At 59.1% G+C, this 113733-nt stretch carries 103 protein-coding genes (1 of these 103 running past the window's edge); 48 read left to right on the forward strand and 55 right to left on the reverse strand.

The window, feature by feature from the left end; all coding sequences use genetic code 11:
- Positions 1–573: 573 nt before the first annotated feature.
- Positions 574–1104, reverse strand: coding sequence for a hypothetical protein (locus ACZ3GY_RS14885; RefSeq protein ID WP_465910765.1), 531 nt, complete (start codon positions 1102–1104; stop codon positions 574–576).
- A 214-nt stretch (positions 1105–1318) separates the two neighbouring features.
- On the opposite strand from ACZ3GY_RS14885, the gene ACZ3GY_RS14890 reads away from it, so the two are divergent.
- Complete coding sequence (locus tag ACZ3GY_RS14890) at positions 1319–2284, forward strand: integron integrase (protein ID WP_463565865.1); 966 nt, start codon at positions 1319–1321, stop codon at positions 2282–2284.
- 58 nt (positions 2285–2342) lie between these two features.
- Here the strand turns inward: ACZ3GY_RS14890 and ACZ3GY_RS14895 are convergent, their stop codons facing one another.
- Positions 2343–2762 carry an Lrp/AsnC family transcriptional regulator gene (locus ACZ3GY_RS14895; protein WP_463565866.1) on the reverse strand — a complete coding sequence of 140 codons (420 nt, stop codon included), beginning with the start codon at positions 2760–2762 and terminating at the stop codon, positions 2343–2345.
- Positions 2763–2941: 179 nt separating this feature from the next.
- Between ACZ3GY_RS14895 and yjeH the strand changes: the two genes are divergently transcribed.
- The 11 genes from yjeH (at position 2942) to ACZ3GY_RS14950 (ending at position 12243) form a co-directional block, all read left to right on the forward strand.
- Positions 2942–4222: an L-methionine/branched-chain amino acid transporter gene (yjeH, locus tag ACZ3GY_RS14900; protein ID WP_463565867.1), complete on the forward strand. Its 1281-nt coding sequence runs from the start codon at positions 2942–2944 to the stop codon at positions 4220–4222.
- A gap of 53 nt (positions 4223–4275) precedes the next feature.
- Positions 4276–5613: a TAXI family TRAP transporter solute-binding subunit gene (locus tag ACZ3GY_RS14905; RefSeq protein ID WP_465910769.1), complete on the forward strand. Its 1338-nt coding sequence runs from the start codon at positions 4276–4278 to the stop codon at positions 5611–5613.
- A gap of 63 nt (positions 5614–5676) precedes the next feature.
- Entirely contained in the window at positions 5677–6684 is a 1008-nt protein-coding gene (gene yejK, locus ACZ3GY_RS14910; protein ID WP_465910770.1) for a nucleoid-associated protein YejK, read from the forward strand.
- A gap of 41 nt (positions 6685–6725) precedes the next feature.
- A complete protein-coding gene (locus ACZ3GY_RS14915) occupies positions 6726–7049 on the forward strand; it encodes a glutaredoxin family protein (RefSeq protein WP_465910771.1) in 324 nt (107 codons plus the stop codon).
- A 221-nt stretch (positions 7050–7270) separates the two neighbouring features.
- Complete coding sequence (locus ACZ3GY_RS14920) at positions 7271–7849, forward strand: TetR/AcrR family transcriptional regulator (RefSeq protein WP_092367979.1); 579 nt, start codon at positions 7271–7273, stop codon at positions 7847–7849.
- A gap of 54 nt (positions 7850–7903) precedes the next feature.
- Positions 7904–9007, forward strand: a complete 1104-nt coding sequence (locus ACZ3GY_RS14925) for an alkene reductase (RefSeq protein WP_465910772.1) — start codon at positions 7904–7906, stop codon at positions 9005–9007.
- A gap of 105 nt (positions 9008–9112) precedes the next feature.
- Positions 9113–9856, forward strand: a complete 744-nt coding sequence (locus ACZ3GY_RS14930) for an SDR family oxidoreductase (protein WP_463565875.1) — start codon at positions 9113–9115, stop codon at positions 9854–9856.
- 98 nt (positions 9857–9954) lie between these two features.
- Positions 9955–10341, forward strand: coding sequence for a nuclear transport factor 2 family protein (locus tag ACZ3GY_RS14935; protein ID WP_463565876.1), 387 nt, complete (start codon positions 9955–9957; stop codon positions 10339–10341).
- Positions 10342–10386: 45 nt separating this feature from the next.
- Positions 10387–10773 (forward strand): nuclear transport factor 2 family protein, encoded by a 387-nt coding sequence (locus ACZ3GY_RS14940; RefSeq protein ID WP_465910774.1) that lies wholly within the window; start codon positions 10387–10389, stop codon positions 10771–10773.
- A gap of 104 nt (positions 10774–10877) precedes the next feature.
- On the forward strand, positions 10878–11537 hold the full coding sequence (locus ACZ3GY_RS14945) for an SDR family oxidoreductase (protein ID WP_465910776.1): 660 nt from the start codon (positions 10878–10880) through the stop codon (positions 11535–11537).
- Between the two features lie 268 nt (positions 11538–11805).
- The gene (locus ACZ3GY_RS14950; protein WP_465910778.1) at positions 11806–12243 is read left to right on the forward strand and encodes an SRPBCC family protein; all 438 of its coding nucleotides are present in this window, start codon (positions 11806–11808) and stop codon (positions 12241–12243) included.
- Between the two features lie 78 nt (positions 12244–12321).
- Here ACZ3GY_RS14950 and qhpR read toward each other — a convergent pair whose 3' ends face one another.
- Positions 12322–13413, reverse strand: coding sequence for an AraC-like transcriptional regulator QhpR (qhpR, locus tag ACZ3GY_RS14955; protein WP_465910780.1), 1092 nt, complete (start codon positions 13411–13413; stop codon positions 12322–12324).
- A 519-nt stretch (positions 13414–13932) separates the two neighbouring features.
- Positions 13933–14235 (reverse strand): helix-turn-helix domain-containing protein, encoded by a 303-nt coding sequence (locus ACZ3GY_RS14960; protein WP_465910782.1) that lies wholly within the window; start codon positions 14233–14235, stop codon positions 13933–13935.
- 557 nt (positions 14236–14792) lie between these two features.
- Here ACZ3GY_RS14960 and ACZ3GY_RS14965 point away from each other — a divergent pair.
- Positions 14793–15614 (forward strand): inositol monophosphatase family protein, encoded by an 822-nt coding sequence (locus ACZ3GY_RS14965; RefSeq protein WP_465910784.1) that lies wholly within the window; start codon positions 14793–14795, stop codon positions 15612–15614.
- 496 nt (positions 15615–16110) lie between these two features.
- Here ACZ3GY_RS14965 and ACZ3GY_RS14970 read toward each other — a convergent pair whose 3' ends face one another.
- Together ACZ3GY_RS14970 and ACZ3GY_RS14975 are read right to left on the reverse strand one after the other, a co-directional pair.
- The gene (locus ACZ3GY_RS14970) at positions 16111–19008 is read right to left on the reverse strand and encodes a DEAD/DEAH box helicase (RefSeq protein WP_465910786.1); all 2898 of its coding nucleotides are present in this window, start codon (positions 19006–19008) and stop codon (positions 16111–16113) included.
- Positions 19009–19707: 699 nt separating this feature from the next.
- Positions 19708–20343 carry a hypothetical protein gene (locus tag ACZ3GY_RS14975; RefSeq protein ID WP_465910788.1) on the reverse strand — a complete coding sequence of 212 codons (636 nt, stop codon included), beginning with the start codon at positions 20341–20343 and terminating at the stop codon, positions 19708–19710.
- Positions 20344–20821: 478 nt separating this feature from the next.
- Between ACZ3GY_RS14975 and ACZ3GY_RS14980 the strand changes: the two genes are divergently transcribed.
- Both ACZ3GY_RS14980 and ACZ3GY_RS14985 read left to right on the forward strand, forming a co-directional pair.
- Positions 20822–22540 (forward strand): hypothetical protein, encoded by a 1719-nt coding sequence (locus ACZ3GY_RS14980; protein ID WP_465910790.1) that lies wholly within the window; start codon positions 20822–20824, stop codon positions 22538–22540.
- Positions 22533–23588 (forward strand): hypothetical protein, encoded by a 1056-nt coding sequence (locus tag ACZ3GY_RS14985; protein WP_465910791.1) that lies wholly within the window; start codon positions 22533–22535, stop codon positions 23586–23588. Before ACZ3GY_RS14980 ends, ACZ3GY_RS14985 begins: the two co-directional genes overlap by 8 nt.
- Before the next feature lie 147 nt (positions 23589–23735).
- Here ACZ3GY_RS14985 and ACZ3GY_RS14990 read toward each other — a convergent pair whose 3' ends face one another.
- From ACZ3GY_RS14990 to ACZ3GY_RS15010, 5 genes are all read right to left on the reverse strand, one after another.
- Complete coding sequence (locus tag ACZ3GY_RS14990; RefSeq protein ID WP_465910793.1) at positions 23736–24335, reverse strand: hypothetical protein; 600 nt, start codon at positions 24333–24335, stop codon at positions 23736–23738.
- Complete coding sequence (locus tag ACZ3GY_RS14995) at positions 24332–25045, reverse strand: hypothetical protein (protein WP_465910794.1); 714 nt, start codon at positions 25043–25045, stop codon at positions 24332–24334. Before ACZ3GY_RS14995 ends, ACZ3GY_RS14990 begins: the two co-directional genes overlap by 4 nt.
- Positions 25046–25119: 74 nt before the next feature.
- Complete coding sequence (locus ACZ3GY_RS15000; RefSeq protein WP_465910795.1) at positions 25120–26322, reverse strand: hypothetical protein; 1203 nt, start codon at positions 26320–26322, stop codon at positions 25120–25122.
- 199 nt (positions 26323–26521) lie between these two features.
- Positions 26522–27268, reverse strand: a complete 747-nt coding sequence (locus tag ACZ3GY_RS15005) for a hypothetical protein (RefSeq protein WP_465910796.1) — start codon at positions 27266–27268, stop codon at positions 26522–26524.
- A gap of 165 nt (positions 27269–27433) precedes the next feature.
- Entirely contained in the window at positions 27434–32569 is a 5136-nt protein-coding gene (locus tag ACZ3GY_RS15010) for an NACHT domain-containing protein (RefSeq protein WP_465910798.1), read from the reverse strand.
- Between the two features lie 195 nt (positions 32570–32764).
- On the opposite strand from ACZ3GY_RS15010, the gene ACZ3GY_RS15015 reads away from it, so the two are divergent.
- Positions 32765–33058: a transposase gene (locus ACZ3GY_RS15015; RefSeq protein WP_465910800.1), complete on the forward strand. Its 294-nt coding sequence runs from the start codon at positions 32765–32767 to the stop codon at positions 33056–33058.
- On the forward strand, positions 33055–33921 hold the full coding sequence (locus tag ACZ3GY_RS15020; RefSeq protein ID WP_465910802.1) for an IS3 family transposase: 867 nt from the start codon (positions 33055–33057) through the stop codon (positions 33919–33921). Before ACZ3GY_RS15015 ends, ACZ3GY_RS15020 begins: the two co-directional genes overlap by 4 nt.
- A gap of 347 nt (positions 33922–34268) precedes the next feature.
- On the opposite strand, the gene ACZ3GY_RS15025 is transcribed toward ACZ3GY_RS15020, so the two are convergent.
- The gene (locus ACZ3GY_RS15025) at positions 34269–34628 is read right to left on the reverse strand and encodes a histone-like nucleoid-structuring protein, MvaT/MvaU family (protein ID WP_465910803.1); all 360 of its coding nucleotides are present in this window, start codon (positions 34626–34628) and stop codon (positions 34269–34271) included.
- Positions 34629–34789: 161 nt separating this feature from the next.
- Between ACZ3GY_RS15025 and ACZ3GY_RS15030 the strand changes: the two genes are divergently transcribed.
- The 4 genes from ACZ3GY_RS15030 to ACZ3GY_RS15045 all read left to right on the forward strand — a co-directional run bounded on the left by ACZ3GY_RS15030 (position 34790) and on the right by ACZ3GY_RS15045 (position 38963).
- Positions 34790–35773, forward strand: coding sequence for an endonuclease (locus ACZ3GY_RS15030; RefSeq protein WP_465910804.1), 984 nt, complete (start codon positions 34790–34792; stop codon positions 35771–35773).
- A 108-nt stretch (positions 35774–35881) separates the two neighbouring features.
- Positions 35882–36619: a hypothetical protein gene (locus ACZ3GY_RS15035; protein ID WP_465910805.1), complete on the forward strand. Its 738-nt coding sequence runs from the start codon at positions 35882–35884 to the stop codon at positions 36617–36619.
- 94 nt (positions 36620–36713) lie between these two features.
- Positions 36714–38144: an IS1182 family transposase gene (locus ACZ3GY_RS15040; RefSeq protein WP_465910807.1), complete on the forward strand. Its 1431-nt coding sequence runs from the start codon at positions 36714–36716 to the stop codon at positions 38142–38144.
- 417 nt (positions 38145–38561) lie between these two features.
- Positions 38562–38963: a hypothetical protein gene (locus ACZ3GY_RS15045; protein ID WP_465910808.1), complete on the forward strand. Its 402-nt coding sequence runs from the start codon at positions 38562–38564 to the stop codon at positions 38961–38963.
- 57 nt (positions 38964–39020) lie between these two features.
- Here the strand turns inward: ACZ3GY_RS15045 and ACZ3GY_RS15050 are convergent, their stop codons facing one another.
- From ACZ3GY_RS15050 to ACZ3GY_RS15065, 4 genes are read right to left on the reverse strand one after another with little or no spacing between them, the layout of a single operon-like run.
- A complete protein-coding gene (locus tag ACZ3GY_RS15050; RefSeq protein ID WP_465910810.1) occupies positions 39021–39449 on the reverse strand; it encodes a TetR family transcriptional regulator in 429 nt (142 codons plus the stop codon).
- Positions 39446–41344 (reverse strand): site-specific integrase, encoded by a 1899-nt coding sequence (locus ACZ3GY_RS15055; protein WP_465910811.1) that lies wholly within the window; start codon positions 41342–41344, stop codon positions 39446–39448. Before ACZ3GY_RS15055 ends, ACZ3GY_RS15050 begins: the two co-directional genes overlap by 4 nt.
- Positions 41341–43020, reverse strand: a complete 1680-nt coding sequence (locus tag ACZ3GY_RS15060; RefSeq protein WP_465910812.1) for a hypothetical protein — start codon at positions 43018–43020, stop codon at positions 41341–41343. The genes ACZ3GY_RS15055 and ACZ3GY_RS15060 overlap by 4 nt, the downstream gene beginning before the upstream one ends.
- Positions 43020–44168, reverse strand: a complete 1149-nt coding sequence (locus ACZ3GY_RS15065) for a tyrosine-type recombinase/integrase (protein WP_465910814.1) — start codon at positions 44166–44168, stop codon at positions 43020–43022. The genes ACZ3GY_RS15060 and ACZ3GY_RS15065 overlap by 1 nt, the downstream gene beginning before the upstream one ends.
- Positions 44169–44946: 778 nt before the next feature.
- Between ACZ3GY_RS15065 and exaC the strand changes: the two genes are divergently transcribed.
- From exaC to eutC, 4 genes are all read left to right on the forward strand, one after another.
- Entirely contained in the window at positions 44947–46467 is a 1521-nt protein-coding gene (gene exaC, locus ACZ3GY_RS15070) for an acetaldehyde dehydrogenase ExaC (RefSeq protein WP_465910816.1), read from the forward strand.
- A 76-nt stretch (positions 46468–46543) separates the two neighbouring features.
- Positions 46544–47989 (forward strand): ethanolamine permease, encoded by a 1446-nt coding sequence (eat, locus tag ACZ3GY_RS15075; RefSeq protein ID WP_463565882.1) that lies wholly within the window; start codon positions 46544–46546, stop codon positions 47987–47989.
- A gap of 189 nt (positions 47990–48178) precedes the next feature.
- Complete coding sequence (locus tag ACZ3GY_RS15080) at positions 48179–49573, forward strand: ethanolamine ammonia-lyase subunit EutB (RefSeq protein ID WP_465910817.1); 1395 nt, start codon at positions 48179–48181, stop codon at positions 49571–49573.
- Positions 49574–49582: 9 nt separating this feature from the next.
- Positions 49583–50392 (forward strand): ethanolamine ammonia-lyase subunit EutC, encoded by an 810-nt coding sequence (gene eutC / locus ACZ3GY_RS15085; RefSeq protein ID WP_465910818.1) that lies wholly within the window; start codon positions 49583–49585, stop codon positions 50390–50392.
- A gap of 334 nt (positions 50393–50726) precedes the next feature.
- On the opposite strand, the gene ACZ3GY_RS15090 is transcribed toward eutC, so the two are convergent.
- The 8 genes from ACZ3GY_RS15090 to ACZ3GY_RS15125 all read right to left on the reverse strand — a co-directional run bounded on the left by ACZ3GY_RS15090 (position 50727) and on the right by ACZ3GY_RS15125 (position 57798).
- Positions 50727–51662, reverse strand: coding sequence for a glutathione S-transferase family protein (locus ACZ3GY_RS15090; protein WP_465910819.1), 936 nt, complete (start codon positions 51660–51662; stop codon positions 50727–50729).
- A 55-nt stretch (positions 51663–51717) separates the two neighbouring features.
- Positions 51718–52032 (reverse strand): GIY-YIG nuclease family protein, encoded by a 315-nt coding sequence (locus ACZ3GY_RS15095; RefSeq protein ID WP_465910821.1) that lies wholly within the window; start codon positions 52030–52032, stop codon positions 51718–51720.
- 9 nt (positions 52033–52041) lie between these two features.
- The gene (pcsA, locus tag ACZ3GY_RS15100; RefSeq protein WP_463565887.1) at positions 52042–52752 is read right to left on the reverse strand and encodes a phosphatidylcholine synthase; all 711 of its coding nucleotides are present in this window, start codon (positions 52750–52752) and stop codon (positions 52042–52044) included.
- 105 nt (positions 52753–52857) lie between these two features.
- Positions 52858–53364: a nuclear transport factor 2 family protein gene (locus ACZ3GY_RS15105; protein ID WP_465910822.1), complete on the reverse strand. Its 507-nt coding sequence runs from the start codon at positions 53362–53364 to the stop codon at positions 52858–52860.
- A 276-nt stretch (positions 53365–53640) separates the two neighbouring features.
- Positions 53641–54402 (reverse strand): amino acid ABC transporter ATP-binding protein, encoded by a 762-nt coding sequence (locus ACZ3GY_RS15110; RefSeq protein WP_225838944.1) that lies wholly within the window; start codon positions 54400–54402, stop codon positions 53641–53643.
- Positions 54403–54413: 11 nt separating this feature from the next.
- Positions 54414–55514, reverse strand: a complete 1101-nt coding sequence (locus ACZ3GY_RS15115; RefSeq protein WP_463565890.1) for an amino acid ABC transporter permease — start codon at positions 55512–55514, stop codon at positions 54414–54416.
- A 12-nt stretch (positions 55515–55526) separates the two neighbouring features.
- Positions 55527–56705 carry an amino acid ABC transporter permease gene (locus ACZ3GY_RS15120; RefSeq protein WP_463565891.1) on the reverse strand — a complete coding sequence of 393 codons (1179 nt, stop codon included), beginning with the start codon at positions 56703–56705 and terminating at the stop codon, positions 55527–55529.
- A 64-nt stretch (positions 56706–56769) separates the two neighbouring features.
- The gene (locus ACZ3GY_RS15125) at positions 56770–57798 is read right to left on the reverse strand and encodes an amino acid ABC transporter substrate-binding protein (RefSeq protein ID WP_225838937.1); all 1029 of its coding nucleotides are present in this window, start codon (positions 57796–57798) and stop codon (positions 56770–56772) included.
- Positions 57799–58277: 479 nt separating this feature from the next.
- On the opposite strand from ACZ3GY_RS15125, the gene ACZ3GY_RS15130 reads away from it, so the two are divergent.
- From ACZ3GY_RS15130 to ACZ3GY_RS15150, 5 genes are all read left to right on the forward strand, one after another.
- Positions 58278–58937: an alpha/beta hydrolase gene (locus ACZ3GY_RS15130; RefSeq protein WP_465910825.1), complete on the forward strand. Its 660-nt coding sequence runs from the start codon at positions 58278–58280 to the stop codon at positions 58935–58937.
- Between the two features lie 204 nt (positions 58938–59141).
- Positions 59142–60080 (forward strand): GGDEF domain-containing protein, encoded by a 939-nt coding sequence (locus ACZ3GY_RS15135; protein ID WP_463565893.1) that lies wholly within the window; start codon positions 59142–59144, stop codon positions 60078–60080.
- A 57-nt stretch (positions 60081–60137) separates the two neighbouring features.
- On the forward strand, positions 60138–61301 hold the full coding sequence (locus ACZ3GY_RS15140) for a dipeptidase (protein ID WP_465910827.1): 1164 nt from the start codon (positions 60138–60140) through the stop codon (positions 61299–61301).
- 96 nt (positions 61302–61397) lie between these two features.
- On the forward strand, positions 61398–62828 hold the full coding sequence (rhlB, locus tag ACZ3GY_RS15145) for an ATP-dependent RNA helicase RhlB (protein WP_465910828.1): 1431 nt from the start codon (positions 61398–61400) through the stop codon (positions 62826–62828).
- Between the two features lie 127 nt (positions 62829–62955).
- Positions 62956–63996, forward strand: a complete 1041-nt coding sequence (locus tag ACZ3GY_RS15150) for a DUF2157 domain-containing protein (protein WP_463565896.1) — start codon at positions 62956–62958, stop codon at positions 63994–63996.
- A gap of 27 nt (positions 63997–64023) precedes the next feature.
- Here ACZ3GY_RS15150 and ACZ3GY_RS15155 read toward each other — a convergent pair whose 3' ends face one another.
- The 9 genes from ACZ3GY_RS15155 to bacA form a co-directional block, all read right to left on the reverse strand.
- Entirely contained in the window at positions 64024–64710 is a 687-nt protein-coding gene (locus ACZ3GY_RS15155; RefSeq protein ID WP_463565897.1) for a phospholipase D-like domain-containing protein, read from the reverse strand.
- 9 nt (positions 64711–64719) lie between these two features.
- On the reverse strand, positions 64720–65289 hold the full coding sequence (locus ACZ3GY_RS15160) for a rhomboid family intramembrane serine protease (protein WP_465910830.1): 570 nt from the start codon (positions 65287–65289) through the stop codon (positions 64720–64722).
- Complete coding sequence (locus tag ACZ3GY_RS15165) at positions 65286–70517, reverse strand: DNA repair ATPase (RefSeq protein WP_465910832.1); 5232 nt, start codon at positions 70515–70517, stop codon at positions 65286–65288. Before ACZ3GY_RS15165 ends, ACZ3GY_RS15160 begins: the two co-directional genes overlap by 4 nt.
- Positions 70518–70602: 85 nt before the next feature.
- Positions 70603–70842 (reverse strand): hypothetical protein, encoded by a 240-nt coding sequence (locus ACZ3GY_RS15170; RefSeq protein ID WP_465910833.1) that lies wholly within the window; start codon positions 70840–70842, stop codon positions 70603–70605.
- Positions 70843–70913: 71 nt separating this feature from the next.
- Positions 70914–71285, reverse strand: coding sequence for a TFIIB-type zinc ribbon-containing protein (locus ACZ3GY_RS15175; RefSeq protein WP_465910835.1), 372 nt, complete (start codon positions 71283–71285; stop codon positions 70914–70916).
- A gap of 174 nt (positions 71286–71459) precedes the next feature.
- The gene (locus tag ACZ3GY_RS15180; protein ID WP_465910836.1) at positions 71460–73511 is read right to left on the reverse strand and encodes a flotillin family protein; all 2052 of its coding nucleotides are present in this window, start codon (positions 73509–73511) and stop codon (positions 71460–71462) included.
- A gap of 90 nt (positions 73512–73601) precedes the next feature.
- On the reverse strand, positions 73602–74228 hold the full coding sequence (locus ACZ3GY_RS15185) for a hypothetical protein (protein ID WP_463572528.1): 627 nt from the start codon (positions 74226–74228) through the stop codon (positions 73602–73604).
- Positions 74229–74317: 89 nt separating this feature from the next.
- Entirely contained in the window at positions 74318–75013 is a 696-nt protein-coding gene (locus tag ACZ3GY_RS15190) for a PspA/IM30 family protein (RefSeq protein ID WP_465910837.1), read from the reverse strand.
- A 12-nt stretch (positions 75014–75025) separates the two neighbouring features.
- Positions 75026–75640 carry a biofilm formation regulator BacA gene (gene bacA / locus ACZ3GY_RS15195; protein WP_465910839.1) on the reverse strand — a complete coding sequence of 205 codons (615 nt, stop codon included), beginning with the start codon at positions 75638–75640 and terminating at the stop codon, positions 75026–75028.
- A gap of 262 nt (positions 75641–75902) precedes the next feature.
- On the opposite strand from bacA, the gene ACZ3GY_RS15200 reads away from it, so the two are divergent.
- The gene (locus ACZ3GY_RS15200) at positions 75903–76625 is read left to right on the forward strand and encodes an endonuclease (protein ID WP_465910840.1); all 723 of its coding nucleotides are present in this window, start codon (positions 75903–75905) and stop codon (positions 76623–76625) included.
- A 64-nt stretch (positions 76626–76689) separates the two neighbouring features.
- Here the strand turns inward: ACZ3GY_RS15200 and thrC are convergent, their stop codons facing one another.
- The 10 genes from thrC to ffh all read right to left on the reverse strand — a co-directional run bounded on the left by thrC (position 76690) and on the right by ffh (position 85633).
- Positions 76690–78099: a threonine synthase gene (gene thrC / locus ACZ3GY_RS15205; protein ID WP_465910842.1), complete on the reverse strand. Its 1410-nt coding sequence runs from the start codon at positions 78097–78099 to the stop codon at positions 76690–76692.
- Positions 78100–78158: 59 nt separating this feature from the next.
- A complete protein-coding gene (locus ACZ3GY_RS15210) occupies positions 78159–79463 on the reverse strand; it encodes a homoserine dehydrogenase (protein WP_225838920.1) in 1305 nt (434 codons plus the stop codon).
- Positions 79464–79572: 109 nt separating this feature from the next.
- Entirely contained in the window at positions 79573–80298 is a 726-nt protein-coding gene (locus ACZ3GY_RS15215; RefSeq protein WP_465910844.1) for a DsbC family protein, read from the reverse strand.
- Positions 80299–80405: 107 nt separating this feature from the next.
- Positions 80406–81302 carry a site-specific tyrosine recombinase XerD gene (gene xerD / locus ACZ3GY_RS15220; protein WP_465910845.1) on the reverse strand — a complete coding sequence of 299 codons (897 nt, stop codon included), beginning with the start codon at positions 81300–81302 and terminating at the stop codon, positions 80406–80408.
- Positions 81303–81352: 50 nt separating this feature from the next.
- Entirely contained in the window at positions 81353–81760 is a 408-nt protein-coding gene (locus ACZ3GY_RS15225) for an acyl-CoA thioesterase (RefSeq protein WP_225838915.1), read from the reverse strand.
- Positions 81761–82167: 407 nt separating this feature from the next.
- Positions 82168–82518, reverse strand: coding sequence for a 50S ribosomal protein L19 (gene rplS / locus ACZ3GY_RS15230; RefSeq protein WP_465910847.1), 351 nt, complete (start codon positions 82516–82518; stop codon positions 82168–82170).
- Between the two features lie 42 nt (positions 82519–82560).
- Positions 82561–83313, reverse strand: a complete 753-nt coding sequence (gene trmD, locus ACZ3GY_RS15235; protein ID WP_225838911.1) for a tRNA (guanosine(37)-N1)-methyltransferase TrmD — start codon at positions 83311–83313, stop codon at positions 82561–82563.
- Positions 83314–83317: 4 nt separating this feature from the next.
- Positions 83318–83854, reverse strand: a complete 537-nt coding sequence (gene rimM, locus ACZ3GY_RS15240) for a ribosome maturation factor RimM (RefSeq protein ID WP_465910848.1) — start codon at positions 83852–83854, stop codon at positions 83318–83320.
- Between the two features lie 7 nt (positions 83855–83861).
- Entirely contained in the window at positions 83862–84113 is a 252-nt protein-coding gene (gene rpsP / locus ACZ3GY_RS15245; protein WP_042555419.1) for a 30S ribosomal protein S16, read from the reverse strand.
- A gap of 143 nt (positions 84114–84256) precedes the next feature.
- Positions 84257–85633: a signal recognition particle protein gene (gene ffh, locus ACZ3GY_RS15250; protein ID WP_463565910.1), complete on the reverse strand. Its 1377-nt coding sequence runs from the start codon at positions 85631–85633 to the stop codon at positions 84257–84259.
- 184 nt (positions 85634–85817) lie between these two features.
- Here ffh and ACZ3GY_RS15255 point away from each other — a divergent pair, with 184 nt between their 5' ends.
- A complete protein-coding gene (locus tag ACZ3GY_RS15255; RefSeq protein ID WP_465910851.1) occupies positions 85818–86618 on the forward strand; it encodes a cytochrome C assembly family protein in 801 nt (266 codons plus the stop codon).
- A 2-nt stretch (positions 86619–86620) separates the two neighbouring features.
- Positions 86621–87868, forward strand: coding sequence for a CNNM domain-containing protein (locus ACZ3GY_RS15260; protein WP_465910852.1), 1248 nt, complete (start codon positions 86621–86623; stop codon positions 87866–87868).
- 180 nt (positions 87869–88048) lie between these two features.
- Here ACZ3GY_RS15260 and purT read toward each other — a convergent pair whose 3' ends face one another.
- Complete coding sequence (purT, locus tag ACZ3GY_RS15265) at positions 88049–89230, reverse strand: formate-dependent phosphoribosylglycinamide formyltransferase (protein ID WP_225838899.1); 1182 nt, start codon at positions 89228–89230, stop codon at positions 88049–88051.
- A gap of 441 nt (positions 89231–89671) precedes the next feature.
- On the opposite strand from purT, the gene ACZ3GY_RS15270 reads away from it, so the two are divergent.
- On the forward strand, positions 89672–89836 hold the full coding sequence (locus ACZ3GY_RS15270) for a hypothetical protein (protein WP_465910854.1): 165 nt from the start codon (positions 89672–89674) through the stop codon (positions 89834–89836).
- A 33-nt stretch (positions 89837–89869) separates the two neighbouring features.
- On the opposite strand, the gene moaE is transcribed toward ACZ3GY_RS15270, so the two are convergent.
- The 4 genes from moaE to ACZ3GY_RS15290 all read right to left on the reverse strand — a co-directional run bounded on the left by moaE (position 89870) and on the right by ACZ3GY_RS15290 (position 92561).
- Positions 89870–90328 carry a molybdopterin synthase catalytic subunit MoaE gene (moaE, locus tag ACZ3GY_RS15275; RefSeq protein WP_465910855.1) on the reverse strand — a complete coding sequence of 153 codons (459 nt, stop codon included), beginning with the start codon at positions 90326–90328 and terminating at the stop codon, positions 89870–89872.
- Position 90329: 1 nt separating this feature from the next.
- Entirely contained in the window at positions 90330–90572 is a 243-nt protein-coding gene (locus ACZ3GY_RS15280; RefSeq protein ID WP_465910856.1) for a MoaD/ThiS family protein, read from the reverse strand.
- Entirely contained in the window at positions 90569–91048 is a 480-nt protein-coding gene (gene moaC / locus ACZ3GY_RS15285; RefSeq protein ID WP_465910857.1) for a cyclic pyranopterin monophosphate synthase MoaC, read from the reverse strand. The genes ACZ3GY_RS15280 and moaC overlap by 4 nt, the downstream gene beginning before the upstream one ends.
- Positions 91049–91169: 121 nt before the next feature.
- Positions 91170–92561, reverse strand: coding sequence for a PhoH family protein (locus tag ACZ3GY_RS15290; RefSeq protein ID WP_465910858.1), 1392 nt, complete (start codon positions 92559–92561; stop codon positions 91170–91172).
- Between the two features lie 420 nt (positions 92562–92981).
- On the opposite strand from ACZ3GY_RS15290, the gene yaaA reads away from it, so the two are divergent.
- The 7 genes from yaaA (at position 92982) to ACZ3GY_RS15325 (ending at position 100230) form a co-directional block, all read left to right on the forward strand.
- The gene (yaaA, locus tag ACZ3GY_RS15295; protein ID WP_465910859.1) at positions 92982–93761 is read left to right on the forward strand and encodes a peroxide stress protein YaaA; all 780 of its coding nucleotides are present in this window, start codon (positions 92982–92984) and stop codon (positions 93759–93761) included.
- Positions 93762–93854: 93 nt separating this feature from the next.
- Entirely contained in the window at positions 93855–94319 is a 465-nt protein-coding gene (locus ACZ3GY_RS15300) for a multidrug transporter (RefSeq protein ID WP_225838886.1), read from the forward strand.
- Positions 94320–94365: 46 nt separating this feature from the next.
- Positions 94366–95196 carry an SDR family oxidoreductase gene (locus ACZ3GY_RS15305; RefSeq protein WP_465910861.1) on the forward strand — a complete coding sequence of 277 codons (831 nt, stop codon included), beginning with the start codon at positions 94366–94368 and terminating at the stop codon, positions 95194–95196.
- Positions 95197–95253: 57 nt separating this feature from the next.
- Entirely contained in the window at positions 95254–95640 is a 387-nt protein-coding gene (locus tag ACZ3GY_RS15310) for an ABZJ_00895 family protein (protein ID WP_465910863.1), read from the forward strand.
- A gap of 108 nt (positions 95641–95748) precedes the next feature.
- The gene (locus ACZ3GY_RS15315; RefSeq protein WP_463565918.1) at positions 95749–97128 is read left to right on the forward strand and encodes a GGDEF domain-containing protein; all 1380 of its coding nucleotides are present in this window, start codon (positions 95749–95751) and stop codon (positions 97126–97128) included.
- Positions 97129–97193: 65 nt separating this feature from the next.
- Positions 97194–97427 carry a hypothetical protein gene (locus ACZ3GY_RS15320; protein WP_225838866.1) on the forward strand — a complete coding sequence of 78 codons (234 nt, stop codon included), beginning with the start codon at positions 97194–97196 and terminating at the stop codon, positions 97425–97427.
- Positions 97428–97596: 169 nt separating this feature from the next.
- On the forward strand, positions 97597–100230 hold the full coding sequence (locus tag ACZ3GY_RS15325; protein ID WP_465910865.1) for a DEAD/DEAH box helicase: 2634 nt from the start codon (positions 97597–97599) through the stop codon (positions 100228–100230).
- On the opposite strand, the gene ACZ3GY_RS15330 is transcribed toward ACZ3GY_RS15325, so the two are convergent.
- A complete protein-coding gene (locus ACZ3GY_RS15330) occupies positions 100231–100704 on the reverse strand; it encodes a phosphate-starvation-inducible protein PsiE (RefSeq protein ID WP_463565920.1) in 474 nt (157 codons plus the stop codon). It abuts the gene before it with no gap.
- Positions 100705–101002: 298 nt separating this feature from the next.
- Here ACZ3GY_RS15330 and ACZ3GY_RS15335 point away from each other — a divergent pair, with 298 nt between their 5' ends.
- The 5 genes from ACZ3GY_RS15335 (at position 101003) to gcvT (ending at position 106930) form a co-directional block, all read left to right on the forward strand.
- Positions 101003–101266, forward strand: a complete 264-nt coding sequence (locus ACZ3GY_RS15335; RefSeq protein WP_463565921.1) for a YebG family protein — start codon at positions 101003–101005, stop codon at positions 101264–101266.
- 106 nt (positions 101267–101372) lie between these two features.
- On the forward strand, positions 101373–102176 hold the full coding sequence (locus ACZ3GY_RS15340; RefSeq protein ID WP_465910866.1) for a SirB1 family protein: 804 nt from the start codon (positions 101373–101375) through the stop codon (positions 102174–102176).
- Between the two features lie 296 nt (positions 102177–102472).
- Complete coding sequence (gene gcvH, locus ACZ3GY_RS15345) at positions 102473–102856, forward strand: glycine cleavage system protein GcvH (RefSeq protein WP_463565923.1); 384 nt, start codon at positions 102473–102475, stop codon at positions 102854–102856.
- Positions 102857–102865: 9 nt separating this feature from the next.
- Positions 102866–105718 (forward strand): aminomethyl-transferring glycine dehydrogenase, encoded by a 2853-nt coding sequence (gene gcvP / locus ACZ3GY_RS15350; RefSeq protein WP_465910868.1) that lies wholly within the window; start codon positions 102866–102868, stop codon positions 105716–105718.
- A 90-nt stretch (positions 105719–105808) separates the two neighbouring features.
- Positions 105809–106930 (forward strand): glycine cleavage system aminomethyltransferase GcvT, encoded by a 1122-nt coding sequence (gene gcvT / locus ACZ3GY_RS15355; protein WP_465910869.1) that lies wholly within the window; start codon positions 105809–105811, stop codon positions 106928–106930.
- Between the two features lie 41 nt (positions 106931–106971).
- Here the strand turns inward: gcvT and ACZ3GY_RS15360 are convergent, their stop codons facing one another.
- Positions 106972–107328: a 5-carboxymethyl-2-hydroxymuconate Delta-isomerase gene (locus ACZ3GY_RS15360; RefSeq protein WP_465910870.1), complete on the reverse strand. Its 357-nt coding sequence runs from the start codon at positions 107326–107328 to the stop codon at positions 106972–106974.
- A 542-nt stretch (positions 107329–107870) separates the two neighbouring features.
- Here ACZ3GY_RS15360 and ACZ3GY_RS15365 point away from each other — a divergent pair.
- Positions 107871–109133 (forward strand): OprD family porin, encoded by a 1263-nt coding sequence (locus tag ACZ3GY_RS15365; RefSeq protein ID WP_463565927.1) that lies wholly within the window; start codon positions 107871–107873, stop codon positions 109131–109133.
- Between the two features lie 150 nt (positions 109134–109283).
- On the forward strand, positions 109284–110222 hold the full coding sequence (locus ACZ3GY_RS15370) for a class I SAM-dependent methyltransferase (protein ID WP_463562087.1): 939 nt from the start codon (positions 109284–109286) through the stop codon (positions 110220–110222).
- On the opposite strand, the gene ACZ3GY_RS15375 is transcribed toward ACZ3GY_RS15370, so the two are convergent.
- The 5 genes from ACZ3GY_RS15375 to cyoB all read right to left on the reverse strand — a co-directional run.
- Positions 110209–110625: a 3-phosphoshikimate 1-carboxyvinyltransferase gene (locus ACZ3GY_RS15375; RefSeq protein ID WP_463562088.1), complete on the reverse strand. Its 417-nt coding sequence runs from the start codon at positions 110623–110625 to the stop codon at positions 110209–110211. The two genes, ACZ3GY_RS15370 and ACZ3GY_RS15375, sit on opposite strands and share 14 nt — an antisense overlap.
- Positions 110626–110705: 80 nt before the next feature.
- On the reverse strand, positions 110706–111650 hold the full coding sequence (gene cyoE / locus ACZ3GY_RS15380; protein WP_463565928.1) for a heme o synthase: 945 nt from the start codon (positions 111648–111650) through the stop codon (positions 110706–110708).
- A 12-nt stretch (positions 111651–111662) separates the two neighbouring features.
- On the reverse strand, positions 111663–111995 hold the full coding sequence (locus tag ACZ3GY_RS15385; RefSeq protein ID WP_042555392.1) for a cytochrome o ubiquinol oxidase subunit IV: 333 nt from the start codon (positions 111993–111995) through the stop codon (positions 111663–111665).
- Positions 111995–112618: a cytochrome o ubiquinol oxidase subunit III gene (gene cyoC, locus ACZ3GY_RS15390; protein WP_225838842.1), complete on the reverse strand. Its 624-nt coding sequence runs from the start codon at positions 112616–112618 to the stop codon at positions 111995–111997. Before cyoC ends, ACZ3GY_RS15385 begins: the two co-directional genes overlap by 1 nt.
- A 3-nt stretch (positions 112619–112621) precedes the next feature.
- Positions 112622–113733 carry the 3' portion of a cytochrome o ubiquinol oxidase subunit I gene (cyoB, locus tag ACZ3GY_RS15395; RefSeq protein WP_463562089.1) on the reverse strand. Its footprint extends 862 nt past the window's final position, so 1112 of the gene's 1974 nt are visible here — the last part of the coding sequence; its start codon lies beyond the right edge, outside the window; the stop codon is at positions 112622–112624.

A 113733-nucleotide genomic window follows, 5' to 3' on the forward strand; every position in this document is an offset into this window, starting at 1 on the left:
CAGCACTGTCGGAACAGGCGAGTCCTGCAGCGGAGCAAGGCCGATAACAATGATGATCTGTGTGATCGATTGAACGCTTGGCCCCCGCTGCGCGAACTACAGAATGGCCAGGGCCAAGCGCCCAACACAGGCCGGATATACGAATGCAACCGCGCTGACGACAGGTGCAGAGGGAAAGCTTTGCTCACTACTTGTGGGGAGAGTCCATATACAGTTGTTAGGCCTCGCCACGGTGTAACGCCGAATACAGGACGTGATTGTTCTGTGGTGCTGGAACTGTGGCTTGGAGCATACGCGTGCAGGCCTTCAGGCAGAAGAGCTTGAAGATGGAGGCAAGCGCGTGCCGATTGGCCTGCTGCTGATGTGAATATTCTGGTTCGCGAATGCGAGAGCTTCGGGCCGGATTTGTATGGCCGCTGCGAGCTTGCAGGTGAAATCCGTAAATTGTTATTTAAACGCATAACTTCCATGTTTCTCGGCCTTTGCTTTGCCGCCTAACGTTTGGTTAAGGGGCGGGCTTTAGCCCGTCCCAGGGAGCGCAGCGAGCGATTTGAACCACTTGTTAGGCTTTACCTAAATTACTGGGTGATAAGGAAAGCTCTTGAGCTCACTTTCGGTACACTGAGATTTTAGATTGATTTCAGGCTCTTGGTAACCCAAGCCATCATCAAGCATTTCATACTTGCTCATGCTTATTAGTGTGTTATTTCTAAGGTTAACTAAAATCGAACATCCGGTATTCACCCAAGATTTTGGATTATATGTGCTGTCGTGGAATTTAACGCTCAAATAATAAGGGAGATACGACTCGTCGTGATACCACGAACCGGATGCTATTACAGTGTTGATTTTATTTGTTTCTAGAAGGTTGCTAAGGCACGTAGGGAATACGAGGGATTTACCGCCGATGATTAGTTCTAGTTTAGAAATAGATGCGGACGCGTTTTCATTGGAAAATTCAATATTTAGCTTTGCTGCCCCAAATTCTGGCGGTATCCCGGATATTGAACCGTCGGCACTTATCGGCAGTGAAGTGTCTTCGTGAGCCGAAGCGATACTATTGAATATAAAAAATGTTATGAGGCTTGCGATGATTTTTTTCATAGGGCCTAACAGTGATTAGATGGAATTCTTTGTTAATGCAATAGTAGAAAATTCCGCATAATGCCGCACCACCCAGCGTCAGCATAAGTAAAAATACTTACTTATCAATAACTTAATCCCACACACCTCCCCACACTCCGTACTCGCTTGACTTGTGTATTCCCCTTGCCGCTACTACTGTATATAAAACCAGCAACACCACAGTGGAGTCGACATGGATCGTTCACCCTCCAAGCCTCGCCTGCGAGAGCAGGTCAGCGCAGTGATGCGCGTGCATCACTACAGCATTCGCACCGAGCAATCTTACTGGTACTGGATTCGCTATTTCATCCGTTTCCATCGGTTGCGCCATCCGATGGAGATGGGGGCTGTGGAGGTCAGTGCTTTTCTTACGTGGCTGGCGGTAGATCGCAAGGTGGCTGCCGCGACCCAGAACCTGGCGCTGAACGCGCTGGTGTTTCTTTACAGCAAAGTGCTTGAAGTGCCACTGGGCCAACTAGGTGAGGTGGTGCGCGCCAAACGCTCGACACGCATTCCCTGTGTATTGACGCATGCTGAGGCAACGGCACTGATTGCCCTGCTTGGCCAGCCGTATCAGTTACTGGCCTCACTGATGTACGGTGCCGGTTTGCGCGTGGTGGAGGCTGCTCGCCTGCGTATCAAGGATGTGGATTTTGATCGGCAGGTGATCACCGTACATGACGGCAAGGGCGCCAAGGATCGGACGACCTTGTTACCTTCCTCGCTTATCACGATGCTGCAGGAGCGGCGGGCACGCATGCTCGCGGCTTGGGAGCGACAAGACACTTTTTACCAGGTACCGGTCAGCCTGCCTTTCGCCTTGCACCGCAAATACCCCAATGCGGGGCGCTCACTGGAATGGCAATGGCTGTTTCCTTCCCGAGGTGTGTGCATGGATGAACATGGCAACGTGGTGCGTCATCACATCCACGTCAGCTCGATTCAGAAAGCGGTCAGGCAGGTTGTGCGCCGCTCCGGGCTGCACAAGCCCGCAGGCTGCCATACATTTCGGCATACCTTTGCCACCGAGCTTTTACGCCGGGGCAGCGACATTCGTACCGTGCAGACTTTGCTCGGGCATGCCGATGTGCGAACCACGCAGATTTATACCCATGTATTGGGCCAGGGCTTTGCCGGGGTGGTCAGCCCGCTCGGATGAGCCTTTGCTTGTTCGGCATACCGCTGAGTTGGCAATGCATGGTCGTCACAGCCCTGACTCACATCAGCCAGTCTTTGACGACCATATGGGTTTTTACTTTGTGCACCCCTGGGAAGTTTTCGATCTCGCCACGCACTTGCGCCAGCCGCTCCATGGAGGCGGCTTCGAGGTAGATCAGCATGTCGGTTTCGCCGCTGATGCCAGAGCAGCGGCGCACTTCCGGGAATACGCGCATGCGCTCGACGTATTGTTCGCAGCGCCCGCCCGTATAGAACAGCTCCAGATAGGCCTGCACCACGATGTGGGTGGGCTCGGCAATGCGGGCGTGGTAACCCTGAATCACGCCGCCCGCTTCCAGTTGGCGGATGCGCTCGCTCACGGCGGTGCGTGACAGGTTGACCTGTCGGGCGACCTCGGTGACGGTCAGGCGCGCATCGGCGCGTAGCAAAGCGATGATGCCTTGGTCGAACTTATCCACTCGCGCTCTCTGCACCAATCTGCATAACAGGATGACGGGCATTGCCGCCGTTTCGTCGGTCGTCGCCGACGCTTCGCCAGCAGCGATCGAGGCCGCGCGGCTTTACCATAACTGCCTGGCGAATCAGCGCACCACAACTGGACGCAGCCGCCACTTCAGGACGAGCGAGAGCATACAACATGAGTCGATTGAACAAGGAATTGGGGCTGCTGCAAGGGATCGGCCTGCTGTCGACATCACTGCTCGGCACCGGAGTTTTCGTGATCCCCGCGTTGGCCGCCACGGCAGCCGGCGAAGTTTCCCTGTGGGCCTGGCTGCTGCTGATCGTGCTGATTCTGCCGATGGCATTCACCTTCGCCCAGCTCGGCCGCCACTATCCCCATGCAGGCGGTGCGCCGCACTTGATTGGCCGTGCGTTCGGCGCGCGCATGGAGCGCTTGAGCGCGTTTCTGTTCCTGGCAGTTTTACCCGTGGGCTTACCGGCCGCGCTGAACATTGCCAGTGGGTTCTGGCACGCGCTGTTCGCGCTCAGCGACCTGGCGGTTCTGGCCATTCAACTGGTCACCCTGGGCATCATCCTGCTGCTCGGCCAACGCCCGGCGCGTACCTCGGGTAGCGTGCAGATCGCTATCGCACTGGCCATCGTCGCCACCATCGCACTGATCTGGTGGAAAGCAGACTTGCCCCACACAGAACAACCGTTGCTGCCGCCACTGACGGGCAATTGGCAACTGATGCCAGTGGCGTTGGGCGTGATGTTCTGGTGCTTCGTCGGCATCGAGGCCTTCACCCATCTGGGTGAGGAGTTCAAGAACCCGCAACGCGACTTTCCCTTGGCACTGTTGCTCGGCGTGGTACTTGCCGGCCTGGTGTACTGGGCTTGCTCGGTGGCGGTGCTGAGTTTGCATGCCTACGGCGATGCCCGCACTGACGCCGCGTCCATGCCGCGCATGCTCGCTATGCTGTTCGGTGACCAGGCTCGCTGGCTCAGCGCGAGCATCGGCTACCTGGCGTGTTTCGCTTCCATGAACGTGTATATCCAGGGCTTCGCGCGGCTGATCTGGAGCCTGGCCGACGAAGGCAAGCTGCCGCGCCTGCTGGCTGCCCGTAATACCAATGGTGTGCCGGCCAGGGCGCTGCTGCTGGTGGTGCTCAGTTGCGCACTGAGCACCACGGTGATCTGGAGCCTGGGGCTGCCGCTGGATCAACTGATCCGCTATGCCAATGGCAACTTCATCGTCATCTACCTGCTCAGCATGGCCGCCGGCTGGATACTGCTCAAAGGCCTGTGGCGCTGGCTGGCCGGTATCAGCGCCTTACTCTGCGGCGGCATCCTGCTGATGCTCGGCATCGATGCGCTGTATGCCATTGGCCTGCTGGGTGTGCTGATGCTGCTCGATCGCAGGCGTCACGCGCGCCGTACCGGCATGCCGATGGCCGAAAGTGGCTCCCAGGGGTGACTGACAGCGCGGTAGGGTTCTATCCTTGAGCGGATTCGTCGAAAGGAAGCGCCATGCCACGTGTACTCAACGACCTGAAAATCATGCTGCTGGCCAATTTCTGGCTTATTCCGGTACTCGCGGCACTGGTCGCGGCACTCTTCTACTTCGTGGCGCCGCCGCCGCCCATGCACGCCAGCATGGCGACGGGCAGCGCCAGCGGTGGCTACCATGCCTTCGGCGAGAAACTGCGTGACGAACTGGCGAGGGAGGGGTTTACCCTCACGCTGATCAACAGTGAAGGCTCGCGGGACAATCTCGACAAACTGCGCAGCAACGAGGTGCAACTGGCGCTGGTGCAGAGCGGCCAAGAGCTGACCCTAACAATGCCCGAGCGTGACGCGCTGCTCGGCCTCGGCGTGATGTACCAAGAGCCATTGTGGCTGTTCGTGCGCAACGCACAGAGCAGCGCCCACTTTAAGGATCTGCTCGGCCAGCGAGTCGCCATCGGCACACCCGGCAGTGGCTCAGGCGCAGTGATTTATGCGCTGCTAGAGGCCAATCGCATCACACCCGATCAGTATCCCGAACAATGGCAGGCCATCGGTGGCAACCGCGCTGCCGATGCACTGATCGCCGGCGAACTGGATGCCGGTTTCTTTCTCGGCCCGGCGGAGAACGCACTGATCCAGCGCCTGGCCAGCGACCCCAATCTGCACCTGATCGGCCTCGGCCGCAGCGCTGCTTATAAGGCACGCCTGCCCTACCTGAGCCGTCTGGAGGTGGGCGAAGGCCTGCTCGACCTGCCCAGCAATACCCCCGACCGCGATATCGTCACCCTGGGCCCTGCCGCCACCCTACTGGCCAATGGCGAGTTCCACGCGTCGCTGACCCCGCTGATTCTCGCCGCCGCTCGCGAAGTGCTGAAGGATGGCAACCTGCTCGACGCCCCTGATCAATACCCGGCGGCGCCACCACGCACCCTGAAGACGCTCGACGAAGCCGAGTATTTCTATAAGAACGGCCTGCCGATCTTGCAGCGCTACCTGCCGTTTCGCATCGCCTCTCTGGCCGACCGGTACATCATCCTTGCCATTCCGCTGCTGGTCTTGCTGTTTCCGCTCATCAAGGCCATCGGCCCGCTATACCGCTGGCGCATCCGAGCGCGCATCTACCGCTGGTACAAACACCTGCGTGAAATAGACCGGCAACTGCACGACGGCACCCTGCCTGCTGATCTGGACGAGGAAATCCAGCGTTTGGAGAGCCTGGAGGCAGAAATGGACAAGATTGATGTGCCTCTCTCCTATTCCAGCGAACTGTACGAACTGCACATGCACCTGCGTTATGTCATCGAACGGCTGCAGGCATTACAGCGGTCACGGGCGACCGCGGCGGCAACAGTCGGGTAAACTTTGCATCACTTTGGCCGCCTTGCAGCGGCCCCATTGCGTTAACGCCTGAAGAGACCCTCCATGCCGATCCGTCACTGTATCGTCCACCTGATCGACAAGAAGCCTGATGGCAGCCCTGCCGTGCTGCATGCCCGCGACACTGAACTGGGCGCCTCCCAGGCCATCGAGAACATGCTGGCCGACCTCAACGAAAGCTATAACGCCAAGCAGGGCAAAGCCTGGGGTTTCTTTCACGAGGAATCCGGCGCCTACCCGTTCAGTGGCTGGCTGAAAACCTACCTCGAAGAAGGCCAGGATTTCACCGCGTTCAGCCGCCAGGCCGTTGAACACCTGCAGAAGCTGATGGAAGAATCCAATCTGTCCACCGGCGGTCACGTGCTGTTCGCTCATTACCAGCAAGGCATGACCGACTACCTGGTCATCGCTCTGCTCCATCACAGCGAAGGCGTGGCAGTGAATGATGCGCTGGACGTGACCGCCGCCAAGCACTTGGATCTGAGCCAGTTGCACTTGGCCGCACGGATCAACATCTCCGAATGGCGCAACAACGCCAATTCCAAGCAGTACATCTCGTTTATCAAGGGCAAGAACGGCAAGAAGGTCTCGGAATACTTCCGTGACTTCATCGGCTGCCAGGAGGGCGTCGACGGCCCTGGCGAAACCCGCACACTGCTCAAGGCGTTCAGCGATTTCGTCGAAAGCGAAGACCTGCCCGAAGAACAGGCCCGCGAGAAGACCAAGACACTGGTCGGCTATGCCTCAAGCCAGGCCAAGATGGGCGAGCCGATCACCCTGACTGAATTGTCAGGGCTGATCGACGAAGAACGACCCAAGGCGTTCTACGACCATATCCGCAACAAGGACTACGGCCTGTCACCTGAAATCCCAGCCGATAAGCGTACGCTGAGCCAGTTCCAGCGCTTCACCGGGCGCGCCGAAGGCCTGTCGATCAGCTTCGAAGCCCACCTGCTCGGCTCGAAAGTCGAATACGACGAAACGCAAGGCACCCTGATCATCCGCAACCTGCCGACCCAACTGACCGACCAGTTGAAACGTCGCAAGGACTGAAGAGCTGCATTAGCCGACCTGATAAAACAAAGGGCTGCACGATGAAAAGGATTTTGCTGATTCTCGCGGTACTGGCGACCTGGCAACAGTGGGATCGCCTCGAGCCGATGCTGTTTGGCAACAGCCAGCAGGTCGCCGGCCAGGGAGAGGTAATCCTCTACGCCACCAGTTGGTGTGGTTACTGCGCCAAGACCCGAGAGTTTCTCGGCGAGCGCGGTATCGCCTACACCGAGCTGGACATCGAGAAATCATCCGACGCGCGCCGCGCCTACGACGCACTCGGTGGCCGAGGCGTGCCAGTGCTCAAGGTCAACGGCACGGTGATCCACGGCTATAACCCGCAGGGGATTTTGGCGGCGTATTGAGTTCCGGTGAGGAACAGGCAGGTCAAGGTGATTTCGGTTTTGAACGGCAGTTGCCGGGCGTCAGCGCCCGGCTTTTTAACCTGGAGTACCTTGAAACTGCTTCTGGCTTTTCCTGGCAGCAACGATCTCGGTGCCATGCAGAACGGCTTCATCTGGCATAGCGAACCGTTGCTACAGACCAAGTAGACGACCGGTCTAATTGCTGATAGGCTATTTTCACTATGAAGAAACCCGCTAACGAAATGCGCGAGCACATCCTTACTGTTGCCAGGGCGCTGATGACTCACAAAGGCTACACCGCAGTGGGCCTCAACGAAGTGTTGAGTACCGCAGGTGTGCCCAAGGGGTCGTTTTACTACTACTTCAAATCGAAGGAAGAATTCGGGCAGGCATTGCTAGACGAGTATTTCGATGAGTATCTGGCGCGTATAGCCCCGATTCTCAATCAACAGGCCAATGGAGCAGAGAGCCTTCTGGGTTACTTCCAGTACTGGATCGAAACCCAGCATGACGACTCGCTCTACAACAAATGCCTGGTGGTGAAACTGGGTGCGGAAGTTTGCGACCTCTCCGAGGTCATGCGTCAGGTGCTGGATAAAGGTACCGGCAGAATCGTCAAGCTGATTGCCGGGAGCATCGAGCGCGGTATCAGTGATGGCAGCGTCGTTACCACGGACAGCGTTGCGCTAGCCGAGGCCCTTTATCAGATGTGGCTCGGCGCCTCTCTGATGGCCAAAGTAAACCGCTCTACTCGGCCCTTCGAATCAGCACTGACCATGACGAAAAGCCTGCTCGGGTGAGCGGCTTTTTTTTACCTGAAAACTAGACGACTGGTCTACTAAATAGGATTTCACATGACTGACAATACCACTCGTACCGACCTGTTCGAGCCCACCCGCATGGGCGCCATCGAGCTCTCCAACCGCATCGTCATGGCCCCGATCACTCGCAGCCGCTATGCGGAAGACGGTATCCCCAACGAACTGCACGCCACCTACTACGCACAACGCGCTTCGGCTGGCCTGATCATCGCAGAGGCCACGAACATTTCCGCGCAAGGGCGTGGCTATGCCGCTACGCCAGGAATCTGGAGCGAGGAGCAAACCGCTGGCTGGAAGAAAGTGACCGACGCCGTGCATGCCGAGGGGGGCAAAATCGTGCTGCAGCTCTGGCACGTCGGCCGCTTCTCCAGCGTCGCGCTACAGCCTGATGGTCAGGCACCCGTTGCACCCTCGGCGATCAAAGCCGAAGGCGATACCTACACCACCGAGGGGTTCGTGCCAGTGTCCATGCCCCGCGCGCTGGAAACCGGCGAGATCCCCGGGATTATCGAGCAGTACCGCGTCGCAGCCAGCAACGCCAAGCGTGCCGGCTTCGACGGTGTGGAAGTTCATTCGGCCAACAGCTACCTGCTCGACCAGTTCCTGCGCGACTCAACCAACCAGCGCACCGACCAGTACGGTGGCTCTATCGAGAACCGGGCACGCCTGACCCTGGAGGTCACCCGCGCAGTGATCGAGATCTGGGGCAGCGAACGTGTCGGCATCCGCCTTTCTCCCGTGACGCCCGACGCCGGTAATACGCCGCCGGATAGCAACGTAATGGCCCTGTTCGGCTATCTGGTGCCTGAGCTCAATTCACTCAACCTGGCCTACCTGCATTTCGTCGAAGGCGCTACGGCGACCAGTCGCGACGTGCCGAAAGGTGTCGATATGGATGCCTTGAGTGGTCTGTTCGCGGGCCCTTACATCGGCAATAACAACTACGACCTGGACATGGCCATCGAACGCCGCGCCGAGAACAAGATCGACGCCGTCGCATTTGGCCGCCTGTTCATCGCCAACCCGGATCTGGTAAAGCGCCTGCGCAGCGGTGCAGCACTGACGATCGCGCCACGCGAGAGCTATTACGGCGGCGGAGCCAAGGGCTACACCGACTGGCCAGTTGGTAACTACTGAGAGGCGTCCGGCGCCACGCAGCCGGAGCCGTCCATGGCGAGTGCACGGGCATTCGCCACCACTCACGCGCTCGCTGTCGCGGGCGCAGGTATGAAGGGTCGATACATGAATTATCTGGATCAGAAAGTCGTGGTCATTACCGGCGCGTCGTCCGGTCTCGGCGCCGCCGCTGCAAGTGCGCTGGCCGCTTACAACGTGCGCATCGTCGCCGCCTCCATCGACGGTCCGGCGCTTGATTCCTTCGTCGCGGAGCTACGCGCCAACGGCGTTGAGGCGGTCGGCAAGGTAACTGACGTGACCAGCCTCGACGACGCCCATGCCCTGGCGCAATTCGCCAAGGACACATACGGCTCTATCGACATCCTGATCAATAACGCAGGCCTGATGCTGTTCTCCAACTGGGCCGACATCGCCGTCAACGACTGGAACAAGATGATCGACGTCAACATCAAGGGCTATCTCAACATGATCGCTGCGGTACTGCCGCAGATGCTGGCGCAGAAGTCGGGCCACGTACTCAACATGGCCTCCGTCGCGGGTCATCAGGTCGGTGAAGCTGCCGGGGTGTACAGCGCCAGCAAGTTCTTCGTGCAGGCCATGACCGAGTCGATGCGCAAGGAGCTGGGCGTCAAGCATGGCATTCGTGTGGGCACTATCAGCCCTGGCGTGATCGACACCGGCTGGGCAGACAAGGTTGAAGATCCCTCGGGGCGCAAGGCCGCCAAGGAACTCAACAAGATCGCCATCTCCCCTGACGACATCGGCAAAGCAGTGGTTTACGCACTCAACCAGCCGGCCAACGTAACCGTGAACGACCTGATTATCTCGCCAACCCGGCAGGACTGGTGAGGGTTCAAGACGTATTGCGCTGACGCCACGAAGAGGCGGTTTCTCGCACGCGAAGGCCTCACTGGCGTATTCACCAACTCCCAAGAAAGGACGACACCATGAACAAGCCCACCTACGTATATGAATACCAGGCCATTGTCGAAGTACTGAACCAGTACAACGAAGGCGGTAAGCAAGCCAAGAGCAGCATCATGAAACCTGCCTTCAGTGAGCAGGCAACCATCTTCGGCGTCGATGCCGACGGCAAGTTGGCTGGCGGCCCGATTCAGGGTCTGTTCGACACGATCGACAACCCGCCTTTCCGCCCCTCTCCTGAGGCTAAGGGCGTAATCGTCAATATCGATATCGTCGGCACTGCTGCCAGCGCCCGTATCGATACCAACGACATCTCGGGCTTCTGCTTCACCGACTTCTTCAACCTGCTGAAAGTCGAGGGCAGGTGGATGGTCGTCAGCAAGATCTACCACACCCACGTCGCACCGTAATTTGTAGCCCGTGTAGGCACGCTCTCTTTGACCTGGAGAAAAGCTATGAGCAAGAACATCAAGGCCGTTGCCACCGGTGAGTACGATGCCGTGATCGCCGTGGCTCAGAAGTACGTCGATGGCCTGCGGGCCGGTAGCGCTGCACGCGTGGCAGAGGCTTTCCACAAAGATGCGGTGATGTACGGTTTCACCAACGGTGAACTCTTGGGTGGCCCGATTGCCAACTTATTCGACTTCATCGAAAAGAACGGCAAAGCCCCCGACATCAGCACCCGCCTGGATGTGCTGGCGATCACCCCGACCACCGCCGTCGTGCGCGTCGATATGGAGAACGATGCCATTGGTGCCGACTACAACGATTACCTGACGCTGATCCGCATCGACGGTGCGTGGAAGGTCATCGCCAAGGTCTATCACCAGTTCGAAGGCTGATTTCTCTGACCAGACGCTGGCCCCGGCAGAGCGGATCGAACTGCCGAGCCGGGGCCTTCACGACCGTATGTCGCTCGAACCCCACCCCATGAAAGGAGACGAAGATGAGCCAGGTATTCGTAGTCGGCGGCGCCGGCAAGATTGGCCGCCGCCTGTCCCAGCAACTGAGCAGGAACGGTCATCGGGCACTGGCCTTGTACCGCAACCCGGAACAGACCGAGGAGCTGAAGTCGCTCGGCGCGACCCCGGTACCGGGCAGCCTGCTGCAGCTGGATGTGGATGCGCTCGCAGCGCTCATGGCTGGCAGCGATGTGGTGGTGTTCAGCGCTGGCGCAGGCGGCAAGGGCGGCCCACAGATGACCAACGCCATCGACGGCCAGGGCCTGGAACTGGCCGTCGCGGCAGCGCGCAAGGCAGGTGTCCCGCGTTTCCTGCTGGTTTCCGCATTCCCCGAAGCCTCTCGCGGCAAGCAAGTATCGGAGACCTTCGAAAACTACATGGCGGTCAAGAAGCTGGCCGACGTGCATCTGGCCGAAAGCGATCTGGACTGGGTCATCCTGCGCCCCGGCACCCTGCTCGACACTGCGGGTACTGGCAAGGTGCGCACTGGCTTGGCGATCCCCTATGGCGAAGTGTCACGCGACGACGTGGCTGCCACGCTGCTGGAGATCATCCTTCGCCCTACCGTAAGCAGAGTGATCATCGAACTGACCCAGGGAGACACGCCGATCGGCGAGTCCGTTCAACAGCTGGCGCGACCATAAGCGGCCAAGCCACAGCGGCTTTGCGGTCATGGCCGTAGCCCGCGGCCCGTGCCAGGGCCGCGCTATCTGTGCTCAGTGGCCAACGGCTGTTGGCCACCGCCCTGCCCTCGGCGACCCAGTCAGGGACGGCTTAACTCGGCGATGAAAACACGGGCGCTGCTCGACGCAGCCCAGCCCGGCGCCCAGGTCGTGCCCGCAGAACGCGGCCCGGCCTTTATCAATCCCATTCTCAGCAGTTATGCAGGCCACAGCCTGCAGGAGCCCAGCAATGCCTTCAGTCCACTACAACGCACTGATCGACAGCAGCGCCAAACCGGTATGGAACCTGCTCAAGCAATTCGGTGGCATCAGCCAATGGCACCCGGCCATTTCCGAGAGTTCGATCGAGGACAACCAGCCAGACGGCGTGGTTGGCTGTATCCGCCGCCTTACCCTGGAAAACGGCGCCATTCTGCGCGAGCGACTGCTGGCGGTGGATGACAGTCAACTGAGCTTTTCCTACTGCTTCGAGCAAGCACCTTTACCGGTGGACGACTACGTGATGACCGTGAAGCTGATCCCCATTTGCGGGCAGGAGCAGAGCTTGATCCAGTGGTTCGCGCGCTTCGATAACCGCGAACCCGATCCTCAGGGCCAGCAGTGCGATGTCATCCGTGACCTGATCATCGGCGGGCACGACAGCTTGCAGGCCTATCTGCGCCCCTGATCAGAACCGGGTGATTTGGTCTGCCCTCGCCATCATGCCCAAGCGGGCGAGCATTGCCGCAACGTACTGAACACGCACTCAGTGAGCACGCCCGCCGACACCATCGCTGTCGTGTCGCCACTGCCGTGGGCTGACGCCGAACCAGCGGCGGAAGGCGCGTGAGAAAGCACTGACTTCCGAGTAACCGAGCAGCGGTGCCAGGTTGGAGATGGGGAGCTGGTGCTGGCGTAGGTAGTGAGTGGCCAGCTCGCAGCGCAGCTTGTCCACCATCGTCGAAAAGCTCAGGCCCTGCTCGCGCAGCCGACGCTGCAGTGACCAACTGCTCATACCGAGCTGTTCGGCAGCCAATTCCAATACAGGTTCGCCCGTCAGCAACTGCTGGCGAATTTGCTCGCGAACGTCATCGGCAATATCCCGCTCTCCTCGCCCGCTCAGGTTGCTGAGCTGGCTGAGCGAGTCCTGCATGACCAGCAGCAACACCGGGTCGCTTTGCGGCATGGCGCGATCGAGGCCGCGTTTGGGAATGATCAGCGAGTTGAATGGCTGCTCGAAGTACACCGGCGCATCGAAGACTTTGCAGTGCTCATGCCAGTGCTCGGGGCGCGGGTGCTCGAAATGCACGGCCCGCGGCGCCCACTGATGGCCGAGTACGTGACGCACCAGATTAAGCACCATGCCCAGGGTCAACTCGGCGTCCTGACGGCGGCAGAGAATGGCGCCATGGCGCACCTGATAGTCGAAGCGGTAGCACTCTCCTTCATCCACCAGGCGAATCAGGCTATTGCGCTGATGCAGGGGGAAGGCACGGGAAAAATTGATTAGCGCCTGCTCGACCGTCGCGGAACAAAGCCCGATATAGCCGAGCAAGCCCAGCGCTTGAGGCTTGAACTGCTGCCCGTAGTACAGGCCGAAGTTGTCGCAACCGGATTGCCGCGAGGCCTCCTCCAACACCTGACAGTAATTGGGCAAGGCCAGGCTTAGCGTCGGGTGGCGCAGCGACTCAGGGTCGATACCGGAGACCCCAAGAATGCGATCCGCATCGCCACCGTGCTTTGCGATAAAGCCGCACAGGCCGCTGGCTGCAGCCGCCAATACACCGTTATTGGCTTGTCCGCCTGCCAGCAACGACAAACCGGGGGACTGATCGAACTGGGCGATAACGGGGCTCATCAGTGTTTCCTTCGTGACAATTTATGTCTGAAAGCAAGAAGCACGCCGGCCCTTACTCAACAGCCGGGATGCCCGCTGACTAGGCCTCCGCCACCGGTCGGTGAAAAAACGTCGATTGGAGAGAGCCCCAAAACGAGTCATTCGGAAACACCCGCACCAAAACGAGGCTCACCATTTGACCCATCACGTCTTCTGGAGCCTTGCTAACTGTTAAATGTGATTTTTCTTCCATTAATCAATCACCTACTAGATTTAACTTTTTGTGAAGTCCAGCATGAGCTTGTGAAGCTGGCTATCAATCTTTCGCATAGTAATTCTTCTCGGATAGGTCGTGTGTGACTAAGGAAGGATTTTAAAGCCGATTGATTAGCATTTTTCCGATCCAGATGCGCTGCGCCGGGAGCACCCTAAAAACCTAAAGGCGCTTGCCCCTCAATACGTGGGAGTACTGGAGGGTAAGGAAATATGATCGGGAATCGATGACCTCATGCCTCCTACCCTGTAGCAACCAATTGAGCTCTACCGAGAACGCGCCTTGGTGATGCGTACGTCTATAGCGCTCAGCTCTCGTTTAACGGTCGCGAGGAGGTCATCTACCTGTGTGCCATCAGTAAGGACGAAGCTTGCTGTGAGCAGTGAGAGTGGGTGAACACCGAGGGCCTCGCTCAGCGCTTGCACCTTCTCAAGTGTTGGGGACTTTAGTCCTCGCTCCAGTTCGCTTAGATACGTTCGCCCACTCATTCGCACGAAGCTTTCTTGGGTAAGTCCTGCATCTTTCCTAATGAGACGTAGTGCTTTCCCGAAACCCTCATTCAGTTCCATTCGCTGTACTCGCAAAAGGAACGATGAAGCAGTAGTGCACGCTATAACACTACACGCTATAGTGTGCTTTTGCTGGGGTGGCCTTATGTTTCTGACTTTTGGATGCGCAGAAATACCCGCGGGCGCGTTGATTCGTGGTGGCCGGGCTTGGCGTTATGTTGAGTACTTGAGCTCATTTCCGTATTTCCACGTCGCTGTACTGGATTTGGATGGCGACACCCCCAGGCCGACTGTGTTGCTCATCAATGCTGTTCCCGATCTCCTAGAGCTGGTTCAAGAGGCCAGCAATTGGGCAGTCCAGGAAATTCACCTCGTCAGTTCCGGAGGTATCAACGGCGGACGCAGATGGTTTATGGAAGGCCTGAGCGCGATTCAGAGCGCCGGGTTTGGAGACCGAACTAGCTACTCATACACAGTGACGTCCGGCGACGTTTACTTTGAACGCACGGAAGCCGCACGTTTGCCGGCGGACGCTTGGACAACGGTTTATTGCGTTGGCGAGCGTTGAGCTCGGATTCAAAAATCTCGCGTTTAACTTAGATTGGCTCAGGAAAACTATGGACTTGGTAGATCTTTTGCCCTCTGTCGTCGACAGGGTCCTTATAGCTGGTGAACACCTATCCGCAGAGTGGTCGCGCGCTGAAGGACCGCGAGGTGTGGGAGACAAAGCCTTTATCGACTGTGAGATAGAGGAGGAACTGCGAGCGGGGTTGCTAAATATTTTAAATTGCGACTTCTGGGGTGAAGAGACTGCACCGCGTATGACTGGGAATAGGTATTGCTGGGTGGTTGACCCTAATGACGGAACCGCTGATTTCCTTCAGGGCCGTCCAGGGTCCGCGGTTTCAGTCGGTCTCCTGCATAACGCGGCTCCCGTCCTTGGAGTGGTCTATGCACCTGTTACTTCGGATGGCGTTGGCGATTGCGTTTCATGGGCGCAGGGAATGGCATGTCTCGTTCGCAACGGGATAGCCATACCGAATGTGTTATCTCAACTAAAGCTGCAACCAGGGGCGACTGTGCTAGTGAGTACTGGCGCAGTGAACCAACGAGAGCTCAATGCCGAGCTTTGCGCTCCAGCCGGGTTTCACCCCATGCCGAGTATCGCTTACCGTCTAGCTCGTGTTGCCGCCGGCGACGCTGTAGCTGGTGTTTCATTGGCCGCACTTTCGGCGCACGATATTGTCGGCGGACATGCCCTTTTGATTGGTGCCCGTGGCGTGCTACTCGACCAAGCAGGAAAGCCAATCTGTTACGAGTCGGAGGCGAGGATGAAACTCATCTCATTGGGATGTTTTGGTGGCGTTTTCGACGCCTGCCGGGAGCTTGCATCTAGAGATTGGGCACGCCTCTTTACACAGGTATCGATACCCTCCTAGGAAAACTCCGACAGAGACTGTCGGGAATAACCCTGCTACAGATTTTTTAGCGAAGTCTTCTGCGTAGTGGGCTGCCATAGAAGTGAATCGCCACCGGTTTCGTAGACGCATTCAAGAGGCTGTTTCTGGTCGAAAACTGCCGTACCATGCAGACTGCTTTCGGCCGATTCTGTTGAAAAAGTCGGCCATGGTTTCCACGGCAGAAAAGTATGCGCTTAAGATTGAAGTCTTTACTTTGAGCAAAGGATTACGGGCTCAGATTTCGCGTAGCTGCGCGCAAAAAAGGCGTCTTCAGCAGTCAGTACGCGGGCAGTCTGGAAGAACCGACTTTTTAATACAATCGTCCATAAGCAGTCAGTCGGAAATATCTACGAAACCATGGGCAACTCATCACAATTTTAAACGTCATCAAGATCGCCCAGCGCTAAAGATAAAGCCTTCAGCCCTGCTAGAAATAGCAAGGCTATAGGTCTCACAAATTTCTCTTAGAACCTAATCAATTATACAAACGAAATGGTAGGTCTTCTGCGACGGCTTGACCAGGTGTGCAGAGCCACTGCCACACTTGTTGTTGTGTTAGGCTTCCCTCGCACAATCGCAATAGAGCCTCACCCAAATCCCCGCTCTCAACTACACTTAACCGGCCACAGGATGCAATTTGTTGTGGCACACTCGGATCTACTCCGGGATGGCAAAGAGTCACGCAAAAACAATCTCTAAAGCTATGAATTTCGGAGGCCGCTAAAACCTCTACCGCTTTATTGTAATCGACAAGCTTATCTCCCTCTTTCGATTTTAGCTCGACCACAACCGAAGGCGAATCGAAGAATTTTACTAGATAGTCGGGCGCGCCAGTTTTTGTCTTGTCATCTAATTTCTCAAACGCTACACCTAGCTGAACAAGCACCTGTTCGAATGCCACTTCAAACGCATCACCTTTTGCCTCATAGTAGTTCTCAATTAGAACCTTGCTATCGCATCTGCTAGCTCGTTTTAGATGCCTAACAGACATTCGCTTCCGCTGGTCAACTTTCCAATCTCGACAAGCGTCTCGTACCCAATTTGCTTTAGCTTGCGCATTAGGCTTAGATTTTAGAAAAGCTAAAACTCTTGCTGAATTCGCCTCAGGACTGCCAAGCATCAGCAATTGCGGCGTTGTGACTCCATGGTGCTTCAAGAGCAACATTTCATGCCTATACAGCTTTAAAGCACTACCCGCCGTAGATACCCCTGTCATCCAGAGAATATCGTCCGGCAATCCCTCTTGGACTCTGTATGCTAATCTTCGAATGTAGCGCGTCAGCTTGGATATAGTGCGCAGCAACGTATCATCCACTCTTAATTGTGGCGGACGAAGAACTGGCGGCACGCGTTTATCAGCGGCGGACATAGCTATCCCAGCTAAGCCTTGCAAGACCCAGGATAGGTTTCTGTTCATTTCTTTGACAGCGCCAGCACTCAGCGATTTAACTTCACGCTCAATTGCCCTAATCTCCACACCGCTAGTCCATTTCTGGCACAACCATGCCGCATTAGTGGGTACTGGATCAACTTGCCAAATTGATTCCATTAGGTCATCTGCGAGGTGCTGCGCATCATAAATAGGATCTTTCAACTGATAAGGCAGGAACCGAGTAGGTTTAACTCCATTTCTCGGACGAAACTCAGGGCTGGATAAGCATGCGGAAAAGATAAGCATCTCTAGCCTGGACTTGAGATCCGCCGATTCAAGATGCCCAATGAGCTCTGCCAAATAAAGTGATTTCTTAGACAGAAAGTTGATTAAAAACACCCCAGTTTCAGGTAGCAAACCACTGAACCCGACTGCTCGCCCCACTGGCGTAGGGCTTAGGTCCCCACCAGATGTTTCAACGACGAAGCCAGCATCAATCAACCCAGTCAGAGCAGCACCGACTTTACTCGGCCACGTCTTAAATGCAGTTAAGTTATTATCCTCCTCCCTTAACGCACTGAACGTTGTGCAAACAAGCTCTTCAAGCTCAGCTCTGTTGTTGCACAACCCTGAAGATATCAATTGCAGTGAAAGCTGACCGAACCTAGCAGGCACAATTCGCGCTTTGATTTCAGGAAGCTGCCCTATTGATAGATAGCTTGTAGCTAATGCTCGTTGCTGCCCGGTACCAAAATATATTACACGCCCTTCAGCATGTTCAAACCCCATACGCCCGACCCGCCCGGACATGTTGTGGAACTCTGCGCTATCTATTGCGACATACTGTCTTTGCTGGCCGTCCCAACGTTCCCAATTAGCAAATACTGCTGCCCCTAGAGGAAAGTTCACACCTGCTGCTAAAGTACTTGTGGCAAATACAACATCCAGCTTATTTTCTGACAAGTAACGTTCCACTACTCCTCGTTCTTCGTCAGTCAAGTCCGCGTTATGACTCGCAACTCGGAGATCCAGTATCTTCGCTAGCATCGTGTTCGCTGAAGTTTCAGGCAAGGTATCAAACTCTAACGACATCTGTCCTTGCTTACCCTTGTGGTACGAAGCTACAAAAGCCTCAGCAAGATCATAAGTATCTTGCTTTTTCATGCAAAAAACTATGATTGGAAGCGGTGGATTATCTAGCTTAAGCAGATATGTTAAAGCTGAAATCGTTTCCGCTTTAACTCCAGCAGGCAGCCGCTTGTCCGATTCCATCACATCAGGTTTTGCACTGCTTACCGAATAAATCTGATCGCCAATCCAGCATTCATACCGTAAATGTTTCTCGCGCTTTTGCTCGAAAATAAGCTGCACCCGCAGCCAGTTCGCTAAGTCCTGGGCGTCCTTGCTTTTTAAAACTGCTGATAGTCCTACAAATTGTTTCCAACCCGCGTTCCGCATAAGTGTTAAAAGGACTTCAACATTTTGCCCGCGGTTTTCGTCTCCCATTAGCTGAATTTCATCGCACACGACAATCGTATTTTGCATGCTTTTCGGCACCCCAGATGCCGACAGTAGCGCTAAATATTTTTCATAAGTAGCAATTATCAGAGGAGCACTTAGAGGAGCCGCAGAATACTGTCCCGTGGCATCTTCGACGTAATCCCCCGTGGCAATAACTATAGAAGCACCATCGCTCTCCAAATATCTGTCCAACAACAACGTTTTGAAATCTTCAAATTTCTGCTTGGCCAGTGCGCGATGGGTCACCAAATAAACGGTTTTATTCCCTGCGAGCAGTCCTTCAGCAATAGCCCAGAGCCCAATTTGAGTCTTTCCCGTGGAGGTTGGGGAAACCACCAGCATGCTTTGTCCATGCGCCACGCCAGACTCCAACGCGAGGTACTGAACATCAGTGAGGGAAATCGCCCCCTCGGATCGGTAAACCAACCCATCGGTCACAGATGCGGACAGACCGCGTTCTATTGGAAAGGTATCCCTCATGCCTAGCAACTCCTGTCATGCGTTTGGGTGCAAGCGCACAGAGCAATCTGGGCGCCGCGTGTCCGAATCCGGCAGAAGCATACGTAGCATTAAATTGCCATATTGGCCATCCTACTAAGCGTTAGAGCGGCAATCTGGGGAAAACAGGGCGGTAAAATGCATAGCCATATAATCTGTAACTACATAATTTTTGATAGAATTACACATGGATCATGTAGTGGATGAGTCGACGCCAGTTTCGTAGACAGAGCCAAGCATCCCTTTCGGGTCGAAAGCTACCCTCATCGGACGGCTGCTAATGGCAACGACTGACTAGAGCGGCAAGTTACAACCGGCAGCTCTCGACCCGAAGCAGTCGTAATGCAGCTTCCGTGTCATGGCTTAAACGGATCGATCCAGCCAGGCCGAAGTCCTGCCTCGTATTCTTGGCGTACGTAGTCGAGCGACTCTGCGCATCCCATTTCCGCCTCGATAGCGCCTATGCATCCCCAGCAATCCCCGCCGGTATCGCCTGATAATGGATCTTCCGGATTGTCGAGTAGGCATGCGCAGATCGTGCAGTGTTGCGGCTTTCTGCTGTTTGTCATAATTCTTCCGAGACGTTCTGTCTTAGATTCTCGCACGCTACCCCGAGGGGCTGCAGTCGGCCAGTTTCTGCCTGATATGACGGCCACTAGGGTCGAACGCCGGCCACATCTACTAGCTCGCAGATGGGATTTCGTACGTGCACCAAGCTGCAAACTCATTTCTGCTTCGCTCTCCAACCTGTTGACCTCCGGCGTAGATGCGAACATCAGTTGTCAGGCTGCCGCTGTTCTTATCGTTATTGGCTACGTGAACAACCACGCCTTGGTGGGAGAGTGCGCTGAGCTTTCGGCCGAGAATATGCCATCGCCCCATCACGGAGTGAGCAGGATTGATCAGGATGTCGAAAGGAAGCTTGATTCCGGACTTCGTGGTTCCGTCCGTTTGGAAAGCATTGATCTCGCCACACAGGATGAAAGAGACACGATGCTCCCCGATCTGCACTGTTCTGTGTGCAAAACGGGATTCGAGGTCAAAAAGCTGCTGCTTGGCAGGCGAGATGCCAAACACCTGCCGAGGCAGTCTTATTACGGCTGAGGAAGAAGTTAGAGCGGGCGATGTTTTCAGCTTATCTCCCGACTCAAGAAAAGCCCATGCCCCCTCTGAGAGAGCTTTGCGCATCCGGGCAACTGAAGGCGTATTGTGCCAGTGCCCAGGAAGAATCACCAAGTCCGCACGTATGGTTGTTACCAAACTCAGAATGTGATTCGCGCTGGATCTGTCGAGTGGCGCTATAGCGGTGATTTTCAAGCTGGACGCCTTTTAGGAATACGCAGGTAAGTCGACTTATACCGGCACACCTCAACCATCACCAGCAGCACTGGTGATAGCCACCGTGGCGGCAGACGCGTTCAGGAGCGCCCGATTCTGGCCGACGTGGGCTCTCTGCAAAGGGCAGCTATTGGCCGCTTGCGACCACTGGTCAATGATAGGTAGTCGATTGGTGACCGCAGAGGTGACATCAATGTATTCTCACTCTGCTCGCTCCGAGAATTTGTTGGCACATAGCCTCCCCTTGGAGACACCTGAAAGCCCGCCTTGATGGCGGGCTTTTTTGTCGCGCGAAACTGCACTACGACGGGCAGCGATCGGCCAGAAGCGGATATTGAGTAGCATCCCGGATGGGACTACATAATGAGGTGCCAGATTAAGCGTTTGATACTGAGTAGTTTCGGAGCCAGGAACCGCCCGTTGGCGCTGAGCCACTGAGTACGATATTGGAGATCGTATGCTTCAGATTGCCACTGGAAAGCTTTTCAGTCGCCCCGTAGGGTGGGAAAACCTGTTGCGCGGCATGCTCTACACCAACGCCAATATAGAGCCTGAGCTTGTAGTAGAAACGGCGGCAGGAAAGCTGATCCCATCCTCAAGAACCTCGATTCAGCCGACTGTACTCGTCTACGAGATGCAGGAGCGAATGGAAGCTGAGGAAAAGGGCCCGGGAGTACTCGTGTCCTGCGCTGCTGAGCCCTACCTCAGCGATTTTTCGGTTGTGACGTCATTTGCGCTGAATTGCGTATGTTCACCAGACATCGATCTGGCTCGGCGCCTGACTAGCGGAAAAAAGGGCTTAGCAACCCATGCATCTCCGCATCAGTTTGTCAGTCGCTTCTTCGAGCCAGAGCTTTGGTGTAAGCCTGAGGAAGTGGCTTTCCTCCAGGAGTTTGTTGGCCGGCTAATCGGCTTGCCGCGTCAGACGTATCTCGGTGTGATGAGAGCGATCCGGACGTACATAAACGGTATGCACCGGATCGCGGATGACCTGGAGTTGGCGTACACCCTGCTGGTGGCATCAGTAGAGTCACTGGCGCAGGATTTTGATGGTCATGAAAGCGATTGGGCTTCCTATGACCAGCGAAAGCGGCAAGCAATTGACGAGGCTTTGACAGGTGCGGATGAAGCGGTGGCACAAAGGGTTCGGGGTGCGCTGCTAACAGTGGAGCATACGGCCTTGGCGCGCCGCTTCCGCGAGTTTGCTATCGCTCATACACCGCCCGAATATTTTCGCGACGCATCGTTGGTCCCAGGCCAAGCTCTCTCCAGCACCGACATTGCCGAGGCCTTGACCACGGCCTATCAAGCCCGCTCCAAATACGTACATCAGCTAATGCGACTCCCTACCGTAGTTGTGCTTGGCCATGGTTATGGTGAAACAACGCTTCACGAGCGCAAGGCTTACTTAACCCTTCAAGGGTTATCCCGCTTGATGCGCAACGTGATCATTGAGTTCGTGTCTAGCCAGCCGTCACTAGATCGAGAGCCATACCCGGGCTACTCCTTGGAGCGGACCAACATCATTCAGCTGCGCATGGCCCCGCAGTACTGGGTGGGAAATGTGGGATCAGATCTAATGAGTGCTGGACGATGCAAGCTTGAGGGATTTTTAGAGCAATTGGTCTCTTGCCAGTTGGGCGAAAAGGGAGCGGTGCTTACAGACCTGCGCCCGGTCCTGAGTGCGGTAGCTGATGTTGTATTGGGCGCTAAGAGAGATCCGCGCTTACCGTACCTGGCGCTCTATACACTCTTTAACATGGTGGTTCCTGTAGAGCAGAAGGCGCCTGTATCTGAGGGGATAGAAAAACTGATCCAACAAGACCTATCGCACCCCTCACCGGAGGCTCTCCTCGTACACACGGTGGCAGGTAAGGTTCCCGGCTGGACATTGGAAGTGCACGATCAAACCATTGAGAGCTATTTCAAGCGACGGGGTCGTCCTAGTGGGCTGCGGTTCCCTCGATTCTACGAAGCAGCTGTCACTCTGGATTTAGCGGAGCGGTACCGGCTAGAGGGCGATATTTTGAACTGCCGTCGGTTAGTAGCGCTCGCGGTGGAGAGCCATCCCGGACATCCGCGACTGGTGGAGTTGGAGACTAGCATCGACCTGGATACCCCAATCCGTGGGGCTGATGTTCTGCTACCTCGCTCGGAACCTGGCACTGATGACTGATCAAAGCCACAACGAGTTTATGGCTCGTTATTTCGCGGATATGAAAGAGGAGTCCCGCAAGCAGCTTGCCGCAGCAGCAGATCTGATTGCTCGGTTCACTGTTATGGCTGAATTGAAAGGGGTGATCCTCAACGCGGACTCGTTCGAGTATGTCCAAACCACCGGAATTGTCGCTAAGGCGAAAGGCATTGCTAGGAAGCTTCTAGGGCCGATAACTGCAGAGCGTGATGGGCTGCTGCCGTTCAACGACATTGCGGCACGGCTACCCCCAAGCCACTTTGGTGGTGGGTGTTTTGCTGGTCCTGACTTTATTTTGATGGCCCACCCCTGTTACCGGCGCAGTATGAGCCTAGTGAACAACTGGGCCCCGAGGTTTATAGAGCTGTTCTGGAGCTTCGACGGTCCCGGGATAGAAAAATACATAGCCCTCGACGAAGACCGGGTTCGGATCGATGTTGATGGTGGGCGCTACCTCGAAGCTGACACATGGTTCGGCGCACCTTTCGACGATGACATCCGGAATATAAAACCCGGTATCGTCAAGCTGCGGCCTCCTCTGGACCTCGGTTCGATAGATCTCTCGATGTTCTTCGCTGATGCCTATTGCCTAGACATCAAGTGGAGCGAGTCGGATGGAATCAAGTCGTTCCAAGCGCTAGAGATGAAGACGGAGAGCGTCAGGGTTGAGGTCGAAGGGCAGCATTACTTCCCTGCTAGGTACCTGCATGCCGAGTACGACCTTAAGGCCGACTGCTTCAGGCACTTCGATGGCGCGATCCAGCTCTTTACGGAAGATGAGTATTTTCAGAGGCGGGATTCTGACTTCAACATGGTCATAAAGAATTCAGCGCACATCAAGGCAAGGTCGACCAAGGTCTTCAAGATCAATGGCCCGCTGAGAACAAAAGACTGGGTTGAGTTCTGCAGTCATTTTCTTGCGAAAAACCCGCTTGCCTTCGAGTACTTCACCGGTGAGTACCCGAAGCGCCTCACCGAGATCATCGAAAACATCAGGACGCGTTTGTCGTTACCTGCTGGCGGATCCTAACTATTACGGATGGGCGCAAAAAAAGCCCGCCTTGAATGGGCGGGTTTTCAGGTATCTCTCCAAGGGGAGGCAAGGGGCCAACGAAGTCTTGGAGCAGGCCGCCGGTACACGGGGCGCTTCCCTAAGACTAGTGATTGGATATGTCGATCATCGACTGTACGGAACAGCGTAGAACCTAGACCGATCGTTCGGCCCGTATATCTCTCCGTCTGATCTGAAACAGGGTTGTTCGCGTTTCAAGATCCCCACTTCGCACATGTCCCACTCTAGGTTGACACCTCTGCGCTCAAGCTTGGCTGCCTTGGTTTCCATCTCAGCAATCTGTGCGCGCCGAAACGCGAGCTCTGCTTGGCTCGGTAGCAGGGGGCCAACTAGAAGCCATGCTGTCGCGCCGATGGCTGCTAAAGAAACGACAAGTACCGCGAAGGTCTTCAGGCCAAGCATCCGGGCCGCGCTTTTGTACTGCTTAGCAGCATGGTCGGCAGCCTTGTTCGCCAGAACGAATTTATCTGACAGCAAAACTGCTGCCTTGGAGGCTGTTTCATCAGCAATGAGAGAAAGGTCTTGTCTCGCAGAGGTGATTTGACCAACGACTTCAGCCTGCAGTTTTCTCAGGGCAGCGACTGCTTTGTCGGCCTCATCCTGGGTGTGTAGTCCAGCAGAGAGCAACGAGGTGAGTACCTCGGCTTGAGCACGGATTTTCTCGTCGTAAGTTTCGTACTCACTCGCAGTAATGGGGGCTCTCATCCCAGACCTCGATCGAATGACTTATGTTTGGCAAGGTCTTTTGCTTTTGCTTTTTCAAGCGCTAGTCGGTGATTTTGCTCGGCTCGTTCGAACCGCTCCTTTGCCCATGCTCGAAGCGTCATGTTGAGCTCCAGCATGTCCTCCAAAGGTGCGAACTTCAGTACTCCCCCAGGCTCAGCCAAGAGCAGCAAGCCACCAGACCCCGAAGCCTCAGAACCGTTTACGGTCTTGACTGTCAGGAGGTAGTCGCGGATCTGCTTGGCGGTGAAGTTGGAATGCTGAAAAGCGATAGCCTCAGCTGTTAATTGGACCAGGTCCTGGAGTCGACCGACCCTAGTTCTATCCCTTGGGAATGCATCCAAGTAGGGAACGGTGAGGAGTCCGAGAGAATCTTCGGTGGACTTGGTCTCAACATACCAATGCACCTCACGGGAAATATCGGTGAGCTGCTTCTTTTCGATTGCCGCCTGAAGTCCTGCGTGCTTACCCCGTTCCTTGCGTAGATCCGCTCCCTCTGCCTTGAATTCCAGGAGGCGGGCCACACCACCGAAATTCAACAACACGTCGGCTAGCAACTGGTCGGCAGGGGTTTGCTGGAGCAAATTGATCGATCCTAGCGCGGCGCACTTTGAGCCTTGCTGGAAGTCACGGATGGCATAGCCAAGGGCAAACAAGAAATTCCCGATGGTGATGTTTTCGTAAAGCTTCATTCAGTGCGCTAGATCCTTAGGACGTAATGAGTAAAGGCGACAGTCAGCCACCTGCGCTTAAAGCTCGTCAGCTTTTATCTCTGACCAGGTGCACCGCAGCCGCCCGATTCGTCTTCGGGCCAGCAGGTGGGAAGCCCGAGCACCTCAGCAAGCGAAAAGCCGTCGCACCTTTGCATCCGATCCCCGCTAACGATCGCGTGAGGCATTGATTTCAATGCTTCAGGGAGTGGATGCGTAGCCCATGGATTGAGATAGATCGTGTGGCGTCGTGAGGAGAGCGAGTATGCGGTCAGGTCGTTGAAAATCCATGCACCGCTAACACGCCTGGCTCGAGGGCCTGACGGGCCAATCCATGCTCCATTTGATGCACGAGTAATTCTGGCTTCCTTCTCCGGATCTCTAGTGTCCAGAACGTACTGTTCCTGCCCGTATAGCGCGTCCATTTCGTCAATTCCGTCAAGATGGAAGGAGCCGAAATTCACCGCTACCAAGAGAGGCTTGTCGAGGTCGCCGTACTTTGCGCCCTTGTACTTGATGGCGTCCCGAATGGGCGACCACTGATCAATGAGTCCTGCGCCACTATCAAGCATGCCGATCAATGAACGGGACTTCCCACGGGCCTCAGGCTTAAGTGGATAGGCACGGAGGCGCACTTGCCATCCTTCATGGGCCCAATCAAGTGTGGGGGTTGAGTCCAAGCCTCGGCTTTCAGCTTCAGCTCGAACCCTATCGGGGTCGAGTGAATTCAGCCATTTCAATGTGGCGGTGAGCAGTTTCTTGCCGCTCGGTTGAGTATAGGGTGTGCCGTCGTACTCAACGAGGACCAAGAAGTTAGGGTGACTCGCCTTCCGCAGGGCATCGAGCGTTGAACCAATCATTGCTTCTGCTGCAGGAACAGACTCGTCCCTAATCGAAGCCAAAACAGCCTCGAGATAGAACTCTTCACCAGTGGGTGTTGTGACATGAAAATCTGGGCGTGCCTTTGACCCGCTCGGCAGCTCGGGGTGGGGTGACAAGGAGTAGCCCAGTCGAACCAGGAAAGCGAAGAGCGCCAGTTCGAACACTGCGGACTTGAAGTGCGTGTCGTCTCCGCATTTGAGCCGAGCGACCAGCTCATCTCGTTCCTCCTGTGGATATTCCCCCACAAGGCCTTCCAGGTAGTGACGGACTCGCTCCATCTCCGGTCGAGCAGATCGATCCAGGAAGGAAAAATTACTCTCGCGGTTCGCTTTGGGGCTTGCGTCGACACGCTGATAGTCAGTGAAGATCATGTTCAAACAGTCACATGGAGGTGCTCGGCTAAGCAGGTACGTCTTTTGTAGCCGGTTGAGCGGATGGTTGCTTGGCTAGGTGGTAGCGCGTTGTAAAGAAGGGCCCAGCAGATCAGGTGCCCTTGTGATCTCACACGCTTACTCGGACTTAAGCTTAGCCTTGAAAGATGCGGTGGCCGAAGTCAGCGCTAGGCGCTATCTGAAGTCATTTTTCTCCGGCGCGAAGCCTGCCTTTTCTCCAAAGTCGAAAGCTCGTGCTTCCTGGAGTGTTTTCCCTCGCATGCTTGAAAGCAACACCAGTGGTCTCACCTTGCAATAGGTGAAAGGCCAGGAAGGTCTGCGCGAACTGAGAGGCGATGGCGCCATGTACGCTGTGAAAAGGGGCGATAAATTCACTGCACAATGCCATTTTTGATAATACGCCCCCCACAGCTTGGAACCCGGTTTGGCAGCATAGCGAAATAATTACCTTCTTCTGAGCGCCGCGCTTGTGTAACGCCCGCTGAAGCTGCTCTGGATTGGCCCATCCATCATTCGAGAAACAGAAGCCCTTACAGCTACCATGTCCCACGAAGATCACATGGGAATAGAGAGCGTGTTCTTTACCCCAGATGGACGTGAGCTCTTTGAGCGACCTGATTTTGTAAGCTTTTACTTGGTCGTCAGGAACGAGCAACCGACAGTACTGCAATACTGATTTTGCCAAGGGGTCGAGTAGAGTTTCCTCAGTCGACAAATCCCCGAGCGTCAAAATCAGGATGCCTATGTTTCTGTGACACAGGCTGGAGCCTATCCACTCTGATATCGTGCCATCGCGTAGCTGGATTTTGACTTTGGCGGGTTCTGCGTCGACGATCTGCGTCCGCCAGACGACCGATGGCAGGTCTTCCATCCCATCGAAGCGAGATGCTGGGACGTAAACAGACTCACCCACCTTCAACTTTCTCGCCACACAGATCTCCGTCATACTTTGTTGTTGAGGTCGTATCTTAACTCGCTTCGTATTTGGTAGATCCACATCCGTCGATAGCGTACGGTCACAACGTCTTCCAAAGCCATAAGCGGACGCTCAAGATGTCTATGAACTCAGGGGCGACTCAATCTTCATCGTTTTCGATCAGGAGATGCCATTGGCTGCCGCTTCGACCTTCAATTCGAGCTCATGTGCTTCCGCAACACCAACGCTGACTAACCGCCCGAGCATGCGGTCGATACGGGCGCGCATCGGATGCTTGGGTAGGAGCAATTCCGGCGCCTGGATTACTGCAGCTGCCAACCACTTAACTACCTTGTGTCCGATGCCCAGTTCAATCCACAGTCCTGGCGCCTCCGTGCGACCAAACCAAGCCTCGGTCGCCTCAAGCAGGAAGTCTAGATGGCGTGCGCGCGTTCCAACGAGGAGGAGGTTCATCGTGCACAGCGCCACGAAGGCTGTCGGCCCCCCTGGTAGCAGCGGTCTTATGCTTGGAAGGAGCGGGTCGACACGGTCGAATAGTACGGGCGGCAGATAGCTTTGCGTCCCGTTGAACGGGTTGTAGGTGTTCAGCATTACCTTTGCGACGATCCCGCCGATCTGCATGTCGATCCGTGAACTGGCCGGATCGTGAGCATATCGCCACCGGTGGAGTGCCATCACACGTTGCGCCAAGCGGGCACGTAAATCGGCAGGTCGTGCGGCAGGACGCAGCGGATCATTGCAATAGAGCGCGTCGGCCGAATGGATGACAGTCTGCGCGACCTCGCCAAACGTCTTATCCGGAAGATCTGTCACGAGCTTCAGATCAGCTTCGAACGCCGAATCGCTGGCGTCGAGCAACCGCTCGGCAAACAGCGCGTAGTAGTGCAGATTCCAGTCGTGCGGATCGCGATCGATCTCGATATCTACCTGCAGACCTAACCCGTTGATCCGCGAGGTCCAGTCGACATAGGCCTCGACCACCTCCTGTCGCCAATCGACCGACCCTTTTGGGGCTGCCTGGAGGATCGCCAGCCATTGCGCTGCCGCCTTGCTGTCGACTTGAATGAGCGACGACTGCTCGGTGACTGCAGACTTTATCGTCTCGTCTTCCCTGAGCTCGGTCGGCGTTGTAAATTCAGGAACGTGGATGCGTGATCCACGCCGCAGACACGGACATTCCTCGGGCCAGAGCGGCCACTCAGGTTCGGCCTCTCCATCCAGCCAGGCAATCTCGGCTGCGACCTCAGCATCTACCGCCGCGGCCCGCCCCGCGCTGAAGCGAGCATGCTCTGCCTCGTCCTCTTCGTCGTAGCTCTTCCAGCGCCAAGTCAAGCTTGCGAACGCAGCGCGCATTGCTGCCTTGAAGAACTTGGGCTCGAATCTGAGGATCCGCCCGAGTCCAGCTGAGAACGCCGGCGCCGCACTGCGATCCTCGCGCGTCGCGAGCCGGATCAGCGCGTTCCGGTCCTTCGGACTCCCCTTACGGACCCAGAGATGTATCAGAGCAAGGATGGCAAGCGCCGGCCGATTGAAGCACAGCGTATCCTCTGATCCGCCGCCTCGATCGGAGTGCTCTTCAAGCGCGATGGCGACGACCTGCCGGACCCACGCCTCCTCGGCAGCGAGAAGAGCGTCGTCACCGTCGCGAGTCACCAGTAAGGCCGTCGTGATAAGCCGGGTTGAGCGCGACTTGAGGTAATCGGTATCCCTATCGTCGGGAAGATCGCCGCCCGCATACGCTACCGCATCGCGCGCCGTCGTGGCGGTAGCGTGTTCACCTCCGCCGGCGACCGCTAACTCGATGCGCGATTCAATCTCGTTCGAACGAATGAATGCGAGCCGCTGCTTTTCCATCTCTTCCAAGTGCGCGGTCTCGTCCGCTGGCGATTGATATAGTAGCTTCCCATCCCCGGTATCGATCCAGTTTGATCGCTGCAGCATGTTGTAGGCCGACCGCGCGATGAGCCGCGCGTCACTCCAGTTCGAGTAGGATTGAATGGGGTCGAGACTCTCGACCGCGGCACCTAGTTGCTCGCGCAGACGATTCGCCACTGGATCGTCCCCCAGATAAAAATGCACTACGTCCAACAAGCATGCGTGTCGCGACGGGCGGCCCTTCAAGTCGGCGAGCTTGATCTTGGCGTTCGGTTCCTTCCCGATCACAAACTGATCCAACCCGAGTCTCAGGCGATCATGGTCCCGGCGCATACGGTCAATGGCCAACAGCTCCGGGACGGCAATGAACGGCGCCAGCGCATCTCGCGCTACGTCGAAATGCGAAAGCAAAACATCGACCGCGATCAGGAGATACGCCGCACAGCTGCCCTCAGGCCCGAGGATATCGGCGAGCACTTCATCGACCGGGGCGCCATCATCGAGCCTTTGCTGACTCCAGGCCTCTAGCGCCTTAAGTCCGGAGGCAGCTGAATAATCGCGGCATTGATCCCGCGACCAGAGATAACTGTCGGGTCGGGGAAAGAGGCGTGGACCGTCACCGAAATCGACAGTGAAGCCAGAGTCTGCCGGCGCACGCGCGTCGGTGCTGAATGTTATCGCCTCCGCGACCAGTGCCCGGATCAGCTTCAACCCTTCTGAGGGGGCAGACTCCAACAGATCGAAGAATGGAGGCTGAGCCGGCGAGGCCGGCAAATAGCTGCTGTCGGCGAAGGTGAAGGTCTGCTCCATCATGCGGTCGCGACGGCTGCGCGGCTCCCTCTTCTGAAGGAGGCTCGTCAGTACAAGCTCCGCCAGTTCAGTGGGCGCAACTGGTGCGATCACTTTAGAGAAACTCCGGATCGCATCGACCTTGTGGCTGTTTCGCTCGTTTCCAACCTCCCTGAGATAGGCCTTGAGCTCTTCAGGTGCGAACTCGCCGAGCAACATAGCGATCACGCGAAGTTGCTCGATCAAACTGCTTCGTTCGTCGCTGGCAGTTCGCCCAAGGACCCGCTCATCCAGGATCGTCACCTTGGCGTCGCGGACGTCGAGCTGTCGTAGCCAGCCAAACAGCATGACAGCTGTTTGGCTTGCGACTTCTTGAAGATGCTTGAGGAGAGCGAGCTGTATCTTGACTAGTTCGAGCACAGCGCTGATCGCCGGAATCGAAATCTCGGCCACATGTGTCAGCACCCAGCGCAGCACTAGTAGGGCGGCGCCGGTGACATCGATTCGATAGGAGCGCGGGAGATCGGCCTTAGTTCCGTCCGGCATTGTCATCAGGTCGACCGCCGCCACGGTCTCGACCGCAGCAATAGTCGTGCATAATTCGACGAGTAGAGCCGCCCCATTTGCAAGCAATCCGGCGCCGCACTTTTCGAGTAATTCGTATCCGGCCTCTGAGCGCGGCAAGGCAAGTATCGCCTGACGCCGCCAGGACCCATGCGCTTCAGGAGCCGAGAGTTGCCCGAGAAGTTGGAGCCATACGCTGCAATCTGCACTCGATTCCAGCGCGAGGCGCGCGGCGAACTCGATGCCGCGGGCAACGCGCGGTGAGACCGGCACACTCAAGTCTAAATCGGCAAGACGCTGGGGGTGCTCAGCGATATAACTGCCGATCGCCCAGTCACGCAACACGTCGTGATAGAAGTCGAGCCGGTCGCGCCGCACTTCCCTGAGCGTTAATGCGTCGATCAGATGTGAGCGCGCCATTGAGTCTTCGGCAACTTCAAGACCCTCTTCGCTCCTCAAGGCGCTGTCGGCGAGAGCTGCCATCAGACGCTGCGCTGCGCGAACGTCGTTTGCAGGTGCGCCGTCGGCACTGCTCCACCAGAAACCGGCCATCGCTGCCTCGGTCCGAATCCTGGTAGCGCTAGGCACCTTTAATAGTCGGGACAGTCGGTAGAGATTTCGTGCAAGTCCGGCTGCAGGATGCTTCGGGGCCAGCAACGATTGAAGATCCGGCGCCTGATCGACTAGGGTTTCAACTTCATCCTCCGACAGGGGGCCAACTTGAATCGCGTACGCGCCGCCCATTGCAGCAATGATCTGATCGTCGAGCCAGAGTTTCACATCGACATTGCTGGCCGTGCGGATGGTGGCGATCACCTTGAAGTCCGGGATCGCGCTCGCTGCTCTCATGAGCTCGGCAATAGTGCGCTGGTGCCCGGCATCGTCGAACATGTCAATGCCGTCGATGAAGAGTATTGCGCCGCCGCTAGCAGCCAGATCAGTCAGGAATTCGACAGCTGATCCTGGGATCCCGAGAGCGTTTGAAAACGGCAGCCAGCCCCCCGGAGGTGTCGAGTCGCGGTCGAGGACAATAATCGGTGCCTGGTGTGCAACACGCTCAGCGAGATTACGGAGGATCCAAGATTTGCCGACCCCGGGATTCCCACAGATCTCGATGAAACGATGAACTTCGGATGCATCGTCTACAGCAGCGATTGCCTCTAGCCGCGGTAAGGTCACCCCCGCCACGCTCGTGCCGATATGCGCAAGCGTGTTCTGCGCAAGCTCGGTTAGTCTGACGCGCGCCGGACCATATTCGCGGCCACCAGCAAGCCGGAATCCCGCTTCTGCGAGATTGAACTCTAGGGCTGTTCGGTTGATTTCACCACCGGTGGTCCCGGTCTTGATTGACAAGTCTATCAGCCTGCTCCACAACGCCCCGGCGCGGCCGACGTCCTCGTCAGCTAACGCTGTCCGTGCGAGTGCATGCCCATAGATCCGGGCGATCGGTGATGTTGCCTCAAAGTCAAACTCGAGAATGAGCATCCGCCGCAATAGCCGCCAGATCGCATCGTCGTCATCGGCGGTACCATTCGCCACTAAATGCCTTCGCGTCGTCGCGACAAAATCGCGCATATCGTTGCTCGCGATGCCTCTGGTGTTTATGCGAGTGAAGAATGCAGCCGCATTCCCCATGGTTCGCGCCCACTTGAGCACGTCCTGATAAGCGCCGGAAATCTTGCGGCTGGTTCGTTGCGTCGCGATGCCGAGAAGGTGCCGTTCCGGCGGAACGGAACCTGCCACGCTTTGCGCAAGCTGCGAGGCAACATCTTTATAAACTGTGTCCCCCGGCGAGAAAGTGATATCCCGCTTTGACTGAATTTCGAGGATAGAGTCGCCGGCTGGCCCCACACCAAAAGCGATCAGGTCGTCCAGCTTAAAACCTAGTTCGGTACCTTGAAATCGGACGCTGACGACTCGGGCTTCTGGCATACCTGGTGCTCGATTACCCGTCAGCAGGGCGAGCAGATAGAGAGCGCCAAGTTCGCCTTCGATATAAGCCCCGGCCGGCCCTCGCGAGGCCGGGCTTGAACCGAGATCCATATCAGGTCTGAATTCCACGTCCATAATCTATACGTTGCGCGAATGGCTGCTTTACTAAGGAAGCCTACCCTATGTGCAGTTTCACCTGAATGGACATGAACGACCGATCTATTTTTCCACAAATTAAATTGAGCCAGAGCCTAGGCCGGCGTGGCTGGTCTGTCCCGGGCTGAGTGGACACTGACTTAAGGTGGATAATGTCCGCCGCAAGGAGTGTTCATGACCCAGACCAGACGACGTTTTCCCGAATCTTTCAAACGTGAAGCGGTAGACCAGGTGTTTGCCGGCACGCCGCTTCGTCATGTGGCCGAGACGCTCGGCATCGCTGAAAGCCTGCTGGGCAAATGGAAGCGCCAGTACGAACAGCAAGGTGACGATGCTTTTCCGGGCAATGGCAAGCAGCGCGGTGAAAGTGCCGAGCTTCGTCGGCTACGCCAGCAACTGGCCCAAGTCACCATGGAGCGCGATGTTTTAAAAAAGGCGATCGCCATCTTCTCGCAGCCCACGAAGTGAGATTCCGCGCTATTGAGGCGTTGGCCGGTCGTTATCCCGTAGCACCGGTGTGCCGTCTATTGCGGGTATTTCGCAGCGGTTTCTATGCCTGGCAGCAGCGGCCTCCTTCAGCGAGAGAGATGGCCAATCGGCACCTGAGCCAAGAAATTCGCGCCATCCACCATGAAGTAAACGGGATCTATGGCCATCGCCGCATCAAAGCTGAGCTGTCGGCCATGGGGCATGCGTGTGGTCGGCACCGCGTCGCTCGACTGATGCGTGAAGCTGACCTGCGAGTTCGATCACGCAAGCGTTGGAGGCTGGTTTCAGGCAGTCGTCACGACCTCCCCATTGCTCCGAATCATCTGGATCGCCAGTTCGCTTCGGATCGCGCCAATCGTCACTGGGTTTCGGACATGACCTACGTGCGCACTGCGCAGGGCTGGCTGTACCTGGCGGTTGTGCTCGATCTCTATTCGCGCGCCGTTGTCGGCTGGGCAATGCACCACCGCATGCAGCAGGCTCTGGTACATGCAGCACTGGAGATGGCCGTTGCACGCCGGCAGCCAAAGACGGAGGTACTGCTGCATTCGGATCGTGGCAGCCAGTATTGCGCCTATGACTACCAGGCACTGCTGCGCCGGCATCGCATCGTGCCTAGTCATTCGCGACGGGGAAACTGTTGGGATAATGCGGCGATGGAGAGTTTCTTCCGCTCGTTGAAGGCCGAGCGGGTGTACCTGACTCGCTATGTCAGCTACCAGGAAGCGAAAACTGACCTATTCGACTACATCCGCTTTTACAATCACCGCCGTCGCCACTCGACGTTGGGCTATCTCAGTCCGATGGCGTTTGAACGGCAAAATGCGAGCAGTAGCTCTTAATTACCTGTCCACTGGCTCCGGGACAGACCAATTCAAGATGAACCTACTTCCAAGTCTCTGCTAAGCCGTTTTCGGCCAGAAGCGGACTTGCAGCTCGTCCCTGTCGCTAAATGATGCTTCAGTGGCGGGGCCGTCGGCGTGGTAACGGAAGCTCTGGCACTAAATGCGAAGCGCCGCGTGGCTAAGGGCGACGCTGAGTCAAAACCGAAAGCGCCGGTTGTATAGCGATGGCGCTGTCGAGTAGAGCTCAGATGACATCTGAGTACGGATAGATCAGCTGCTCGATTGGTGCTGGATGTATTCGATAAATGAAAAGGCCGCTGCTGCGGCCCTTTGTTCGAGGAAGCTTACTGAACCCAGCTTTCAACTACTTCCGAACCGTGCTCTGCCTTCCAGGTCTTGAGCACCTTATGGTTGCCACCTTTGGTTTCTATGACTTCACCCGTCTGCGGGTTCTTGTAACGCTTCAGCTCACGTGCCCGGCGAGCCGGTTTTTCAGCAGCTGCTTTGCGGCCTTTGCCTGCTTCCGGATCAAGCAGTGCGATTACATCGCGCAGCGAGTAGCTGAATTCACCCAGCAGTTTGCGCAGCTTGCTTTCGAATTCGATTTCTTTTTTAAGGCCTTCATCGCCTTGAAGTGCTTCTAGACGTTTTTGGTGCTCGGCAATCTGTGCTTCGAGTGCTTTGAATTCTGCGATTTTGGACATGAAGTCTCCCTAGACTTGAACTGAATGAGCATTTTTAGTGGCTGTTTTCGACTAATGATCGAGTTTAAACGTAAAATCATTTTTCTGGTATCACTACTTGGAGTCTTATTTCTCAGCTGGCTAGGTATAATGCTGCCATCTTTCAAATATTAAGCTTTCGAATGAAACAGGTTTTATCTCTCGTCGCTCTGTTGCTCTGTATTGTTACGCCCTCATTTGCCAGCGCACCTGGCACATTTACTGAAGCCAAAGTCATTGCCAAGCGCGAAATCTTTTTTGACCAGGCAGATGGCCCCGAAGGTGAGTTGTACTGCGGGTGCAAGTGGCAGTGGGTCGGGAAGTCAGGCGGCCGAGTAGACGCCGAATCCTGTGGCTATGAAGCCAGGAAGCAGGCTAGCCGCGCGGAGCGAACAGAGTGGGAACACATCATTCCTGCCTGGACGTTTGGACACCAGCGGCAGTGCTGGCAGAACGGCGGGCGCAAGAATTGTGTTGCGACCGATCCTGTCTTTCGAGCGATGGAAGCCGATCTCTTTAACTTGTATCCCTCAGTCGGCGAAGTGAACGGTGACCGCGCTAACTTCAATTACGGCATGGCTTCAAGTGCTGCTCCTCAATACGGCCAGTGTTCAACGCGTATTGATTTTGGAGCGAAGACCGCTGAGCCTCGTGACGAGGTCAAAGGGCTTGTCGCAAGAACGACCTTCTACATGTTTGATCGCTATAACCTGAGCATGTCGCGTCAGCAACAACAACTGTTGATGGCCTGGGGTAAGCAGTATCCGGTGACTGCTTGGGAGCGTGAGCGTAACGCCCGCATTGCCAAGATCGTCGGCTACCCGAATAAGTTCGTGACTGGCGAGCGTTCATGGGCACTTGGATACAAGCCAACGGGCGAGGGCATAGAGCCCCGTAATACTACTGCGGCAGCAAACTGGCAGGTGGCCAAGGCCAAGGAGCCTGCCCCCGTCACCCCAGCAGCAGTAACCACTGGCGAAGTGATCGGCAATCAGCGAAGCGGGGTTTATCACCTGCCTAGCGGCTGCCCGAGTTATGGGCAAGTTTCAGCAAAGAACCAGGTTTCGTTTGGATCAGAGGCTGAGGCTGTAGCGGCGGGCTTTCGCAAGGCTGGCAACTGCCGCTGAGCGAGAGAATGTGACGCAGGGTCGTTATCGCAGGTGTTTTTTGGGGCAAAGGAGCCTAGCTGCTCTCTGTTCTTAGGGAAAATCTACTGGCTTCAAAGGACAATTAAAATGTTTTGGACCAAGGATAAGACCATTCGTGTGGAACTGGTTAGTCCACCGATAGTATTGCCCGTCGCTGCATCGGCTTCACTGACGAGCTCTGACGGGGGGAAGGCTGCTGACAGTTTCATGATCACCCTCGATCAATTTTTCAAGATTGCAGCTGTGATGGTGGCGGTGGTCAATACAGCATTGGTAGTGCTGGGGTACATGCGTTATGTCGGAATGCTGCAGCAATTTGGTGTCAGCAGAACAGAGGTAAGCTTTTCACTCTCCGACATGCTCTCTTTTGGATACATAGGCTTCTTGAACATGACGCTTTCAGGTCAAGTTGCTGTATCTGCCGTGTGCTCCATCATTACGCTGCCAGTAATGGTGATTGTAATTCGTCTTAAGCGGAATATGCATTCGCTCCCCCAGTTCCTGTTGGTATGGGTAATCTCGATTATTTTCTTTTTTGTGATAACAGGTCCCTATTGGGTAGCTTATAACCCCGGGAAGCAAGCGGCTCTGAATTTGGCTGCGAAGTCATTGGGCATTGAGGAGAGTCAATTACTAGGGCTAGAGGTCGAGCAAGAGGTCAGTACGGACAGTGGCTTTATGACCGGCAGTATCGTCCTGGCCACCCCTGATTTAACCTTCCTGCTAAGGGATGCTGCGCTTTATAAAATACGTGTATCTGATGGCAAGATATTACGTAAGACAAGCCTGCAACCCAAGCTCGAACCAATCGACAGTGGCAAGTAAGAGTTAACATCGGCTGCTTTCGGTCCAGAGTGTGTAAAAACGTCCGGACAAGCCCTTGCTATGATTTCCGAGAATCTCATCGCAAGGGAAACCCATGAAGCGGTTTATTCAGGGTGAACACCGAGGTCAAAGCACCTTACTTCCCGAAAGCCTCGACGACTACGTCAGCGATACCAACCCGGTGCGCGTAGTTGATGTCTTCGTCGATGAACTTGACCTGGCTTCGCTAGGTTTTGATGGCGTCATTCCAGCCGAAACCGGCAGACCCGCATATCACCCCGCGATCCTGCTGAAGATCTATATCTACGGTTACCTAAACCGCATTCAATCGAGCCGGCGTCTTGAGCGAGAAGCGCAACGCAACGTCGAGCTGATGTGGTTAACCGGGCGCTTGATGCCCGACTTCAAGACCATCGCCAACTTCCGAAAAGACAACAGCAAAGCCATTCGTGGTGTCTGCCGTCAGTTCGTTGTGCTCTGCCAGCAGTTGGGGCTTTTTGGAGAAAACCTGGTCGCCATCGACGGCAGCAAGTTCAAGGCAGTGAACAACCGTGACCGCAACTTCACCAGCGCCAAACTGAAGCGCCGGATGGAAGAAATTGAGTCGAGCATCAGCCGTTACCTGGCCGCACTTGATGCGGCTGATCGGAAGGTGCCAACCGCCACGGAACCAGACGCTACGCGCCTGGAGGAGAAAATCGAAAATCTCAAAACTCAAATGAAAGAGCTTAAGGTGATCGAATCTCAGCTCAACGATTCGCCTGACAAACAGGTCTCACTGACCGACCCCGATGCCCGTTCGATGATGACGCGCGGCAACGGAATCGTCGGCTACAACGTGCAGACGGCGGTCGATACGCAGCACCATTTGATCGTTGCTCACGAGGTCACTAACAGCGGTTCCGACCGTGACCAACTCAGTTCAATGGCGAAGCAGGCTCGTGAAGCCATCGGCTCAGAAACGTTATCGGCAGTTGCTGACCGAGGCTACTTCAAAGGTGAAGAAATCCTGGCCTGTCACGACGCAAACATCACCGCCTACGTGCCTAAGCCAATGACTTCAAACGCCAAGGCTGATGGCCGATTCAACAAAGATTCCTTCGTGTATGACACGACGAAAAACGAATACACCTGCCCAGCGGGAGAGGCACTTATCTGGCGTTTCTCCAGCGTTGAGAAGGGCATGAATATGCACTGCTACTGGAGTTCAAAATGCCAGAGTTGCAGGCTGAAAACCCAGTGCACTCCAAGCACAAATCGTCGAGTAAAGCGCTGGGAACATGAAGCTGTGCTGGAGGAAATGCAACGCCGGTTGAACCAAGCGCCGGAGATGATGCAGGTTCGAAAACGGACTGTTGAACATCCCTTCGGGACGCTCAAACAATGGATGGGTTCGACGCATTTCTTGACTCGTAGGCTCGTCGGGGTCAGCGCGGAGATGAGCCTGAATGTGCTCGCCTACAACATGAAACGGGTTATGAAAATCATCGGCACAGAAGGCTTGTTGAAGGCGATGGCGGCGTAAAAGCCCCGCCTTTCGCTGTCCCAGGAGGCGCTAACGCGCTTTATAAGCGCTCTGGAACGTTACCGGTGCTGATCGTGGCAAATGCTTGGGCAATCGCCTCGTCCAGGAGCGCTGGGCTGCGGCCCCCAAATCACGAAAGTGTTTTTACACACTCTGGGCCAAAAGCGGTCGTCGGGTGTCTGCGAAGTTAGGGGCGATTCAGAATGGACAAGATAAAACAGCCAGTCAAGATGCGGTGCCCTTTCTTCACATCATGTGATTCTGAGTATCTGCGCGACAATCCAAGCATATGCAGCACTGCGCCTTGGGAATCTCGAAAATCTGAGCAGTCCAAGATCTGTTATTTTGGAGAGGCTGTGATAAACACAAAACAACCACCATCCTGCGAAGAAGGTGATCAAGAGAAGAAGAGCAAAGATGACTCGTGCAATCGAAGATAGAGCAAAACTTTACTTGCTGACCGAATTTAGGCACCCTAATTATGAGTTTCGGGGAAAAAGGGTAGGAGATAAGGGGTTTGACTTATGGTTAGACGAAAGAGGCTACGCCCCGAAAAAAGTTGAGCTGAAAGCCACCGTCGCCGCGTATCAAAGGCATAGCAATATTTTCGAGCGTCTGGTTTTCAATGCCGAAATTGAAAAGCAATTGTTTAAGAGTGGCGAGTCTGTTGTCGCAAGATTGTTCATGGGTTCAACGCCGCCACGCCTATTTATAGTTACTAATGCCATATTCAATGCCGGGGCAAAACTTACGGTTGAGTCGCGATATGTGGTTCGAGGTAGAATTAATTATACCAGCTCAATAGTGGAGCTCACTTAACTGCCTAATCAATGATAACTTCGAATCGGAGCCTGATGCTCTCGCACGTTCTGGCAATTATTGTGGAGGCGAGCTAGAGCAGAATTGGACTACATTAGTGCTGCTCGACTTGGCCTTCAAAACGGCGTTCTCATTCAAAAGAACCTCGTTAATCGAAGCGAGTTGCGCCACTTGAGCGCGCAAGTCTTCAATAGTCTGGCGGTACTCTGACGATTTCTTGCGCTCGGCAATGAGCTTCTGTTGCTTTAAGTCGCGCATCGTGCGACTGGAGCTACCTTGGACCTCGCGTATTGCCTCCGCAATTCTTGGATAGTGATTGTGGATCAGCGATGCTGATATGCCAGCCTCGCGGGCAACTGCTGTGATGGTGACCTTGGTTTCCGCTGTGTAAGCACGTCCCTTCTGAATCCGATAGAGCGCGAGCCGCAGATCCTTCTCCCGATCCTCCGCAGGCTTGTAGTTTTTTGGTTTATCTCTTGGCTTCATGCGCTCAATGCTCCCGAATCCATGCCTAGCTGGATTAGTACTTCACGGCACCGATTTAGGTCACGCTCAACACGTTTGCGGCCGCCCTCTCCAATGTCCGTGCAATTTGCCAGCCCTTTCAGATCATCGTGGAGTTGTTGATAGATGGTCGTGTGACCACGCCCAATCACGGCATTGTTACAACCCCCGCATCGAGTGCGCTCCAGAGTGTTGCCAACGCAGCCGTCGTTGTCTGCCGTACACCAAGCATGGCCGTTGCTGCGAATCGCAGTGCTCTCCGCAATGGACTTCAACATGGATGCGCGGTCTTTGAAGATAAGCAGGTTCTGCGGTTCCCGCTGCCATGTTTTGAGCGCTTCGCCATATCCTCCGGCCAGGGGGGCATCACCGACCCACCCATCGACGACGCCGAGCTTGATATCCACCAGCTCAGTCTGAATGTCCGTAAACAGTTCGGTGTCCAGATGTTGTCCCCAAGATTCATCCATCGCGTAGCCCAGAGTCATATCCAGCGTCCAGTGCACGTAGTGTTCTTTGAGGTAACGCAGGTCGCCGAATCTGCTGTGTGCCGCATAGTTCGCGAACTTACGGCGGAACTGGTGGCTAGCGAGATTCCAAGTCAACCCACAATCCTTGGCATATGCCTTAAGGTTAACGTTCCAAGACCAGCCGGGAAGTGTCCGTGCCTGCCTGCCCCCCTTGGTATCTAAGCGGAGAAAGAGGGCATGCTGATGCTTGTACGCCTCCGCGATCTCTGGATCATGAGGGTTGGTGCGTTGCCGCTTAACGACTTCGGCGGCGATAATTGCCTGATATGGCGCAGCCCATCTCTCCATCAGACGCAAAGCACGCACAGCCACCTCGGGTATCATCCAATCATGGATACCTGCATCCGTCTTGTCCGACCGCGAGCGCATCCAGTGGTACACGGTTCCGTCATCGTCCTGAGTACGGCGGTGTGCCCCCAATTGCAGGTTAGCCAGTTCGTGGTTACGACATCCTGAGGTGCTCGCGAGGACGATGTAACAGGCCGTGCGCAGGTCGTTCACCGTGGCGTTGAATGTCCTCAGGCCACCCCTCCAACCAAATGTGGCCAGGTACCTGTTCTTCGCCCAAACGACACCTGAGCTACTCCGATTCTTACGCTGCGTCGCAATGGCACCTAGCTCGTCCCGTAAGTCGAGCAATTGTGGGCCCTCCTTCACATGCTGGTATGCCCGATCGAACAAGGTGCAGAAATCCTCATCGGGGATCAGGGGCGTGGCTGCGCCGTGCCTGCGAGGAGAGCCGTAGCCTGTCATCCCCGCTAGCGCTGACGAGGAAGTCTCATCCCAAGGATGCAGTGGCATTGAGTCGTCGGTGTATTGACTTAGCTCATAGAGCGCTTCGACGGCCTTGAAGCGGTTTCTGAGCCCCGCCTGCGACAGGGGCTTGCCCTTTGATCGATACATCTGCCGGTGCGCCTTGCATGCATCTATATAGGTCGCACAGGCGAGGGGGGTCACCGCGCTGAGACTACTGAGATTGAGTGCTTCGAGGTGCCGTAGGAACGGCCTCGCACAGGTAAAGGTCTCTTGCAGCTGCCTGCCTTTTGGCCGACTCGCGCCACTACGCCCGCGGCGCAAATACCGATAGATGATGGCTTTCATCACTACCCGAAACGCCTGGGGTAGCGTACCGAAGTCCAGTCGTTTCGTGTTTGCTGGAATATTGCTGGAGAAGCCGCCGAGTTGCCAGGTGTCGTCGCCGTAACTACTGACGATGACCCAACGTCCATCGACCTGCACAGCTTTTATTATCAGCGCGTCGCGTTCTGATTTTGACATCCCACGCACATCTTGAGGCTGGCCAGTCAGGAGTGGCCATTGCTGCGCTGTGGCATCTTTGTCGCTCATCCAAAGACCTCCAGGCTATCGACGACATCGACTGACCAAAATGGGTGAGGGGCGATGCGCGCGTGTTCGCGGGCTGCCGCAACGGCAGCTCTCTTGAAGGTGCCGCGCCGAAGGCCTTCGGCAATAATGTAATGGTCAATCAGGCGGGGGATATGGGCATACCCCCGCGCCCATTGCCGCTTGTCCATGCGTGATCGCTCGGCAAGCACGCGGAAGTAAAAGCTGAATAGCTTGTGCAGATCTTCGGCGGTTACCGCGTAGTGCGTGCAACGCAGGCAGTTCATGAAATTCATGCAGGTTGCGCCCTCGCGCTTTGGGGCGAATTGTCCATTTATAGGATCTGCGCACCTGCCTGTGGGGGTGTCCTTATATGTCGCGCCGATGGTATTGGTTAACAGCTCCTGTACCAGCAGCTCACCCATGAACTGCCAGTTGCGGCGGGCATCCTCCCCGGGCGCGAGGTAGTTGCGGTCCGCCACCTGTGGGGAGTTACCCAGAGCCGCAGCGGTGATTGCTAGATCGCCGTCAGTCAGTTCGAAGATTCGGTTGGCGAAGGTTTTGCGCAGGCGCGAGACATTGAGTCGCAAAGGCTGCCCATCGCTACCAGTCAGTCCATGCTCTGCCACCAGTTGCCGGACGGCCCAGCACAGTGTCTGTGTTGTTATCGCCGTGACGTACCCAAATTCCTTGCAGCCGTCGGTTCGATACAGCCATAGACGGCCCTTTAGGTCGTCCGGCGCGTCGTGATGAAGCTGCTCTGTCAACGCCTGCACGCGGCGGATCAGGCGCTCGACGCTGATTTGAATGGTAGGAGTGGACTCAAGTAGACGCTCGATATCCGACTCCGCCCGCAGTGCCACCTTGCTGGTATTGCGTCCTCGCCGTTTCCATAGAATAAGGAAAACCATGTTTTCCTTAGGATGAGGGCGCAGGCAATTGCGGGTCATTTCCAGCAGTGGCGTTAGATTACGTCCGGTATGCAATGCTACGACCAGTAGCGCGTAAGCTAGTAACGCACTGGTCACAGCCCGATCCTCAGCCCAGATTGGCTCTATGGCCTTCCGTAGTGCTTTGGTGACAGCCCGCCGCTCAAGTTTGGTCAGCGCGGTCTCGCCCTTAAACTTACGGTTGATGTTAGGGAATGGGTTTCGCGGGAAGGTGGTGGCATCGCCTGCGGTAGTGAGGTGGAACAAAAGGCGTCTCCCTAGGGAGAGCAGCACTGGCTTGGTTTGTGAGTACGACGTCTTCTGGCTGCTGGTTGAGATGCCCAGCCCGGCCAGGTAACCAAGGTAACCGTCGATCAAGTCTCTGTTTATATCGTTTAAAGCCAAGTCTCGACCGAAGGACTTGGCCTGCAGCGCGCTGTAGTTTAAGAAATGCCGCAAACCACCATGGCAGTAGCTAATCACCGTTCTGGTCGAGACGGCACCATCCTGGCCGGCAATTAGGCGTTCGACCTGTTTCTGGCACGCGTAGGTGAAGGAGTCGATGCCGGTGCCGTACCAGGGGGCGAAGTCGAACGTTCGAGCATTAGAAATGTTCCGTACGAAATCTACTCTGGTGTTCGTCGGTGGAATGGCATCGGGCAGTATCACCACATTGCCTGCGGCGTCATGGCTGTGCTCCACCTGCGCAATTCGGAGATCGGTTTTGGTGAATACCTTTCGCTTGGACATCAGTCGATAACCGCCAGGTTGTTAAGCTCCTCGTCATATGCCAGCACTGCTTTATCGGCCATTTCGTTGACCAGATGCAGGTAAACCATGGTCGTCTGAATGCTGCGGTGGCCGAGCTGACGCTGAACAAACATCAGAGGTTCGATTCCGCTACCGGGGCTTCGCTGAAGGTTTACAAGTGTATGAGTGGCGTAGGTATGCCTAAGCATATGGGTATGGACTTTGATTCCCGCCCGCTTGCCGACGCCGCTGATGATGCGGTTGATACTTTTGCCGTTGTCGCTATAGGGCTCCCCAAACTGACCGAGAAAAAGTTCCTTTTTCTCGGTCCCGCTTGGCGAGGCTCGCTCGCCGCGAATAGTCGTCACATAGCGGTACATTTCGGCCATGAAGCGCCGGCTGATGTAAATTCCTCGAGGCTGGCGGCCTTTTGTAGTCATGCCGCTGCCATCGAACGGATCGATTCTGATGAGTAGATTGCGCTCGTTCCGTCCGGCCTTGTTAGGATCGAAGACATAGGCTAGGGGGAAGGAAGCAATCTCCTCTCGACGCAGACCCGTATGCAGCGCCAAGCGGATCATCATCCGATGATGAGGGTTACTCGCTGCTGTCAGGAGTGCTTTGACGTCAGCCATGCTCAAGAACTTGGGTAAGGTATTTGAGGCTCGAGGCATCAGATCGTTTGCGATGGCCTTACCACCACGCGCATCGACGTGAGCTAGTAAGCCCGTTGCGCGCTTGACTGTGCGTTCTTCAAAGCCGAAGGGCAGGCGCTTCACCCATTCCTGACTCAGTGCGTACTCGTAGAACTTGCATATGTAATGCAAGCGCTGGCGAGCGGTGCTTACGGCTAGTTTGCACTCTACTAAGCAGTAGTCACGGTAGGCCGCGACAAGGCTTTTTGCCTCGCCACGATCAACGTCATGCCAATCCAGATCATGGGCTTGGAGGAAACTGAAGAAATCGTACAGCGCACGTCCGGTGCTGGGCCACGAGCGCCTAGAGCCGATGGCTCCGCGATGCAGGTAGTGACGAAGAAATTGATTGGCCGGGACACAGCTCTCCATCGTGTCCCACAGGAGAATAGGGAACCCAGAATATCGAGACCCAGCAATCACCAAGTCATTAGTTGCCCACACTAAATTCATACACCGTCCTTTGCATTGACCAGATAAGTAATCCGTCAACTGCCCCCAACAGGATTAAAGGTTTCGGGCAGGCTCAATAGGTACCTAACCGTCTTTCTCCCAGTCGATTTGATAGCCCGATTCGCTTTGAATGCCCCAATGGTTCACAGCCAGACAGGCCACGCCTGCTAACTAGTACCGTTTCAGCGAGATATGCGAAACCGTGAAGCCGCATCTACTTCATGGTCAGGTGAGATCCACCTGACCATGAAGTAGATGCGGGATAATTCCCCCTGAAACCGAGCTAGCTATGGGCAAGCTCCAGCTACTTAGTCGTAAAACGTATGGGTAAGGGGGAAGGGGTTAGGGGCGGTAACCCAGACGGGCTTTGGGGATGAGAACTTGCCGGCGGCTGCAGCAATAAGAGTTCAGGCCTTGCGAGATACTTTTCGAGCCGGCGGCTCGGAGCCAAGGCCTGTGGAAGAGCTTTGCGCAAGCTTGATATCTCTCGCACGGTGCTACCAGCTAGGGAACCTAGGAATCAACGGAGAGCTTGGCGCCTGTCCTCCACCTGTAAGGCTTATGCTCAGTCGTGCACGCCTTCCCAGGATTTAACGTTTGTTAGGCCCCGGATCACGACACGCTCCCGACGGTTCACGAAATTTGACTTTGCAGAACAGCCAGGCTCGCCTAGCGTCAAGTCGGCCACATGAATTCGTCTCATAGTTCAAGCGCGCTTCGGTTGCACTAGCGACCCGCCCCCTTACAACTACAAGAAACCGTCCTTGGGAGAACTGTCATGATCTACGCCAAACCCGGTACTGCAGGCGCCGTCATCACCCTCAAACCGCGCTACGGCAACTACATCGGTGGCGAATTCGTCGCCCCGGTCGGTGGCCAGTACTTCACCAACACCAGCCCGGTGGATGCCTCGGTGATCGGTGAATTCCCCCGTTCCGACGCCAAGGACATCGACAAGGCCCTGGACGCTGCCCATGCCGCCGCCGATACCTGGGGCAAGACCTCGGTACAGGATCGTGCGCTGGTTCTGCTGAAGATCGCCGACCGCATCGAAGCCAACCTCGAACTGCTCGCCGTCGCGGAAACCTGGGACAACGGCAAGGCCGTGCGCGAGACCCTAAACGCTGACGTGCCGCTGGCCGCCGACCACTTCCGTTATTTCGCCGGCTGCATCCGCGCCCAGGAAGGCAGCGCAGCGGAGATCAACGAACACACTGCTTCCTATCACTTCCACGAACCGCTGGGCGTGGTCGGGCAGATCATCCCCTGGAATTTCCCGCTGCTGATGGCCGCCTGGAAGCTCGCGCCAGCCCTGGCGGCCGGCAACTGCGTGGTACTCAAACCTGCCGAGCAGACGCCGCTGTCGATCACCGTATTCGCCGAACTGGTCGGCGATCTGCTGCCGCCGGGCGTGCTCAACATCGTTCAGGGTTATGGTCGTGAAGCCGGCGAAGCGCTGGCCACCAGCACGCGCATCGCCAAGATCGCTTTCACCGGCTCCACGCCGGTCGGCTCGCACATCATGAAGTGCGCTGCCGCCAACATCATCCCGAGCACCGTGGAGCTGGGCGGCAAGTCGCCGAACGTGTTCTTCGAAGACATCATGCAGGCCGAGCCGGCGTTTATCGAGAAGGCCGCCGAAGGCCTGGTGCTGGCCTTCTTCAACCAGGGCGAGGTGTGTACCTGTCCGTCCCGCGCGCTGGTGCAGGAGTCGATTTTCGAGCCGTTCATGGTCGAGGTGATGAAGAAGATCAAGGTCATCAAGCGCGGCAACCCGCTGGATACCGAAACCATGGTCGGCGCCCAGGCGTCGCAGCAGCAGTACGACAAGATCCTCAGCTACCTGGAGATCGCCCAGCAGGAAGGTGCCGAGCTGCTCGCCGGCGGCGCCACCGAGAAGCTCGAGGGCGACCTGGCCAGCGGTTATTACATCCAGCCGACCCTACTCAAGGGCACCAACAAGATGCGCGTATTCCAGGAGGAGATCTTCGGCCCGGTGGTCGGCGTGACCACCTTCAAGGATGAAGCCGAGGCCCTGGCCATCGCCAACGACACCGAGTTCGGCCTAGGCGCCGGCGTGTGGACGCGCGACATCAACCGCGCCTACCGCATGGGCCGTGGCATCAAGGCCGGCCGCGTATGGACCAACTGCTACCACCTGTACCCGGCGCACGCTGCCTTTGGCGGCTACAAAAAGTCCGGGGTCGGGCGTGAAACCCACAAAATGATGCTCGACCACTACCAGCAGACCAAGAACCTGCTGATCAGCTACGACATCAATCCGCTGGGCTTCTTCTGATCTGCCGATTTGCCATAGATAGCCAACCCATAAAGCATCGCTCGCCGCACCGCGGCGGGCGTGAAGGAGTCCTGAAATGTCCAAAGAGACACTCTCCACACCCTCCCAGAGCGGTGTGGAAACCGAAGCCGTTGGCGCCGAGTACTTCGCCAACCGGCAATTGAAGCAAGGCGCTGCCGGCTGGATCCTGTTGATCGGCCTCGGCGTTGCCTACGTGATTTCCGGCGACTACGCCGGCTGGAACTTCGGCCTGGCGCAAGGCGGCTGGGGCGGCATGTTCATCGCCACGCTGCTGATGGCGACCATGTACCTGTGCATGTGTTTCTCGCTGGCCGAACTGTCCTCGATGATCCCTACCGCAGGCGGCGGCTACGGTTTCACGCGTACCGCCTTCGGCCCGTGGGGCGGCTTCCTCACCGGCACGGCGATCCTCATCGAATACGCCATCGCCCCCGCAGCCATCGCCTGCTTCATCGGCGCCTACTGCGAGTCGCTGTTCGGCATCGGTGGCTGGATCATCTACCTGGTGTTTTACGTGGTGTTCATCGGCATTCACATCCTCGGTGCCGGTGAGGCACTGAAGCTGATGTTCGTCATCACCGCCGTGGCGGCCATCGCCCTGGGCGTGTACATCGTGGCCATGGTGCCGCACTTCCAGGTCGCCAATCTGTTCGATATTCCCGCTACCGAAGCCACTGGCGCCAGCAGCTTCCTGCCGTTCGGCTACCTGGGCATCTGGGCCGCGCTGCCCTACGGCATCTGGTTCTTCCTGGCGGTAGAAGGCGTGCCGCTGGCCGCCGAGGAAACCAAGGATCCCAAGCGCGACCTGCCACGCGGCTTGATCGGCGCCGTACTGGTGCTGCTGGTGTTTGCCGGGCTGATCCTGCTGGTCGGCCCTGGCGCTGCCGGTGCGCAGTCGCTGGTGGCTTCGGGCAACCCGCTGGTCGAATCGCTGGTCAAGGTCTACGGCGGTTCCACCTGGATGAGCCAGTTCGTCAACCTAGTGGGCCTGGCCGGCCTGATCGCCAGCTTCTTCTCGATCATCTACGCCTATTCGCGGCAGATCTTCGCCCTGTCGCGTGCCGGCTATCTGCCACGTAGCCTGTCGCTGACCAACCGCAACAAGGCACCGGTGATGGCTCTGATCGTACCGGGCATCATCGGCTTCGGCCTGTCGCTGACCGGCCAGGGCGACCTGTTGATTCTGGTCGCGGTATTCGGGGCCACAGTGTCCTATGTACTGATGATGGCGGCGCACATCACCCTGCGCACCCGTCGTCCTGACATGCCGCGCCCGTACCGTACGCCTGGTGGCGTGGTGACGTCTTCGGTGGCTCTGGTGCTGGCAGCGGTCGCGCTGGTGGCCTGCTTCCTGGTCGACCTGCGCGTCGTGATCGGCGCTGCCATCATCTACGCTCTGTTCATTGCCTACTTCGCCTTGTACAGCCGTCACCATCTGGTGTCCGGTACGCCGGAGGAAGAGTTCGCCGCCATCCAGGCAGCCGAACGCTCCCTACGCTGATTTGCCCAAGTGGCCGCTCCGGCGGCCACGACAATGAGGGCACTTCTAAAAACGTAGGCGAGGCAGTCAGCGCAAGGCGAAAACAGGCGAGGAAGCGGAGTTTACGAGTTGTAAATGAGCATTCCGAGCCTGTTTTCAACGCAGCGATGACAACGCAGGTAGTTTTTAGAGGTGCCCGGGAGAAAGGATATGGCTCGCTTCACTCATACCATCGGCAACATGACCTGGAGCTTCGACAGCCTGCGCGAGCTGATGGCCAAGGCCAGCCCGGCGCGCTCCGGCGACTATCTGGCAGAGGTCGCCGCGCAAAGCGACGCCGAACGCGCCGCGGCACAGATGGCCCTGGCCAACGTACCGCTCAAGCATTTCCTGCAGGAAGCGCTGATCCCCTACGAAAAGGACGAAGTCACCCGGCTGATCATCGACACCCACGATGCCGCCGCCTTCGCCCCGGTTAGCCACCTCACGGTTGGCGGCCTGCGCGACTGGCTGCTCGGTGAGGCTGCCGACGAAGCCAGCCTGAGCGCCCTAGCGCCGGGGCTGACGCCGGAGATGGCGGCAGCGGTTTCGAAGATCATGCGTGTGCAGGATCTGATTCTGGTCGCGCAAAAAATCCGTGTCGTGACGCGTTTTCGCAACACGGTGGGCCTGCGCGGGCGGATGTCCACCCGGCTGCAGCCCAACCACCCCACCGACGATCCGGCCGGCATCGCCGCCAGCATTCTCGACGGCCTGCTCTACGGCAATGGCGATGCGATGATCGGCATCAACCCGGCCACCGACAGTGCGAGTTCGATCCGCGCCCTGCTGGACATGCTCGATGCGATCATCCAGCGCTATGAAATCCCCACCCAGTCCTGCGTGCTGACCCACGTCACCAGCTCCATCGCCGCCATCGAGCGCGGCGCACCGCTGGATCTGGTGTTCCAGTCGATCGCCGGCACCGAGGCGGCCAACGCCAGTTTCGGGGTCACCCTCAAGGTGCTGCAGGAAGGTTACGACGCCGGCCTGAGCCTCAAGCGCGGCACGCTGGGCAACAACCTCATGTACTTCGAAACCGGCCAGGGCAGCGCCCTTTCGGCCAACGCCAACCACGACGTCGACCAGCAGACCTGCGAAACCCGCGCCTATGCCGTGGCCCGGCACTTCAACCCGTTTCTGGTCAACACCGTGGTCGGCTTCATCGGCCCCGAGTACCTGTACAACGGCAAGCAGATCATCCGCGCCGGTCTGGAAGATCACTTCTGCGGCAAGCTGCTCGGCGTGCCAATGGGCTGCGACATCTGCTACACCAACCATGCCGAAGCCGATCAGGACGACATGGATACGCTGCTGACCCTGCTCGGCACCGCCGGCATCAACTTCATCATGGGCATTCCCGGCTCCGACGACGTGATGCTCAATTACCAGACCACCTCGTTCCACGATGCCCTCTACGCGCGCAAGGTGCTCGGCCTGCATGTCGCGCCGGAATTCGAACAGTGGCTGGCGCGCATGGGTATCTTCCAGCAGCAAGGCGGTCAACTACGCATGGGCGACGAGCTGCCGCCGGTGTTCCGCCAGGCCCTGGCGCAACTGGCTTAAGAGGACGTCATGTCAGACAAATCCCCCGCTACCGAGAACCCCTGGCAGCAGTTGCGGCAACTGACCCCGGCCCGTATCGCCCTCGGGCGGGCGGGCACCAGCCTGCCAACTGCCGCGCAGCTGGATTTCCAGTTCGCCCATGCCCAGGCCCGTGACGCCGTGCACCTGCCGTTCGACCATGAGGGCCTGCGTGAGGAGCTGCAGGGCCGTGGCCTCGACACCCTGTTGGTGCACAGTGCTGCAGCGGATCGGCATATCTACCTGCAACGCCCGGACCTGGGCCGGCGCCTCGACGAGGAGTCCGCCAACGCGCTGGATAACTACGCCGCAGAAAAGGGCTGCGGTTACGACCTGGCTATCGTCATCGCCGATGGCCTGTCGTCACTGGCCGTGCGCCGCCACAGCCTGCCGTTTCTGGAAAGGCTGCTCGATCAGCTCGGCGAAGAAGGCTGGAAACTGGCGCCCATCACCCTGGTCGAGCAGGGCCGGGTCGCGGTGGCGGACGAAGTGGGCGAACGGCTGGGGGCGAAGATGACGGTGATCCTGATCGGCGAACGCCCCGGGCTCAGCTCCCCCGACAGCCTGGGCCTGTACTTCACCTACGCGCCGCGGGTAGGCCTCAATGACGCCTACCGCAACTGCATTTCCAACGTGCGCCTGGAAGGCCTGAGTTACGGCATGGCGACCTTTCGCCTGATGTACCTGATGCGTGAAGCCTGCCGACGCCAGCTATCGGGCGTCGACCTCAAGGACGAAGCCGAAGTGCCGACCCTGGAGGACGCCGGGCCGGGCAACTTTTTGTTGCCGGATCAGCGTTGAAGCAGTAGACCGATGGGTCAGGCCGACTGCCAAACCTCTCGCGGCTAAAGCCGCTCCCACGGTTGATGCCGCTTGTGGGGAGGGGCTTTAGCCGCGATCTTTATCGAATTCCCTATCGATCAACGCGCCCTGGTGAGGAAGCCCAGGATGGCAATGGGTTGCACCTACGCGGCCCGCCCCATCCTCCGCCCTGAAAGCTAAATGCGGCCATTGCACAGTACCTGTGGAAGCGGGCCATGCCCGCGAAAAAAATCACGGGCATGGACTAGGCGTCCCAGCACGTTCCCACAGGGGAAAGTGGGTTAACGTCCCGCCCTTCAGCAACCGTAAACTACTAACGCCCTTCAATATGAAACCCGAGCCGCGGGAAGTGCACGTGCACGATCCCGGCGCGGGCATCCTCGCGGCGCACAATCAGCTCTTCCACGCCAGCAAACAACAGCTCGCCTTCGACGGCATCCACACCGTAGTCGATGGCCGAAATCGACACGGCCTGACCGCTGACGAAACCGTTGAGGTCACTGAAACTATCCGCCGGCAAGGGCGCTGGTGTGGCCTCGCGCGCCACCGTGATGGCATCCTCGCTGCTCAACGGCTCAGGCTTGCCGTGCCCCTGCGCCAGCACCCGATCCAGCCAGGCCGCGACAGCCGGGTAGCCATCGACCAGCGGCGAAGTCACCGACGTTGCACGCATGAACCACAACGGGTGAGCCATGGCGATATCGGCCAAGCTCGCCTCACCGAACAGGAACTCACCACCACCCTCCTCAAGTTGCGCCTGCAGGCGGGCCATGAAGACCGGCCACTGGTGCTTAGCTTGCTCGGCGGGCAAGCGGCTGGCCTGGCCACCAGAGAACAGCTTGGTGCGGTCGGCGATAAAGGCCTGAACGAACTCCGGAGGTGCCTTGGCAAAGCGCACGGCGATGGACTCGGGCTGGAACACCAGGCTGACCGCATGCTGGAACACCACCGAGTCGGCCCATTGGGCGAAGGCGGCGATGGCGAACGCCCGGTTGCCAGGCAACAGCGCCGGCTGCGACTGATGGGCTTCCAGGCGGCGGGCGATCAACGCGGTGTCGCAGTAGATATCGGCACCGATCTGCAGCACCGGTGTCTTGCGGTAGCCGCCGGTAAGGGCTGTGAGGTCTGGCTTGGGCATTACCGGTGGAATCTGCACCGAGCGCCAGGCCAGGTCTTTGAAACCCAGCAACAGACGCGCCTTTTCGGCGAAGGGCGACGTGGGGTAATGGTGCAGGATGAGCTCAGACATTGGAGACCTCCGGGAAGGGATGAGACCTGCAGCTTAACTCAGCGTGCTGCTGGTACTAGGCAGACCCCATTGGGGCTGATGAGTGCTCATCAAGGACATGCATCAGGCTACTGGTGGCCACCAGCGCCTCCTTGGCTCCTTTGCCCAGCCGCTTGATCGCCCGCTCGCGGCGCAGGGCATCACCCTTGCCGATACAGCTTTCGCTGTAGACCAGAGCCACTGCAGGGCTGGAAAAGAAGAAACGTGCGCCCTTGCCACTCTGGTGCTGGGCGAAGCGGCGCTGTGGATCATCACTGATGCCACAATAGAGCGCACCATTGGAGGCGCGCACCAAGTAAACGAACCAGACCTTATCCGGCGAGACACTCATTGCCGGCGATCAGGCGAACCATTCGCGGGCAGAGCGCCATACGCACATGCCGACGAAGTACGCCGAAGACAGGCCCCACAGTGCCAGCAACCACAGCGGCTGGGTCGGGAACTGGATAATCAACCCGGCACAGGCGAGCATCCAGATCATCGTCACCGCGATGTTCAGCGCCATGAACTGCTTGACCCGGAACGGGTGCAGGAACTTCATGCGGGTCAGCGTCAGGCCTGCCAGGATCATGATGACCAGGAAGGTCACCCATGGCTGGAAGTCGAGCAGATAGAGATACACCACCACCACGTTCCACGCCGCCGGGAAGCCGACGAAGTAGTTGTCCTTGCTCTTCATGTTGACGTTGCAGAAGCAGAACAGCGAAGACAGCAGAATGATGCCCACGGACAGCAGCAACGTGTACTCGGGCAGCGGGATGAAGCGATAGACGAAGATCGCCGGGATGAACACGTAGGTGAGGTAATCGATCACCAGATCAAGGGTCGAACCGTCGAAGTGCGGCAGCACCACCTTGACGTCGTACTTACGTGCCAGCGTGCCGTCCAGGCCATCGACCAGCAGCGCTAATCCCAACCACAACAGGCAGCTTTCCGCCCTCCCCTCAATCAGCGCGAGCAGCGCCAACATGCCAAGGATTACCCCGCTGGCGGTTACCGCGTGAACGCTCCATGCCTTGGCTTTACTGGGTGATAGCGACATAACACTCATGATCGAAATACTCTGGTAGACGGACTTTCACGCAACGAACCGACCCTTTACATGCACAGGGCCATTCATCGATGAAGATTCAGACCGAGAAGCCTACCACTCCGTTCAGCTGCGCGCTTCTACACCTTGATGTTCGTCTGACGCACGGGAGGACTGAAACTGACGCAAACCGCTCCTGGCCTTTCGGCGCACGGTGTTTTTTAACAACGGCGTCCAGCCGATCAGCATGCCCTGAAAACCCAGCGCCTGCGCGGACCAGCGCCACATATCGAAGTGATCGCGGTGCTCGACGATCAATCCGTCGCGAATCACGAACGACGCCTGGATACGGTTGACCACCGTGCGGCCGGTCTGGCTGAACAGGTAAGTGGCTACCCAGCTGGCGCTACCACCATTGGCATCGGCCTGCACATCACTGAAGGTCAGCGAGAACTTCTTGGCGCGGGTGGTCAGCATGCGCCACATGTCTGCGGCGTCGTCACCGGTCAGGGTGCCAAATGCCGGATCGCTGAAACGGACATCAGGCGCGTAGCAACTCACCATGCGCTCGGCATCCAGCTGCTGGAAGGCCTGGTAGAAACGGGTGATCACATCGGCATTCGGGTGAGACATGGTTGAGCTCCTTGGCGATACGCAGAGTATCGCCGCAAAACGCCAATCCGACGATGGGCATATCGGCCATTGATACGCCCTCATCAGAACGCAAAAGGGAGCCCTTAGGCTCCCTTCAAATACGCATCCACCATCAAGAACGCGCTTTCGATCTAGCGAGCTAGAGCCCTGCAAGGCAAAAACAGGCGAGGAAGCGGAGTGTACTTTTGTACATGAGCATTCCGAGCCTGTTTTTAACGCCGCAGGGCCGACGCGCAGCAGATCGTAAGCTCGTTCTCAGTGCAGGATCTGCCCGAGGAACAGCTTGGTACGCTCGTTCTGCGGATTGTCGAAGAAGGCGTTGGGTTCGGCCTGTTCGACGATCTCGCCCTTGTCCATGAAGATAACCCGATCCGCCACGGTACGGGCGAAGCCCATTTCGTGAGTCACGCAGAGCATGGTCATACCGTCTTGGGCCAGGCCGATCATGGTGTCGAGTACTTCTTTGACCATTTCCGGATCGAGTGCCGAGGTCGGCTCATCGAACAGCATGATCTTCGGCTTCATGCACAGGGCACGGGCGATGGCCACACGCTGTTGCTGCCCACCGGACAGTTGCCCCGGATACTTGTGAGCCTGCTCGGGAATACGCACGCGCTCGAGGAAGTGCATGGCGATTTCTTCGGCTTTGCGCTTGGGCATCTTGCGAACCCACATAGGCGCCAGCGTGCAGTTTTGCAGCACGGTAAGGTGCGGGAACAGGTTGAAGTGCTGGAACACCATGCCCACTTCGCGGCGCACGGTTTCAATGTGCTTGAGGTCGCGAGTCAGTTCGGTGCCATCGACCACGATGCGACCGGCCTGGTGTTCTTCCAGACGGTTGATGCAACGGATGGTCGTGGACTTGCCCGAGCCCGACGGCCCGCAGAGCACGATGCGCTCGCCCTGACGCACATCCAGGTTGATGTCCTTGAGTACGTGGAACTGCCCATACCACTTGTTCACGCCTTGCAACTGAATGATCGGCTCGGCGCTGGGTTGCTTGTTTGCTTCGCTCATCTAAGTGACTCCTAACGCTTGTGGCCAGTGTCCAGTTTCCTCTCCAGATGGAGGGAATAACGGGACATGCCGAAACAGAAAATCCAGAAAATCAGGGCGGCGAACACATAGCCCTCGGTCGCCATGCCCAGCCACGTCGGGTCGGCTGCTGCCTGTTTGACGCTGTTGAGCAAGTCGAACAGACCGATGATGATCACCAGACTGGTGTCCTTGAACAGGGCGATGAAGGTGTTGACGATGCCCGGGATCACCAGCTTGAGCGCTTGCGGCAGGATCACCAGACCCATCATCCGCCAGTAGCCCAGGCCCATGGCGCCAGCTGCTTCGTATTGCCCCTTGGGAATCGCCTGCAGACCACCACGTACCACTTCGGCGATGTAGGCCGACTGGAACAGAATCACTCCGATCAGCGCCCGCATCAGCTTGTCGAAGCTCATGCCTTCAGGCAGGAACAGCGGCAGCATCACCGAGGACATGAACAGGACGGTGATCAGTGGAACGCCACGCCAGAACTCAATGAACGTCACGCAAACCACTTTTACCGCAGGCAGATTGGAGCGACGCCCCAGGGCAAGCAGAATGCCCAGCGGCAGCGCACCGGCGATACCGACGGCGGCGATCACCAGCGTCAGCATAAGGCCGCCCCAACGGCTGGTCGGTACGGTTTCCAGACCAAACACACCACCATGCAACAGGCACCAGGCGACGATCGGGTAGATCACCAGAAAACCAATGCCGTAGAAGGCCTTGCGCGGGAACTTGGAAATGAACAGCGGCGCAGCGCCAACGATTGCCAGCACCGCGGTCAGATCCACACGCCAGCGCAGCTCGCTAGGGTAGAAGCCGTACATGAACTGGCTGAAGCGCGCCTGGATGAACACCCAGCAAGCGCCTTCCTTGGTGCAGTCGGCACGGGTGGTGCCCACCCAGTTGGCGTCGATGAACGCCCACTTGAGCAGCGGTGGCACCATCAGCCAGATGAGGTAGATGGCGAAGAAGGTCAGCAGCGTATTAAGCCAGCTGGAGAACAGGTTGCTACGCATCCAGGCCACCACACCAACGCTGGCGCTGGGTGGTGGCTGATCCGGTTTGAAAGTATGGGTCGTGCTCATTGCGCTAGGTCCTCACCGCTCGATCAGCGCGATGCGCTTGTTGTACCAGTTCATCAGCAGGGAAATGCTGATACTGATCGCCAGGTACACGCTCATGGTGATAGCAATCACCTCGATGGCCTGCCCCGTCTGGTTGAGTACCGTACCGGCAAACAGCGACACCATATCCGGATAGCCGATGCCGGCCGCCAGAGAGGAGTTCTTCGCCAGGTTCAGGTATTGGCTGGTCAGCGGCGGAATGATCACCCGCATGGCCTGGGGAATGATCACCTTGCGCAGGGTCGGGCCCGGGCGCAGGCCCAGAGAGCGAGCCGCTTCGGTCTGCCCGTGGCTGACCGCGTTGATCCCGGAGCGCACGTTTTCGGCGATGAAGGCCGCGGTGTAGACGGTCAGCGCGATGGTCAGCGCCAGCAGTTCCGGGATCATCACCCAGCCGCCAACGAAGTTGAATCCCTTGAGCTCAGGTAGCGACCAGTGCAGCGGGCTGCCGAAGATCAAGGCGAACAGCGTCGGGATGACAATCGCCAATCCCAAACCAACCCAGAACTTGTGGAACGGCACGCCTGTGGCTTCAAAGCGCTTGTTGGCCCAACGGGTCATCAGCACGATGGCGACAATGGTGATCAGCACGCCAACCATGAACGGCCAAAAGGCGCCAGTCGCTTCAGCGGCGGGCATGTTCAAACCACGGTTACTGAGGAAGAAGCTGTCGCCCAAGCTGATACTGGCGCGCGGACCAGGCAGTGGCAGCAGCACGGCGAAGTACCAGAAGAGAATCTGCAGCAACGGCGGAATGTTGCGGAAGATTTCGATGTAGACGGTCGCCAGCTTGCTGATCATCCAGTTCGGCGAAAGCCGCGCGATACCGATAAGGAAGCCGAGGAAGGTGGCCAGCACGATACCGATGATGGACACCAGCAGCGTGTTGAGCAGCCCGATAACGAAAACGCGGGCATAGCTGTCCGCTTCGGTGTAGCTGATCAGGTGTTGGGCGATGCCGAAGCCGGCACTGCGCTCAAGGAAATCGAAGCCGGAGGTAATGCCCCGGTGTTGCAGGTTGGTCTGTGTATTGCTGAACAGGAACCAGCCCATTGCGACCACGGCCACAACGGTAATGATCTGGAATAGCCAGGCACGCACACGTGGATCGCTGAGGGAGAACCCCTGCGGTGCGCCGATGTTTTTCTGCATGGGAATGCCCCAGGTATAACGGAACGAAAATCGCCCGGCAGCAGGCTGCCGGGCGACAGGTCAATCAACGCACTGGAGGAGCGTAGTGCAGACCGCCTTTGTTCCACAGAGCGTTGAGGCCACGCTCGATTTTCAGCTCGCTGCCTTTGCCGATGTTACGGTCGAAGACTTCACCGTAGTTACCGACCTGCTTGACGATCTGGACAACCCAGTCCTTCGGCAGCTTGAGATCTTTACCGTACTCACCATCGGCACCCAGCATACGGGCGACGTCAGGGTTCTTGGTTTCCTTGGCCAGGGCTTCGACGTTCTTCGAGTCGACACCCAGCTCTTCGGAGTTGAGCATGGCGAACAGAGTCCACTTGACGATAGCCATCCAGTCTTCGTCGCCACGACGAACCAGCGGGCCCAGCGGCTCCTTGGAGATCACTTCCGGCAGTACAACCCAATCACCTGGTGCGCCCAGCTTGATGCGCTGTGCGTAGAGTTGCGATTGGTCGGAGGTCAGCACGTCGCAACGGCCAGCTTCAAGAGACTTGGCGCTCTCGTCGGAGGTGTCGAACGTGATGGGGGTGTACTTCAGGCCGTTCGAGCGGAAGTAGTCGGAGACGTTCAGCTCGGTGGTGGTGCCTGCCTGGATACAGATGGTCGCGCCATCCAGTTCCTTGGCGCTGGCAACGCCCAGCTTCTTGTTAACCAGGAAGCCGATGCCGTCGTAGTAAGTCACGCCGGTGAAAACCAGGCCCATGCCGCCGTCGCGGGAGCTGGTCCAGGTGGTGTTACGCGAGAGCATGTCGACTTCACCGGACTGAATCGCGGTGAAACGCTCTTTGGCGGTCAGGGGACTGTACTTGACCTTGGTCGCGTCACCGAATACTGCTGCGGCTACACCGCGGCAGATATCGACGTCGATACCCTGATAGTTGCCCTTCTCATCTGGTACCGAGAAGCCCGGCAGGCCATCGCTGACGCCGCACTGTACGAAACCTTTCTTTACCACAGCATCAAGGGTGGCACCGGCGTGGGCCATGCCTGCAGCGCCCAGAACGGCGGCGGCGGTCAACATCGCCAGGGTGGTTTTAACCATCTTCATTGAACATTCTCCGGTTGCTTTTGTTGTGTTGGAGTCTCAGTCGGATCGCCGTACCCTTTTGGGGCATGTCGACACTGTTGGCAGCAACGGTGTCGACCAGTGACCAGACCTCGGCGCGAGTGTAGGACCTGTTCGAGTGTGGGTCATCAACTCTCGCACCGGCCCATTGGTGAACGGGCCTGAGACGGATAGCAAATTTGCAAATCGCCTGGCATGCAGCGCCCTGCGAACCTTTTGGAAACCCCATCAAATCGGCTTTCCCGTCTGCTCCGTAACCGTAGGCGGTGTTACCGCATAAGGCCAACGACATCAGTCTTCAGGTTTATAGCAAAGCCCATACCATCCCTTGTTTTTTCCCATGGCATGGGCAGGTCAAGGGCGAAACTTGTAATCTTGCGACATCTTGTTCACGGATTAGCGTAGTGCCTAAAAAGTACATCGCACCAAAAAAGAGCGAAGGCCCCACAATGGAGCAACACATGAACACCACATTGGTACTTCAGTCCCCACTTCCCGCGGACGCCTGCGTCATCTGGCTACACGGTCTGGGTGCAGACCGCTTCGACTTCCAACCGGTAGCCGAAGCGCTGCAGCAGTCGCTACGCAGTACCCGCTTCGTATTGCCCCAGGCACCTACGCGAGCAGTGACCATTAATGGTGGCTGGGAGATGCCGAGTTGGTACGACATTCTCGCCATGAGTCCGGCCCGGGCGATCAATCGCGACCAACTCGAGCAATCGGCACAACAGGTCATCGACCTTATCGAAGCACAGCACGACGACGGCATCGATCCAGCACGTATCTTCCTTGCCGGCTTTTCGCAGGGCGGTGCAGTGGTGCTACATACCGCGTTTTTGCGCTGGCAAGGCCCGCTGGGTGGCGTATTGGCACTTTCCACCTACGCACCGACCTTTTCCGATCAAGTACCGCTGAGCGACCTGCAACGCGGCATACCGGTGCACTGCCTGCACGGCAATCAGGATGCTGTGGTGCTGCCTGATATGGGCCGCGCCGCCTACGATTGGCTTCGCGCGCGAGATGTCGCCGTAACGTGGCAGGAATATTCCATGGGCCATGAAGTGTTACAGGAAGAAATACGCGATATCGGCGCTTGGTTGGCAGCACGTCTACAACGGTAATTTCCGCGAGACGCAGAGATGTGATGGATATCACAATCCGCACACTGACAACCCAGGCCATTACGCAAGTTCATTGTCAACCCCTCAGCCGCCGGATACTGTCGCTGAGATATGGCTCCTACCTTCGCCATGAATGGGGTCATCGACCCAGGGAGCGTTAGCGGTGCCAATCGTTAATCGTTGTCGAGCAAGGATGCTGATGCCATGAAGGCCGCCCATTGGCAGACCGATCTCCAGCAGATTCGTCATTTGCGATTGTTCAACAACGTCGCACTCAGTAGTTTGACGCGACTGCTCGACTCCTTTCGCCCCTGCGACTTGGATACCGGCGAAGTTCTGCTCTCGCCGTTCGAGCGCAATCAGTACCTCTATATCGTGGTCAACGGCGGCCTCAAGGTTTACCTGGGCTCTCTGGACAACCAGCCGGTCAACACCCTACGCCCAGGCGATTGCGCAGGCGAGATTAGCTTTATCGACAACGGGCACCCCAGCGCTTATGTGGTGGTCACCGAGCCTAGCAGCGTTCTGCGCCTACACCGTGACGCCCTGAGCACACTGTTCCAACAGTCACCGCAGATGATGCAGAATCTGCTGGAAGTGCTCTGCAGCCGTGTACGCCAGGGCAACCGGCAGTTGATCGACAGTGAGCAGAACGCCAATGTCGACAAGCTCACCGGCGCCTTCAATCGGCGCTGGCTTGAGCATATATTCGAACGCGAACGCACCCGCTGCCTATTCAGCTATCAGCCCCTGAACCTGCTGATGCTCGATGTCGACCACTTCAAGGATTACAACGATCAACACGGGCACTTGGCTGGCGACTATGCCCTGTGCCTGGTTACCCACACCCTACGCAAGCAGTTACGCGCACGCGACAGCCTGGTTCGCTTCGGTGGTGAAGAGTTCGTGGTGTTGTTGCCGGAGCTGTCGCTGCAGCAGGCCATTGACATCGCCGAACGCCTGCGTGAAAGCCTGGAGCAGATCAGCGCTTTCTACTCACCGCTCGGCGCCCAGCCGGGTGTAACCATTTCCCTTGGGCTAACGCAGATGACGCAAAAAGACAGCCTGAACAACCTGATCGAGCGCGCCGACCAAGCGCTGTACAGGGCCAAAGACGCAGGCCGCAACCGCCTCTGTCACTGAAATGCCGTCACCGCGTGGCATGCTGCCAGAACCCATATCTTTCAGCGGATGCTCCCGATGCGTAAACGCCTGTTGATCGTTCCGGTTGCCCTGATCGTTGCCGCAGGTGTGTTCTTCACCTTGCCCAGCATCCTCGACCGGCGCATGAACAGCGTCGAATCACCAGCGCCTTACCCCGCCAGTGAGGCAGCCACCCGCTTGCATGACACCCTGTTCATCGCCGACTTGCATGACGACGCGCTGCTCTGGGAACGCGATCTGCTCAAGCGCTACAGCTACGGGCACTCGGATCTGCCACGCATGCTGGAAGGCCGTGTCGGCCTGCAGGTGTTCTCCACCGTGACCCAATCGCCACGCGGTCTGAACTACGAGAGCAACGCTGCCGATAGCGACACCATCACCCTGCTCGCCATGGCCCAGCGCTGGCCTCGGGCGACCTGGAACAGCCTGCTGCAGCGCGCCCTGTACCAGGCCGAAAAGTTGCGGGAAGCGACGGCAGGCAGCGATGGCCACATGGTGCTGATCAGGACGAGGGCCGATCTGGCCGCCTTCCTGCAAGCCTGGAACCAGGATCCCCGCCGTGTTGCGACCCTGCTGGCCACCGAAGGTCTGCATCCGCTCGAGGGACAACTGGCTAACGTCGACCGTCTCTACGATGCCGGCTTTCGCATGGCTGGCTTGACCCACTTCTTCGACAATGAGATCGGCGGCTCGGCCCACGGTCTGGCCAAGGGTGGCCTGACGCCGCTAGGCAGGCAGGTAATCGCCCGCCTCGAAGAAAAATCCATGCTGATCGATCTGGCTCACGCCTCACGCCCGCTGATGGATGACGTGCTGGCCATCGCCACACGCCCGCTGCTGGTCTCCCACGGCGGCGTCGAAGGCACCTGCCCCGGTACCCGCAACCTGAGCGACCGGCACCTGCGCACCATTGCCGCCACCGGCGGCGTGATTGGTATCGGCTATTGGGACACGGCCGTCTGCGCGACCTCGGTAGCCGCCATCGTCAAGGCGATTCGCTACACGGCTGATCTGGTCGGCATTCGGCATGTCGCGCTCGGCTCGGACTTCAACGGCACCATCCATGCACCTTTCGATGTCACCGGCCTCGCACAACTGACCGAGGGCCTGCTCGGCGCCGGTTTCAGTCGGCAAGAGATAGCCGCAATCATGGGCGGCAACGTCCAGCGCCTGCTGCTTGCCAGCCTGCCGCCTGGTTGATCGCTAGCCCTGAAACGGCGCTATCGGTAGGGTACTTCGCCATGTACGCGTCTTGCTTTACACTGACTGCCGTTCATTCCTTAATCAACCGACGAGATGACCGTGCTCAAAGCACTCAAAAAAATATTCGGCAAAACCGAAAATGAGCCACACAGCTCAGTCTCCACGACCCTCGAGCCCTCCCCGCCTCCCGCCAGCCCTGCTCGCGAGGAACGCCAACCGCGGCACGCGAAAGACTCGGCCGCCGCTACGCAGCCCGCCCAGAGCAAGCCGGAAAAACCTCGCCGCGAACGCGTGACCAAGCCCGTCGATACGTGGAAGCTCGAAGACTTCAAGACCGAGCCTGCGCCTGGCAAGACTCGCTTCCACGACTTCAACCTGTCACCGGAGCTGATGCACGCCATCCACGACCTCGGGTTTCCTTATTGCACGCCAATCCAGGCTGGAGTATTGGGCTACACCCTCAAGGGCCAAGACGCCATCGGCCGCGCCCAGACCGGTACAGGCAAAACAGCGGCCTTCCTGATCTCGATTATCACCCAGTTGCAGCAGACCCCGCCGCCCAAAGACCGCTACATGGGTGAGCCACGGGCACTGATTATCGCGCCGACCCGCGAGCTGGTTGTGCAAATCGCCAAAGACGCCGCCGACCTGACCAAGTACAGCAACCTGAATGTGATGAGCTTCGTTGGTGGCATGGATTTCGACAAGCAGCTCAAGCTGCTCGAATCACGCTTCTGCGACATCCTGGTCGCCACCCCGGGCCGTCTGCTGGACTTCAACCAACGCGGTGAAGTGCACCTGGATATGGTCGAGGTGATGGTGCTCGACGAAGCCGACCGCATGCTCGATATGGGCTTTATTCCCCAGGTTCGCCAGATCATCCGCCAAACACCGATGAAGGGTGAGCGCCAGACCCTGCTGTTCTCTGCCACGTTCACCGAAGACGTGATGAACCTGGCCAAGCAGTGGACCACCGACCCGGCCATCGTCGAGATCGAACCAGAAAACGTCGCCAGCGACACGGTCGAACAGCATGTTTATGCCGTGGCCGGCAGTGATAAATACAAGCTGCTGTACAACCTGATCACCCAGAACGACTGGATTCGCGTCATGGTCTTTGCCAACCGCAAGGACGAAGTGCGGCGCATCGAAGAACGCCTGACCCGCGACGGCATCAGCGCCGTGCAAATGTCTGGTGATGTGCCGCAACACAAACGCATCCGCGCGCTGGAAGGCTTCCGCGAAGGCAAGATCCGCGTGATGGTTGCCACCGACGTTGCCGGCCGTGGCATTCACGTGGATGCCATCAGCCACGTCATCAACTTCACCCTGCCGGAAACCCCGGACGACTACGTACACCGTATTGGTCGTACCGGCCGCGCCGGCAGCAGCGGCACCTCAATCAGCTTTGCTGGCGAAGACGACGCCTATGCACTGCCTGGCATCGAAGCGCTGCTGGGCCGCAAGATCGCCTGTGAAATGCCGCCCGAAGAGCTGCTCAAACCGGTACCGCGTAAGAACTGACAGCAGCCACCAAGCAGTGTCGGCCAGAGTGATTGATCGCTCTGGCCGCTCCATCTACCGCTTCATCGCGTAGCGCCCTGTGCCTGCACCGGCCGACAAGGTGTCACGCCAGTACAGGGATTCGTTCATGACACTCAAGATCGACAGCAGCGACCTGAGCCGCGCCGTCCAGGCCGGCGTTCTGCAGCCCGGCCAGGATCAGGCCCTGCTGGATTTTCTCCAGCACGACCCGCATAGCCGCCCCAGCTTTCAACTCTCCCACGTGGCTTATTACTTCGGTGCGCTGCTGATCATCGGCGCCATGGGCTGGCTGATGACCGAAGCCTGGATGAGTATCGGTGACACCGCTCTGTTGCTGATCAGCAGCACTTACCTACTGCTGTTTCTGCTCACCGGCCGCAGCCTGTGGCAGCGCGGCCAGCCGATTCCCGGCGGGCTGCTGGCAGCGGTGGCAGTGAGCATGACGCCGCTGGTGGTATTCGCCGGGCAGCGGGTATTCGGCTTCTGGCCGCTGGGCGACACGCAAACCGACTACGTCGATTACTACCGCTACATCCAGGGCGGTTGGCTGTTCATGGAGGCGGCGACCATCGTGGTGGGTCTGCTGGTACTACGCCTGATGCCCTTCCCGTTCATCGTCATGCCGATTGCCGTGGCACTCTGGTTCATGTCGATGGATCTCAGCGAGCTGCTGCATGGCGAATACTTCAGTTGGGAACAGCGCCGTGATGTCTCCCTATGGTTCGGCCTGCTGATTCTGCTCGGCAGCCTGCTGGTCGACGGGCGCAGCAAACAGGATTTTGCCTTCTGGGGCTACCTGGCAGGGCTAACCGCCTTCTGGGGCGGCCTGAGCCTGATGGACAGCGGCAGCGAGTTTGGCAAGTTGCTCTACTGCCTGATCAATCTGGGCCTGATCGGCCTCGCCGTGTTGCTGCGTCGGCCGCTGTTCATGGTCTTCGGCGCCTTGGGCGTGGCGGGTTATCTCGGCTACCTGGCCCACGACGTGTTCGAGGACTCGCTGCTGTTCCCGGTGGTGGTCAGTCTGATCGGCCTGGCCGTCATCGGCCTGGGTCTGCTCTACCAAAAACGCCGTGAAGCGATGACCAGCGCCCTGCGCCGACACCTGCCAGACAGCTGGCAGGCGCTTCTGCCAGCGCTGCGTCGCTGATCTCGGAGGCCAACTCCTCGCTACCGCTCAACCGGGGCGGTAGCGCGTCCACAGCTTGTCGAATTCCCGCGCATACTCGACGACCAGATAAGGGTCGTCGGTCACCAGCAGGTTTTCCTCGTTGCTGGTGCTCGCGCTGCGCGTCCAGTTGAAACTGCCATTGAGCAGCAGGCGGCGGTCGAACAGGGCGAACTTGTGGTGCATGTGGAAGGGGCTGTCATCGATGCGCAGCGGCACGCCCTGATCAATCAGTCGCTGGATATCGCTGCCCACGTCGAAGCGCTTTTCACTGTCACTGATGATTCGCACGGCCACGCCACGACGGTGCACGGCGATCAGTTCGTCGCTGAGTTGGTCGTCGGAAATGGTATAGACGCACACGTCCACCGACTCGCGGGCCTGCCGACACAGGTCGCGAATGCGCTGACGGCAACTCTCCCCTGGGCTGAAATGCGCCGTGGCATGCCCGCGAACCGGCGAGCAGCGCACCTCCAGGGTCTTGATCACCTGCTCCAGCCACTTCAGCGCTGGCAGCGCATTCTCTGGGTTGCCGATCAGCTCGCGGGTAAGCGCAAAAGCGCGATTACGCAGGTATCGCACCTGATCGGCCGAGAGGTCGTTGCCAAGTTCGCGTAACTCGTCACGCTCCTCGTTGCTCAGCCTGAGATCGGCGAGGCTATCGCGCAGTTGTTGGTCAAGGCGATTGAAGTCCATTTTGCCCCCTTATCGAGTACGACGTGCGCGGCGCTTCTGCCCGCCACGCTGCCATGAAGCGTAAAGGCCGCCGCACAATGCGCCGGCCAGGTGATATTCGAACGACACGCCCTGCTGCGGCAGCAGGCCGAAGAAGAAGCCGCCGTAGAGCACCAGGGCCAGGGCCGCCAGCAGCAGATCCGTGAAACTGCGACGGAACCAGGCGCGCCCCAACAGCAACCCCCACAGCCCGAACAACCAGCCGCTGGAGCCGACATGAATGCCCGGGCGGCCAAACAGCCAGACAAGCAGGCCACTGGCGGCGACGATGAACAGGCTGGCGCGAATGAACTCGCTGCGCGACTCCAGCAGCGCCAGCGCGCCCAGTACCAAGAAGCCGCTGAGATTGCCGAACAGGTGCAGCCAACTGCCGTGCAGCCAGGGCGCCAGAAGCACGCCGGGGAGCGCTTCCAGCACCCGTGGAATCAGCCCCCAGCGGTTCAGGCTATAGCCATCCAGACTGTTGACCAGTTGCAGCACGACCATCAGCGCGGCGATGCCGAGCAGCAGTTTAAGGCGCGGCAGCAGCCAGAGGGTCACGGCGTGTCGCCGCCCTGCCCCATCAGGCGAGCGATCTCACGCAACTGGCTGGCCATGTCGCCCATGCGTTTGTGGGTACCCAGGTCGATATCGATCTTCTTGTCCATGGCATTGATCAACGGCACCACGCCGTCCTGCAAGCCATCGGCGAGGCGTTCGAGCAACGCCTGTACCCCCGGCTGAGGCGCGGCCTGAACGGCGACCTTTACCGACGGTTTCACCTCGCGAAGGCGCTCAAGCCCAGCCAGCAATTCCTGCCACGGCACCTCGGCCGTAGCGGGCTTGCTCTCGCCCAGGCGGCTCAGGCCACGCACACCCTCGACCAGGTCGTTGAGTTGCGCCACCACGCGCCCGCCAATGTCGGAGTCGCTGCCGCCCATGGCTTTGTTGCGCATAAAGTCGCGCTTGATCTGCGCCCAGCGCTCGAGCTGTTCGGGCGTCTGGTTGCCACGCAGCTCGGCGAGCTTGAGCAGGTTTTCCTCGGCGCCGGTGGTCAGCAGCTGCGATTCGCCCTGGTAGTGATCGGCGATCAATTGCAGCAGCTCGGCGTCGTTCATCACCGAAGAGATCTTCTCGGCCATCTTGTTCATGTTGCGGTAGCTGCCCTGCAGCTTGAACGAGGGCTCGGTACGGTACTCGTTGGCCTGGGCAGCACTGGCGATGTACTGCTGATTGACCTTGAGCACCACGTCGCGCACCTGCATCAGGCGCTGCAGGGTGGAGACGATCTCGTTGACCTCGGCGCCGCTGTAACCGTGGCTCAGTTCGTTGCTGGAGAACGGCTTGCCTTCGGCCTTGGCGACGAAGCGATAGACATCGGCCATATCGCGGGTGGCCAGCGGCGCCAACACCGGATTGGACGTCAGGCCGTTCTCGATGTAGCTGAGCGCGAAGGCCTCTTCCATGCCGCCCAGGGTATCGCCCAGGTTGTAGATATCCGCCCGGTTGGCCAGCATGTCAGGAATCTTGAATACGTCGCCGGACTCGGTATAGGGGTTGCCCGACATCACCACGCAGAACTTCTTGCCGCGCATGTCGTAGGTCTTGGTGCGGCCCTTCCACACGCCCTCGATGCGTCGGGTACCGTCGCACAGCGAGATGAATTTCTGCAGAAATTCCGGGTGGGTGTGCTGGATGTCGTCAACGTAGAGCATCACGTTGTTGCCCATTTCCAGCGCTAGGTTGAGCTTCTCCAGCTCCTGGCGGGAAGTGGCGTCAGGAGCCTGAGCCGGGTCGATGGAACGCACCTCGTGACCGAGGGCCGGGCCGTTGATCTTCATGAAGATCAGACCGAGACGGTGAGCCACATACTCCATCAGGGTGGTCTTGCCGTAGCCAGGCGGCGAGATGAGCATCAGCAGGCCCATCAGATCGGTGCGCTTGCTTTCGCCCGCGGTGCCCATCTGCTTGGCCAGGTTGTCGCCGATGACACCCAGGTATACATCGTTGATCAGCTTGTTACGCACGAAGGAGGACAGCGGCCGTGGCTTGAACTCGCTCAGGCGCAACGCATCGCGCTCGCGATTGACCACCTCCTGACGCAACGCCTGATAACGCTGCAGAGCCGGCAGGAAGGTCTCGCGGTGGTGACGCAGGCGCTGGAAGAAATCGTCCAGAGCGAACGCCAGGGTGCCTTGCTCGATACGTGGATGATCGCCGAGCAGGCCATCGACCCGCACCTGCAGATCCACCTCGGTGACACGAACCGGCAGCTCGGCATCGATCAGGCCGAGGGCCACGGCCTCGGGTACATAGGCCTGGGAGGCCGCACTCTGCTCGGCGCAATACGCACGCAGCCAGTTCTCTGCCAGTGCCCAGCGTTGATCGGGCCTTCCGCGCAGGCGTTCCTGAGCCTGCAGATAGCCGTCCCACATGTGTGCGGTCTGCAGGTGCTGGCGCAGGCCGTCGAGCAGATCGCGGGCGTACTTGCTGACCACGAACTCGACGCGCTCGGCAGCCAGCTCTTCGACCAGATACTCGGCAGCCTCACGCAACAGTGCCGCCTCGAACTGCATTGGGTGGCGTGCCAGGAAACCCTGCATCGCCGCCAGCACTTCAGCACGCAACTGCACCAGGCCTTCATCGCGACCGAACAGCTTGCGGATGTTGGCGCAGGTGTGGGCGCGCTCGGCCCAGTGGGCGGCGTCCATGTCCTCGCGCCAGCGGTTCCAGAAGAACAGTGCGAAACCACGGGCCAGAGGCGTGTAGGTCAGCAGCCCGGCGCCTTCGCGCAACGCCAGCAACCTGAGCAGGATGGCCATGGCGTCCTGGTCGTGAATGCCCTTCTGGTAGCCTTCCTTGTAGCGCGGGGCCGCGAACTCGCGAATGCGCTTGATCAGTTCCTCGGGCTGGCTCATCTGCACCTTGAGCAGGTCGAGGCTGAGCCCCTCGGCGTTACGCACGGCGGCGTCGAGCACCAGACCGGCGAGGAACTCGCCGCGATACAGCGCGGCCGATTCCGACTCCAGCGCCACCTGCCAGTAATCGCGCAGCGACTCCAGTTCGCGGTCGTGGAGGGGTTCGAGAAAATCGGTGCCGGTCAGGTGCAGGAACAGCGCGTCGCCACGGGGCAGCAGGGTCAGATCCAGCTCCTGGGTGTTGACGGCGAAGCGGTGGCGCGGCCCCAACTTGATGACATCACCGCCCTCTTCGAACAGTTCGCTCTTGTCGCGCAGTGCACGCACGGCCTGGTCCCGGGCGCCCTTCAGACGCGCCTCGACATCATCGGCCTTGACGCTGTCCTTGAGCTCGCGCAGGCGTTCGGCCAGTTCACGCAGTTTGAGGATCAGCGGGTCAGCGGCGAAGAACGCATTCAGTTCCTCGGCCTGGTCGAAACGCGCGGTGCGGCGGCCCAGGCTGTCGAGAATACGCCGGGCGGCATCGAGCAAGGCCTGAGCCTTGCGCTGACGCTCGTCGAGCAGGGTCTGCTTGTGGGCCTCGAAGGTTTCCAGCAGCTCCTCGCGCTTGGCCAGGATGTCGCCGAGAAACTGCTCGTGGTCGCCGAACTGACTCTCCAGTTCTTCAAGCTGCACCAGCAGGCGCGACAGTTGCTCGTCGCAGCGCTCGGGATTCTGGGCCAGCGCCAGGGCGTTGGTGATGCTCTGGCTGAACAGCTTGAACTGGGCACCGAACTGCGCCACGGTTTCCGTCGAGCCAAGCCCCTTGCGGCGCTGCTCGGCTCGCGCCTTGGCCTGGTTGAGCTTGGCGTACACCTCGGAAATGGCGTCGACGATGCGAGTCCGCTCGGTAGCATCGTCGATCTGCAGCGAGGCCATCAGCCCGGAGAGCATGTCCAGGTTGGCGGCCATCTCGCCCAGTCCCGCCAGGGGTTCGGCCAGCTGCGCCACGGTCTCGGCTTTCTGCGCCTGGGCATCGAGTGCCTGCAGGTTATCGTGATACGGCTGTAGCGCGGCATCGCCTGCCAGGTAACGCGAAGTGGCGGCGGCGGTCTGCTCGCGGGCTTCGAGCAGAGCCTGTTCCATGGCGTCGATACGCGCCACGTCGATGTAGCGATAATCGCGGATGGTCAGCAACTGGCCGCGCTGGGCGGTGATGGCGTTGAGTGCCTCGACGTACTGCTCGACCTTGTCCCAGCTCTCCGAGCGTAGGCTCTCGAGCAGCGCTTTCTGGCGACTTTCCGCACTGGCCATGGCCGTGGCCGACTGCTGGCGAATGCTCTCGACCTTTTCGAACTCGTCGAGCACCAGCTCGCCGGTCGCGGCAATCTCGCGCAGCAACGGTGCCATGCCCGCGCACTGCGGATCACTGAGCCAGTGATAGACGTCGAACAGCCGCCGGGTGTTCTGACACAGCAGGGTGTAGCGCGGCACCGAGACTTCGCGGCTGTCGATCTCGCGGCTGAGGTTGAACAGGTCGGAGACGCCGCGTACCAGCTCGGCATTGCCGATTCGCCCGAAGAAACCGCTACGTGCCGGCTGACGGGCGGCGTACTCCTCGCTGCAGAATGGCGTTTGCCAGATCTGCATGGGGTGGATGCGCGTCGGCTCAATGCCCTCGGCAGAAAAGATCACCATGCGCCCGTCTTCCAGGCGCGCGTAGCCGTGGCCGAAGATCGGGTTCTGCAGCTGCCGGGTGACCATGTTGTAGGTCAGCAGTACCGCCCGGCCTTCGCCCGGGTGGTAGAAGATGTACTGCACGTCCTCGCCATTGGGCGAACGCACCGAGCGCTTGAAGCGCATGCCGGCCATCGACTGCTCGAAAGTCTTGTGTTCACCGTTCTGCAGGTAATAACCGCCGGGGAAGATGATGCCGTGGTCTTCGGGTAGCTGCACGCAGGCCAGGCCGATGGCATCGATGCGCTCGACCTTGCGGGTCAGGCGGTTGAACACCAGATAGCGCCACTGCTCCTCGCGGTACGGCAGGATCTTCAGCAGAATCAGGCTGCCCAGGGCAGCGAATTCGACCTGGGCATCGTCCAGCGACTGGGTCTTGTCCACCACCTCTTCGCGGTAGATGCCCTCGCCCTTCTCGGTGTTGTTCTCGACCTTGATCGTCAGGTCGCCACCGATGGTCTCGACGAATACCGTGTCGAGGATGTTCAGGTGCGGGAAGCGCCCGTTGACGGTCATGTCACGGGTGGTTTTCTGCCATTCGAAATCGAACGGCGCCGGCAGAGCGATATCGCGCTCGCCGCGGTTGTCGATGTAGCGCACGTCCTTGCCGTCGAGTGACAGTGACCAGCGAAACACGCGAATGTCGGTGATGCGCTCGCCGATCTGGAAGCTGGCCAGCAGCTTGCCGTCACGGATCGCCAGCTGCAGCAGCCGGGTGTTCTTGTAGTAGGTGTAGAGCTCGTTGAAGTCGTTGACGAAGCCGCTCTGCGCCAGGAAGGAGCCATCGAGAGCGATCGACTCGGCCTCGTAACCCTCCGGACCTTCCACCAGCCGATAAAGCGAGAACACGTCGGCGACTGCGGTTTCCTTCTTCAGGCCGAGGAACACGTTGTAGCCGAACAGCAGCCAGTCGCCGACCTGGACGATATCGCGGGCGATGCAGTTGTTCTCGGTACGGATACGAACCCGACCGGTCACCTCCATCTGACTGCTGCCGAACTCCTGCAGACGCTGCTCGTTCAGTGCCTCGGTATTCTGCCGCAGGCGCAGCCCCTGCTCCTGCAGACGCTTGTGCAGCACCTCATAGGCACCGCCTTCGGCAACGGCTTTGTCGAGAATGTCCTGCTGGGTGTTTTCGGCTTGGGCGTCCGACATCGTGGTCTTCCTGAATCTGCGCTGTCTGCAAGCAAAAGCGCGCCTACCGCGAGAGGCCGGCGCGAAAAGCGATTTCTAGCGGTGCTCAGGCACCGATCTTGCGAGCGATCTCGGCGAGTTTCTCGCGCATCGCGGGGTCGAGTTCTTCCGGCTTGATGCGGGCGATGATCCGCGTCAGCACACGAATCTCGTTGTCATCGATCACGCCGTCGCGCTCAGCGATCGCCAGCAGCGAGCCCAGTTCGTCTGCATCCAGACGGCCATCGTCGGCAAAGCACTGGATCGAACGAAAGGTCATTTCCAGATGATCTCTTGGTTCTGACATACAAGCTTCCTAATCGGGGGAATACATTTCTTTAGCGCTGGCGTGCGCCTGCGCCCACAAAAAACGGACGCCTAGGGGCGTGCCGTTAACGAGAAGCGCTTGAAGAAGTCACTCAAGGTCGTCGATGCCAAATCGCGAAACTCGCCAGCGTCAAAAAAACTGCCAAAACAAGTTGGGCAACGCTCGAACCAAATATGCGGCTGGCCAGGGTCGACCATGCGCGTCATCGGGCTATTGGCACACTCCGGGCAATTGATACGGTCGTTCGTGTTCTGCGAGCGCCCCAATTCGGCGCTGCCTATATCAAGCTGCTTGGCGTAGGGCTTCAGGTCTTCGTGTTCGAGCATGTTGAACCACAGCCCTTTACAGGCAACGCAGCGGTCGATCACGCCATCCTGCGTCGGTACTTTTTCCATCGCGGCCTGGCATTTTGGACAGTGCATGTAATTTCCTTATTAAGTGAAGATGGGCATAGCGTCACTGGAAAGCACGACAGCAGCTCGCGTCGAGGAATCGCAGCGCCTAACCGCCCACTTTAGTTTCAGAGGGAGCCCCCTAGAATCCAATCGTGCCTCACTCGCACCCAGCAACACTCCGTACGCCGGGTGCGAGTTCGGTCAGGTATTGGGGCTGTCTACAGCATCCGCCGCTTTGCTTTCGCTGCCGCGACCGTTCAGCAGTCGTGCCAATACGTCCTGAACCACCGGGCTCTTGCCGACCACACCCTCGATGGCCTTACCCACCGACAGCGACTTGGCGAACGAGTTGAAGAAGTCGCCTTCGCCGCCGACGATCTCGATCTTCGCCTTGGACAGCGCCGCCGAGAGCACCTCGGCCTGATCCTTGGCGATTTCCTTGTTCGCCGCGATGGCGGCCATGGCTTCCTCGAAGCTCTTCTCCAACTGCATGCGGAACTCTTCGTGCTGACGGGCGTTGTCGCTGAGCGCGTCGAGGGCACCGAACTTCTTGCCCAGGCCTTCCGCTTCGGCGTTCAGACGCTCCAGCAATACCTGCGCCTCGGCCATGCCCAGATCCTGGGTCGCCTTGGCCTTGGCCACACCGAGCTGCTCTTCGCCTCGTGCCTGCGCGCCGAGCTTCTCTTCCAGCACCTTGGCATCGGCCAGGCCGTCCTTCTCTTTGGCTGCCGCCTGCGCTTCGGTCACACGAGCCTGGGCCAGGCCCTTCTCCTGCTCGCCCTTGGCTTCGGCAATCAGACGTTCGGCCTGCACACGAGCCTCGGCAAGACCTTCCTTCTCCTTGGCCGCAGCGGTGACTTCACGCACCCGCGCATCGGCCAGACCCGGCGCAGCGCGCTCGGCTTCGATACCTTCGGCGAGCTTCTTCTTCGCCTCGGCGCTCTTGGCAGCAGCCTCCAGCTCGGCCTGGGCGAGGTTGTTGATTTCCACCGCCTTGTGCTTGGAACGGGTTTCGTCCGCTTCGGCCTGCTTGACCTGGCGCACCAGCTCCTGCTCGGCTTCGGCCTGGGCATTGATCACGGTGACCTGCTTCATGCGCTCGGCTTCGGAAACCTCGCGGACTTCCTTGATGCGCTCTTCTTCCTGAGCCACGGTCTTCTCGACCGCAACCCGCTCGCGCACCACGCTGGCGATGTTCTTGCGCTCTTCTTCCAGTGCCTTTTCCTTCTCGATGCGCTGCAGCTCGACTTCGCGCTCGCGGGCCACCACCTCCAGATCCTTGGCGCGAGTGACTTTCTCCACCTCGATGACCACCGCACGCTGGCGGTTCTGCTGCGCCACTTCCACTTCGCGCTGATGATTCTCGGCGCGGATATCCAGCTCCTGCTGGGTCTGGATACGCGCCTGCTCGGCCTTCAGACGCTCTTCTTCCTTGACCTTGAGGGTCTCCGCCTGTTCACGGGCCTGGATGGTTTCGATCTCGCGTTTCTGGCGTGCTTCGGCATCGGCCTGCTGACGCTCGAGGGCCAGCGTCGCCTCGCGGGTTTCGACGTTCTTCTTCTTGATCGCCAATTCTTCGTTGCGCTCCAGGTCATTGGTGATGACGTTCTGCGCAGCGGTCAGCTGGGTGATCTTGCGGATACCCTCGGCGTCGAGAATGTTGCTCGGATCCAGAGAGCTCTTGGCGGTCTGCTCCAGGTAATCGATGGCCACGTCTTCGAGCACGTAACCATTGAGGTCGTTGCCGATCACTTCGACGATGCGATCACGAAATTCCTGGCGGTTCTCGAACAGCTGGACGAAGTCGAACTGCTTGCCGACGGTCTTCAGGGCTTCGGAGAACTTGGCGTTGAACAGCTCGTTCACCGCCGCGCGATCGGAGGCACGCTCCACGCCGATGGCCTTGGCGACCTTGAGCACGTCTTCCTGAGTCTCGTTGACGCGCAAGTAGAACGCCACGGTGATGTCCGCGCGCATGTTGTCGCGGCAGATCAGCCCGTCCTTGGCGCGGCGGTCGACTTCCAGGGTGATCAGGGAGATCTTCATGAACTCCTTGAGGTGGATGACCGGGTAAACCAACGCGCCGGTGAAGTGCACCTTGGGCGTCGACGACATGTCGTTGACGATCAGCGCGGTTCCCTGGGGAACCTTGATATAGAAGGCCTTGAACAAGGCCAGCAGCCCGACGATCAGCAGGACGACCAGGCCAACCCCGACCAGCACGGGAATCAACGACGGTGGAAGGTTATACATTGCGCTCAATCTCCTTTGAGGCGGATGGAACCGGCTGAAAGCTGGATCACGGCCTGCCGAACTGCTGCCCGGCAGACGCTGATCAGCGCATCAGATACCCCGGAACTCTTCTTCAGTTATCACCCGGTAAGCATGTTGCGCTTCCAGGTATTCCAGTAAAACGACACGGTCGCCACGCTTGAAGCCCAGCTGTTCGTCGGCCCGAACCCGCAGGATCAGCCCGGCACCACCATCTTCGAGTACGGCCTCGCCATGGCTGGCAGTCACCCGACCACTACGCACCACGGCGGTCTGACCGAGCACACTCTTGCTGCTGGTCACTTCCAGCTTGAGGAACAGCGGGCGCAGCGGCGCGCACAGCAGGCGAGTCGCAGGCACGGCAAGAAACAACGCGACCACTGCCACTAGCGCGCCCAGTGGGTAGCGCAGCCACTCCAGCGGCAACAGGCCGAGAAGCCAGAGGTCGGCGAAGTAGCTGATGAACCAGGCGAAGAAGAACAGCAGGGTCAGTACCAGGGTAAGCGGTACGTCACGCAGCTTGAGCTTGGACAGGAGTGCCGCAGCCGGACCTTCCAGTGCGGAGTCGGCTTCGATGTCGAGCACGTCGATCTCGATCAGGCCAAACGCGACGATGACCCAGTACACCACTGCCAGACACAGCAGGAAGCTGAAGATGACAGTGGGGAAAGCCAGCGAGATCTGCAGGAAGATTTCCATGATTTCCTATCCCTGAAAAACATGGCGGAGCCTGTTGGCCCCACCATTCATGACGTACCACAGCCACGTACCGTGGCTGGCCCGATGAATCAGGGCTTGGCCTTGTCCTTGAGACGCGCCAGCACGCTGTCGGCACTGGTCTTGTCGGCGACGATACCTGCCGCACGCAACTTGGCATCCAGCGAGTCATCCGGGTTGGACGCCTCTGCCAGCTCGGCCGCGGCTTCCATCTTCGCCGCACGCTCGGCCTGCTGCTGTTTGATGCGCTCCAGCGACTCGACCGCAGTATGCAGCTTGGCCTGGGAACCACCGTAGCGCTGAGCCACGGCCATCTGCGCCTTCTGCACGCTTTCGGTCGCCTTGACCGTGTCCACCTGCTGCTTCAGGCGCTTGATGTTGGCCTCGGCCTGGCTCACGGCCTTGCGCAACTGCGCCACGCTGGCGGCATAGCCATCAGCCTGCTCACGATCGCTGGCCAGCTCGATTTCCAGGTTGGCGATCTTGCCGGCCACTTCGCCAGCCAGTGTCTCATTGCCCGCCTCCAGGGCCTTGAGCGCGTACTGCTCGTACTCGGTGACCTTGGCTGCGGATTTACCGGCACGTTCGGCGGCAAGCTTCTGCTTGGCCATGATCTCGGCAAGGGCTTCCTTGGATTTGCGCAGCTCGACATCGGCGTCGCGGATTTCCTGATCGAGAATGCGCAGAGCCTGCCCATCGACCAGCGTATCACCCAATTCGTTGGCACCGCCACGCAGCGCCGTCAGCAATTTGCTCCAGACGTTCATCAGCGTTTCTCCTTATGCACTGGCCTTGAGGAAGTCTTCGTAGGCTTCGGTCGCCTTGATGACGTTGTCTGCCAGGGTTTCGATCTCCAGCACCACGTTGGGCAGGATCGAAGAGGCACTCAACGCACCGAACATGGTGTAGCAGGCCTGCCCGTCGGGCAGGGTTTCGAGGCCGACGCTGGAGAGCGGAAAAAGCTTGTGGCTACGCAGCACTTCCTCGTTGAAAGCGGCAGTATCGCGCACATCAGTGGCAGGCCAGAGCAGCGCCTCGACGATGATCTGATCACCGAATACCGCGATGAACAGCGGCAGATCACCATAGTCCTTCATGGTCACGTGCAAACTGGCATCGGCGCCCTGAATCAACTCGACGGCTGCGCGGCCATCAGCAAACGGCTCTGCCCCTGAAAGCGCATCCAACAACGTTTGTGCAGTCCAAACCTGAGGCATGCTCACCCCCTCCTCCATTGAAGCCAGCTCCGACTGAGGCTGGCGCAGTTTCCGTTCGACCGCCGAGAGCCGCTGGGCATGCTCGGGCAGTATCCAGACTTCCTTTTTCACCAGACCCTGTTCGCGCAAACGCTGGCGAAAGAGACGCTGGTAATGAGCTGACGATTTGTTTTCCATGAAACGCAGACTAGATCATCACATGTGATATTTCAATCCATCACATGTGATTAATTTCAGTCTTGCCAAACAGGCCCGAAATCATAAGAAGGGAAAGACGACGCGGAGAAAATCCCAGCAATTAAATCGGCTCCACGAAGAAAAATCCGCCGACCCTTTCGCAGTTGCGCAAAAGCATACAGGCAAAGGGCGCGCCATCAATTGGCTAGCCTTGGCATCCGGCAGCGAACCGGTATGATTCGCCCCTTTTTCGGAAAGCCGCATGTCGTCCCGCAGCCTCCTCGCTCTGCTCTGCATCACCCTATCCACCCCTCTCCTCGCCGCACCGCCGCAAACCTTCAGCCAAGCCAAGAAGATTGGCTGGAAGCTCTACGAACGTCAGTCGGTGGAGTTCTACTGTGGCTGCAGCTTCAGCGGCAACCGCGTCGACCTGAAAAGCTGCGGCTACACCCCACGCAAGAATGCCAACCGCGCATCGCGGATCGAGTGGGAGCATATCGTCTCGGCCTGGGAAATTGGTCATCAGCGCCAGTGTTGGCAGAACGGCGGCCGCAAGAACTGTAGCAAGAACGACAACGTATTCCGTCGCGCCGAAGCCGACCTGCACAATCTGGTGCCCGCGATTGGCGAGGTGAATGGTGATCGCAGCAACTACGATTTCGGCTGGTTACCCCAACAACCCAGCCAGTACGGCGCCTGTCCGACAGTGGTCGACTTCAAGGCACGCAAAGTCATGCCGCGCAAGGAAGTGCGCGGCATGATTGCCCGCACCTACCTGTACATGAGCGACCGCTACAAGCTCAGGCTGTCGAAGCAAAACCGCCAGCTGTTCAGCGCCTGGAACAAGACCTACCCGGCACAAGCCTGGGAACGCCAACGCAATCAACTGATGGGCTGCGTAATGGGCTGGGCCAACACCTATGTCGGGCAACTCAACAAGAGCCTGTGCAAACAGGCTCCCATGGCAGCCAAACGCCACACCTAACAGCAATAAAAAAGCCGGCACCTTACGGTTACCGGCCTTAATAGTACTGAAAGCGCTTAACGCATCAGAGCGGTTTACCGCGATTGCCATGGGCGGCCACGAAGGCCTGCACCGTCTTCAGGTCGTTGGCCAGTACGGTGCAACGCTCGTCGCGCTCGAACAGATCGGTCAGGTGCGGCGGCAGCGCCGGCGACTGATCGACGGCGGCCTTTTCCACTGCCTCCGGAAACTTGACCGGATGCGCCGTGCCCAGCACCACCATCGGCACAGCCAGGCTGCGACGGCATTCACGCGCGGCGCGCACGCCAATGGCGGTGTGCGGGTCGAGCAGCTCGCCAGTGGCGGCGTACACCTCGGCAATGGTTGAGCAGGTCTGCTCGTCGCTCACAGCGAGGGAATCGAACAGCTTGCGGGCCTCGGTCCAGCGATCGTCCTCGACGGCAAAGCCGCCGGTCTGGCGGAACTCGGTCATCAGTGCAGCGATCGACGAACCATTGCGACCGTGCAGGTCGAACAGCAGGCGCTCGAAGTTCGACGACACCATGATGTCCATCGACGGCGACAGGGTCGGATACAGCTCGCCCTTGGCATACTGGTTGCCGCTCATGAAGCGATGCAGGATGTCGTTGCGGTTGGTGGCGACGATCAGTTGGCTGATTGGCAAACCCATGTTGCGCGCCAGGTAACCGGCGAAAATGTCACCGAAGTTGCCGGTCGGCACCGAGAAGGCCACCGAACGCGCCGGGCCACCAAGCTGCAGAGCCGCATGGAAGTAGTAAACGATCTGGGCCATGATCCGCGCCCAGTTGATCGAATTGACCGCCACCAGACGCGTGCCTTTAAGGAAACCCTGGTCAGCAAAGCTGGCCTTGACCATCTCCTGGCAGTCGTCGAAGTTGCCCTCGATGGCGATGTTGTGGATGTTATCGCCCAGGATGGTGGTCATCTGCCGACGCTGCACCTCGGACACGCGGTTGTGCGGGTGCATGATGAAGATGTCGACATTGTCGCAGGCCTTGCAGCCCTCGATGGCCGCCGAGCCGGTGTCACCCGAGGTGGCGCCCATGATCACTACACGCTCGTTGCGCTTGGCGAGCACGTAATCGAGCAGGCGACCGAGCAGCTGCAGAGCGAAATCCTTGAACGCCAGGGTCGGACCATGGAACAGCTCGAGCACCCACTCGTTGCCGTTTAACTGGCGCAGCGGCGCCACGGCGGAGTGTTCGAACACGCCGTAGGTGTCTTCGAGGATCTTCTTGAAATCGGCATCCGGAATGCTGCCGGTGACGAACGGGCGCATCACCCGGAACGCCAGCTCGTGGTACGGCAGGCCCGCCCAGGAAGCGATTTCCTCCTGAGTGAAGCGCGGCAGATTTTCCGGCACATAGAGGCCGCCGTCAGTGGCCAGACCGGCCAGCAGGACATCTTCGAAATTCAGGGCCGGTGCCTGGCCGCGAGTGCTGATATAACGCATTGTCTGCAAACCTTCGGTTGAGCGTCACACCGCGACGCAAAGCGCGGTGTGCGGCTGAATTAGCTGAGTTGTTCGACGCGGATGCGCACGACGTTGCCGACCACATCGGTCAGCGCCTCCAGTGCCGAAATAGCGTCGTTCATGCGCTGCTCGGCAACGCGATGAGTGACCAGGATCATCGGCACCAGGCCATCCTGCTCTTCGACTTCTTTCTGCATGATCGATTCGATATTGATGCCGCGCTCCGACAGAATGCTCGCCACCTGGGCCAGCACACCGGGGCGATCCTTGGCCTGAATGCGCAAGTAATAAGCGCTTTCACATTCAGCGATAGGCAGGATCGGATGGTCGGATAGCGAATCCGGCTGGAACGCCAGATGCGGTACGCGATTGGTCGGATCGGTGGTCAGGGCACGCACCACATCGACCAGATCCGCCACCACCGCCGAAGCGGTCGCTTCCATGCCAGCGCCAGCACCGTAGAACAGCGTGCTGCCAGCGGCGTCGCCATTGACCATTACCGCATTCATCACGCCGTTGACGTTGGCGATCAGGCGGTCGGCCGGAATCAGCGTCGGGTGCACGCGCAGTTCGATACCGGCCTCGGTACGGCGTGCAACGCCCAAATGCTTGATGCGGTAGCCCAGCGCTTCGGCATAGTTGACGTCGGCGGTGGTCAGTTTGGTGATGCCCTCGGTGTAGGCCTTGTCGAACTGCAGCGGAATACCGAAAGCGATGGACGCCAGAATGGTCAGCTTGTGGGCCGCATCGATACCTTCGACGTCGAAGGTCGGATCAGCTTCGGCATAACCCAGCGCCTGCGCCTCGGCTAGCACGTCTTCGAAGGTGCGACCCTTCTCGCGCATTTCACTGAGGATGAAGTTGCCGGTGCCGTTGATGATCCCCGCCAGCCAGTTGATACGGTTGGCCGCCAGGCCTTCGCGAATTGCCTTGATAACCGGGATACCACCAGCCACCGCCGCTTCGAAGGCGACGATCACGCCCTTCTCGCGAGCGCGAGCAAAGATCTCGTTGCCATGCACGGCGATCAGCGCCTTGTTGGCGGTCACCACGTGTTTGCCATTGTCGATGGCCTTGAGCACCAGCTCACGAGCGATGCTGTAGCCACCGATCAGCTCTACGACGATGTCGATCTCGGGGTTGCTGGCCACCGCGAAGACATCGTCGGTAATGGTAATGCCGGTCGTTTGGTACTGGGGCTTGGGTGTACGGGTGGCAATCTGCGCCACCTCAATGCCACGCCCGGCACGACGCGCGATTTCCTCGGCGTTGCGCTTGAGCACATTAACGGTACCGCCACCGACGGTTCCGAGCCCACAGATACCTACTTTGACCGGATTCACACTAGACTCCCCAACTGCACTGCATAGAACGCCCGGAGCAGGCTCCGGGCGTGGAAAAAGAGCCGCACATTACGAAGCGGCCAATGGATAGTCAAACTACCCCTTCAAATCACTTGGCTTCCAGCGCCAGCTTTGCCAACTGCGCTGCGGGCTGATAGCCCGGAATCATCTTGCCGTTCTCCAGAATGATCGCCGGCGTGCCATTGACCCCGATCATCTGCCCAAGCTGATACTGCTCGGCCACCGGATTCTCGCAGGTGGCTTCGGCGACCGACTGGCGCGATTTGGCCTGATTCATCGCCGCTTGGCGATCCTTCGAGCACCAGACGCTAGCCAGGTCTTTGGCACCCTTGCTGCCCAACCCCTGACGTGGGAAGGCCAGGTAACGCACTTCGATACCCTGCTTGTTGAGCTCGGCCACTTCACTGTGCAGCTTCTGGCAGTAACCACAGTCGGTGTCGGTAAACACGGTGATATGCGCTTTCGGCTGCTTGGGCGCGAACACCACCATGTCCTTGGCAGGAATGGCGTTGATCTGCTTGGCGATGGCGCGGCTCTCTTCCGCCTCGGTCAGGTTGATGGCCTGCCCGTCCTTGAACTGGAACAGGTAACCCTGCATGACGAATTGCCCGTCGGCGCTGGCATACAGCTGGCGACCGCCCTTGAGCTGCACCTGATAAACGCCTGGCATCGGGCTTTCGGCAATGGCTTCGATCGGCAGATCAGGCTGGATCGACAACAGGTTCTTGCGGATCGTCTGATCCGGGTCGGCAGCATGGCCGAGGGTGCTGACCAGACCAAGGGCCATAGCCGCGAAAATGCGAGTCACACGCATGAATACTCCTATCGAGCGACGGGGTGACGAGGGAAGAGCGAAGATTATCACAACCACAGCCGAGGGCCGCAGAGCCAGGATACAAAGCACGAACTCGCCCAACCGATTCAGCCCCGCGGATGGTGCTGCGCATGCAGGGCCTGCAAGCGAGCCCGCGCCACGTGGGTGTAGATTTGCGTGGTGGACAGATCACTGTGCCCCAGAAGCATCTGTACCACACGCAGGTCTGCGCCATGGTTGAGCAGATGGGTCGCAAAGGCATGCCGCAGCGTATGCGGCGACAGCGACTTGGCGATGCCGGCAACCCTGGCCTGATGCTTGATGCGGTGCCAGAAGGTCTGCCGGGTCATCTGCTCGCCGCGCAGACTGGGAAACAGCACATCACCTGGCCTGCCGCCGAGCAGAACCGGGCGCGCCTCGCGACAGTAACGTTCGACCCAGCCGATCGCTTCCTCACCCATGGGCACCAGCCGCTCCTTACTACCCTTGCCGAACACACGCACCACACCCTGACGCAGATTGACCTGTTCGAGCGTCAGGCCGATCAGCTCACTGACCCGCAACCCACAGGCATACAGCACCTCGAGCATGGCGCGATCACGCAGCCCGATGGGGTCACCCAGATCGGGGGCCGCCAACAGCGCCTCGACATCTGCCTCGGACAGCGACTTGGGCAACGGCCGACCGAGCTGCGGCATGTCCACCTGCAAGGTCGGGTCGGTTTCGATCACCCCCTCACGCAGCAGAAATCGATAAAAACCGCGCATCCCGGAAATCAGCCGCGCCGTGGAGCGCGCCTTGTAGCCCTCATTCATGCGCCAGGCCAGATGATCGAGCAACACGTCACGCCCTACCGCCTGTAGCTCGACATCGCGGCCTTGCAGCCAACCATTGAGCAAGGCCAGGTCACTGCGATACGCCGACCGGGTGTGCACGGAAAGGCCTTTCTCCAGCCATAACGTCTCGATGAAACGCTCGATCAGCGGATGGTCGACTGCAGACATCGGTTACCCCTGAAACAGCAAAGGTTTGGCGGCGCCAGCGGCGCGCACGATCAGAAACCCGGCAGCACCGGCACCGGCTTGCCATCCTCCCCCATCGCCACGAAGCTGAAAGCACCACGAATGGCGAGCTCTCGACGGGCGCCGTACATGTCCTCGACGAACACGTCGACCTGCACCTTCATGCTGGTGTTACCAACCGCACTCACGCGGCCGACCAGCTCAACGATAGTACCGGCCGGAATCGGATGACTGAAGTCGATACGATCGGAGGACACCGTAACCAGCGGCAGCCGGCAGAAACGGGTAGCAGCGATGAACGAAACCTCGTCCATCCAGGCCATGGCCGTACCACCAAACAGGGTGTTGTGATGATTGGTAGTCGGCGGAAACACCGCCTTGGCCACGCGCGTTTCGGAAAGCTCGGTACGCCGCTGGATTTCCTGCTCTCTGGGGGTCATCACTCAGAACCTGCTCACGACTGTGGTGTGCGTAGTAGATACAAAAATCGCACCTAATAAGAAAGGCCTAAGGCGGAAGCGGACGGTGGGCAGCGCTTTTGCGGGAGAGGCTTTAGCCTCGATTTTGCCTAGCTAGGCGTAAAGAGCTCGCGGCTAAAGCCCCTCCCACGAGATTGATGATGGCTCCCACGCTCCAGCGTGGGAGCCCAATCCAGGGCGCTCTGCGCCCGCCAGGTCTCGACATCGGACGCAGAGCGTACCTGCAGGCATTCCCACGCGGAGCGTGAGGAACGATCAGATCGAACCCCGCAGCAGATGACCGCTTTCGCTTTTTTGCTGCCACTTCAACAAACGCCAGAAACGAAAAAAGCAGCTCAAGGCTGCTTTTTTCGAGAGGGAAGCGTGGCTTAAGCCAGCTTCTCCTTGATGCGTGCTGCCTTGCCGGACAGGTCGCGGAGGTAGTACAGCTTGGCCTTGCGAACGTCACCACGACGCTTCACGGACAGGCTGTCGACCAGAGGGCTGTAAGTCTGGAAAGTACGCTCTACGCCTACGCCGCTGGAGATTTTGCGCACGGTGAAAGCGCTGTTCAGGCCGCGGTTACGCTTGGCGATTACCACACCTTCGAACGCCTGCAGACGCTGACGGTCACCTTCCTTTACTTTCACCTGGACGATTACGGTGTCGCCCGGGGCAAAGGTAGGGATCTCTTTACCCATCTGCTCAGCTTCGAGTTGCTGAATGATTTTGTTGGTCATGCTGCGCTCCTAAGACGGGCCATCAGGCCGGCCATCGATACATTAGTTATCGTCCTGCTGGCGGATGTATTCCTCCAACAGCTTTTTCTCTTCCCCAGAAAGCGAGCGGCTATCCAGAAGATCGACACGGCGTTCCCAGGTACGCCCCAGGGACTGCTGCAAACGCCAGCGCCGGATGTGTTCGTGGTTGCCGCCAAGCAGCACCTCAGGAACACGTTTATCCGCATACACCTCCGGACGGGTGTAATGCGGGCAGTCGAGCAAGCCATCCGTGAAGGAGTCTTCCTCGGCCGAATCTGCATGACCCAATGCACCAGGCAAAAGGCGCGTTACCGCATCGATCAGCACCATGGCCGGCAGCTCACCGCCGGACAGGACGTAGTCGCCAATCGACCATTCCTCGTCGACATGCGTTTCGATGAAACGCTCGTCGACGCCTTCGTAGCGGCCGGCGATGAGGATCAAACGCTCCTCCTTCGCCAGCTCGCGTACCGCCGCCTGCGTCAGCGGGCGGCCTTGTGGCGAAAGGTAGATCACCTTCGCCTGACCGCCGCTGGCCTGCCTGGCATCAGCCAAGGCATCTTCGAGCGGCTTGATCTTCATCACCATGCCAGGACCACCACCGAAGGGGCGGTCGTCAACGGTGTGATGACGATCCGTGGTGTAACTGCGTGGGTTCCAGCAGGTCAGCTGCAACAGCTCCTGCTTGACCGCACGGCTGGTAATGCCGTAATCGCCGATGGCGGCGAACATTTCCGGGAACAGCGTAATGACATCGACGCGCAAGCTCGGCATGGCGTCAGAAGTCCGCATCCCAGTCGACCCGCATCTCGCCAGTCTCGATACTGATCGACAACACACACTGCTGCGTATACGGCAACAGGCGCTCGCGATCATCGAGGCTGCCGATGCACGGCTTGACCGCCATCACATCATTGGCACCGGTCTCGAACAGATGATCGATCTTGCCGAGCAATTGCCCTTCTTGATCGATGACGCTAAGACCTTCCAGCTGATACCAGTAGAACTCGCCGTCTTCCAGTTCCGGTAGCTGGCTGCGGGGAACGCAGATCTCGAAGCCGGCGTAGGTACGCGCAACCTCACGATCATCGAGCCCTTTCAGCCTGGCGACCAGAACCTTGCCCTGCAAGCGTCCACCAGCCAGTTCAACCTGTTTCACCTCGCCATCGCGCCGCAGCGTCCAGCGAGGGTAGTCGAGCACGTTATCCAGAGGATCGGTAAAGGAAAACACCTTCACCTCACCCTTGACGCCATGCACCGAGACAATCTTGCCAAGAACCATCAGATCCTCGGCGGGAGCCGGCGTCGTGCTCATAAAGTGCTTAGGCAGCAGCCTTGGCAGCTTCTTTCAGCAGCTGAGCAACACGCTCAGACGGCTGCGCGCCCTGGCCCAGCCAGTAGGTAGCGCGTTCTTGATTCACGGACAGCTTGATTTCAGCACCCGAAGCGACCGGATTGAAGAAGCCAATACGCTCTACGAAGCGACCGTCGCGCGCATTGCGGCTGTTGGTCACGGTCAGGTGGTAGAAGGGGCGCTTTTTGGAGCCGCCACGAGCGAGACGAATAGTTACCATGTGAACATCGTTCCTGTAGTCGGTGCTAACTTGAGGCACACATCAAAATGGGCCTAGGCCCGAAAGGCCGCATATTCTAAGGATTATGCGGCTGTTTGCAAATCTCTTTTTCCGCCGACCGTCGATAGACCGGCACAGAAGCTTCAGAACTTCGGCATACCGCCGCCCGGCATCATACTGCCCATGCCGCGCATCATCTTGGCCATGCCGCCTTTGGCGGTGAATTTCTTCATCATTTTCTGCATTTGCTTATGCTGCTTGATCAGCCGACCAATGTCCTGCACCTGAGTGCCAGAACCTTGGGCAATGCGGCGCTTGCGCGAACCACTGATGATCTCTGGGTCACGGCGCTCGGCAGGCGTCATGGAGTTGATGATCGACTCCATCTGCTTGAATTGCTTCTCCGCCGCCCCCTGGGCGCCGCCCATCTGCGACAGGTTGACGCCACCCATCTGCGGCAGCTTGTCCATCAGGCCGCCAAGGCCGCCCATGTTCTTCATCTGCTGCAACTGGTCACGAAAATCTTCGAGATCGAAGCCCTTGCCCTTTTTCAGCTTCTTGGTGAGCTTCTCTGCCTTGTCACGATCAAGGGTCTGCTCGGCCTGTTCGATCAGGCTGAGCACGTCGCCCATGCCGAGGATGCGCGAAGCGATCCGCTCGGGATGGAACGGTTCGAGCGCGTCACTCTTCTCGCCCATGCCGATGAACTTGATCGGTTTGCCGGTGATCGCGCGAACCGACAGTGCGGCACCACCACGCGCATCACCGTCGACCTTGGTCAGCACCACGCCAGTGAGCGGCAGGGCGTCGTTGAAGGCCTTGGCGGTGTTGGCGGCATCCTGACCGGTCATGGCGTCGACCACGAACAGGGTTTCCACCGGCTTTACCGCCGCGTGCAACGCCTGGATCTCGGCCATCATTTCGGCATCGATGGCCAGACGACCGGCGGTATCCACCAGCACCACATCGATGTATTTGAGCTTGGCTTCGCGAATCGCCGCTTCAGCGATAGCGACCGGCTTCTGAGTGATATCGGACGGGAAGAACGTCACGCCGATGTCGCTGGCCAGGGTTTCCAGCTGTTTGATCGCGGCGGGACGGTAAACGTCCGCGGACACCACCATCACGCTCTTTTTCTTACGTTCTTTCAGGAACCGCGCCAGCTTGCCAACGGTGGTGGTCTTGCCCGCGCCCTGCAGACCGGCCATCAGCACGACCGCTGGCGGCGTAGTGCTCAGGTCAAGATCTTCGTTGGCCGCCCCCATGAGGCTTTCCAGCTCCAGGCGCACGATTTTCACAAACGCCTGGCCAGGCGTCAGGCTCTTCGACACCTCGGTGCCGACTGCACGATCCTTGACCCGAGCGACAAAATCCTTGACCACGGGCAGCGCCACGTCGGCCTCGAGTAGCGCCATGCGCACTTCGCGCAGGGTGTCCTTGATATTGTCCTCGGTCAGCTTGGCCTTGCCAGTGACGCTGCGCAGGGTCTGCGAGAGGCGATCTGTTAAATTTTCGAACATGCGCGTTCCTATCGGGCCGGATGTGCTGGCAGTAAACGCGGGATTATAACGGAGACTGCCCTGCTGTTGAGGCTTCTTTATCGGAGCCCCTGCGACATATGAGACCTGATACCACTTGCGGTCTTTTGGCGACCACCGTTGTGTGCCACACTCAGCGCCTTTCAGGCCTTGTCATTCAGGATCTATGCACCCTCTGTTGCCCAGCCTCGCCGCAGCCATTTTCTATTTTGGCGCCGCCAGCTATCAAGGCCTGCACCTGACTCGTCGCAGCACGCCCAGCAAACGAGTGCTGGCGCTTCTTGGCGTGATTGCCCTGTTCTTCCATGGCGGCAGCCTCTTCTTGCAGATGCACAACAGCGCCGGCCTGACCCTGGACTTCTTTAACGCCGCCAGCCTGATCGCCTACACGGTGATCGTGCTCATCCTGCTAGCCAGCCAACGCATGCCGGTTGAAAACCTGCTGCTGTTCCTCTTCCCGCTCGGTGGCCTCACGGTACTGTGCGCTCAGTTCATGCCCAGCGGCACCACCCAGCCGCTCGAAGAAGGCCCGGGTATCCTCGCCCACATCCTGCTGTCGATCATGGCGTACGGCATGCTGACCATCGCCATGTTCCAGTCGCTGCTGCTGCTGGTGCAGGACCATCAGCTCAAGCACAAGCATCCCTCTGGACTGATCCGCAACTTCCCTCCCCTGCAGACCATGGAGAGCCTGCTGTTCGGCTTCCTATGGTGCGGCTGGGCGCTACTCTCGCTGTCGCTGCTGTCCGGGGTGATCTTCATCGATAACCTGTTCACCCAGCACCTGGTGCACAAGACCATCCTGTCCTGCTTCGCATGGGTGGTGTTCGCTGTACTGCTATGGGGCCGCCACCAGCTTGGCTGGCGTGGGCACAAGGCGATCCGCTGGACGCTGGCCGGGTTCTGCCTGCTGATGCTGGCATTCTTCGGCAGCAAGCTGGTTCGCGAATTCATCCTCCACATCTGACCTTGGACACGCCCTCCCCCTTACCCCAACTAGCCCTGCTACTTGTGCTGCTGGGCTGCGCCGCATTCTTCATCTGCGCGCGTACCGTGCTGTTCGGCCTCAATCGCTATCGCCTGCGCCACCGCGCCCGCCAGGGCCATCGGGCAGCCGCACGACTGATCAAGCTGCTGGATCAACCGCAACGCCTCTCCGCCACCCTGCGCATCGGCACCATCTGCAGCACCATGGCCGCCTCGGTGGCCGCCACCCTGCTCGCGCTGAGCCAGGGCGGCACCGCGACTCTGGCCATTTCACCGTTCCTGCTGACCCTGGCCGCCCTGATGCTGGCCCATCCGCTGGGCCGCGTACTAGCCGTTCTGCCGGCGTCGCTGTTCGCCTACCCGGCCAGCCGCCCGCTAACGCTCTTCAGTACGCTGCTGTCACCGCTGACCAGCCTGCTACTGAGCATCAGTCAGGCGCTGCGCAGCAGGATCGGCAAGCCCGCTCCTGGGCAACACCATGACCTCAGCCTCGAAGAACTGCGCGGCGCGCTGCAGGCCGATGACCTGCCACTGCCCAGCGAGAGGCGCGCCATGCTGCTGGGTGTGCTCGAGCTGGATCGGGTCAACGTCGACGACATCATGATTCCGCGCCACGAAGTCACCGGCATCGACCTGCACGGCAGCACGCCATTGGCCGAACAGATCCGCAATGCTTCGCACACCCGTCTACCGGTGTACCGCGACAGCCTCAACCAGACCGAAGGCATCCTGCACATGCGGCGCCTGGCAGGCCTTGGCGAGCTGAACGAAAGCAGCCTGCTGCAGGCCTGCGACGCACCCTACTTCGTACCGGAGGGGACGACGCTGGCCACCCAGCTGGTGAATTTCCAACAGCACAAGTACCGCACCGGCATCGTCGTCGACGAATACGGCGAAGCCATGGGCATCGTCACCGTGGAAGACATTCTGGAAGAGATCGTCGGCGACCTGAGCACCGTGGAAACCGCCCACCCGAGCGAATTCCACCCCCTGGGCGATGGCACCTGGTCGATCAAGGGCAGCGCTTACATCCGCGAAGTGAACCGCGGCCTGGGCTGGAGCCTGCCGGTCGACGGGCCGAAGACCGTCAATGGCCTGGTGACCGAAATACTGGAGAACATCCCGGACAGCGCCGTATGCCTGCAGGTCGGCCGCTACCGCCTGGAAATTCTCAAGGCCAGCGGCAGCCGGGTACTCGAGGTACGGGCCTGGGAGGCCCTGCAGAGGTGAAGCAGCCAGCGGGAGCAATACTCCCGCTGACTCTAAGTTTTAGAACCTTTTGAAAGTCTCGCGAGCTAGAGCAATGCAAGGCAAAAACAGGCGAGGAAGCAGAGTGTACTTTTGTACATAAGCATTCCGAGCCTGTTTTTAACGCAGCAGTGCCGACGCGCAGCAGACTTGAACAGGTTCTTACAGCTCGACGTTCACCGCCTGCGCCGAACGCAGCGCCTTGGCGCGTGCAGCCTCCAGCGACTCGTCACGAGCCAGCGCCACGCCCATGCGGCGCTGACCACTGACTTCCGGCTTGCCGAACAGACGCAGTGCGGTATCCGGCTCGGTGAGCGCGGCGCCGAGGTTGCCGAAGCTGACCTGCTGCGACTCGCCTTCGACCAGAATCACCGCCGAGGCCGACGGGCCGAACTGGCGGATCGCCGGGATCGGCAAGCCGAGAATGGCCCGTGCATGCAGAGCGAACTCGGACAGATCCTGAGAAATCAGGGTGACCAGACCGGTGTCATGAGGGCGCGGGGAGATTTCGCAGAACCATACTTGATCACCCTTGACGAACAGCTCGACGCCGAACAGGCCACGGCCACCGAGAGAACCGGTCACAGCCAGGGCGATGCGCTCGGCCTCGGCACGTGCGGCCGGGCTCATCGCCTGAGGCTGCCAGGACTCCTGATAGTCGCCCTTCTCCTGACGGTGACCGACCGGTGCACAGAAGGTGGTGCCGCCGACATGGCGAACGGTCAGCAGAGTGATTTCGTAATCGAAGTCGATGAAACCCTCGACGATCACCCGGCCTTTGCCAGCACGACCGCCAGCCTGGGCGTAATCCCAAGCCTTCTGCACGTCATCGGCGCCCTTGAGCACCGACTGGCCCTTGCCCGACGAACTCATGATCGGCTTGACCACGCAGGGGAAACCGATGGCGCTGACCGCAGCCTGGAACTCCTCGAGGGAATCGGCGAACTGATACGGCGAAGTCGGCACGCCCAGCTCTTCGGCAGCCAGGCGGCGGATACCCTCGCGGTTCATGGTCAATTGCGCGGCACGTGCGCTAGGGATCACCGTGTAGCCTTCGTTTTCCAGCTCGACCAGCGTAGCGGTGGCGATCGCCTCGATCTCCGGCACGATGTAATGCGGCTTCTCCAGCTCGATCACCGCGCGCAACGCCGCGCCATCGAGCATGCTGATCACGTGGCTGCGATGCGCCACCTGCATGGCCGGAGCGTTGGCATAACGGTCGACGGCGATGACTTCGACGCCGAGGCGCTGCAGCTCGATCACCACTTCCTTGCCGAGCTCACCCGAGCCACACAGCAACACACGGGTCGCGCTGGGCGACAGGGGGGTTCCGATACGGGGCATAACAGGATCCTTGGGTAGCAGGAGAATTCACAGGCTATGTGAAAACTACTGCGCTCGGTCATGCGGCGTTAAAAACCAGCTCAAAATGCTCATTTACAACTCGTAAACTGCGCTTTTTCGCCGGTTTTTGCCTTGCCTGACCTTCGCTCGCTACGTTTTCACACGGCCTGTTCAGGCGGCGATTTTAATCACGGCAGGCGCCGACCGCGAACTAAATCGCTGCACCGTCAATCGGCAAGGCAGCGCAACGGCTCTGAATCGAGGTGTTTCGCCGGCGGCAGGCGGATGCTTGCCAGGGGCATTATTGATCCCGCGAATTGCCATGGATCAACGCGGCAAGATCACGCGTCAGCTACGCTCAAAGTGGATGCCGCCGCTGCGTCAGTAACACACGCAGCGGCGCAGCTCCTGGCAGGCAAGACTTCCAGAGGAGGCATCGCCATGGACGCGTTCCACATAATGATCGTGCTTTTGGTCAGCGGCTTTCTGCTGCTGGGCATCGGCTTTAACAACCGCGAGCAGGAATGGGGCATCTGGCTAACCGGCCTGGGCGCGCTGTCGATGTTTGCGCCACTGCTGTTCAAGGTGTTCATCGAGCTCGGCTGAGGCTTGCAGCTTAGAGCCTGCTCGGAAACCTGATCAGCCGCCGTTCTGCCAGCGTCGGGCTGATGCCTGATCGCTCTCCCGTCCTTCGACCCAGCGCGGGCCGTCGGCGGTGTCCTCTTTCTTCCAGAACGGTGCCTGGGTCTTCAGGTAGTCCATGATGAACTCACAGGCTTGGAACGCCGCCTGGCGATGGGCACTTGCCACGCCGACGAAGACGATCGGCTCGCCCGGCTCCAGCCGCCCAATTCGGTGAATCACTTCGATGCCCAACAGCGGCCAGCGCTCACGCGCCTGGGCCTCGATACCGGCCAGGGCCTTTTCAGTCATGCCGGGGAAGTGTTCGAGAAACATCCCTGCCACATCGCGGCCATCGTTGAAATCACGCACGTAGCCAACGAAACAGGCCACCGCACCGACACCGGTATTGGCCGCATGCACGGCATTGGTCTCCAGCCCCGGATCGAAAACCGCCTGCTGTACACGAATGCTCATCTCAGCCTCCGGTAACCGTGGGGAAGAACGCCACGGCATCGCCATCGACCAGCGGTTCGCTCAGCGCGCAGAGCACTTCGTTGCGCGCACACATCAGGCCGCGCTCGGCGAGCACTTCCCACACACCGCCGCGTTCCAGCAGGTGCTGACGCAGCTCGTCGAGGGTGGCAAAGCCAGGTTGCAGCTGCTCGGCGTCCAGGCCAAGGATTTCGCGATAACGGGCGAAGTACTGCACGCTGATCATCGCTCGCCCTCGTCTGCCAGGAAGTGGCCGCTCTTGCCGCCGACCTTTTCCAGCAAACGCACCTGTTCGATGACCATGCCGCGGTCCACCGCCTTGCACATGTCGTAGATGGTCAGCGCGGCAACGCTGGCAGCGGTGAGCGCTTCCATTTCCACCCCGGTCTGACCGGTGAGTTTGCAGCGGGCGCGAATCAGCACGGCGTCATTACCGTCGGCCTGCAGCTCGACCTTGACGCTGGTCAGCATCAGCGGGTGGCACAGCGGAATCAGATCCGAGGTTTTCTTCGCGGCCTGAATACCGGCGATGCGTGCTACGGCGAAAACGTCGCCCTTGGGATGTTCGCCGTCGACGATCATCTGCAACGTATTGGGCAACATACGCACCCGAGCCTCAGCCACGGCCTCGCGAACGGTCTGCGCCTTGTCGCTGACGTCGACCATATTGGCGCGTCCCTGGGAGTCGAGATGGGTCAGCACGGGCAATCTCCAAATGAATGATGCGGAGATTGTAAGCCTCAACCCTCAGGCTTCAAGCCAAAAGAGCGTGACGAGGTTGCAGCTCTCGTCACGCTCGCCACTCGAGACAGGTTGCCTGCCGCTACATATGGCTTTCCGCGTACTCGGCGAGTATCGAGCGTGGAACGCCCTGCAGGGTGATGTGCACGCCGTGCTCGAAGCCTTTGAAGCGCTCGGTGAGGTAGGTCAGGCCTGAGCTGGGTGCCGACAGATAGGGCGTGTCGATCTGCGCCAGGTTGCCCAGGCAGATCACCTTGGAGCCACTGCCGGCGCGGGTGATGATGGTCTTCATCTGGTGCGGGGTGAGGTTCTGACACTCGTCGATGAGGATCAGGCTCTGCTGGAAGCTGCGCCCGCGAATGTAGTTCAGGGATTTGAACTGCAACGGCACCTTCTGCAGGATGTAGTCGACGCTGCCGTGGGTGTTCTCGTCGTCCATGTGCAGGGCTTCGAGGTTGTCGGTGATGGCGCCCAGCCAGGGCTCCATCTTCTCGGCTTCGGTACCCGGCAGGAAACCGATCTCCTGATCCAGGCCCTGTACCGAACGGGTGGCGATGATGCGCCGATAGCGCTTGTTGACCATGGTCTGTTCGATGGCCGCTGCCAGGGCCAGGATGGTCTTGCCGGAGCCTGCAGCGCCGGTCAGGTTGACCAGATGGATGTCCGGGTCGAGCAACGCATAGAGCGCCAGCGCCTGATAGATGTCCCGCGGTTTGAGGCCCCAGGCCTCCTGATGTAGCAGCGGCTCCTGATGCAGATCGAGAATAAGCAGTTCGCCGCCTTCGGCCTCCTTGACCCAGCCGACGAAGCCCTGCTCGTCGATGATGAATTCGTTGACGTTCACCCCCGGCAGCTCCTCGCTCAACTGCACTCGGTGCCAGGTACGACCATGGCCCTGACGGGTATCGACCTTGGCGACACGATCCCAGAAGGCGCCTTCGACGTTGTGATAGCCCTTGGAGAGCAGCGAGATGTCGTCGACCAGTTGGTCGGTGTGATAGTCCTCGGAATCCAGACCGCAGCCACGCGCCTTCAGGCGCATGTTGATGTCCTTGGTCACCAGCACCACCGAGGTGCCCGGCCGGCGTGATTTCAGCTCGACCAGCTGGTTGATGATCTTGTTGTCGTTGAGGTCTTCCGGCAGCCAGGTAACCGGCGCCGCACTCTTACTCATGAGAATCGATAGAAAACCGCGGGGCTCGTTCTTGCCACGCTGAATCGGTACACCGCGCTCGACTTCCTCGGGGCTGGCGCCATCGAGGATCTTGTCGATCAGACGAATCGCCTGGCGACACTCGGCGGCGACCCCCTGCTTGCCGGTTTTCAGCTTGTCGAGTTCCTCCAGCACGGTCATCGGAATGGCAACGTGGTGTTCTTGGAAATTGAGTAGCGCGTTGGGATCGTGAATCAGGACATTGGTGTCGAGGGCATACAAGGTTGGGGCGGTGGGCTTGATGCGTCCGTGGTCATCCATACTCGTCACCTCTTGTCGGATCCAGCGACGGAATGCCAGGACGGCGCTCCGCCACACAGGGCCACCGACTCCCCCTTAAAGGAGAGATGCACACGGATGAGGGCCGATGGCCGCCACCTGTCTGCAGGGTTCGGCGGTCTTTCAAGGCGTGGCCTGCGACGGTGGATCATCATGATCGATTCGCGGCAAACCACAGTTCGTTGATACTCCAAAAAATGTGACAGGAAAATGATCTTTTCAGATTTTTGAAGTTTATTTTTCGGTTAGACGAATGACGCTTGGCGCTCGTGCAGCTCACCGCTAAAGTCATAAGTCCTGCTGCAGCGCTCCATTGGCGAACCCTGCCCCCTCTTCCCTGCCGGCTAACTGCTCTTGTCACCGAATCGGCTAGAATCGGCGCTCCGCTGAAGGAGACGACCTATGCTGATGGTGATTTCACCCGCCAAGACCCTGGATTACGACACCGCGCCGGTGACGTCACGCTTCACCCAACCCGAGTTCCTCGACCACTCCCAGGAACTCGTCGCCCAGCTGCGCGAATTCTCCCCCGCGCAAATCGCCGAGCTGATGCACCTGTCGGACAAACTCGCCGGCCTCAATGCCGCGCGCTTCGGCAGCTGGACGCCGGCCTTCGACACGCACAACGCCAAGCAGGCGCTGCTGGCATTCAAGGGCGATGTGTACACCGGCATGGATGCGCAAAGCTTCGCGGAGGCGGATTTCGATTTCGCCCAGCAGCACCTGCGCATGCTTTCCGGCCTGTACGGCCTGCTGCGCCCCCTGGATCTGATGATGCCCTACCGTCTGGAAATGGGTACCAAGCTGATCAACGCCCGCGGCAAGGATCTCTATGCTTTCTGGGGCGAGCACATCAGTGAGTGGCTGAACGAGGCACTGAAGGCTCAGGGCGACGATGTGCTGCTCAACTTGGCCTCCAACGAGTACTTTGGCGCGGTCAAGCGCAAGGTACTCAAGGCGCGCATCATCGATACCGAGTTCAAGGATCTGAAGAACGGCCAATACAAGATCATCAGCTTCTATGCCAAAAAGGCCCGCGGCCTGATGGCTCGCCACGTGATCAGGGAGCGACTGAAGAATCCGCAGGATCTCAAGGACTTCGACGCCCAGGGTTACCGCTTCTCGGCCAAGGACTCCAGCGTCGACAAGCTGGTGTTCCTGCGCGACCACGCCCCGGACTGATCGGCGCTGGAAACATCCGCCAACCCCTGCACGGGTGCCGAGGCAGCCGGGCTTGTGTAGGATTGGCACACATTCGACGTTCAAGGTTTAGCGATGATTTTCGGCGCGATTCTGGTGCTCAGCTGGTTCATCCTGCTGATCCGCTACCCGGCCAAAGCCCTGCCCATTTCCCTTGCCGCACTGGTTGGCCTGGGGCTGGTATCGAGCTGGGTGCTGTGGCAAGAGAGCCGCGAGAATCGCCACCTGGCTCACTTGGAGCTGCGCCTGAGCCATGCGCCGCAAAGCTGCCCGGCAGATCGCCCGCTGAGCGTGCACCTGCACAACGGTAGCCAAGCCGCACTGCTGGAGCTGCGTTGGCAGGTAGCCGCCTACCGCCCAGGCGACAGCGTCAACCTGGCGCAACGGCTTTACGAAACCCCGCGCTACAGCGGCCCTGGCGAATTGCTGCCGGGGGCCGACTGGCAAACCTGCCTGCCCCTGCCTACCCTGCGTAGCGGCTATCGCGCCAGCACCCTGGAGTTTCGTGCCGAACAGCTGCAAGGTACGTTCAGCCGCTGACCGGCGCCTGAAAAGATCCAGATAACAACAAACACAAGGATTGCCCATGAGCCACCCCACGGTTCTGATCACCGGCTGTTCCAGTGGCATCGGCCGCGCACTGGCGGACACCTTTCTGCAGCAGGGCTACCAAGTCTGGGCCAGCGCCCGCAAAGAGGAAGACGTGGCACGCCTGAGCGCAGCCGGCTTCAACGCCGTGCAACTGGACGTGGACGACGCCGACGCTGTCGAGCGACTGGCCGCGACGCTCAAGGAACGCATCGGCGGCCTTGACGTACTGATCAACAACGCCGGCTATGGCGCCATGGGCCCGCTGCTCGATGGCGGTGCCACAGCGATGCGTCGGCAGTTCGAAACCAATGTCTTCGCTATCGTCGACGTGACCCGGGCGCTGTTCCCGTTGCTGCGCTGCAACAAAGGGCTGGTGGTGAACATCGGCAGTGTCTCCGCCGTACTGGTCACCCCGTTCGCGGGCGCCTACTGCGCCTCCAAGGCTGCCGTCCACGCCCTCAGCGATGCCCTGCGCCTGGAGCTGGCACCTTTCGGCGTCGGTGTGCTGGAAGTGCAGCCCGGCGCCATCGAGTCGAGTTTCGGCTCCCAAGCCAGTCGCCAGGCTGAACAGTTGATCGGCGAGCACTCGCCCTGGTGGCCCATGCGTGAAGGCATCCGCGCCCGCGCCATGGCGTCCCAGGACAATCCGACGCCTGCCAGCCACGTTGCCCGCAACGTGTTCGCGGCTGTGAACAGCGGCAAGCGACCACGAGTATTGCGCCTCGGCAATGGCAGCCGCGCATTGCCGCTGCTCGCTGCTCTGCTGCCCGGCGCACTGCTGGATCGCATACTGAGTCGCCGCTTCGATCTGGATCGCACCTTGTAGAACCTGGCGCCAGCGGCGAGACTCAGAGCTCCACCTTTTGCACCGAGCCGTGCCGCCATGCCCCCATCCCATTCTTCCGTCGCCATGACTCGCTACGCCGTGATCGGTGTGGTTGCAGCTGTGGTGCTCAACCTGCTGCTGCGCAGCTTCGTGAAACTCGGTGGCGTGCTGGCCACATTGGTGATCGCTGCCAGCGTGGCGGCGCTGATGGCTTTGTTGTTCGCCTGGCAGCAGCGGCGCCCGCCAACCCGCGGTGAACGTCGCCGCCTGGTGTGGCTGTACGGCGGCCTGCTGGCGCTGCTGTATGTCGGCCTGCTGACCATGATGACGCTGCAGGATGAGCCCAGCCCGATGGGCGTGGTGATCTTCGCGCTGCACTACTTGAGCTATCCGCTCCTCGCGCAAATGCTCTTTTCGGAGCGAATATTCAAAAGAATGCCCTGATCAGGCGGCACTTGCGGGACGATCGCGGCTCTACACTCGTTACCAATAAGCTTGATCGGAACGTCGATGAGAACCAGCCGGCACCTCAAAACCCAGGAGCAACGCATCATGTTTGCGCTGCTCGCTGCGCTATTGATCGTGCAGATCGTCATTTATCTGGTCAGTGTGCGTACCAATCGCGGCATCGTTGAAGACACCACTGCCACGCAGTTGGCAACCACCGCTCAAGTGGTCGACCAGTTGCTTGAACTACGCCACCGTCAGCTGACTCAGGGTGCGGCCGTGCTAGCGGCGGACTACGGCCTCAAGGAGGCCATCGCCATTGGCGAACGAGCGACTATCGAATCCATGCTGCAGAATCATGGCAGCCGCCTGCAGGCCGATATCGCCGTGCTCAATACCCTCGACCGGCAACTGATCGCCAGTGTCCCCAGCGAGCTGCAACAGGCCGATATCGTTCCCCTCCTCAAGGCCGCCGCACAATCCGGCAGCGCTGACGGGCAGATGCCTATCGCCATGCTGCGCAGCCAGAGCGGCGTGCTCTACCAGTTGATCCACAGCGTGGTAAATATGCCCACGCCACAGGCCGAACTCACCCTGGGCTTCGCCATCGACGACGGCCTGGCCGAGGATCTCAAGCGGGTCACCGACACCGAATTCGTATTCCTCTCCCGTGGCGAGAATGGCGCCTGGCAATTGCATGGCAACACCCTGAACAGTACGTTCGAGCGCTTGCTAGGCAATCCATCGGCACTGGTCGATGGCGCCACCTGGAGGCTGCAAGACGAAGGCAATGAATACCTGATGCGCTCGGTGTCGCTCGCCAACGTCAATGCCCAGGGCGCCAGTGAGGTACTGCTGATCATGGGCAAATCTCTGGGCCGGACCATGGCCGCCCACGCACGCATCGAGACCCTCCAGCTTTATCTGCTAGTAGCCAGCTTGCTGCTTTCTGCGTTGGTGGTGCTGCTGGTCAACCGACACCTGCTGCGCCCGCTCAACACCTTGGCCTACCTGGATGCACTGACCGACCTGCCAAATCGCCGCCTTTTCGACCACAGCGTCGCCAACGCACTGAATGCTAAAGGGCGACGGCGCACCTCTTTCGCGCTGATGATGATCGACCTCGATCATTTCAAACAGATCAACGATCGTTACGGTCACGCCGCCGGGGACGAGGTTCTCAAGGTCAGTGCCAAACGGCTGCGCGGCCTGCTAAGACGTGTCGACATGCCAGCGCGCCTCGGTGGCGACGAGTTTGCAGCGCTGCTGCCGGGCCTCGATCGCGCGGCGGCGATTCGCTTGGGGCAGCGCATTGAAGAGGCCCTCAGCGAGCCAATCGTCTTCAATCAGCAGACCTTGCAAATCGGTATCAGCATCGGTATCGCCATCGCGCCCCAGGACGGTGAAACCGCCAGCGATCTGCTACGCATGGCCGATGACGAGATGTACGCCGACAAGGCGCAGCGAGAGAGCGAGTCGGTCTGAAAAGTCGAACACCCACTCGATAGCCCGGTCGCACCTGAAGTCCTTCTCGGTAAACAGGCGCATTCATGGAGTACATCGACTGGCTGCAATGGCCGGCTATGTTGGTCACCGTCGTGGCGGCCTGGCTGATCGCTTCGAAACAGCGCCAGCGGCGCAACCTGGGCTTCTGGGTATTCATGGCCAGCAATCTGCTGTGGATCATCTGGGGTCTCTACAGCCACGCGTATGCGTTGATCGTGCTGCAATTGTGCCTGGCAGCCATGAACATTCGCGGCGCCATCAAGACCGAAGACAAATAAACGCGGCACCGCGATGACAACGCAGGTCAGTGTTAGACGTGCCTTGGTGCGGGCACGTCAGCCGCATCTGATCTGCCAATCCCGCTCAGGCTGTGAGACCATCGACGGCTTGCCATCGTATTCATCGCCCCATGCCGAAGCCTGCTTTTGACCTCCGAGACGTAGCCTGATGCCAGACATCCTGCACCTGCAGCAGGCCGACTGGCGCGGCGATTTCGATGACGGCGCGCTGCGCCGCGGCCAGGACTACGCCACCCGCGGGCTCAGCCGCCTGCTCAGCCTCAAGGATCACAGCCTGCTCGCCAGTTGCCTGGGCAGCGGCGAACGGCCGTACCAGCAACGCATCACCCTGCATCCCTACGGACAGGGCTGGGGAGTGACGGGTAACTGCAGTTGCCCAGTGGGTTTCAACTGCAAGCATGTCGCCGCCGCCCTGCTCACCCTCGAGGCGCGCCAGCGCTCCGGTGAGGATCTGGGCTCGTTGATCGTCGTCGAAAAGCCCATGGAAGAAACTCGCATCGACAATGTGCCGCCGATCCCCGTGCTGACCTTGGGCAGCCATGTACGCGTGCACTTCGATGCGCGCAAGGGCCGCATGCTGGAACAGACCCAGCACCGCGCAGCACTGGCCTTCGACTATCAGGGCCACAGCGCAGCGGGCAAGCCGGCCAAGGATCTGCTGTATCGCCTCGGCCCGACCCATCAGTTGCGCATCGTGCGTGATGGGGCCCGCGAAGCCGAGCTGCGTCATCGCCTGGAAGAAGGCGGCCTGCGCACGGCCCTGCGGCAGAGCGAGGCGCTCGCCCAGCATCCCGGCGAACACTTCGAACTGCAGGGCGACGCAGCCTGGCTGGCCTTCATGCAGCAGCAGGTACCGGCCCTGCGCGAAGAAGGCTGGCGGGTCGAGGTGCAACCTGATTTTCAGTACAACCTGGCACAGATCGACGACTGGTACGCCGATGTCGATGAGGTTCCCGAACAGGGCTGGTTCGACCTGGAGCTGGGGATCGAAGTGGAAGGCCAGCGCATCAGCCTGCTGCCTATCCTGCTCCAGGCCATTCGACGCACGCCCTGGCTGCTTTCCGGCGAAGCCCTGGCACAGCGCCAGGATGGAGAAATGCTGCTGGTCACCCTGCCCCACAGCCAGCGCCGCGTAGCCCTGCCCTATGCACGGCTCAAGCCGTTGCTGGCAGCGCTCGGTGAACTGTTCATCGGTGACGGCGAAGACATCGGCACCCGGGTGCGCCTGCCCCGCGCCGATGCGACGCGCCTCAACGTGCTGCAGCAGGGACCCGAGCTGAACTGGCAGGGTGGCGCCGATCTGCGCGATTTCGCCCAGCGTCTGCAGCACACCACGCTGCAGCCGGTCAGCGCGCCGGACGGCCTGGCGGCACAACTGCGCCCCTATCAGCTGCAGGGGCTGGGCTGGATGCAAGCCCTGGCCGAACTCAAGGTAGGCGGCGTGCTGGCCGACGACATGGGCCTGGGCAAGACCCTGCAGACCCTGGCGCATATCCTCCTGGAAAAACAGAACGGCCGCCTGCAGCAACCGGCCCTGATCGTCATGCCCACCAGCCTGATCCCCAACTGGGAGGATGAAGCCGCCCGATTCGCCCCGAGCCTCAAGGTGCTGGCCTTGCACGGTGCCAAGCGCCGCAGCCAGTTCAAGCTGATCGCCGAACACGACATCGTGCTCACCACCTATGCCCTGCTGCCACGCGACCTCAAGACGCTGACCGCGCAACGCTTCCATCTGCTGATTCTCGACGAAGCCCAGAGCATCAAGAACCCGCGCAGCAAGGCCGCTCTCGCCGCCAGCCAGATCAACGCGCAACAACGCCTGTGCCTGAGCGGTACGCCGCTGGAAAACCACCTGGGCGAGCTCTGGTCGCTGTTCAACTTCCTGATGCCGGGCTGGCTCGGCGACAGCAAGAGCTTCACCCGCGACTACCGCACGCCCATCGAGAAGCATGGCAACGAGCAGCGCCTGGCGCATCTGCGTGGGCGTATCAAACCCTTCGTGCTGCGCCGCAAGAAGGAACAGGTGGCGCGCGAGCTGCCGCCGAAAACCGAGATCACCCAATGGGTGGAACTGACCCCGGCGCAGCGCGATCGCTATGAAATTCTGCGCCTGGCCATGGATCGCAAGGTGCGTGAGGAAATCACCCGTCAGGGCCTGGCCCGCAGCCAGATCGTCATCCTCGAAGCGTTGCTGCGTCTGCGCCAGGTGTGCTGCGACCTGCGCCTGCTGGATGAAGCCCCGGAAGAACTGAGCAGCAGCGACTCCGGCAAGCTCGGCAGCCTGCTGGAAATGCTCGAAGCACTGATCGGCGAAGGCCGTCGGGTGCTGTTGTTCTCCCAGTTCACCTCGATGCTGGCGCTGATCGAAGCCGAGTTGCAAACCCGCGGTATTGCCTATGCCAAGCTCACCGGCAGCACCCGTGATCGCCGCACGCCGGTGCAGCAGTTCCAGGCTGGGCAGTTTCCGGTCTTCCTGATCAGCCTCAAGGCGGGCGGCTCGGGCCTAAACCTCACCGCCGCCGACACGGTGATCCACTTCGACCCCTGGTGGAACCCCGCAGCGGAAGCCCAGGCCAGCGACCGCGCCTACCGGATCGGCCAGGACAAGCCGGTGTTCGTCTACAAGCTGATCGCCCGCGGCAGTGTCGAAGAGAAGATCCAGCAACTGCAGCATGCCAAGGCCAGCCTGGCTCGCGGCCTGCTGGAAGAAGGCGGCAGCCAGACGCAATGGCAACTCAGCGAAGACGACCTGCAGGCGCTGTTCGCCCCGCTGAGTGACTGACTACTTCTCCGAGTAATTATCGCCGACCACGTCGCCAGTCGAATCGATGGCCTTGCTGGACGGAAACTTGTACGACGCGAAGCGTACCGCCAACACCGACAGCGCCAGGAAGAAGATACCGCCACACAGGTACAGTAGGCCGATATCCGGCGCCTTGTGGTGAGACACGTCGCCGATCAGGTAACGGGTCAACGCGGTGATGGCGATGTACAGCAGAAAGCGGATCGGCAGATGATTGGTCTTGAAGTAGATGCCGACCATCGCCCCCAGCTCCAGGTAGATGAACAGCAGCAGAATGTCGTCCACGCTGGCACTGCCCTTTTCCAGCATGCCCATAAAGGCTGCCACGGACGCCCAGGCAGTCGCCCCACCGATGACGAACAGGCCCAGGTAGTGGAAACCCTCGACGAACAGGTTGCCGATCGAATTCGCGCCCTTGTGCATCTGCTTGCGGCCGTTATCTACCCACTTCATACCCTTCCCCTTTAACTATTGATGCAGCCGAAACGTAGCCATCATGGCGCGTCTGCGTGACATTCCCATGCAGGAACAAGACCAGCGAAGCTGGCCCGGAGCGACTGCCTTGGCACAGAGAAGCCCGCCGTCGCCAAAAAGGCACGGATGCGGCAACCTGCAGCGCGTGACAAGATGCCGCGCACAGCAAGATTCACGTTTACCCTGTTCAAATGCAGCGCGGTTCATTATGCTTGCCACAACTGTATGCATACACAGTATATTTTCAACCATTAGCGTGAAGGCGTAGAGGTGATGAATGGCCGTCGAAGTGGTGTACCGCAGCAGTCGAGATCCGGAGCGTTTATTTATGGATAAAGCCGAAGCCGACCGTCACGACAAGATGCTGGAGCTGGCTGAACTACTCAGCGAAGTGCTGCAAAAGGCGGTGCCGTCTCTCAGCGATGAGCAGGGCGAAGAGCTGGGCATCTACATGGCCAGAAACCGCGATGTGTTCGCCAAGGCTTTCAAGAACCAGCCCGATGCCCTTGCCGAGCTGGGCAGTGAAGCACTGGCGGAATGATCACCAGCCGGCGGCGCACAAATCGCCGGCAACATATCCTCGGCCTTCAGCTCTAGACGTCAGGCGCGCGCACGGTTAAAACAGAGGTCACCCACGGGAGGTGACCATGAGTGCGCGTGACCACTGCCTTGCCTGTCTGAACACCGAGCAGCCGGCGCTCTTCGAAGCGGCCCTGTGGGTCGCTGCCGAACACGACATGGCCGTGCAACCCAAACTGATCGTCAGCGAGCTCGACGGCCTGAAACATCAGGTCGATGCAGGCCTCCCCAGCCTCCCCCCGCAGGAACTCGCGCAGCCCCTGTTGCGGCGCCTCAACGACCTGCACTTTTATGAAGACGACGACAACCCGGTTCGGCCGCAGGCAGCGCTGCTGCACAAGGTGCTGCTGCGCCGTCGTGGCCAGCCCCTGAGCATCGCGCTGATCGCTGTGGAGCTGGCAAGGCGCCTGGGCATCCCCCTGCAGGGTGTCAACTTCCCCGGCTACTTCCTGTTGCGTGTTCCCGGTGCCGACCACCTGCTCGATCCCTGTGGCGGGCGGCGGCTCTATACCCGCGACTGCCGTGAACTGCTGCTGCGCTATATCGGCCCCCAGGCACAGCTGAGCGCCGAACACATGTTGGGTTGCGATGCGCGGAGCATGATCGTACGGCTATCACGTAACCTGCGTTATCTGCACATGCAAGACGAGGACTATCTGGCCGCCCTAAAAGATGCCGAGCGCGTGTTACAGCTGGCGCCTCCCAACGTCAGTGATCATCTGGCCAGAGCCGACCTTTATCAGCGCCTCGACTGCCCACAGGCGGAGCGTTTCGATGTCCAGCGTGCCCTGCTGCTGTGCGACGACCCATCGCTGCATGTACGGCTTGGCGATCGACTGCGCCAGCTGAGTACGGGCACTGCGCTGCACTGATTGCGCCTTCCTGCCGCCCTGATTCAGCACTTCCCAGCCATTCGTATTGATTTAGACACAGCGTATTCAATACGACACGGAGTTTGCCAGCTGCGACATTCGGGGCCTTTAAGTGAACCCACATCGAAAGGCGGCGAACTTCGTATCGAAATCGATACAAAGCGCCTGATTTCACTCACTTAAAAACATTATGTCATTGATTTATATACAAAAAACAAACTGGCACCTAGTTTGCTAATGGCTTTACCCATTAGCCGCGCCCGCACAGACGGGCCGAAAATCACCAAGGAGTCCCCATGAGCGAATTGCGTTTTACCGTCGAGCACGAATGGCTGCGTCAGGAGGCCGATGGGCTGGTCACCGTAGGGATCACCGCCTACGCTCAAGACGCACTGGGTGACGTGGTGTTCGTTCAACTGCCTGAGCTGCAGGCCTACACCGCCGGCGAAGAAGTAGCCGTGCTTGAGTCGGTAAAGGCAGCGAGCAATATCGGCATGCCGCTCGACGGTGAAGTGGTCGAAGTGAACGCCGACCTCGAAGCCAGCCCTGAGCTGATCAATGCCGAACCGCTGGGACAGGGCTGGTTCTTCCGCTTCCGTCCAACCGACGCCAATGCAGTGGCCGGCCTGCTCGATCAGAACGCCTACGAGCGCCTGCTCAACGCCAAAGCCGACGCTTGAGAGAAAACCATGACCGACTTGACCACCCGCAACGAGTTCATCGCACGCCACATCGGCCCACGTGACCAAGATACCGCTGCCATGCTGGAAACCCTTGGTTTCAGCGACCTCGATGCACTGACCGCCAGCGTCATCCCGGGCAGTATCAAGGGCACCAGCGTGCTACCCGCTGGCGATGGCCAGAGCGAAGCCGATGCGCTGGCAGCCATCAAGGCCATCGCCGCCAAGAACCAGCTGTTTCGCAACTACATCGGCCAGGGTTACTACGGTACTCACACGCCCTCGCCGATCCTGCGCAACCTGCTGGAGAACCCGGCCTGGTACACCGCCTACACGCCTTACCAGCCCGAGATATCCCAAGGCCGCCTGGAGTCGCTGCTGAACTTCCAGACCCTGATCAGCGACCTCACCGGCCTGCCGATCGCCAACGCCTCGCTGCTCGACGAAGGCACCGCCGCCGCCGAAGCCATGACCTTTTGCAAGCGTCTGTCGAAGAACAAGGCCGCCAACGCCTTCTTCGCCTCCCAGCACTGCCACCCGCAGACACTCGACGTACTGCGTACCCGCGCCGAGCCGCTGGGCATCGACGTGGTGGTCGGTGACGAAGCCGCCATCGACGACGCCAGCGCCTTCTTCGGCGCTCTGCTGCAGTACCCGGCGAGCAATGGCGACATCTTCGATTACCGCGAAGTGGTCGAGCGCTTCCACGGCGCCAACGCTCTGGTAGCCGTCGCGGCCGATCTGCTGTCCCTGACCCTGCTGCAAGCGCCAGGTGAATTCGGTGCCGATGTGGCGCTGGGCAGCGCTCAACGCTTTGGCGTGCCACTGGGTTTCGGTGGCCCACATGCCGCCTACTTCGCCACCCGTGACGCGTTCAAACGCGACATGCCGGGTCGCCTGGTCGGCCTTTCGGTGGATCGCTTCGGCAACCCGGCCCTGCGCCTGGCCATGCAGACCCGCGAACAACACATTCGCCGTGAGAAGGCCACCAGCAACATCTGTACCGCTCAGGTGCTGCTGGCCAATATCGCCGCCATGTACGCCGTCTACCATGGCCCGCAGGGGCTCACCCGTATCGCCCAGCGCGTTCACCAGTTGACGCTGATCTTCGCCCGCGGCCTGCAGGCGCTCGGTCTGCAGATCGAGCAACAGGCATTCTTCGATACCCTGACCCTGCGCAGCGGTGAGCAGACCGCAGCGCTGCACCAGAAAGCCCGTGCAGCCGGCATCAACCTGCGCGAAGTGGATGCCGAGCGTATCGGCCTGTCATTCGACGAGACCACCACTCAGGCGGATATCGAACAACTCTGGACACTGTTCGCAGACGGCAAGGCCCTGCCGGACTTCGCGGCCCTCGCCAAGACGGACGATACTGGCCTGCCTGCTGCACAACTGCGTCAGTCGGCGATTCTCGAGCACCCGGTATTCAATCGCTACCACTCGGAAACCGAGCTGATGCGCTATCTGCGCAAGCTCGCCGACAAAGACCTGGCCCTGGATCGCAGCATGATCCCGCTGGGCTCCTGCACCATGAAGCTGAACGCGGCCAGCGAGATGATTCCCGTCACCTGGGCTGAGTTCGGCAACCTGCATCCCTTCGCCCCTGCCGAACAGAGCGCCGGTTATCAGGAGCTGACCGACGAGCTGGAAGCCATGCTCTGCGCCGCCACCGGCTACGACGCCGTGTCGCTGCAGCCTAATGCCGGCTCCCAGGGCGAATACGCTGGCCTGCTGGCGATCCGCGCCTATCACCAGAGCCGCGGCGACGATAAGCGCGACATCTGCCTGATCCCGCAATCGGCCCATGGCACCAACCCGGCCACCGCCCACATGGCCGGCATGCGCGTAGTAGTGACTGCCTGCGACGCACGCGGCAACGTCGACATCGCCGATCTGCGCGCCAAGGCCGAGCAGCACCGCGATCAGTTGGCTGCAATCATGATCACCTACCCGTCCACCCACGGGGTGTTCGAGGAAGGCATCCGCGAGATCTGCGCCATCGTCCATGACAACGGCGGCCAGGTGTATATCGACGGCGCCAACATGAACGCCATGGTCGGCCTCTGTGCACCAGGCAAGTTCGGCGGTGACGTCTCCCACCTCAACCTGCACAAAACCTTCTGCATTCCCCATGGCGGTGGCGGTCCGGGTGTCGGCCCGATCGGCGTGAAATCCCACCTGGCGCCGTTCCTGCCCGGCCACGCACACATGCAGCGCAAGGAGGGTGCGGTCAGCGCCGCGCCATTCGGCAGCGCCAGCATCCTGCCGATCACCTGGATGTACATCCGCATGATGGGCGGTACCGGCCTGCGCGTGGCGTCGCAGATGGCGATCCTCAATGCCAACTACATCGCCCGTCGCCTGGAAGAGCACTACCCGGTGCTGTACAGCGGTGAAGGCGGCCTGGTGGCCCACGAGTGCATCCTTGATCTGCGCCCGCTCAAGGACAGCAGCGGCATCAGCGTCGACGATGTGGCCAAGCGCCTGATCGACTTTGGCTTCCATGCCCCCACCATGTCCTTCCCGGTGGCTGGCACGCTGATGATCGAGCCGACCGAAAGTGAGTCCAAGCAAGAGCTGGATCGCTTCTGCGAAGCCATGATCGCCATTCGCGAGGAAATTCGTGCGGTCGAACGCGGCGAGCTGAATGTCGACGACAACCCGCTGAAGAATGCCCCGCACACCGCCGCTGAACTGGTGGGTGAGTGGACGCATCCGTACAGCCGCGAACAGGCGGTCTTCCCGACCCGCAGCCTGATCGACGGCAAATACTGGCCGCCGGTAGGCCGGGTCGACAACGTGTTCGGCGACCGCAATCTGGTCTGTGCCTGCCCGCCCATCGAGGCTTATCAGGACGCCTGATCGCGCCTGGGCTGCCGAACGCTTCGGCAGCCCCACCCTCTATGCCCGCACGCTGTTGCGGGCCGCTCACGACCTATACAGGAGAGCGCAATGAGCTCTGAAATTCTGGCGAAAACTTCCCTCCACGCGTTGCACCTGGAGCTGGGCGCACGCATGGTGCCGTTCGCCGGCTACGAGATGCCGGTGCAATATCCGCTCGGCGTGATGAAGGAACACCAGCACACCCGGGAAGCCGCCGGCCTGTTCGACGTCTCGCACATGGGCCAGATCATCCTGCGTGGCACGGGCGCCGCCAAGGCCCTGGAAAGCCTGGTGCCGGTGGATATCGTCGACCTGCCGGTGGGTATGCAGCGCTACGCTATGTTCACCGATGCGAACGGCGGCATCCTCGACGACCTGATGGTCGCCAACCTGGGCGACGACACGCTGTTTCTGGTGGTCAATGCGGCCTGCAAGCATCAGGATCTGATGCACCTGCAGCAGCACATCGCCAACCAGTGCCAGATCGAATCGCGCTTCGAGCGGGCCCTGCTTGCCCTGCAGGGCCCCAAGGCGGTCGACGTACTTACCCGCCTGGCACCGGAAGTCGCGAAAATGACTTTCATGCAATTCGCGGCGGTGCGCCTGCTCGGGGTCGATTGCTACGTCAGCCGCTCCGGCTATACAGGTGAAGACGGTTACGAAATCTCGGTACCTGCCGCCCATGCAGAAGCGCTGGCGCGCAGCCTGCTGGCCGAACCGGAAGTTCAGGCGATCGGCCTGGGCGCCCGCGATTCGCTGCGCCTGGAAGCCGGCCTGTGCCTGTATGGCCATGACATGAGTGCCGACACCACGCCGGTCGAGGCAAGCCTGCTCTGGGCAGTATCCAAGGCGCGGCGAGCCGATGGCACTCGCCCCGGCGGGTTCCCCGGTGCCGAGCGCATTTTCGCGCAACAGCGCGAAGGGGTCGCCCGCAAACGTGTCGGCCTGCTGCCTCAGGAGCGCACGCCCGTCCGTGAGGGTGCGGAGCTGGTGAATACCGATGGCGAGATCATCGGTCAGGTGTGCAGTGGCGGCTTCGGCCCAAGCCTGGGCGCGCCGCTGGCCATGGGTTACGTGCAGAGCAGTCACGTCGCAGTGGACAGCGATGTGTGGGCCTTGGTACGCGGCAAACGCGTTGCCATGAAGGTCGCCAAGACGCCGTTCGTGGCGCAGCGCTACTACCGCGGTTAAGTACCGCTGGGGCGGCAGTTTCTGCCGCCCTGCTCACTCGATCAGTCTGCGTCCAGGCAACTGCGCCGATTGCTGAAGGCTTCACGGCGCATGTCCCGCACATCCAGAGAAATGCTCTCCACCTCTGGCAGGCGCTCTACCAGCGAACGCACGATGGCCATAGACAAGGTTTTCTTCTGCTCGTCCGTGCGCCCCGCCAGCAGGTAGAAGATCACATGCAGGAAATCATTCTGGCTACCGCCGACACTGTAGTGATCGTAAAGACTCAGCCGCACCTTCACTTCGCCCTCCCTGAACAATCCTGTACCCATTGCGGCGTCATGAACCAGCGCGACCAGCTCACTGCCAGCGAGCGTTTTTTCCAGGGAGCGTGAGCCCTCGACAAGACAATGCGGCATGAGATTTCCTGCACTGATAAATATCGTCATACGTTATCACACAACATTTCTTATCAGTCTGTCTGCGGCCAAGGTCGTATACTCAAGCTCGCACAGATACCCAAGAATAAGCCGTAGCGATAACTGCAAAGCCACAGCCCATGCGGTATTGCTAACATTTAGGAATTGCTTTCTGCGTAAAAAACGTTCCGAACGGAACTTTTTTACAGAGTGCGTTGACAAGCCGATTGAGAGCTGCAGATAATCAGCGGCAATGTTGTATGACAACACAGCCTTATAAAAACAAAAAAGGTCGCACCATGAAGACTGAAGCATTCACGCTCTTCGCACGCCAAATCGACTCGGGTTTCTCTACCAGTCCGTCGCATTCATCTCAATATCTGCGCGCCACTTATTCGCCGACGGCTAGGGCCTGAGGCAGAGTCCTGCGTGTCCGCACGCGGGTCTGTCGCCCTGCACAGGGCTATCCACACCCTCCTCACGGCATGTTGATCACTGATCGACAGAGGATGGTTTGTTCAGAAAACGGGAGCACAACAACAATGAAAATCATCGCCGCACTACCACCTAGCCTCATCGCACTGGCTATCGCAGCAAGCGCCCTGCCAATGGCTGCCCAGGCCGAAGGCTTCGTTGAAGATGCCAAGGTCACCCTCGGCCTGCGCAACTACTACTTCAACCGCAACTATCTGAACGGCACCGATCCGGTGATCCGCGGCGAGCGTCAAGGCCAGGCTGAAGGCTGGACCCAGAGCTTCATTCTCGATGCCCGCTCCGGCTACACCGCCGGCACCATCGGCGTTGGTCTCGACGTGCTGGGCCTGTACAGCATCAAGCTGGACGGCAACCGCGGCGCCGCCAACACCCAACTGATGCCGATCCACGGTGATGGCCAGGCCGCTGACAACTTCGGCCGCACCGCCGTTGCTGCCAAGGCCAAGCTCTCCAAGACCGAACTGAAAGTCGGTGAGTGGTTCGCCGTACTGCCAATTCTGCGCGCGGACGATGGTCGTTCCCTGCCGCAGACCTTCCAGGGTGCGCAACTCACCTCCAGCGAAATCGACGGCCTGACCCTGTATGGCGGTCAGTTCTGGAAGAACAGCCAGCGTAACGACGCCAGCCGTGAGGACATCTCCTACAACGGTATCGCCGGCGATGATTTCAACTTCGGTGGTGGTGAATTCAAATTCAACGGCAACAACACCATGGTCGGCGTCTGGCACGCACGACTGGAAGACATCTACCAACAAAGCTACCTGCAACTGACACACAGCCAACCGGTGGGCGACTGGGTACTGGGCGCCAACCTCGGTTATGTAGATGGCAAGGACGAAGGCGCTGCCAAAGCAGGCAAGCTGGACAACAAGGTCTATCAGGGCAGCTTCTCCGCCAAGACCGGCAGCAACACCTTCACCGTGGCGTACCAGAAGCTCAACGGTTCGACCAAGTTCATGCGTGTCGACGGCGCCAGTGGCGGCACCCTGGTCAACGACGGTTTCACCAACAGCTACGACGCTCCGAACGAGCGCTCCTGGCAGGTGCGTCATGACTTCAACTTCGCCGGTGTCGGCGTTCCGGGCCTGACCCTGATGAACCGCTACGTCAGCGGCGACAGCATCCACGCAGCCGATGGCCGCAAGGATGGCGAAGAGTGGGGTCGCGAATCCGAACTGGCCTACACCATCCAGGACGGCACCCTGAAGAACCTCAGCGTGCGCTGGCGTAACTCCGACGTCCGTCGTGACGTTGGCCAGGATCTTCACGAAAACCGCCTGATCTTCAACTACCCGCTGTCGATCCTGTAAGGCTTACACCGCATCGCTTTACTCCAGTGTCATGGCATATTTGGCCCGTCCTCGTGACGGGCTTTTTTATGACACCGCAAAAACGCTGCAACCATGAGCGAGCCACTGCTTTGCTTTAAACTGCTGCGCCCCGGCAAACGATAGAGCCCCATGACACCGGACAACCTTGCTTTTCTGCAGCAGCACCTGAACCACGCCCTGAATGAAGCGCCGACGGATACCAGGCGTCTGTTCCATGGCCGCGGCCGCTGCTGGGAAGGACTTGAACACATCACCGTCGATTGGCTGCAGGGCATCGTGCTGGTGTGCCTGTTCAGAGAGCCAGCAGAAGACCAACTCCAGACACTGCAGACGATGTTGCTGCAGTTGAGCCAGTCCGGCGAATGGCAGCGCAGCCAAGCTCACAGCCTGCTGCTGCAGCATCGTTATCAGACCGACAGCCCGATGCAGTGCCTGGTGGGTGAGTTACCCGAGGAGTGGGTCATCGAAGAAGACGGCCTGCGCTATCTTCTCGACCTGGGTCGCAAGCAAAACACCGGCCTGTTTCTCGACATGCGCCTGGGACGACACTGGGTACGCGAGAATGCCAAAGACCAACGGGTGCTCAACCTGTTCGCCTACACCTGCGGCTTCTCCATCTCGGCGCTTGCCGGTGGCGCCGAGCATGTGGTCAATCTGGACATGGCCAAGGCGGCGCTGAGCCGTGGCCGCGATAATCATCGCCTCAACGGCCACGACCTGAGCCGAGTCAGCTTTCTTGGCCATGAGCTGTTCAAGTCATGGGGCAAGGTGAAACGCCATGGCCCCTATGATTTGATCATCATCGACCCACCGTCCTTCCAGAAGGGCAGCTTCGCCCTCACCCGCGACTACCAGAAAATCCTCCGTAAGCTCCCCGAACTGCTCAGTGCCGAAGGCCGCGTACTGGCCTGCGTCAACGACCCCAACATCGGCAGCGACTTCCTGATCACCGGCATGGCCGCCGAGGCCCCCGAACTGCGCTTCGATCAGCGTCTGGAAAACCCACCGGAATTTCCGGACGCCGAGCCCGAAGGCGGGCTGAAGGCGCTGCTGTTCAGCCGCTCTTGAACCAGTCCCACAGGCCCAGCGAAAACCCGGAAAACAGGTTGATGCCCAGGGCTGACTTGAGCAGGTAGAGAAACAGCAGACCAAGCGCCAGCGACACCAGCAGGAACAAGCTGATGCCTATCGCCTTGGCGGTCAGCGACAGATCCTGCTGGGCTCGACTGAGGTCGCGCTTGTTGCGACCGGCCAGCAGCACGAAGTAATAGCGCCAGCGCCACAGCTTGAGCGTCCATCGCAGATCCAGAGGATGGCGCCCCCACTGGCGTGCGCCAAAGGCAACCTTTAGCGCATCGAGCTGCTCGTCACTGAACGAATCCTTGAGATCATCGGGCAGGCGCTCCTTGAGCCCCTTGATGAAGGAGTCTTGCTCATTCACGGTCTTTCTCCAAATAGCTGAACCCTTCATGCCAGACACCTTATCAGCCCTGAACGAAAACGGGCCCCGTCATCGGTGATGACGGGGCCCGCTCGATTCACTTGCCGAATTCAGCGCGAGGCGAACGCCGCACAAAAACCACTGAGATTATCGGCGCCACAGATGTGGTTGACCGATGTCATCAGCATCTGGCTCGGCGTGGACTGGGAATCCACCGACATCATCACGCTCAGCGCAGTGATGGTGACGATCGAGAACACGAACAGCTTGCGTGCCCAGACCTTGTCATCGACAGCCTTGTAACCCGACACCCCCATCCACAACCAATAGGCGCCGCTGACCACTGCTACCACGAAGTAGCTGTAACCGGCGTAACCACTGATGGTCAGCATCAAGGTGGCGACCAGGAACGCGGCGATGTACAGGACGATGCTGCGCTTGGCAGCAGGAATGCCCTTGATCACTGGCAACACCGGAATGTTGGCGGCCTGGTAGTCATTGAAACGAAAGATGGCAATAGCGTACGAATGGGGCATCTGCCAGAGGCTGAAGATCAGCAGCAGAATCGCTGCTCCCATATCGAACTCGTTGCTTACAGCGCAATAGCCCACAACGGGTGGAGCGGCGCCCGACAGACTGCCAACCAGCGTTCCATAAACCGAATTGCGCTTGAGGTACAGGCTGTAAAGCCCGACGTAGACGACGAAGCCCATCAGGACCAGGCCAACTGCAAGCAGATTCGTAGCTTTATAGAGCAAGGCAACGCCTGCAATCCCGAGGATGCAGGCGTAAATGATGGCATGTGTCGGCGGAACCAGGCCTTTAACTAGCACCCTGTTCTTGGTCCGCTCCATCTTTACATCGATGTCCCTATCGATGTAGTTGTTGAACACGCAACCGGAAGCAATCACCAGAGCGACGCCGAGTGCTGTTGCCAGGAACAGCATCAGGTCGATATCCCCCTTCGAAGCCAGGAAGAAGCCACCGGCGACGGAAATCATGTTTCCGAAGACGATGCCTGGCTTGGTCAGGAGCAGGTATTGCTTGAACATCAGGCTGCTCTCTTTTTAGTTGGCCATCATGTAGTAGTGCATGCTCCAGATGATCCAGATCGAGAGCGCTACGACGATGATGGTGATCAGGATGGTGAACGCGAACGCCACCGTGTTCCAACGCTGCTCGGACGAGGTGTTCATGTGCAGGAAGTACACCAGGTGTACGTAGATCTGCACGACCGCGAAAGCGACGATGGTGAACAGCGTGGCCGCTTTCGACATGACGGGATTCATCACGATCGCGAACGGGATCACGGTGAGGATTACCGACAGTACGAAACCGACGACGTAATCCTTGGTGCTGCCATGGCTCGCGCCTGCGGCAGAGTGGTGATCATGAGCCATTACAGAGCCCCCATCAGATAGACAACGGTAAACACGCAGATCCACACCACGTCGAGGAAGTGCCAGAACAGGCTCAGGCAGCTCAGGCGGGTCTGGGTGACCGGCGTCAGGCCGCGGCTAGCGACCTGATGCATCATCACCGCCATCCACACCAGGCCGGCACTGACGTGCAGACCGTGGGTGCCGACCAGGGTGAAGAACGCGGACCAGTAGGCACTGACCTGCGGAGCGGCACCTTCGTGGATCAGGTGATGGAACTCGTACAGCTCGATCGAGATGAACACCACACCGAACAGGAAGGTAGCTGCCAGCCAGGCCAGCACCTTGCTCTTGTCGCCACGGTACATGGCCAACATGGCCATGCCGTAGGTGATGCTCGAGAACAACAGAGCGAATGTTTCGACCAGAACGAGCTTCAGGTCGATCAGATCTGCCGGAGTTGGACCGCCGGCGTACGCGGTGCTGAGCACCGCGAAGCCTGCGAAGATACTCGCGAACAGGATGCAGTCGGTCATCAGGTAAATCCAGAACCCGAAGACCTTCATCTCACCCGCGTCGTGGTGATGTTCGTGCTCATGCTCATCGGCATGAGCAGCGTGGTTGCTGATCACTTCACTAGACATGGTTTAAGCCTGCTTAGCCTTTGCTTGAATGTGTGCCTTCTCGATGCGTTCGATTTCATCGGGCTGCACGTAGTAGTCGACGTCCGTGTTGTAGCTGTTGCGAATCAGAACGGCGAAGGTACCCACGAAGCTCAATGCAGCCAGCCACCAGATGTGCCAGATCAGTGCGAAACCGAAGACCAGAGCGCCTACGGACATGATCAGGCCAACGCCGGTGTTCTTCGGCATGTGGATCGGCGAGTACTTGCTTGGCGCAGCCGGCAGACCGTCACGCTTCATTTCGTGGAACTCGTCGATGCGATCGCCGCGCGGGGTTACCGCGAAGTTGTAGAACGGCGGTGGCGACGAGGTCGACCATTCCAGCGTACGAGCGTCCCATGGGTCGCCAGTTACATCGGCCAGTTCCTTGCGCTTGATGATCGACACAGCGAACTGGATCAAGGTGCACAGAATACCGATACCGATCAGCACGGCGCCTACTACGGCGATGTACAGCCACGGCTCCCACTCTGGGTTGGAAGTACTGTTCAGACGACGGGTCATGCCCATGAAGCCGAGGATGTACAGCGGCATGAACGCCAGGTAGAAACCGACGATCCAGAACCAGAACGACGCCTTGCCCCAGCCTTCGTGCAGCTTGAAGCCGAACGCTTTCGGGAACCAGAAGGTGATACCGGCCATGTAGCCGAATACCGCACCACCGATGATCACGTTGTGGAAGTGGGCGATCAGGAACAGGCTGTTGTGCAGCAGGAAGTCAGCACCTGGAACAGCCAGCAGTACGCCGGTCATACCACCGATGGAGAAGGTGATGATGAAGCCCAGGGTCCACAGGATCGGCGAAGTGAACTCCAGACGACCGCGGTACATGGTGAACAGCCAGGTGAAAATCTTCACACCGGTCGGGATGGCGATGATCATCGTCGCGATACCGAAGAAGGCGTTGACGCTGGCGCCAGAGCCCATGGTGAAGAAGTGGTGTAGCCATACCACGAACGACAGCACGGTGATCGCCACGGTAGCCCAGACCATCGAGGCATAACCGAACAGACGCTTACGAGCGAACACCGAAGTCACTTCGGAGAACACACCGAAGGCCGGCAGGATCAGGATGT

This window comes from Pseudomonas sp. PME37.24/006 (assembly GCF_055556635.1).

What these genes read in the sequence shown, in the direction of transcription:
- ACZ3GY_RS14890 (WP_463565865.1), top strand. Translation starts at nt 1,319, where the DNA reads ATGGATCGTTCACCCTCCAAGCCTCGCCTGCGAGAGCAGGTCAGCGCA.
- ACZ3GY_RS14945 (WP_465910776.1), top strand. Translation starts at nt 10,878, where the DNA reads ATGAGCCAGGTATTCGTAGTCGGCGGCGCCGGCAAGATTGGCCGCCGC.
- ACZ3GY_RS15080 (WP_465910817.1), top strand. Translation starts at nt 48,179, where the DNA reads ATGGCTCGCTTCACTCATACCATCGGCAACATGACCTGGAGCTTCGAC.
- ACZ3GY_RS14915 (WP_465910771.1), top strand. Translation starts at nt 6,726, where the DNA reads ATGAAAAGGATTTTGCTGATTCTCGCGGTACTGGCGACCTGGCAACAG.
- ACZ3GY_RS15315 (WP_463565918.1), top strand. Translation starts at nt 95,749, where the DNA reads ATGTTTGCGCTGCTCGCTGCGCTATTGATCGTGCAGATCGTCATTTAT.
- ACZ3GY_RS15155 (WP_463565897.1), bottom strand. Translation starts at nt 64,710, where the DNA reads ATGGACTTCAATCGCCTTGACCAACAACTGCGCGATAGCCTCGCCGAT.
- ACZ3GY_RS15065 (WP_465910814.1), bottom strand. Translation starts at nt 44,168, where the DNA reads ATGAATTTAGTGTGGGCAACTAATGACTTGGTGATTGCTGGGTCTCGA.
- ffh (WP_463565910.1), bottom strand. Translation starts at nt 85,633, where the DNA reads ATGTTCGAAAATTTAACAGATCGCCTCTCGCAGACCCTGCGCAGCGTC.
- pcsA (WP_463565887.1), bottom strand. Translation starts at nt 52,752, where the DNA reads ATGAGTGTTATGTCGCTATCACCCAGTAAAGCCAAGGCATGGAGCGTT.
- moaE (WP_465910855.1), bottom strand. Translation starts at nt 90,328, where the DNA reads ATGAGCATTCGTGTACAGCAGGCGGTTTTCGATCCGGGGCTGGAGACC.
- yejK (WP_465910770.1), top strand. Translation starts at nt 5,677, where the DNA reads ATGCCGATCCGTCACTGTATCGTCCACCTGATCGACAAGAAGCCTGAT.
- ACZ3GY_RS14965 (WP_465910784.1), top strand. Translation starts at nt 14,793, where the DNA reads ATGGACTTGGTAGATCTTTTGCCCTCTGTCGTCGACAGGGTCCTTATA.
- purT (WP_225838899.1), bottom strand. Translation starts at nt 89,230, where the DNA reads ATGCCCCGTATCGGAACCCCCCTGTCGCCCAGCGCGACCCGTGTGTTG.
- ACZ3GY_RS15095 (WP_465910821.1), bottom strand. Translation starts at nt 52,032, where the DNA reads ATGAGTGTCTCGCCGGATAAGGTCTGGTTCGTTTACTTGGTGCGCGCC.
- ACZ3GY_RS14925 (WP_465910772.1), top strand. Translation starts at nt 7,904, where the DNA reads ATGACTGACAATACCACTCGTACCGACCTGTTCGAGCCCACCCGCATG.
- ACZ3GY_RS15030 (WP_465910804.1), top strand. Translation starts at nt 34,790, where the DNA reads ATGAAACAGGTTTTATCTCTCGTCGCTCTGTTGCTCTGTATTGTTACG.
- ACZ3GY_RS15060 (WP_465910812.1), bottom strand. Translation starts at nt 43,020, where the DNA reads ATGTCCAAGCGAAAGGTATTCACCAAAACCGATCTCCGAATTGCGCAG.
- ACZ3GY_RS15170 (WP_465910833.1), bottom strand. Translation starts at nt 70,842, where the DNA reads ATGTCAGAACCAAGAGATCATCTGGAAATGACCTTTCGTTCGATCCAG.
- ACZ3GY_RS15150 (WP_463565896.1), top strand. Translation starts at nt 62,956, where the DNA reads ATGACACTCAAGATCGACAGCAGCGACCTGAGCCGCGCCGTCCAGGCC.
- ACZ3GY_RS15045 (WP_465910808.1), top strand. Translation starts at nt 38,562, where the DNA reads ATGACTCGTGCAATCGAAGATAGAGCAAAACTTTACTTGCTGACCGAA.
- rpsP (WP_042555419.1), bottom strand. Translation starts at nt 84,113, where the DNA reads ATGGTAACTATTCGTCTCGCTCGTGGCGGCTCCAAAAAGCGCCCCTTC.
- gcvH (WP_463565923.1), top strand. Translation starts at nt 102,473, where the DNA reads ATGAGCGAATTGCGTTTTACCGTCGAGCACGAATGGCTGCGTCAGGAG.
- ACZ3GY_RS14995 (WP_465910794.1), bottom strand. Translation starts at nt 25,045, where the DNA reads ATGAAGCTTTACGAAAACATCACCATCGGGAATTTCTTGTTTGCCCTT.
- ACZ3GY_RS14990 (WP_465910793.1), bottom strand. Translation starts at nt 24,335, where the DNA reads ATGAGAGCCCCCATTACTGCGAGTGAGTACGAAACTTACGACGAGAAA.
- ACZ3GY_RS15305 (WP_465910861.1), top strand. Translation starts at nt 94,366, where the DNA reads ATGAGCCACCCCACGGTTCTGATCACCGGCTGTTCCAGTGGCATCGGC.
- ACZ3GY_RS15270 (WP_465910854.1), top strand. Translation starts at nt 89,672, where the DNA reads ATGGACGCGTTCCACATAATGATCGTGCTTTTGGTCAGCGGCTTTCTG.
- ACZ3GY_RS15185 (WP_463572528.1), bottom strand. Translation starts at nt 74,228, where the DNA reads ATGGAAATCTTCCTGCAGATCTCGCTGGCTTTCCCCACTGTCATCTTC.
- ACZ3GY_RS14960 (WP_465910782.1), bottom strand. Translation starts at nt 14,235, where the DNA reads ATGGAACTGAATGAGGGTTTCGGGAAAGCACTACGTCTCATTAGGAAA.
- ACZ3GY_RS14905 (WP_465910769.1), top strand. Translation starts at nt 4,276, where the DNA reads ATGCCACGTGTACTCAACGACCTGAAAATCATGCTGCTGGCCAATTTC.
- yaaA (WP_465910859.1), top strand. Translation starts at nt 92,982, where the DNA reads ATGCTGATGGTGATTTCACCCGCCAAGACCCTGGATTACGACACCGCG.
- qhpR (WP_465910780.1), bottom strand. Translation starts at nt 13,413, where the DNA reads ATGAGCCCCGTTATCGCCCAGTTCGATCAGTCCCCCGGTTTGTCGTTG.
- ACZ3GY_RS15105 (WP_465910822.1), bottom strand. Translation starts at nt 53,364, where the DNA reads ATGTCTCACCCGAATGCCGATGTGATCACCCGTTTCTACCAGGCCTTC.
- ACZ3GY_RS15200 (WP_465910840.1), top strand. Translation starts at nt 75,903, where the DNA reads ATGTCGTCCCGCAGCCTCCTCGCTCTGCTCTGCATCACCCTATCCACC.
- ACZ3GY_RS14935 (WP_463565876.1), top strand. Translation starts at nt 9,955, where the DNA reads ATGAACAAGCCCACCTACGTATATGAATACCAGGCCATTGTCGAAGTA.
- ACZ3GY_RS15190 (WP_465910837.1), bottom strand. Translation starts at nt 75,013, where the DNA reads ATGAACGTCTGGAGCAAATTGCTGACGGCGCTGCGTGGCGGTGCCAAC.
- eutC (WP_465910818.1), top strand. Translation starts at nt 49,583, where the DNA reads ATGTCAGACAAATCCCCCGCTACCGAGAACCCCTGGCAGCAGTTGCGG.
- ACZ3GY_RS15255 (WP_465910851.1), top strand. Translation starts at nt 85,818, where the DNA reads ATGCACCCTCTGTTGCCCAGCCTCGCCGCAGCCATTTTCTATTTTGGC.
- thrC (WP_465910842.1), bottom strand. Translation starts at nt 78,099, where the DNA reads ATGCGTTATATCAGCACTCGCGGCCAGGCACCGGCCCTGAATTTCGAA.
- trmD (WP_225838911.1), bottom strand. Translation starts at nt 83,313, where the DNA reads ATGCCGAGCTTGCGCGTCGATGTCATTACGCTGTTCCCGGAAATGTTC.
- ACZ3GY_RS15310 (WP_465910863.1), top strand. Translation starts at nt 95,254, where the DNA reads ATGCCCCCATCCCATTCTTCCGTCGCCATGACTCGCTACGCCGTGATC.
- ACZ3GY_RS15325 (WP_465910865.1), top strand. Translation starts at nt 97,597, where the DNA reads ATGCCAGACATCCTGCACCTGCAGCAGGCCGACTGGCGCGGCGATTTC.
- ACZ3GY_RS15360 (WP_465910870.1), bottom strand. Translation starts at nt 107,328, where the DNA reads ATGCCGCATTGTCTTGTCGAGGGCTCACGCTCCCTGGAAAAAACGCTC.
- ACZ3GY_RS15340 (WP_465910866.1), top strand. Translation starts at nt 101,373, where the DNA reads ATGAGTGCGCGTGACCACTGCCTTGCCTGTCTGAACACCGAGCAGCCG.
- ACZ3GY_RS15370 (WP_463562087.1), top strand. Translation starts at nt 109,284, where the DNA reads ATGACACCGGACAACCTTGCTTTTCTGCAGCAGCACCTGAACCACGCC.
- ACZ3GY_RS15375 (WP_463562088.1), bottom strand. Translation starts at nt 110,625, where the DNA reads ATGAAGGGTTCAGCTATTTGGAGAAAGACCGTGAATGAGCAAGACTCC.
- ACZ3GY_RS14920 (WP_092367979.1), top strand. Translation starts at nt 7,271, where the DNA reads ATGAAGAAACCCGCTAACGAAATGCGCGAGCACATCCTTACTGTTGCC.
- rimM (WP_465910848.1), bottom strand. Translation starts at nt 83,854, where the DNA reads ATGAGCACGACGCCGGCTCCCGCCGAGGATCTGATGGTTCTTGGCAAG.
- ACZ3GY_RS15140 (WP_465910827.1), top strand. Translation starts at nt 60,138, where the DNA reads ATGCGTAAACGCCTGTTGATCGTTCCGGTTGCCCTGATCGTTGCCGCA.
- ACZ3GY_RS15120 (WP_463565891.1), bottom strand. Translation starts at nt 56,705, where the DNA reads ATGCAGAAAAACATCGGCGCACCGCAGGGGTTCTCCCTCAGCGATCCA.
- ACZ3GY_RS15290 (WP_465910858.1), bottom strand. Translation starts at nt 92,561, where the DNA reads ATGGATGACCACGGACGCATCAAGCCCACCGCCCCAACCTTGTATGCC.
- ACZ3GY_RS15385 (WP_042555392.1), bottom strand. Translation starts at nt 111,995, where the DNA reads ATGGCTCATGATCACCACTCTGCCGCAGGCGCGAGCCATGGCAGCACC.
- ACZ3GY_RS15130 (WP_465910825.1), top strand. Translation starts at nt 58,278, where the DNA reads ATGAACACCACATTGGTACTTCAGTCCCCACTTCCCGCGGACGCCTGC.
- ACZ3GY_RS15040 (WP_465910807.1), top strand. Translation starts at nt 36,714, where the DNA reads ATGAAGCGGTTTATTCAGGGTGAACACCGAGGTCAAAGCACCTTACTT.
- ACZ3GY_RS14950 (WP_465910778.1), top strand. Translation starts at nt 11,806, where the DNA reads ATGCCTTCAGTCCACTACAACGCACTGATCGACAGCAGCGCCAAACCG.
- ACZ3GY_RS15125 (WP_225838937.1), bottom strand. Translation starts at nt 57,798, where the DNA reads ATGAAGATGGTTAAAACCACCCTGGCGATGTTGACCGCCGCCGCCGTT.
- ACZ3GY_RS15115 (WP_463565890.1), bottom strand. Translation starts at nt 55,514, where the DNA reads ATGAGCACGACCCATACTTTCAAACCGGATCAGCCACCACCCAGCGCC.
- ACZ3GY_RS15280 (WP_465910856.1), bottom strand. Translation starts at nt 90,572, where the DNA reads ATGATCAGCGTGCAGTACTTCGCCCGTTATCGCGAAATCCTTGGCCTG.
- rplS (WP_465910847.1), bottom strand. Translation starts at nt 82,518, where the DNA reads ATGACCAACAAAATCATTCAGCAACTCGAAGCTGAGCAGATGGGTAAA.
- ACZ3GY_RS14940 (WP_465910774.1), top strand. Translation starts at nt 10,387, where the DNA reads ATGAGCAAGAACATCAAGGCCGTTGCCACCGGTGAGTACGATGCCGTG.
- ACZ3GY_RS15330 (WP_463565920.1), bottom strand. Translation starts at nt 100,704, where the DNA reads ATGAAGTGGGTAGATAACGGCCGCAAGCAGATGCACAAGGGCGCGAAT.
- ACZ3GY_RS15050 (WP_465910810.1), bottom strand. Translation starts at nt 39,449, where the DNA reads ATGAAGCCAAGAGATAAACCAAAAAACTACAAGCCTGCGGAGGATCGG.
- ACZ3GY_RS14885 (WP_465910765.1), bottom strand. Translation starts at nt 1,104, where the DNA reads ATGAAAAAAATCATCGCAAGCCTCATAACATTTTTTATATTCAATAGT.
- ACZ3GY_RS15025 (WP_465910803.1), bottom strand. Translation starts at nt 34,628, where the DNA reads ATGTCCAAAATCGCAGAATTCAAAGCACTCGAAGCACAGATTGCCGAG.
- ACZ3GY_RS15035 (WP_465910805.1), top strand. Translation starts at nt 35,882, where the DNA reads ATGTTTTGGACCAAGGATAAGACCATTCGTGTGGAACTGGTTAGTCCA.
- ACZ3GY_RS15320 (WP_225838866.1), top strand. Translation starts at nt 97,194, where the DNA reads ATGGAGTACATCGACTGGCTGCAATGGCCGGCTATGTTGGTCACCGTC.
- ACZ3GY_RS14985 (WP_465910791.1), top strand. Translation starts at nt 22,533, where the DNA reads ATGACTGATCAAAGCCACAACGAGTTTATGGCTCGTTATTTCGCGGAT.
- ACZ3GY_RS15010 (WP_465910798.1), bottom strand. Translation starts at nt 32,569, where the DNA reads ATGGACGTGGAATTCAGACCTGATATGGATCTCGGTTCAAGCCCGGCC.
- bacA (WP_465910839.1), bottom strand. Translation starts at nt 75,640, where the DNA reads ATGGAAAACAAATCGTCAGCTCATTACCAGCGTCTCTTTCGCCAGCGT.
- ACZ3GY_RS15335 (WP_463565921.1), top strand. Translation starts at nt 101,003, where the DNA reads ATGGCCGTCGAAGTGGTGTACCGCAGCAGTCGAGATCCGGAGCGTTTA.
- xerD (WP_465910845.1), bottom strand. Translation starts at nt 81,302, where the DNA reads ATGTCTGCAGTCGACCATCCGCTGATCGAGCGTTTCATCGAGACGTTA.
- ACZ3GY_RS15175 (WP_465910835.1), bottom strand. Translation starts at nt 71,285, where the DNA reads ATGCACTGTCCAAAATGCCAGGCCGCGATGGAAAAAGTACCGACGCAG.
- ACZ3GY_RS14980 (WP_465910790.1), top strand. Translation starts at nt 20,822, where the DNA reads ATGCTTCAGATTGCCACTGGAAAGCTTTTCAGTCGCCCCGTAGGGTGG.
- ACZ3GY_RS15135 (WP_463565893.1), top strand. Translation starts at nt 59,142, where the DNA reads ATGAAGGCCGCCCATTGGCAGACCGATCTCCAGCAGATTCGTCATTTG.
- ACZ3GY_RS15165 (WP_465910832.1), bottom strand. Translation starts at nt 70,517, where the DNA reads ATGTCGGACGCCCAAGCCGAAAACACCCAGCAGGACATTCTCGACAAA.
- ACZ3GY_RS15110 (WP_225838944.1), bottom strand. Translation starts at nt 54,402, where the DNA reads ATGAGCGAAGCAAACAAGCAACCCAGCGCCGAGCCGATCATTCAGTTG.
- ACZ3GY_RS14930 (WP_463565875.1), top strand. Translation starts at nt 9,113, where the DNA reads ATGAATTATCTGGATCAGAAAGTCGTGGTCATTACCGGCGCGTCGTCC.
- ACZ3GY_RS14970 (WP_465910786.1), bottom strand. Translation starts at nt 19,008, where the DNA reads ATGAGGGATACCTTTCCAATAGAACGCGGTCTGTCCGCATCTGTGACC.
- ACZ3GY_RS15215 (WP_465910844.1), bottom strand. Translation starts at nt 80,298, where the DNA reads ATGCGTGTGACTCGCATTTTCGCGGCTATGGCCCTTGGTCTGGTCAGC.
- ACZ3GY_RS15090 (WP_465910819.1), bottom strand. Translation starts at nt 51,662, where the DNA reads ATGTCTGAGCTCATCCTGCACCATTACCCCACGTCGCCCTTCGCCGAA.
- ACZ3GY_RS15015 (WP_465910800.1), top strand. Translation starts at nt 32,765, where the DNA reads ATGACCCAGACCAGACGACGTTTTCCCGAATCTTTCAAACGTGAAGCG.
- gcvT (WP_465910869.1), top strand. Translation starts at nt 105,809, where the DNA reads ATGAGCTCTGAAATTCTGGCGAAAACTTCCCTCCACGCGTTGCACCTG.
- gcvP (WP_465910868.1), top strand. Translation starts at nt 102,866, where the DNA reads ATGACCGACTTGACCACCCGCAACGAGTTCATCGCACGCCACATCGGC.
- ACZ3GY_RS15365 (WP_463565927.1), top strand. Translation starts at nt 107,871, where the DNA reads ATGAAAATCATCGCCGCACTACCACCTAGCCTCATCGCACTGGCTATC.
- ACZ3GY_RS15055 (WP_465910811.1), bottom strand. Translation starts at nt 41,344, where the DNA reads ATGAGCGACAAAGATGCCACAGCGCAGCAATGGCCACTCCTGACTGGC.
- ACZ3GY_RS15300 (WP_225838886.1), top strand. Translation starts at nt 93,855, where the DNA reads ATGATTTTCGGCGCGATTCTGGTGCTCAGCTGGTTCATCCTGCTGATC.
- ACZ3GY_RS15180 (WP_465910836.1), bottom strand. Translation starts at nt 73,511, where the DNA reads ATGTATAACCTTCCACCGTCGTTGATTCCCGTGCTGGTCGGGGTTGGC.
- yjeH (WP_463565867.1), top strand. Translation starts at nt 2,942, where the DNA reads ATGAGTCGATTGAACAAGGAATTGGGGCTGCTGCAAGGGATCGGCCTG.
- exaC (WP_465910816.1), top strand. Translation starts at nt 44,947, where the DNA reads ATGATCTACGCCAAACCCGGTACTGCAGGCGCCGTCATCACCCTCAAA.
- cyoC (WP_225838842.1), bottom strand. Translation starts at nt 112,618, where the DNA reads ATGTCTAGTGAAGTGATCAGCAACCACGCTGCTCATGCCGATGAGCAT.
- rhlB (WP_465910828.1), top strand. Translation starts at nt 61,398, where the DNA reads ATGACCGTGCTCAAAGCACTCAAAAAAATATTCGGCAAAACCGAAAAT.
- eat (WP_463565882.1), top strand. Translation starts at nt 46,544, where the DNA reads ATGTCCAAAGAGACACTCTCCACACCCTCCCAGAGCGGTGTGGAAACC.
- ACZ3GY_RS15225 (WP_225838915.1), bottom strand. Translation starts at nt 81,760, where the DNA reads ATGACCCCCAGAGAGCAGGAAATCCAGCGGCGTACCGAGCTTTCCGAA.